Annotated in this window: 38 protein-coding genes, 1 tRNA gene and 2 pseudogenes (2 of these 41 running past the window's edge); 27 read left to right on the plus strand and 14 right to left on the minus strand. The window is 64.8% G+C overall.

Features of this window, described 5'->3' with window-relative positions; genetic code table 11:
• The 12 genes and pseudogenes from LZC95_16880 to LZC95_16935 form a co-directional block, all read left to right on the plus strand.
• Positions 1–1,602 carry the end of an SDR family NAD(P)-dependent oxidoreductase gene (locus tag LZC95_16880; protein ID WXA98501.1) on the plus strand. 24,642 nt of this gene lie to the left of the window's left edge, so the window shows 1,602 of its 26,244 coding nt (coding positions 24,643–26,244); its start codon lies off the left edge, out of view; the stop codon is at positions 1,600–1,602.
• A 364-nt stretch (positions 1,603–1,966) separates the two neighbouring features.
• The gene (locus LZC95_16885; protein ID WXA98502.1) at positions 1,967–16,153 is read left to right on the plus strand and encodes an SDR family NAD(P)-dependent oxidoreductase; all 14,187 of its coding nucleotides are present in this window, start codon (positions 1,967–1,969) and stop codon (positions 16,151–16,153) included.
• Positions 16,150–30,660 carry an SDR family NAD(P)-dependent oxidoreductase gene (locus tag LZC95_16890; GenBank protein WXA98503.1) on the plus strand — a complete coding sequence of 4,837 codons (14,511 nt, stop codon included), beginning with the start codon at positions 16,150–16,152 and terminating at the stop codon, positions 30,658–30,660. Before LZC95_16885 ends, LZC95_16890 begins: the two co-directional genes overlap by 4 nt.
• Entirely contained in the window at positions 30,657–45,584 is a 14,928-nt protein-coding gene (locus tag LZC95_16895; GenBank protein WXA98504.1) for an SDR family NAD(P)-dependent oxidoreductase, read from the plus strand. Before LZC95_16890 ends, LZC95_16895 begins: the two co-directional genes overlap by 4 nt.
• 61 nt (positions 45,585–45,645) lie before the next feature.
• Positions 45,646–46,938, plus strand: a complete 1,293-nt coding sequence (locus LZC95_16900; GenBank protein WXA98505.1) for a glycosyltransferase — start codon at positions 45,646–45,648, stop codon at positions 46,936–46,938.
• Positions 46,939–47,642: 704 nt separating this feature from the next.
• Positions 47,643–60,344 (plus strand): annotated as a pseudogene (locus LZC95_16905) (SDR family NAD(P)-dependent oxidoreductase).
• Between the two features lie 345 nt (positions 60,345–60,689).
• Positions 60,690–62,519: pseudogene (locus LZC95_16910) on the plus strand (type I polyketide synthase).
• A 624-nt stretch (positions 62,520–63,143) separates the two neighbouring features.
• The gene (locus LZC95_16915) at positions 63,144–65,690 is read left to right on the plus strand and encodes a KR domain-containing protein (GenBank protein WXB00344.1); all 2,547 of its coding nucleotides are present in this window, start codon (positions 63,144–63,146) and stop codon (positions 65,688–65,690) included.
• 15 nt (positions 65,691–65,705) lie between these two features.
• Positions 65,706–73,064, plus strand: a complete 7,359-nt coding sequence (locus tag LZC95_16920) for an SDR family NAD(P)-dependent oxidoreductase (protein ID WXA98506.1) — start codon at positions 65,706–65,708, stop codon at positions 73,062–73,064.
• 36 nt (positions 73,065–73,100) lie between these two features.
• Positions 73,101–74,249 (plus strand): amidohydrolase, encoded by a 1,149-nt coding sequence (locus LZC95_16925; protein ID WXA98507.1) that lies wholly within the window; start codon positions 73,101–73,103, stop codon positions 74,247–74,249.
• Between the two features lie 21 nt (positions 74,250–74,270).
• Positions 74,271–75,494 (plus strand): amidohydrolase, encoded by a 1,224-nt coding sequence (locus LZC95_16930; GenBank protein ID WXA98508.1) that lies wholly within the window; start codon positions 74,271–74,273, stop codon positions 75,492–75,494.
• Positions 75,495–75,560: 66 nt separating this feature from the next.
• A complete protein-coding gene (locus LZC95_16935; GenBank protein ID WXA98509.1) occupies positions 75,561–76,772 on the plus strand; it encodes an amidohydrolase in 1,212 nt (403 codons plus the stop codon).
• A 176-nt stretch (positions 76,773–76,948) separates the two neighbouring features.
• Here LZC95_16935 and LZC95_16940 read toward each other — a convergent pair whose 3' ends face one another.
• Positions 76,949–79,255 carry a glycoside hydrolase family 3 C-terminal domain-containing protein gene (locus LZC95_16940; GenBank protein ID WXA98510.1) on the minus strand — a complete coding sequence of 769 codons (2,307 nt, stop codon included), beginning with the start codon at positions 79,253–79,255 and terminating at the stop codon, positions 76,949–76,951.
• A 464-nt stretch (positions 79,256–79,719) separates the two neighbouring features.
• Between LZC95_16940 and LZC95_16945 the strand changes: the two genes are divergently transcribed.
• Complete coding sequence (locus tag LZC95_16945; GenBank protein WXA98511.1) at positions 79,720–81,330, plus strand: serine/threonine protein kinase; 1,611 nt, start codon at positions 79,720–79,722, stop codon at positions 81,328–81,330.
• A gap of 177 nt (positions 81,331–81,507) precedes the next feature.
• Here LZC95_16945 and LZC95_16950 read toward each other — a convergent pair.
• Positions 81,508–81,582, minus strand: a tRNA-Thr gene (locus LZC95_16950).
• 232 nt (positions 81,583–81,814) lie between these two features.
• Between LZC95_16950 and LZC95_16955 the strand changes: the two genes are divergently transcribed.
• On the plus strand, positions 81,815–82,987 hold the full coding sequence (locus LZC95_16955) for a hypothetical protein (protein ID WXA98512.1): 1,173 nt from the start codon (positions 81,815–81,817) through the stop codon (positions 82,985–82,987).
• 23 nt (positions 82,988–83,010) lie between these two features.
• On the opposite strand, the gene LZC95_16960 is transcribed toward LZC95_16955, so the two are convergent.
• Positions 83,011–83,301, minus strand: coding sequence for a helix-turn-helix transcriptional regulator (locus tag LZC95_16960; protein WXA98513.1), 291 nt, complete (start codon positions 83,299–83,301; stop codon positions 83,011–83,013).
• 62 nt (positions 83,302–83,363) lie between these two features.
• Here LZC95_16960 and LZC95_16965 point away from each other — a divergent pair, with 62 nt between their 5' ends.
• A complete protein-coding gene (locus LZC95_16965) occupies positions 83,364–83,738 on the plus strand; it encodes an SgcJ/EcaC family oxidoreductase (GenBank protein WXA98514.1) in 375 nt (124 codons plus the stop codon).
• Positions 83,739–83,756: 18 nt separating this feature from the next.
• Here LZC95_16965 and LZC95_16970 read toward each other — a convergent pair whose 3' ends face one another.
• Both LZC95_16970 and LZC95_16975 read right to left on the minus strand, forming a co-directional pair.
• Positions 83,757–85,127, minus strand: coding sequence for a von Willebrand factor type A domain-containing protein (locus LZC95_16970; GenBank protein WXB00345.1), 1,371 nt, complete (start codon positions 85,125–85,127; stop codon positions 83,757–83,759).
• Between the two features lie 438 nt (positions 85,128–85,565).
• Entirely contained in the window at positions 85,566–86,972 is a 1,407-nt protein-coding gene (locus LZC95_16975; GenBank protein ID WXA98515.1) for a short-chain fatty acyl-CoA regulator family protein, read from the minus strand.
• Between the two features lie 268 nt (positions 86,973–87,240).
• Here LZC95_16975 and aceB point away from each other — a divergent pair, with 268 nt between their 5' ends.
• Positions 87,241–88,824: a malate synthase A gene (aceB, locus tag LZC95_16980; GenBank protein ID WXB00346.1), complete on the plus strand. Its 1,584-nt coding sequence runs from the start codon at positions 87,241–87,243 to the stop codon at positions 88,822–88,824.
• A gap of 173 nt (positions 88,825–88,997) precedes the next feature.
• Positions 88,998–90,287: an isocitrate lyase gene (gene aceA / locus LZC95_16985; protein ID WXA98516.1), complete on the plus strand. Its 1,290-nt coding sequence runs from the start codon at positions 88,998–89,000 to the stop codon at positions 90,285–90,287.
• Between the two features lie 6 nt (positions 90,288–90,293).
• Here aceA and LZC95_16990 read toward each other — a convergent pair whose 3' ends face one another.
• A complete protein-coding gene (locus tag LZC95_16990; GenBank protein ID WXA98517.1) occupies positions 90,294–91,109 on the minus strand; it encodes a TIGR02452 family protein in 816 nt (271 codons plus the stop codon).
• 111 nt (positions 91,110–91,220) lie between these two features.
• On the opposite strand from LZC95_16990, the gene LZC95_16995 reads away from it, so the two are divergent.
• From LZC95_16995 to LZC95_17015, 5 genes are all read left to right on the plus strand, one after another.
• Complete coding sequence (locus tag LZC95_16995) at positions 91,221–92,264, plus strand: ADP-ribosylglycohydrolase family protein (GenBank protein ID WXA98518.1); 1,044 nt, start codon at positions 91,221–91,223, stop codon at positions 92,262–92,264.
• A complete protein-coding gene (locus tag LZC95_17000) occupies positions 92,261–93,037 on the plus strand; it encodes an NUDIX hydrolase (GenBank protein WXA98519.1) in 777 nt (258 codons plus the stop codon). The genes LZC95_16995 and LZC95_17000 overlap by 4 nt, the downstream gene beginning before the upstream one ends.
• 102 nt (positions 93,038–93,139) lie before the next feature.
• Positions 93,140–94,513 (plus strand): ferritin-like domain-containing protein, encoded by a 1,374-nt coding sequence (locus LZC95_17005; GenBank protein ID WXA98520.1) that lies wholly within the window; start codon positions 93,140–93,142, stop codon positions 94,511–94,513.
• 130 nt (positions 94,514–94,643) lie between these two features.
• Positions 94,644–95,957, plus strand: coding sequence for a ferritin-like domain-containing protein (locus LZC95_17010; GenBank protein ID WXA98521.1), 1,314 nt, complete (start codon positions 94,644–94,646; stop codon positions 95,955–95,957).
• A gap of 252 nt (positions 95,958–96,209) precedes the next feature.
• Entirely contained in the window at positions 96,210–97,316 is a 1,107-nt protein-coding gene (locus LZC95_17015) for a ferritin-like domain-containing protein (GenBank protein WXA98522.1), read from the plus strand.
• On the opposite strand, the gene LZC95_17020 is transcribed toward LZC95_17015, so the two are convergent.
• Positions 97,313–98,377 carry a hypothetical protein gene (locus tag LZC95_17020; GenBank protein WXA98523.1) on the minus strand — a complete coding sequence of 355 codons (1,065 nt, stop codon included), beginning with the start codon at positions 98,375–98,377 and terminating at the stop codon, positions 97,313–97,315. The two genes, LZC95_17015 and LZC95_17020, sit on opposite strands and share 4 nt — an antisense overlap.
• A 236-nt stretch (positions 98,378–98,613) precedes the next feature.
• Between LZC95_17020 and LZC95_17025 the strand changes: the two genes are divergently transcribed.
• The gene (locus LZC95_17025; protein WXB00347.1) at positions 98,614–99,360 is read left to right on the plus strand and encodes an ATP-binding cassette domain-containing protein; all 747 of its coding nucleotides are present in this window, start codon (positions 98,614–98,616) and stop codon (positions 99,358–99,360) included.
• Positions 99,360–100,892: an ABC transporter permease subunit gene (locus LZC95_17030; protein ID WXA98524.1), complete on the plus strand. Its 1,533-nt coding sequence runs from the start codon at positions 99,360–99,362 to the stop codon at positions 100,890–100,892. The genes LZC95_17025 and LZC95_17030 overlap by 1 nt, the downstream gene beginning before the upstream one ends.
• Here LZC95_17030 and LZC95_17035 read toward each other — a convergent pair.
• The 5 genes from LZC95_17035 to LZC95_17055 form a co-directional block, all read right to left on the minus strand.
• The gene (locus tag LZC95_17035) at positions 100,867–102,201 is read right to left on the minus strand and encodes a cation:proton antiporter (protein WXA98525.1); all 1,335 of its coding nucleotides are present in this window, start codon (positions 102,199–102,201) and stop codon (positions 100,867–100,869) included. The two genes, LZC95_17030 and LZC95_17035, sit on opposite strands and share 26 nt — an antisense overlap.
• 111 nt (positions 102,202–102,312) lie before the next feature.
• Positions 102,313–103,902 (minus strand): protein kinase, encoded by a 1,590-nt coding sequence (locus LZC95_17040; protein ID WXA98526.1) that lies wholly within the window; start codon positions 103,900–103,902, stop codon positions 102,313–102,315.
• 6 nt (positions 103,903–103,908) lie between these two features.
• Entirely contained in the window at positions 103,909–104,667 is a 759-nt protein-coding gene (locus LZC95_17045; GenBank protein ID WXA98527.1) for a glucose 1-dehydrogenase, read from the minus strand.
• Positions 104,668–104,741: 74 nt separating this feature from the next.
• A complete protein-coding gene (locus tag LZC95_17050) occupies positions 104,742–105,695 on the minus strand; it encodes an acetyl-CoA carboxylase carboxyltransferase subunit alpha (GenBank protein WXA98528.1) in 954 nt (317 codons plus the stop codon).
• A gap of 9 nt (positions 105,696–105,704) precedes the next feature.
• The gene (locus LZC95_17055; GenBank protein ID WXA98529.1) at positions 105,705–107,774 is read right to left on the minus strand and encodes an FHA domain-containing protein; all 2,070 of its coding nucleotides are present in this window, start codon (positions 107,772–107,774) and stop codon (positions 105,705–105,707) included.
• A gap of 90 nt (positions 107,775–107,864) precedes the next feature.
• On the opposite strand from LZC95_17055, the gene LZC95_17060 reads away from it, so the two are divergent.
• From LZC95_17060 to LZC95_17070, 3 genes are all read left to right on the plus strand, one after another.
• On the plus strand, positions 107,865–110,597 hold the full coding sequence (locus LZC95_17060; GenBank protein ID WXA98530.1) for an AAA family ATPase: 2,733 nt from the start codon (positions 107,865–107,867) through the stop codon (positions 110,595–110,597).
• On the plus strand, positions 110,594–112,237 hold the full coding sequence (locus LZC95_17065) for a tetratricopeptide repeat protein (GenBank protein WXA98531.1): 1,644 nt from the start codon (positions 110,594–110,596) through the stop codon (positions 112,235–112,237). Before LZC95_17060 ends, LZC95_17065 begins: the two co-directional genes overlap by 4 nt.
• Positions 112,238–112,524: 287 nt before the next feature.
• Positions 112,525–113,172: a transposase gene (locus LZC95_17070; GenBank protein WXA98532.1), complete on the plus strand. Its 648-nt coding sequence runs from the start codon at positions 112,525–112,527 to the stop codon at positions 113,170–113,172.
• Here the strand turns inward: LZC95_17070 and LZC95_17075 are convergent.
• Both LZC95_17075 and LZC95_17080 read right to left on the minus strand, forming a co-directional pair.
• Positions 113,166–114,128 carry a hypothetical protein gene (locus tag LZC95_17075; GenBank protein WXA98533.1) on the minus strand — a complete coding sequence of 321 codons (963 nt, stop codon included), beginning with the start codon at positions 114,126–114,128 and terminating at the stop codon, positions 113,166–113,168. The genes LZC95_17070 and LZC95_17075 overlap by 7 nt on opposite strands.
• On the minus strand, positions 114,128–115,343 hold the 3' portion of the coding sequence (locus tag LZC95_17080) for an NADH-quinone oxidoreductase subunit N (protein ID WXA98534.1). The gene runs 275 nt beyond the window's last position; only the last 1,216 of its 1,491 coding nucleotides appear in the window; the start codon falls outside the window, past its right edge; the stop codon is at positions 114,128–114,130. Before LZC95_17080 ends, LZC95_17075 begins: the two co-directional genes overlap by 1 nt.

Consider the following 115,343-nt stretch of genomic DNA (forward strand, 5'->3'; position numbering starts at 1 on the left):
GCCCAGTTGGTGCGGCCGGTGTCCGAGCGCGTCGGCGAGGCGGTGGATCCGTCCGTCCTGTTCGAGCACCCGACCCTCGAGGCCTTTTCCGATTGGCTCGTAGGCCGTTATGGCGAAGCCTTGTCGGCCGCCACCCCGGCGTCGCCCGCCCTGAACCTGACCGTAGCCACGCCACCACGCATCGAGGCGACGCCGGCATCCAGCGCATCGATCGCATCCGCCGCGGACATCGCCGTCATCGGTCTCTCGTGCCGCTTTCCCGGCGCGAACGATCTCGAGCAGTACTGGCGCCTGCTCGCCGAAGGCCGCTCCGCGATCGGACGCGTTCCGCCGGAGCGCTGGGGGCATTCGAGCCATTACCATGCCGCGGTGCTGGCCGGCGCCACGCGCTTCGACCCCGGCTTTTTCCTGATTTCCCAAGCCGATGCGCGCGCCATGGATCCGCAGGCCCTGCTGGCGCTCGAGGAAAGCCTGGCGCTCTGGTACCACGGCGGATACACGCTGGACGAGATCAAAGGCGGCGCCATTGGCGTGTACCTGGGCGCCCGGAGTCAGGTCGTCGCCGATGCCGACACCCTGAACGGCGCGCAAAATCCCATCATGGCCGTCGGGGCGAACTACCTGGCCGCGAACATCTCGCGCTTCTTCGACCTGCGGGGCCCGAGCGTGGTGGTGGACACCGCATGCTCATCGGCCTTGGTGGCCATGAACATGGCCATTCAGTCGCTGAACGGCGGCGAAATCGACTCGGCGCTGGTGGGCGGCGTGAGCATGCTCCATGGCGACGACGCACTGAAGCTCTTCGAGCGACGCGGCATCCTGAATCGCGAGGCCGCGATGCACCTGTTCGACGGGCGCGCGCGTGGCACCGTCTTGGGGGAGGGCGCCGGGATGGTATGGCTCAAAACCCTCGAGCGGGCGCAGCGCGATGGCGATTGCATTTACGGCGTCATCAAGGGCATCGCCATCAACAACGACGGCCGCACCGCCGGACCGGCCGCCCCGAACATGGAATCGCAAAAAGCCGTCATGCGGAGAGCTCTCGCGCGCAGCGGCAAGCTACCGGAGCAGGTCGGGCATATCGAAGTAAACGGCTCGGGCACCGAGGTGACCGATCTGCTCGAATTGAAAGCCATCGAATCCGTCTACCGCCCCGGGGGCGGGGCCCCATGCGAACTGGGCTCGATGAAACCGAACATCGGACATCCATTGTGCGCCGAGGGGATTGCAAGTTTCATCAAGGGTATATTGATGTTGCATCGACGGCAGCGCGTGCCATTCCTGTCGGCCCGCGAGCCGATGCGCCATTACGATCTCGCGGTATCCCCCTTCCGTTTCGCAAGGGCCTTGAGCGCTCCGGGCGACGTGCCCGAGTTGATCGCGATCAACTGCTTCGCCGATGGTGGGACGAATGCACACGTGATCGTCGAGGGATGGCGAAAAGATCCCGCAAACGCGGCGCGCACGCCGATGGCGCCTCCGGCGTTGCACAGGGTCGAATGCCGAACGCCGGCACCGAAATCCGAGCGGCCGGCAGCCGCGGTGGTGCACGGTATTTGGGGACAACTCGTCAGCTCCAAGCCCATGGCCAATGGCGTCTGACAACTTCGAAACATGGATTTCTCGATTCAATGAAATTGCGCGTTCCGTGTAACCAGAACGGAGGACATCCTTTTCGACAATGTCATTGGACGGTCCGTCTAATTTAAGGACGAAATAACCCAATTCATTCGTCCTGAACTCATTGCCGTCCACCCGAAGAACATCGCAACTAACGTAAGTAAACTCATTGCAAACGTTTTCTCAAAGTCGTTGACGCGTTCCGATCCCGTGCGCTACCGAATGATCGTGGCGATTTCCGAATCGCCGTCCAGCCACCTCGAGTTCAGGCACATACCATCCGACGCCGGTCGCCGATGAACCGCGCGCGGAGCGCACATGGTCGGCCGAGTTGGGAAGTTACGTCATGGAAGAATTTCTGAGTCTCACCCTCGACAACCCCGTCGTCCGAGATCATCAGGTTCTCGACCAGCACCTGTTGCCGGGTCTCGCATACATCGATTTGCTGTATGCGGTTTTCCGTAAGTACGGCCATGACTTCCGTTCGCTCGAATTGCGGAACGTGTCGATTTATCATCCACTCGCAATTGCGAAAGACCAAACGTTGCTCCTGCACATTCGTTGCACGGAGCATCGAGCGGATCGCTGGCGGATTGAAATCGAAGGTAAATTGCAGAGCGAAGCGAGCAAGCGTTATCTCTCCGCGGAAATGCACCAGCTGGATTCACCCGACTTCGATGAGTCCATCGATGTGGGCGCGATAGGGCATGGCGAGTGCCAAGCGTTCTCGTTGGACGAGATGTATGCGGAATACCGCAAGCAGGAGTTGGTGCACGGGCCTTTCATGCAAGCGCGCGGGCGCCTGGTTCGCACGGACGAGGCCATTCACATCGAGTGCGCCTTGAGCGAGGCGGCTCGGGAGAGTGCCGAGCACGTGATGTTCCATCCGGCCCTCATCGATGGCAGCGCCGTGTGCGGCGGGCTGGCCATGCTCGCGTGGTTGGAGCCACGTCGCGACGGGCAGCTGGCATTGCCCTTGGTGTACGAGTCGTTCCGCGCCCGGGAGTTGCTCCAAGAGCACTGCGTGGCGCGCATTCGCCGGAGTTCGATCCGGGAGGTGCAGGAGCTCCGTCAGTGCACCTTGGAGTTTTTCGACGCGGCCGGGCGCAAGGTCGCCGAGCTGAAAAATGTGACCAGCAAGGCGATTCGCGATCCTGGGTTGATCGACGGCCGCAGGGCGCAGCCCGCCGTGGCGGATGCGCGGCCCACCGTTGAAACGTTTCTGCGGGAGCTCCTCGCATCGAGGTTGCGCCGCCCCGTGCAGCAAATAGACCGCACCGCGCGATTCTACGAGCTTGGATTGCAATCGTCGGAGCTGCTGGAGCTCGCCCACGCCATCGAGGAAAAGGCCGGCACGTCGCTCTCGCCCACGCTGTTTTTCGAGTACGTGACGATTGCCGATCTGGCCGCGCACCTGGCCGATCTCGGGCATTTCTCCGCGGCAATCGAGACTCCGAAGGCCGCGCTGGGCACTTATGTGTTCCGGGGGGAAGATCCGTATTTGCAGGATCATCTGGTGTTGGGCGAGCCCGCTCTGATGGGCGTGACCCATCCGTGCTTGGCGGTGGAGTCGTATCGCGAGCGGGCGCGCAACTCGGGGCCCGTGGAGCTGCGAAATATCCGATTTCGCGGCGGCCCCATCACCTTGAAGAAGGGCGAAAGCGTCACGATTTCCGTGGGCTTTCACCCCGCCGATCGAGGCAGCTCGTTCAAGGTGGAATACGCCTCGGCGACCGAGGGAACGAAGATCTGCTGCGAGGGAGACTTCATTGGCGAGGCCACCACGGCGGCCGGTACCGTCGATGTGCCGTCCTTGCTCGCGAACGCAAGGCGCCTGAGTCAAACGGACATTGACCAGATCTATCGGCGCACGCGCGACTTCACCATCGGGCCGCTGCTCCGGACGGCCGAAGCCGTTTGGGTGGTGAACGAGAGCGTTCAAGTCATTCAGGTGAGCGTGGATCACGCGAGCGCACCGAGCTATGCGCTCGATCCGGTTGCGCTCTGCTCTTGCTATTTCTATTACAGCAACGACGCGGCGGCCTCGCGCATCTCCGTTCCGCTGGCCATCGAGAAACTGGTGGTGCACCGCCCGACGCCGCCGCGCTTCTACATCGTCTTTCGTACACGCATCCACCGAGCCGACTACGTATCGTTCGATGCGCAGCTCGTGTCGGAGTCGGGTGAGGTCGTCGCCTCGGTCGTCAATGCCTCGATCAAGGAGGTGACGCATCTGGGGGCGCTGGTCAACGCGTCCTTCGACAAGGAAGTCGTCTCGCGCTACGGGGCGGCCGAAGAAGCCGTTTCGGACATCGCCATCATCGGCCTGGTGGGTCGCTATCCGCAGGCGAAGGACATCGATCAGCTTTGGGCCAACCTGCAGGCGGGGCGCGATGCCATCACCGAGATCCCGGAGGCACGCTGGGATCACCGCGCCTACTTCGACCCGGAGAAGGGCAAGCCCGGCAAGAGCTACAGCAAGTGGGGCGGCTTCCTGGAGGATGTGGATCAGTTCGATCCGCTGTTCTTCAATATTTCTCCGCGCAATGCGGAGAGCCTGGACCCGCAGATCCGGCTGTATCTGGAAACGGTGTGGGAGCTGCTCGAGAGCACGGGCTACGGCCGGCAGGTGCTGCAAACCCAGTTCCAGGGCAACGTAGGGCTCTACGTGGGGTCGATGTCCCAGCAGTACCGCGGCTTCGGTCTCGATATCTCCAGAGAGTCGCTCGCGGCGCTTTCCTCCAGCGGCGACATCGCCAACCGGGTGTCGAATTTCTTCGATCTGAAGGGCCCGAGCATCGCCGTGGACTCCATGTGCTCGTCCTCGGCCATGGCCATTCATATGGCCTGCAGCGATCTGCAGCGCGGCGAATGCCAAATGGCCATTGCGGGCGGGGTGAACCTGCTGATTCACCCGCAGCGCTACGTGGGACTCAGCCAGGCGCAGATGGTGGGCAGCCATCCGGGCAATCGAAGCTTCGCCGCGGGCGATGGGTATCTCCCGGCGGAGGGCGTGGGCGCGGTGCTGCTCAAGCCCTTGCATGCGGCGGTTCGCGATGGGGATTCGGTCTGGGCGGTCATCAAGGCCACCTGCACGAACCATAGCGGTCGCTCGAGCGGCTACGCGGTGCCCGATCCCAACACGCAGGCGGCGTTGATTGAACGAACGTTGCGCAAGGCCGGAATCGATCCGCGGACCATTTCGTACGTCGAGTCTGCGGCGACGGGGTTCACGTTGGCCGACGCCGTCGAGCTGACGGCGCTCAAGAAGGCGTTCGCGAAGTTCACGAGCGATGCGGACTTCTGCGCGATGGGATCGGTGAAATCGCACATCGGTCATGCCGAGGCGGCGTCCGGGATTTCGCAGCTCACCAAGTTGGTGCTGCAGATGAAGCATCGCACGCTGATCCCGGCTTTGCCGGTCGAAACGGTGAATCCGAATCTGCGCTTCGGGGGCAGCCCGTTCCATTTGCTGCGCGAGGTCCGGTCGTGGAAGGCCGAGACGCCGCGCCGGGCGCTCATCAATTCGTTCGGCGCGGGCGGTTCCTACGTGAGCCTGGTCGTCGAAGAAGCCCACGCCACAAGAACGCCCGCGCAACGTGCGGCGACCGGACCGCAGACCATCGTGCTGTCAGCCATGGACGGGGAGCAACTGCCGCTCGTCGCGCAGAGGCTCTTGGACTACGCGACGTCCGCCCGCGACGTTGCCCTTGGGGACATCGCCTACACCTTGCTGCGACGGGAGCAGCTGCCCGCACGCCTCGCGTTCGTGGCGGCGAGCCTGGACGAATTGCGCACGCGATTGTCCACGTACCTGGAGTCTCCGTCACGGGAGGAACTCGCCCGGTCGTGGATGGCGGGCCTGGAGATCCCCGCGGAGCCGCCGCACGATCCGGGCGCCCGCATCGTTGCGCTGCCCACGTATCCGTTTCAGCGGCGGCGCTATTGGATGGATCCCGAGCCGCAAAAGCACCCGCTGCTGCATCGCGAGGTGTCCGCGCGCGAGTTTGCGAGCACGTTCCGCGGATCGGAATGGTTCCTCGAGGATCACGATCGGCTGTTCCCGGCGGTGGCGTACCTCGAGATGGCCAAGGCCGCGGGCGAAGCTGCCGAGGGCCAGAAGATCGCGGGCATTCGCAACGCGCTTTGGGTCTCTCCGAAGGTGATCGCGAACGGTGATGCCGAAATGCGCATCGCGCTCTCGGACGAGCACAATGGTTGCGGTTACACGGTGACCTCGGGGCAGGCGACCCACGCGCAGGGATTGCTCGTGTTCGAAGGCTCGCCGGACCGACCTGCAAGGCCACCGGCGCTGGACATCGAGGCACTCCAATTGCGCTGCGCGAGCCGTGTGGACGAGCGGACGCGCAACGAAGTGATGGGCATGCCCGCTTCCTACGACAAATCGTGGATCGAATCCCTGGCCCATTCCGATCAGGAAGCACTGGCAAAACTGCAGGCCCCAGGTGAACCCGAGGCGGGCAGCGGAGCGTTCTTCCTGCATCCGAACCTTGGGAATTCGGCGCTGATGGCCGCGATTTTTCTATCGCTCATCCAGGACGGCCAGCGTCAATGGCGATTCCCGTACACCTTGGAGGCGTTTTGGATTTACGCGGATATCCCGCGTACGGCCTACGTGTACGCGCGCCGAAGTCCGGGCGGAGCCTCGGGCGGTATCGGGAAATACGATATCGACGTGGTGGATGCGGGCGGTGAATGCGTCGTCGCGTTCCGAGGTTTTACGGCCGTTCCTGGTGTGTACGGCGCGAAAGAAAAGGAGCCTTCTGCGGAGATCGCCCCGGAGCAGTCGCTGCGCGATCGCGCGCTTCACGAGCTGACGCGGATGGCCTCGGGCGTGATCAAGTTGGAGGCGAGCCGGCTCGATCCGCGGGCGGAGCTTGCGCGTTATGGCTTCGATTCGATGGCGCTCACCGAGTTCACCAATCGGTTGAACAAGCGCTACGCACTCGAATTGATGCCCACGGTGTTCTTCGAGTGCTCCACATTTGGAGCCCTTGTCGATTACCTGGTGAAGCGTCACGAGCCGCAATTGCGCGCGGTCCACGCAAAGGCGGAGCCAAATCGCCGCGAGACCGTCCCCAAAGCCGTCACGCCCATGGCTCGTGCGGAGCGTCGAATCGAGGCGGTCGCGTCAGGCAACGAGCCGATTGCCGTGGTGGGCATGGTCGGGCGATTCCCGGGATCGCCCAGCGTCGACGACCTTTGGGAGAACATCGTCGCAAACCGCGATCTCATCGGCGAGGTCCCCGCGGATCGGTGGGATTGGCAGAAGTACTACGGCGATCCGAAGTCGGGGCCGGACAAGACGCTCGTCAAAACGGGCGGCTTCATGGCGGACGTCGATTGTTTCGACCCGTTGTTCTTCGGAATATCGCCGCTGGAGGCGCAGGGCATGGACCCGCAGCTGCGCCTGTTCATCGAGTGCGCGTGGGCGTGCATCGAGGACGCGGGCTACCGGCCCGGCAGCCTATCGGGCAGCAAAACCGGCGTGTTCATCGGTGTCTCCACGCTGGATTACAAGGACTTGGTCCACGGGCTGCACGGGCAGGGCGTAACCCAAGGCTTGTTCCATTTCTTGGTGGCCAATCGCGTTTCCTATCTTTTGGATCTGCACGGTCCGAGTGAGCCCATCGACACCGCGTGCTCCAGTTCCTTGGTGGCCATTCACCGCGCGGCGGGCTGCTTGCGCTCCGGCGAAATCGACGCCGCCGTGGTCGGCGGTGTCAACGTGCTGGCAAGCCCGGACGTCACCATTGGCGCGAGCCAAATGGGCATGCTCAGCGAAGATGGCCGGTGCAAGACCTTCGACCGCGGCGCCGACGGTTACGGACGCGGGGAAGGGGTGGCCGCGCTCTTTCTGAAGACATTGAGCCGCGCGCGCGCGGATGGCGACCGCATTTACGGGCTCGTTCGCGGCAGCGCGGAAAACCACGGCGGCAAAGCCACGTCGCCCACGGCGCCGAATCCATTGGCGCAGCAGGAGCTCATCGTCACGGCGTACACCAATGCTGGCATCGACGTGCGCACCATGGGATACATCGAGGCGCACGGCACGGGCACCGTGTTGGGCGATCCCGTCGAGCTCAATGGCCTCAAAGGCGCGTTTGCGCAATTGCAAGCGGCCCAGGGGATCACCGGTGCAATCGAACCGCATTGCGGTGTGGGATCGCTGAAGACGAACATCGGACACCTCGAGGCGGCGGCCGGAATTGCCGGTGTCGTCAAGGTGCTCATGATGCTCCGGCATGGGCGGATTCCCGGCAATCCGCATTTGCGGGAGCCAAATCCGTATTTGCAGCTGGAGGGCACTCCATTCTATCTGGTGCGGGAGACGTGCGCGTGGCCGGAGATGCGCGATGCGCAGGGGCGACCGGTGCCGCGCCGTGCAGGGGTGAGCAGCTTCGGCGTCGGCGGCGCGAACGCGCACGTGGTGCTCGAGCAATACCTGGAGCCGGAGCGCGCGCATTCCCATGCCCCGACGGCTTCGCACCCGGCGCTGATCGTCCTTTCGGCGAAGAACGAAGACCGATTGCAGGCGCAGGCCCAGCAGCTTTTGAAAGCGGTCTCGAACGAGGACTTTGCGGACGCGGACCTGACCGATCTCGCCTACACCCTTCAAGTGGGGCGCGAGGCCATGGAGCAGCGCCTGGCGTTCACGGCGGTCACACTCGAGGAGTTGCGCACGAAGCTCACGGGCTACCTCGAGGGGCCGGAATCCGATTCGGTGTACCGCGGCGAGGCGAAGAGAAACCATGGCGCGCTCGCCGTGATCGACCTCGACGAAGACATGGCGCAGGCCCTTGGCGCGTGGGTGGAAAAGGGCAAGCACGACAAGCTGCTGGAGCTTTGGTCCCAAGGCTTGTCATTCGATTGGTCGCGCCTGTACGCGAACGCGCCCACGCCGCGGCGCATCCGCCTGCCAACGTATCCCTTCGCCCGCGAGCGGTATTGGATCGAGACGGCGGGGCGTTCCCGCGTCTCGTTCACCGAGAAGGCGATCCATCCGCTGGTCCAACGCAACACGTCCAGCCTGCGCGAGCAGCGCTTCTCGTCGACGTTGCGTGCGGACGCCTTCTTCCTGAGCGATCATGTCGTCCGGGGCAGCCATGTGCTGCCCGGCGTGTGCTACCTCGAGATGGCAAGGGCAGCGGTCTCGGCGTCGTTGGACGAGGGGCAGGTCCCGCTCGTGTTGCAGGACATCGTGTGGGTGCAGCCGCTGGCGGTGGCCGATGCATGCGAGGTGCACATTGCTCTGGGCGGGCACGATGCCGGTGGAATCGATTTCGAGATTTATACGCAGCGGGAGGGCGAGGAGGTCGTCCATGCGCAGGGGCGTGCGGTGGTGCGCGAGCCCGAGGGCGCGCAACTGGATCTCTCTGCGCTGCAGTCCCAGTGTGGGCCGTCGCTCGACATCGCGCGTGCCTACGAGGCGCTGAGCGCGATCGGCATCGCGTACGGGCCGGCGCATCGCGGGCTCACGAGCCTGCAAGCTGGGACGGATGCGGATGGCCGGCGCTTCGTGATGGCGCAGGTGAAATTGCCGCCGAGCGCGAGCGCGGAGACGTATCACCTGCACCCCAGCGTCATGGATAGCGCGCTGCAGGCGTCGCTCGGTCTGTGGCCCCTCGATGAAACGGCGCGCCCGGCATTGCCGTTCGGGCTGGAGCGGTTGGACGTCCACGACCGCACGCCGGCGGAGGCCACCGTGGTGGTGCGTCCGCGCGAAGCGTCCGCCGGAGGCTTGCAGAAGCTGGACATCGATCTCTGCGATGCATCGGGCCGCGTGTGCGTACACTTCGCCGGCTTTACGTTGCGTGGGTTCGAGAGCGCTCCAAAAGAGACCCCGAGGCTCGGCGCGGTGCTCACGGTGCAACCCGCGGGGATTCCCGCGGCGCAGTACTTGAAGCAATTGCTGGCCTCCACGTTGAAGCTCGAGCCCAGTCGCATCGAGACCGATGCCCCGCTGGAGCGCTACGGCATCGACTCCGTGCTGGCGCTGAAGCTGGTGAACCAACTGGAGACGGTGTTCGGCTCGCTGCCGAAGACGCTGATGTTCGAGTACCAGAGCATCGATGCGCTGGCGCAGTACTTCATCGAGAACCACCGCGACACGTTGATGCCCCTGCTGGCCGTGCGCACGTCCGCCCCCGCGATCCCTGCGAGTAAGCTTGCGGTCGCCTCGAAGCGACGTCGCGGTCGGACAACGGGCGCGGTCCCGGTGCGTGCGGTCCACGCGATGGAGATTGCCATCATTGGGGTGAGCGGCCGGTACCCGCAGGCGTACGACCTCGCGGCGTACTGGGAAAACCTTCGCGACGGCAAGGATTGCATCGTGGAGATCCCCCCGGAACGGTGGGACCACAGCGTCTACTTCGACCCCGAGAAGGGCAAGCTGGGTAAGAGCTACAGCAAATGGGGCGGATTCATCGATGGCGTCGATGAATTCGATCCGCTGTTCTTCAATATTTCACCAAAAGAAGCGCAGCTCATGGACCCGCAGGAGCGCTTGTTCCTGCAGTGCGTGGTTCAAACACTGGAGGACGCCGGCTACACGCGCGAGGCCCTGAGGCGTCATCGGGCATCGGGGCTCGACGGCAACGTGGGCGTGTTCGTTGGTGTGATGTACGAAGAGTACCCGCTCTATGGCGTACAGGCGCAGGCTTTGGGCCAACCCATTGCATTGCAAGGCAGCCCCGCATCCATTGCCAATCGCGTTTCGTACTTCTGCAATTTTCACGGGCCGAGCATGGCCGTGGATACCATGTGTTCGAGCTCCCTGACCGCGATTCACCTGGCCTGCGAGAGCCTCCAACACGGCGGCTGCGAATTGGCCATTGCCGGTGGGGTCAACGCGTCGATTCATCCGAATAAATATTTGCATTTGGCCCAAGGCCAATTCGCGTCCAGCATGGGCCGCTGCGAGAGCTTTGGCCAGGGTGGCGATGGCTACGTACCGGGCGAAGGCGTCGGTGCGGTCCTCCTCAAGCCGCTGCACCAGGCGATTGCCGACGGCGACCACGTTTACGCCGTGATCAAAGGCACCAGCATCAACCATGGCGGCAAGACCAACGGTTACACGGTGCCCAATCCGGTGGCGCAAGCCCAGGTCATTGCCCGCGCGCTGCAGGCATCGGGGGTCGAGCCGCGTGCGGTGAGCTACATCGAGGCGCACGGCACGGGAACGAGCTTGGGCGATCCCATCGAAATCGCCGGGCTCGCGCAGGCCTTCGGGCGCTTCACGAAGGATACGCAGTTTTGCGCCATCGGCTCGGCGAAGTCGAACATCGGCCACCTGGAGAGCGCCGCCGGCATCGCGGGCGTGACGAAGGTGCTCTTGCAAATGCGGCATCGCATGCTGGTGCCGAGCCTGCACGCGGAGGTACTCAATCCGCACATCGATTTCGAGCGCACACCTTTCAAAGTGCAGCAGCACCTCGAACCTTGGCAGCGTCCCGTCGTCGGCACGCGGGAGTACCCTCGCATTGCGGGTATCTCCTCGTTCGGGGCGGGTGGTGCGAATGCCCACGTCATTCTCGAGGAATATGACGCCGGCGAGGATCCCGCCACGCGACCCGTGACACCGGAGCATCCGGCGCTCATCGTTTTGTCGGCGAAAACCGACGCGCGCCTTCGTGAGCAGGCGCGGCAGCTGCTGGCCCACGTGGAGCGCCATCCGGATCATCGATTGTCGAACATCGCCTACACCTTGCAAACCGGCCGCGAGGCGATGGAGCAACGGTTGGCGTTCACCGCCTCGAACCTCGATTCCCTTCGCGAAAAGCTCATTGGTTATCTGGACGGGGCACTCGAGAAAGGACGAATCGAGGAGTGCTTCCGGGGCGAGGTGAAAACGAACAAGGACGCGTTGTTCGGTTTGAGTGCCGACGAGGACATCGCCAGCTTGATCCGTACGTGGCTGGAAAAAGGCAAGTACGGCAAGCTGCTGGAGCTCTGGGTCAAGGGCCTCGCCTTCGACTGGAGTCAATTGTATCCAGACGGTACCCCGCGGGGAATCCCGCTGCCGGCATATCCCTTTGCGCGGGATCGGTATTGGGCGGAAATCCCCGCGATAGGCCGGGGCATGTTGACGGAACGAGTGCTGCATCCGCTCGTACATCGAAATATCTCGAGCTTCGACCTACAGCGCTTTTCGTCGACCTTCGACGGAAGCGAATCCTTCTTGCGCGATCACCGGGTCCAGGGCAGCAAGGTCCTGCCGGGCGTGTGCTACCTGGAGATGGCGCGCGCAGCCGCGGCGGCTTCCCTGGAGTGCGACGCCGATACTGCATGGACCTTGCGAAACGTGGTGTGGATGCGCCCCGTGGTGGTGGACGCGGCGTGCGAGGTCCACATCCGGTTGCGAATGTCGGAGGAAGGCGCCATTGAATTCGAGGTCTACTCGGAGGGCGACGTCGTGCATGCGCAGGGGCAGGTGGTCCTCGAGCCGCGCGACAATGAAGTGGCAACGGCGCGCTGGGTCGATCTTTCGGCCTTCCGGTCTCGGGCGGATCGGACGCTGGATGTCGCGCAGTGCTACGAGACGTTCCGTGCGATGGGGCTCGACTATGGTCCTGCGCATCGAGGTCTCTCGGCGCTCCAGGCGGGAACCGACGCCGATGGCCGACGTTTCGTTCTGGCGCAGGTGGCGTTGCCGTCGGGTGTGCGCGAAATGCCCGAGGCGCAGCATTGCGTGTTGCACCCGAGCGTGCTGGATAGCGCGCTGCAAGCCTTGATCGGATTCAGCCTGGCCGACGACGCCGCAACCGGGCCGCGTCCGGCCTTGCCGTTTGCGCTGCACAAGCTCGAGTGCCTGGATCGCAGTCCGAGCCCGGCCTGGGTCTTGATTCGACCCAGCGGAGCGGCCTGGGACATCGATGTTTGCGATGAATCGGGCCGCGTGTGCGTGCACCTCGGCGGGCTGGCTGCGCGCGAGGTGTCGGCCGATGCCGCGGGGACGTTGCTCCTCACGCGGGCGTGGGAGGCCAAGCCGCTTGCCACCGATATCGAAAAAGCCAACTACGGAGAGCATTGGATCTGCCTCGATCCGGCGTATGCCAACTTGGCCCCGCAGCTCGAAGCGCGCTGGCCGTCCATCCGCTGGTCGATCGTGCCGGCGGAAGCCGCGCCCGAGGATCGCGTTGCCGCAGCGGGCGAGCACGTGCTCGCGAAGGTCCAGGGGCTGTTGCGGGAACGGCCGAAGAACCCGGTGCTGTTTCAGGTGCTCCTGAGCGCCAAAGGCGAATTCTTGCAGGCGCTGGGCGGGCTTCTCAAGACGGCGCGCCAGGAGAATCCCAAGTTGGTGGGCCAGGTGATCACGCTGCCCGAAGCGGCCGACCTCGACGTGGTGTCGAGCATCCTCGACGAGAATCGGCACGACGCGGCCCAGGGCGACACGGAGATCCGTTACATCGCCGGCGCGCGTGAGGTGCCGCACTTCCGAGAGTTGCAAGAGCCGAGCGGTCCCATCGCGGGGGACGTGCCGTGGAAAGATGGCGGCGTTTATCTGATCACCGGCGGAGCAGGCGGGTTGGGTCGCATCATGGCCCGCGAAATTGCACGCCGGGTCGAGGATGCGACCATCGTTCTGACAGGACGTTCTCCGCTTGGCGACGAGAAGCTGGCCGCCCTTCGCGCACTGGGCTCGGCGCACATCGAGTATTGCGCGCTGGACGTGTCGGATGCGCACGCGGTTCACGAATGCGTCCGCGACATCGTCCGCCGGCACGGCTCGTTGGATGGCATCGTGCACAGTGCGGGGGTGCTCCGGGATGCCTTTCTGATCCAAAAGAGTGAGGAAGCCTTCCACGAGGTTTTGGCCCCCAAAGTTCGCGGTGCGCTGCACTTGGACCAGGCCACCCGCGACGTGGCGCTCGATTTCTACATCTTGTTTTCGTCGGTGGCCGGCGTATTCGGGAATCTCGGGCAAAGCGATTATGCCATGGCCAATGCCTTCCTGGATCGCTTTGCCGAGAAGCGCGTCGGGCAGGGTAGAACGCTCTCCATCGATTGGCCGCTGTGGGCCGAAGGCGGAATGAGCGCGGACGAGGCGACCAAGGATTCCATGCGCGAGCGCGGTTACGAGGTTCTGTCCACGGAGGCGGGCATCGAGGCGCTGTACCGCGCGTGGCGAAGCCGAGCGTCGCAAGTGGTGGTTCTGTCCGGAGAGCGGCGAAAGCTCACGGCGCTGCTGGGCGTGAAGCCGGCGAAAGCGGCGAAGAGGCCGGTCGTGGGCCACGAGCCCGTCGTGGCAGACCAGGCAAACCAGGGCGAGCAGGGCGAGCTGCTCGAAAAGGTCCAGGCTACGCTGATCGAAATCGTATCCCGGCAGTTGAAAATGAAGCTCGAGGACGTCGATCCCGAGAAGCAACTCGGCGACCTGGGATTCGAGTCCGTGAGCCTGACCGCCTTTGGCAAGAGTGTCGACAAGGTCTACGGCCTGGAGACGAGTCCGGCCATCTTCTTCGAGTACTCCACCGTTCGCAGCTTTGCGGAGTACCTCGTCGCCGAACACGCCGCGCAGCTCCAAGCGAAGCACGCGATCGCCCGGCCGAGTGTGCCTTCCCAAGCGCGTTTGCCGCGTTCGAAGGTCGCTCCCAGCGTCCGCGAACATCGCAGCGCTCCCGCGCAACCTGCGAACGAACCCATTGCAATCATCGGGGTGAGCGGCTGCTTCCCCGGCGCACCGGATCTGGAGTCGTTCTGGGACAACCTTCGCGACGGCAAGGACAGCATCACGGAGGTTCCCTCGAGCCGTTGGGATTGGCGCGCCATCTACGGCGCACCGTCCGAGGAGGGCAACAAGACGCTCATCAAATGGGGCGGATTCATCGAGGGCGTGGAGGAATTCGATCCGCTGTTCTTCAATATTGCACCACGCGAGGCGCGCTCGATGGACCCGCAGCAGCGGTTGCTCCTGACGTTCGCGTGGAAGGCCATCGAGGATGCGGGGTATTCGGCCCAGAGCCTGTCCGGCAGCAAGACGGGCATCTTCGTGGGCACGGCCAGCAGCGGCTACGCCGAGATGGGTGTGCAAAGCAGCGCATCGACGGAGGGCTACCACTCCACCAGCGCCATCGCCTCGATCGGACCGAATCGGGTCAGTTATCTACTGAACATTCATGGCCCCAGCGAGCCGGTGGAAACCGCGTGCTCGAGCTCTTTGGTCGCGATCCACCGCGCCGTGCGCGCCATGCGGGCCGGCGAATGCGAAATGGCACTGGCTGGCGGCGTCAACACGATGGTCACGCCGTGGGCGCACATCATTCTTGGCAAGGCAGGCATGCTCTGCGAGGACGGGCGCTGCAAAACCTTCTCCAAGGATGCCAATGGCTACGTGCGCGGCGAAGGCGTGGGGATGCTGGTTCTCAAGAACCTCTCGGCCGCCGAACGTGACGGCGACCACATTTACGCATTGATCCGCGGCAGCTCCGAGAATCACGGCGGACGTGCCAGCTCGCTGACCGCGCCCAATCCGAAGGCGCAGGCGGACGTGATCAAGTCGGCCATGTTGGAAGCCGGAATCGATCCGCGCACCGTGACGTACGTGGAAACCCATGGTTCGGGCACGCCATTGGGCGATCCCATCGAGATCAATGGTTTGAAAAGCGCATTCACGGAGCTCTCCGACGGTGCGGCGGCGCAGGAAGGCATCTGCGGGCTTGGCTCGGTGAAGACGAACGTCGGACACCTGGAATTCGCCGCCGGTGTGGCGGGCGTCATCAAGGTGTTGCTGCAGCTGCGGCATCGCACCTTGGTGAAGAGTCTGCATTGCGAGGAGATCAATCCGTACATTCAATTGCAAGGCAGTCCGTTTTACATCGTGAATGCCACGCAGCCGTGGCCGGCAAAGTCGGACGGGGAGGGGCGGCCGCTGCCGCGCAGGGCGGGGGTCAGCTCGTTCGGATTCGGTGGCGTCAATGCGCACGTCGTGCTCGAAGAATACGTGGCACGGGCTCCGGCGAAGTCACCTCGGACGATCACGTCCGAGCAGCCGGCCCTCTTGGTTCTCTCGGCCAGGACGAAGGCGCAGCTGCTCGAGCAGGCGCGCCAACTCGCGGCGCATCTGGCCCAGCGCATCGAGCATCGGGACGGCGACCTTGCCGATATCGCGTATACGCTGCAGGTGGGCCGTGAGCCTCTGGAGCATCGGTGGGCGTGCAGCGCGGTCACCATCGAAGAAGCCCACGCGACGTTGATCCGTTACGTGCACGGACACACCGGCGATGAAGAGCTGCCCGAGCTCCTCCAGCGATGGGTGCAGGGTGCATCCATCGATTGGCCGGCGCTGTACGCCGAGTCGCGTCCCCGGCGCGTGAGCCTGCCAACGTACCCCTTTGCCCGGGACCGGTATTGGCTGAACGACGCCAAACCGCAATCGCCGCCACAGCCACCGCCGTCGCCCACCGAATCCGATGCGCTGAGTGCCGTTCTCGATGCGTTGCTCGCCAACGAAATGGATCTCCACGACGCGGCCGAGAAAGCGAAGCAATTACTCATGGAAGGCGTTCAATGACCCAGTTGGTCGAGTACCTGCTCAAGGAAATGAAGGCCGGTCGCCTCTCGAAGGCCGACGCGTTGCATCTCCTTGCCCAGCAGCGCAGCCCGATGAGCAACGGTGGCCATGCCGGCCATCCTCTGGCGCAGCGAAATACCTCCAGCCTCGACGGGCAGCGATTCTCGTCGACGTTGCGCGGCGACAGCTTCTTCCTGAGCGATCATGTCGTGAAGGGCCGAAAGATGCTGCCCGCCGTGTGCTACCTCGAGATGGCCTGCGCGGCCGTTCGCGCCTCGCTCGAGCAGCGAGCTGGCGTCGCGTTGCGGGATATCCGCTGGCTGCGGCCGCTCGTCGTGAGTGACGTGCGCGAGGTGCATATCGCGTTGCACCGGCAGGAGGGCGGCGACGTCGCGTTCGAGATCTACACCGACGTCGTTCACGCGCAGGGCCTCGCTCGCCTGACGGATTCGCCCGCGCTTCCGCCCATCGACGTGGCGGCACTTCGCGCGCGTTGCGATCGATCCATCGAGCGTGCCCGCGTCTATTCGGCATTCCAGTCCATTGGATTGGAGTACGGCCCCGCCCATCAGGGACTCACGGCCGTGCACGTCGGGACGGATACCGACGGTCGCCGCTTCGTCGTGGCACGGGTCGAACTCCCCGTTGGCGTAGGTTCGACACGCGACCAATTCGCGCTGCATCCGAGCGTCCTGGATGGTGCGTTGCAGGCTTCCCTGGGCCTGGTGCTGGACGACGGCGGGCTCCAGCCGGCATTGCCGTTTGCTTTGGACGCGCTGGACGTCGTGGATCGCACGCCTGCATTGGCATGGGTCATCGTTCGGCCGCGCGAGATGGGAAGCGTTCAGCGCTTGGACATCGATGTCTGCGACGAAGACGGTCGCGTGTGCGTGCACCTTGGGGGCTTTGCCTCGCGCGTCGTTTCGGAAAGCGAGACCCGCGAAGAGCTCCCGGCGCGCACCATGACGCTGACGCCGCGCTGGGAGGCGCAGCCGCCGGCGTGGACCACGGCGTGGCCCTCGGCGGAAAGCTCCGTCTTGCTCGTCGGCGATGCGCCGGAGCGGTTTGCACCCATGGAGTGGTGGCGCCAGCGCCACCCGCGTCTGCATACGCTGCTCGCGGGCCCGGATGCCTCCGTGGAGACCCTGAGTGCACGCATCGCCGCGGCGGGCCCCATCGATCACGTCATTTGGCTGGCGCCGCCGAGCGCAATGCACTCGCTTGCGGACGAGGCCATTCTCGAAGGCCAAGAAGCCGGCGTCGTCGCTCTATACCGTTTGGTCAAGTCGCTGCTGTCACTCGGATACGGCGAGCGCGCCCTGGGCCTCAGCGCCATCACCTGGCAAGCGCAGCCTGTCTCCCAGGCGGAACGCATCGACCCGACGCACGCGAGCGTGCACGGCCTGATCGGCTCTCTGGCAAAAGAATACGAAGGATGGAAAGTACGCCTGGTCGACCTGCCCTCGGAGGTGAATCCCAAGGAGGCCCTCGCCGCCGAAACCCTGCGTCTTCCCGCCGACCCGCAGGGCAACGCCTGGGCGTACCGCCACGGCGAGTGGTACCGGCAGCAACTCGTCCCCTGCGAACTCGAGGCGTCCAAGCAGCCACATTACCGTCACGGCGGCGTTTACGTGGTGATCGGAGGTGCAGGCGGGCTCGGTGAAGTCTTCAGCGAACACCTGATTCGACAGCACCAGGCGCACGTCGTTTGGGTGGGGCGTCGCGAAGAGAATGCCGAAATCCGGGCCAAGATTGCCCACCTCTCGAAGTTGGGACCGGCGCCCACGTACATCCAGGCGGATGCCGCGGACCGCGATGCCTTGGACCGCGCGTACCGGACCGTCAAGGTGCGCCATGGCGCCATTCACGGTGTGGTGCACACGGCCATCACCCTTCTCGACAGCCGCCTCGCGCAAATGGACGAGGCGCGTTTTCGCGCGAGCCTGAGCACCAAAGCGGATATCAGCGTGCGCATCGCCCAGGTGTTCGCCCAAGAGCGCCTGGATTGGGTGCTGTTCTTTTCGTCGACCCAGAGCTTTTCGAAGGTGGCCTGGCAAAGCAATTACGCTGCCGGCTGCACCTTCGAGGACGCCTTCGCCCACCAGCTCGGCCACCAGTGGCCTTGCGCCGTGAAGGTGATGAACTGGAGCTATTGGGGAAGCGTCGGCATCGTGGCCTCCGAAGCGTACCGCGCGCGTCTGGCGCAATTCGGTGTGGGCTCGATCGAGCCGGACGAAGGCCTGCCCGCCCTGGAACGGCTGCTCGGCGCGTCGTTGTCCCAAGTGGCCTTGATCAACGTCATTGGGCCCCAGGCGCTTTCTGCCATCGGTGCGGTCTCCGACACGATGGAGACGCTCGAGGGCTCGGCGCCGTCGGTGATCGAGCAGCTGCCCCGCAGCGCCAAGCGCACCTTTGCCGTCGATGCGCGCGCGGCGGAGACCCTGCGCGATTTGGACCGAATGCTTGCGCGATTGTTGCTCGTGCAACTGCGCTCGGTGGGCCTGTTCACGACGGCCGGTCGATCGAATGGGGCCGGGCGGGCGCGGCCCGAACTGCCGGCCCTGTACGAGCGCTGGCTCGAAGAGAGCGCCCGCGTACTCGTCGAGCAGGGCTACGCCAGCGATGCGCCGGCGCCGGATCCGGAGGCCGTATGGTCCGAGTGGGACGCGCACAAGCGCGTGTGGGCCGAAGAGCCGGGGCTCCGTGCACAATTGAATCTGGTGGACGTGACCCTGCGCGCATTGCCGGCCATTTTGACGGGCCAGCGCCCCGCGACCGATGTTCTCTTTCCGGGGTCGTCGTTGGCATTGGTGGAGGGCGTTTACAAGCACAACGCCGTCGTCGGCTATTTCAATGACGTATTGGCGGACACGGTGGTCGAGTACATCGAGGCCCGGCGGCGAAGCGATCCCAACGCAAAGATACGGATTCTCGAGATCGGCGCAGGAACGGGCGGCACCAGCGAGAAGGTATTCCGCTGGCTCGAACCGCACGCGCGCGCGGTGGCCGAATATGCATACACGGATATCTCCAAAGCCTTTTTGTTGCACGCGCAACAGTCGTACGGTCCGACGGCGCCGTATCTGACGTACCATCTGTTCGACGTCGAGCAGCCGGTTCGGCCGCAGGGCCTCGAGCTGGGCGCCTACGATCTGGTGATTGCCACCAACGTGCTGCATGCGACGAAGCGCATTCGAAACACGATTCGAAATGCCAAAGCCGTATTGAAGCGCCACGGACTTTTGCTCCTGAACGAGGTCGCCGACCGCAGTCTGTTCGCGCATCTGACCTTTGGCTTGCTCGAAGGCTGGTGGCTCTACGAGGATGCCGCCTTGCGGATTGCCGGAACACCGGTGCTCTCGCCGGCGACGTGGCAACACGTGTTGGAAGAGGAAGGGTTCCAACATGTCGCGTTCCCGGCGCGTGCGGCGCACGGGCAAGGGCAGCAGATCGTCGTGGCGGAGAGCGACGGCATGGTTCGGCAAGCGCGCCCGGCGCGGGCCGCGGAAGAGAAACGAAGCGACGCTCGACCGGCCCGAGTCCCGAGCGGGCGGCTGCGCGCCCGGACCGTGGCGGAGCTCACGAACGTCGTGAGCCGGACCTTGGGGGCGTCGGTGCACGAGCTGGGCGAGAACGAGCCGCTGCCGAAGTTCGGCCTGGACTCGATCCTCGTGGTCAGCTTGACGAACGAGTTGAAGAAGTTTTTCCCCGAGCTCTCGAGCACCGTCTTCTTCGAGCGGCAGACGATTGGCGCGCTGGCCGATTACCTCGGCGAGACGGATCCCTCGGCCGCTGCGCGCTGGGTCGGAATGGCCGAGGAGCCCGCACCCGCTGCGCCGCCCGCGGCTGCGAAGGCGCCGCGTGCCCGCCCCGTGGTGACGCGCCCCAAGGAGATCGAGCCGTCGTCCAGCATCGCGATCATCGGATTGAGCGGCCGTTATCCGCAAGCGCCCACCGTCGCACAATTCTGGGAGAACCTGCGCGCGGGCAAAAGCGGTATCTCCGAGATTCCGCGCGACCGCTGGGATCACAGCCTCTATTTCGACGCGGAAAAGGGTAAACCCGGTAAGAGCTATAGCAAGTGGGGCGGCTTTCTCGACGCCATCGATCGTTTCGACCCGCTCTTCTTCCGTATTTCGCCGGCCGAGGCCGAGAGGTTGGACCCGCAGGAGCGGCTATTTCTCGAGGAGGCTTGGGCCAGCATCGAAGACGCGGGGTATACCCCGGCCACGTTGAGCGGAACCCGCAAAGTCGGTGTGTACGTCGGCGTGATGAACAGCACGTACCTGAGGCACTCCAGCTATTGGTCGATTGCCAATCGCATATCGTACGTTTGCGACTTTCAAGGCCCGAGCATGGCCGTGGATACCGCGTGCTCCAGCTCCCTGACGGCCATCCACCTGGCCGTGGAAGCCATCCAGAGCGGTGCGTGCGAAGTGGCCATTGCGGGCGGCGTGAATCTGATTGTCGACCCCGTGCAATATACGAACTTGTCGGCGATGAACATGCTGTCCAGCGACGACCGCTGCAAGGCGTTCGGCTCGAGCGCGGACGGCTTCGTCGATGGCGAGGGCGTTGGCGCCATCGTGCTGAAGCCGCTGCATCGGGCCGAAGCCGATGGCGATCACATTTACGGTGTGATCAAGGGAAGCTTGGTGAATGCCAGCGGCCGCACGAACGGCTACACCGTGCCCAATCCAGCGGCGCAGCGCGATCTCATCGAGGCCGTGCTCCGAAAGAGCCAGGTCGATCCGCGCGCCGTCAGCTACATCGAGGCGCACGGAACCGGTACGGAGCTGGGCGACCCCATCGAGATTGCCGGCTTGACGCAAGCCTTCGCGTCGCAAACGCAAGATCGCCAGTATTGTGCCATTGGCTCGCTGAAGTCGAACATCGGTCATCTCGAGAGTGCCGCGGGCATTGCTGCGGTGACCAAGGTGCTGCTGCAAATGCGGTATCGGCAGCTCGTGCCAAGTTTGCACGCGCAGACATTGAATCCGCACATCGATTTCGAACGCACGCCGTTCAAGGTGCAGCAGCACCTGGAGGAATGGCAAGGCTCTCCGCGCATTGCGGGCGTTTCGTCGTTTGGCGCCGGTGGATCCAATGCGCACGTGATTCTCGAGGAGTACGATGCCCCGGAGGCGCCGGCATCTGCAGTGACGCGCGAGCATCCGGCGCTGATCGTCCTGTCGGCCAAAACGGAAGATCGATTGCGCGCGTACGCGGAGCAGCTGCTCGCCGTGCAGCACGCGGATGGCGATTTGGCGCGGGTGGCGTATACGCTCCAGGTCGGCCGCGAGGCGATGGATCACCGCCTGGCGTTCACGGCGAGCAGCATGCGTGAGCTCCGCGAAAAGCTTCGTGGATACCTCGATGGCCAGGGCGCCAAAGGCGAAATCGACGACTTCTACACGGGGCAGGTCAAGCAAGAGAAGGAGACGCTCTCACTGTTTGCCGCGGACGAGGAGCTGCGCGAGGCCGTTGCCAAATGGATACAGCGCGGCAAGTACGGCAAGTTGCTCGAGCTGTGGTCCAAAGGTTTGCAGCTGGATTGGCGCGCGCTTTACGGCGATCGCATGCCTCGGCGGATTTCGCTGCCGACGTATCCATTTGCGCGCGAGCGTTATTGGCTGGAGGACCGGGCGGGTGCACCGCCGGCAGACGCACCGCGTCCGATCGAAATCGCACAGCCAGCGCAACCCGCGGAAAGCGCTCCCGCGGACGCGAGCATGCTGTTTGCGGAGGAGTGGACGCCCTGCGAATTGCCCGATGCGGCGTCGCTTTCGCATGCGTCGACCCTCGTGGTCTTTCTCTCCGATCCGGTTCACCAGGCGGCCGTGTCCTCCGCGGTTCGGGCCACGGTGATCTTCGTTTCCGAATCGGAATCGCTCGAGGAGGCTTTGCCACGCATCGCCGCGCGGCACGACCGAATCGACGCAATTTGGTATTTGTGGCCGCTCGAGAATGCGGACCGCGTGCAGGACGCGGCGGGGGTCGCGAGGCTGCTCCAAGGTCTGGCCGCGGCGGGCATTCAGGAGACCACGGTGTTGCTGGCAGGCGCGTACGGATCCGCCATCGAGCGTTGCCACCTGGAGTCGTGGATTGGCTACGAGCGCTCCGTGAAGCAGGTGATGCCCGGTATTCGGCTCGCCGTCATCCACGAGCCGCGCGGGGCGTGGGACTCCGACGTGGCCGCCCGTTGGGTGGGCCGTCTTGTCCACGAGCAGCAGGCGGCGAAGCTCGAGAGCGCGCTGTACCTCGAGGGGCGCCGGCACACCCTGCGCGTTCAGGCCATCGCGGCCGAGGCCGAACCCGCGTCGCCGTTGCGCCATGGCGGCACGTACCTCATCACGGGCGGCCTCGGAGGACTCGGGTACCTCTTTGCCGAGCACCTGGCGAAGCGTTACGCCGCGCACCTCATTCTCATTGGGCGCTCGCCGATCGACGCGGGCAAGGCTTCCCAGCTCGAGGCGTTGCACGCGTTGGGCGGCGAGGCCATGTACATCGCGGCCGACGTGGCCGACCGCGAACGGATGCGCGAGGCCGTGGAGCAGGGCAACGATCGATTTGGAACGATCCATGGCATCATCCACGCCGCCGGGGTCGAAAGTCGCGAAGGCCTGTTGGGCAAAAATCTGCGAAGCCTCGAAGCCGTGCTGTCGCCCAAGATGGCGGGCACGATGGTTCTCCACGAGCTCTCCAAAGAACAGCGGGCCGGCTTCGTGTGCCATTGCTCCTCGTCGTCGGCCATTCTGGGCGATTTTGGCTCATGCGATTACGCGGTCGCCAATCGCTTCGAGTTGGCACATGCGAAGTACGCGGCGGACAACGCGGTCGCCATCTGCTGGCCGCTCTGGGCAGGCGGTGGAATGCGGCTTCGCGACGAGGCAGCGACCCAGCTTTACCTGCGCTCGAGCGGCCAGCGCGCACTCGAGGCCGCGGAGGGGTTGGAGCTCTTCGAGCAAGTGTTGGCCCTGCATTGGACGAGCGGCGCGCACCATGCGCTGGTGATGTGCGGCCAGGAGGAGCGCGTGGAGCGCATGCTCGGCGTCGGCGCGGAGACTGCACAGGAGTTCCCGCAACCGGAGCGGGTCGCCCGTCGTCGCCGCCCGGAGCTGCACGGCCTTTCGATTGCACAATGCATCTCGTGGGAGGTGCAAGACATGGCTGCGGAGCTCCTGAAGCTGCCGCGCGAGCGCCTCGATGTGAACGAGAATTTGTCCGAGTTTGGGTTCGACTCCATCGCCCTTGCGGAATTCGCCAAACGATTGTCCTCGCGCTACACGCTGGATATCGCGCCGTCGATCTTTTTCAGCTACGGCACGCTATCGAAGTTGGCGGAGCACCTCGCCAGCGCCCACGGCGACGTCATGCATCGGCATTACACGGAGGATGCTCCAGAGGCCGCCCGCCCCAAGCCGACCCGCCCGATGCCCATGAAGGCGCCCGCGCCCGTCTCCGTCCCGGTCGAGGTGGCAGCAATGCCGACCGCCGACGGCACGCCCGAGCCCATCGCGATCGTGGGCATGAGCGGCCGCTTTCCCGACGCGCGCAGCGTGGACGAATTGTGGCAAATCCTGGTGTCGCAAAAGGAAGCGGTGCGGGAGATCCCTCTCGAGCGCTTCGATTGGCGCGCGGTTTATCAGCCGCAGACGGCCGACGCGAACTTCAATGCCGCGTCGCCCGGGAAGACGAATAGCAAATGGCTGGGCGCTTTGCCCGGTGCCGATGAATTCGACCCCGCCTTCTTCGAAATATCACCGAAGGACGCGGAGCTCATGGACCCGCGGCAGCGCCTGCTGCTGCAGGAGTCGTTCACCGCCCTCGAGGATGCAGGCTACGGCAATCCGCAACGGAGCACGCACCGCATCGGCATGTTCGTCGGCGCCGAGCAGGGGGACTATCAAACGTTGCTCGTTCGAAGTGGCGTCGAGAACAGCGCCACGGCCAACCACGATGCCATTCTGGCGGCGCGTCTGTCGTACTTTTTGAACCTGCGCGGTCCGGCGATGACGCTGAACACCACGTGCTCGTCGGGGCTGGTGGCGCTGCACCAAGCGTCTCTCAGCTTGCGGGCCGGCGAGTGCGATGCGGCCATCGCGGCGGCAGTGAATCTCATGCTGACCCCCGATACGTACATCGGCATGGGGCAAGCCGGCATGCTGTCGCCGGATGGCAAGTGCTACGCGTTCGACCGTCGCGCGAACGGCATGGTGCCGGGTGAGGCGGTGGTGGCCATCGTTCTCAAGCGCCTTTCCAAGGCGCAGGCCGATGGCGATCCGATTCATGCGGTGATCCGCGGCAGCGGGATCAACTACGACGGCAAGACGAATGGCCTGACGGCGCCCAGTGGTTTGGCGCAGGCCGAGCTTCTTGGCGACGTGTATGCGCGCGCGAACATCGATCCTCGGCAGATCGAATACATCGTTACCCACGGAACGGGGACGCGGTTGGGCGATCCGATCGAGATCCATGCGCTGCGGGACGTCTTCAAAGACGTTGAGGCTCGGGAGCCTTTCTGCGCGCTCACATCGACGAAGACCAATCTAGGTCACACGTTCGCAGCGTCGGGGCTCGCCAGCCTGGTGGGGCTGGTGCAGGCTTTGCGGCACGAGACCATCCCGGCCAGCTTGCATTGCGAGCAATTGAGCGACTACGTCGATTGGAGTCGCGGCCCGTTCTACGTCAACCGGGAAAACAGGCCCTGGCGTCGTCAATCCGGCAAGCCGCGGCTTGGTGCGGTGAGCGCGTTCGGCATGAGCGGCACCAATGCGCACGTCGTGCTGGAGGGCTACGACGCTCCGTCGATGTCCGCCGCCTCGCCGGCGCCGTACTTCTTGCTCGCGCTCTCGGGAAAGACCGACGAAGCCTTGCGCCAGCGCGCGCGGGATTTGGTCGATCTGCTGAACGATGAACGCCGCGATTGGGGTCCGGCGGGATTGGCGGCATTGAGCCATACGCTGCTGGCTTATCGACGGCACTATGCCCATCGTTGCGCATGGGTCGCCACGGATCGCGCGCAGACGGTGGCGTTGCTTCGGAAAGTCGCCCAAGGCGAGAAGCATCCGACGTTGTTGCACGGAAAGGTGTCGCGCGACTTCACCGAGCAACCCATGCTGCGCGAATACGCGAACGACCTATTGGGTAAATTGTCCGCGCAGCAGGAGTCCGAGCGCTATTCGCAAATGCTCGCCGCGCTCGGCGATTTGTATTGCCAAGGCTACGCGCTCGACTGGCGAGCCTTGCACGCGGGGCACCCGCCGCAGCGCATGGCGCTGCCGGGTTATCCGTTCGCCAGGGAAAGGCACTGGGTGACGTCGCCGTCGAAGGCCGTCGTCGTCGAACGCGCGGAGCTGCCCTCGGCCGATGTCGAGGAAGGCATCGAACCTATGCTGTTCTCCGAGGAGTGGCAGCCGAGCCCCCTGGAGCGTGCGCCGGCGGGCCCCTGCAGCTTGGTCGTGCTGTCGTCGGATCGGTCGCGCCACGCGGAGTGGCGGGGTGCGCTCGAACGCGAGAACGCCCAGGCGCAGATCGAGTTCGTGCCGATGCCGGTCGGGACCAACGGCGCAGGCCTGGTGCCGTCGCTGACCGAGAGCTTCCGCCGCATCGTCGAGCGGCATGGGCGCATCGATGCCGTGTGGTATTTATGGGCCCTCGAGGGGTCGACCGGCGTGGCCGACCATGCGCCCATCGTCGAGTTGATCCACGGCCTCGCGGCAGCGGGCATCCGGAACGCCACGGTCTTGTTGGCGGCCGAAGGCGGATCGGAGCTCGATCGGTGCCACGTGGAGTCGTGGATTGGCTACGAGCGCTCGATCCAGCGCGTGCTTCCCGATGTCCGAGTCGCCGTCATCCACGATCCATCGGATATGCCGAATTCCGCAGCGGTGTGGGCGCGCCGCCTCTGGAACGAGACGCACGCGGAAAAAGCCGAGAGTGCGCTGTACATCGGCGAACAGCGGCACGCGTTGCGGGTGCAGCCCGCCCAAAGCACCGAGACGGACGCATCTCCGTTCCGCAAGGGTGGCACCTACCTGATCACGGGCGGGTCGGGCGGCCTCGGGTACCTTTTTGCGAAGCACCTGGCGGAGCGCTATGCGGCGCAGCTCCTTCTCGTCGGCCGCGCACCGTCTGACGCGGGCAAAGAGGCCCAAATCCGGGAGCTGCGGGCACTCGGTGGCGATGCCATGTACGTCGCCGCCGATGTCACCGATCGCGACCAAATGCGCGCCGCGCTGGAGCAGGGCTGCGAGCGATTTGGACGGCTGCGCGGCATCCTCCACGCGGCCGGCGTCCCCAGCCACGAGGACGTTCTGCACAAAAGCGCACGGCAATTCGAGGAAGTCCTGGCGCCCAAGATTTCCGGCACCCTCGTGTTGCACGAGCTTTGCGCCGACCGGGCACTGGACTTCATTTGCCACTTCTCGTCGGCCTCCGCGGTGCTGGGCGACGTAGGTTCCTGCGATTACGCTGTAGGAAACCGCTTCGAGCTGGCGCACGCGAAATACGTATCGAAGAACGGTGTGGCCATCTGCTGGCCGCTCTGGGCCGACGGTGGATTGCGCTTCGGCGACGCGGAGGCCACGCAGCTCTATTTGAAATCGAGCGGCCAGGCTGCGGTGCGTGGCGCGGAAGGTGTCGCGCTGTTCGAGCAGATCCTGGCGCGGTACTGGGGCGGGGGCGCGAACCATGCGCTCGTGATGCTTGGCCAAAAGGACCGGGTGCATCGGATGCTCGGGCTCGCGGCGTCGCCTGCGCCTGCTCTGCCGCCGATTGTCATCGAGACTTCCCAACCCGTGACGAAGCGTCGGCCCGAGTTGCTGGGTTTGACCCTCGACGAATGCGTGCTCTGGGAGCTGCGCGAAATCGTGAGCGGCATGCTCAAAACGGCCCGCGAGAAGCTGGATGCGCACATCAACCTGGCGGAGTTCGGATTCGACTCCATTGGCCTCGCGGATCTCGCAAGGCGGTTGTCCAATCGCTATTCGGTCGATATTACCCCGGCGATTTTCTTCAGCCATAACAATCTGTCCAAGCTCACGGAATACCTTGCTGCCAGCCACACCGAGGCCGTGCGCCAGTGCTATGGCGAGAACGAAGAGCCCCGTCGCCCTGTCGTGAAGCCGGTGGTGAACGCGACCACGAAGCCAGCCCCCGCGCCGGTGGTCGCACCGAAGACGCACCGAAGTGAAGGGCCCGAGCCCATTGCGATCATCGGCATGAGCGGCCGCTTTCCCGGGGCGCGCACCGTCGACGAGCTATGGGACGTCTTGGTGTCCGGCCGTGAGGCGGTGCAGGAAATTCCGCTGGAGCGCTTCGACTGGCGCGGAATTTACCAAGCGCCGAACGGCTCGCTGGGCACGAAGCAAACGAACAGCAAGTGGATGGGCACCGTACCCGGCGTCGACGAGTTCGACCCGCTGTTCTTCGAAATTTCGCCGCGCGAGGCCGTGTCCATGGATCCGCGGCAGCGATTGCTGCTTCAAGAATCCTACCGCGCCCTGGAGGACGCCGGTTACGGGGCTGCGCAGATCGACCGTCAGAAGATTGGAGTCTTCGTCGGGGTGGAGCAGGGGGACTATCAGACCTTGCTGCCCGATGACGAGGGGACCGTCGGTTCGAGCCACGAAGCCATTCTGGCCGCGCGCTTGTCGTATTTCCTGAATCTGCGCGGGCCCGTGATGGCGCTGAACACGGCGTGTTCGTCCGGGCTCGTGGCGGCCCATCAGGCGTGCATGAGCCTTGCGGCGGGTGAGTGCGATACCGCCATTGCGGCGGGCGTAAACGTGATTGCGACACCACAAAGCTACATCGGAATGAGCCAATCGGGCATGCTCTCGCCCGATGGCAAATGCTATGCGTTCGACCAGCGCGCGAATGGCATCGTGCCCGGCGAGGCGGTGGTCGCCCTCGTCCTCAAGCGCCTCTCCCAGGCGCAGGCGGATGGCGATCTGATCTTCGCCGTCATTCGGGGCAGTGGAATCAACTACGACGGGAAGACGAATGGGATCACGGCCCCCAGCGGCGCGGCGCAGGCCGACTTGATCGAGAGCGTTCACCGCCGCGCGGCCGTCGCTCCGCAGAACATCGAGTACATCGTCACCCACGGCACGGGAACGCGCCTGGGGGATCCGGTCGAAATCAACGCGCTGCGGGATGCGTTCAAAGGCATTACCTCGGACGAGCCGTTCTGTGCGCTCACATCGACGAAGACGAACGTGGGCCACACGTTCGCCGCATCGGGTTTGGTCAGCCTGGTCAATCTCGTGCAGGCGCTGCGCCATGAGACGATCCCGGCCAGCCTGCATTGCGAGCACCGGAGCGATTACATCGATTGGAGCCAAAGCCCATTCTTCGTGAACACGCGCAACAAGCCGTGGCGCAAACGAAGCGACCGGCCGCGGTTGGGGGCGGTGAGCTCCTTCGGATTGAGCGGTACGAACGCGCACATGGTGGTGGAGAGCTACGATGCGCCGCTCGTCTCCGCGTCGACGGGTGCGCCGTACTTCGTGCTGACACTGTCGGCCAAGACGGAAGAAGCGCTGCAGCAGCGAGCACGCGAATTGGCCGCCGTCCTGAAGGAGCAGGCCTGGGATGCAGGTGCGCTGAGCTCGTTGAGCTATACGCTGCTTCATCATCGCCAACACTTCCAGCATCGTTGCGCCGTGGTGGTGGGCGATCGGGCGCAGGCAATGGCCGTCTTGGAGTGCGCGGCCCGCGGTGAAAATCATGCCGCGTTGCTGCGTGGAAAAGTGGCCAAGGAGTTCGTGGAGCAGCCGGCGCTCAAGCGCTACGTGCAAAGTCTGCTGACGGCCCTGCCGGGACAAACGGGCGACGCACAAGCGTACCGAGAGTCGCTGACCGCCCTCGCGGACGTGTACTGCCAGGGTTACCAGCTCGACGCGAAGGGCCTGTACGGCGACGCTCCACCGCCGCGCGTGCGGGTGCCGACGTACCCGTTTGCACGAAAGCGGTATTGGGTTCAATCGGTGCCCAAGCAACAAAATGGCAGCAGCCCGAAGAGCGCAGTCGCGAACAGCGCGTTGGTGGGCCTGCATCGGTTGGTTCCGGTGTGGGAATCGGTCGAGATCTCCGGACCGGCCGACCAAGCCTTTGCCGGCGCCGGCGAAGGGACCCTCGTCGTCGGCGGTGATGCGCCCGCCCGCGAGGCCATCCGCGCGCGTTATCCCCATGCCGTATTCTCGGACATCGCGCCCGAGGACGACGCATCGACCCTCGCGGAACGATGGGGGCGTATGCCGGCGATTCGTCACATCGTTTGGATCGCGCCGGCGGCACCAACGACCCACGACGACGCGTTGATCGCTGCGCAAGAGTGCGGGGTGCTCCACGGATTCCGCATCATCAAGGCGCTGCTGGCCAGCGGCCACGGGGACGCGCCGCTGGCCTGGACGGTGGTCACCCATCGGACCCAGGCGGTGCATCGCAGCTGCGACGTCGAGCCGAGCCATGCGGGCATCCATGGCTTGCTCGGCTCGATGGCCAAGGAATATCCCCATTGGAGCATCCGCCTGCTCGATCTTCAGGACGGCGCCGACTGGCGCGCGAGCCAATGGGCCGATGTTCCAGCGGATCCGCGTGCACGCTGCTGGGCATACCGCCAGGGACAATGGTACCGCGCACAATTGGTCGATGCGCGTCCGACGGATGCGACGGTGCCGGTCTACGGGCACGGTAACGTCTACGTCGTGATCGGCGGCGCCGGCCACGTCGGCGAGGCATGGACCGAGTGGGTCATTCGCCATCACCAGGCCAAGGTGATCTGGCTGGGCCGGCGCGAGAAAGACGCCGCCATTCAATCGAAGATCGATCGCCTTGCGCAGTTCGGCAGCGCACCGGAATACATCGCCGCCGACGCGTCGGACCGTGAATCGCTGCAGCGGGCCTACGCAAACATCAAACGCACGCACGCGCGCATCGATGGCGTGGTGCTCTCGTCGATCCACCTGGAACCGCGCAGCCTCGCCGAGATGAGCGAGGCCGATTTCACCGCCGGCCTGAAAGCGAAGGTCGACGTCAGCGTGCGTGCCATTCAGGTGTTCGGCGAGGAGCCCTTGCAGTTCGTGCTCTTCTTCTCGTCGTTGATTTCCTTCATCAAGAACCCGCAGCAAAGTGCCTATGCGGCGGCGTGCACCTTCAGCGATGCCTTTGCCCGATCGCTCGTGCGGCGGGGACGCGCCGAGGTGAAGGTGGTCAATTGGGGATTCTGGGACAACCCGGCGAACGATGGATTGCTCGAGTTCCAGCAGAGCAAGCAAATGGGCATTGGGGCCATCACCTTGGACGAGGCCATGCCCGCGCTGGACAGTCTGATGAACGGGCCTCTGGATCAAATGGGGATCATCAAGGTGACCAAACCGCTGCTGATCGAAGGCATGGATCCGAAGAGCGCCGTGACGGTGTACCCGGACCGGCCTTCCACGAATATCGGACGAATGAAAGCGCGTATGGCGCGCATCACGGAATCGAGGAGCGTTCGATGACGACGCCGATCACCGCCGCGGGCGAGATCGATGCTTTGCTGGCGCGGCTGCTGTTCATTCAGCTGCGCCGCCTGGGGCTGTTCGAACAGGCTCATTTTTCGCTGGAAGAACAAAAGTCGCACCTGGACGCCCTTTACGGCCGCTGGCTCGAGGAGAGCGCGCGCGTGTTGGTGCGCCATGGTCATCTGAGATTGGACGGCGGCCGCTACACGCTGGCCGATGTGCCGGACGCCGAGGCGGTCTGGCGGGCGTGGGAAGCGGCGTGCTCGGAGCGGCTGACCGATCCGCAGCGGCAGGGGCAGATGAAGCTGCTCGATGCGACGGTGCGCGCGTTGCCCGATATTCTGCGGGGCAAGCGGTTGGCGACGGACGTGCTGTTTGCCGACGCATCGATGGATCGCGTCGGCGACGTGTACCAAGGAAGCTCGCGAATCGATACGTTCAACGCCGTCGTGGCTGAAGGCGTCGTGGCGTACGTCGAGGATGCGACCGAGCCGGTGCGCATTCTGGAAATCGGCGCCGGCACGGGGGGCACCAGCGCGGTCGTCTTCGAGAAGCTGAAAGACCATGCCGATCGCATGGCCGAGTACGGCTACACGGATATCTCCAAGGCATTTCTCAGGCATGCCGAGGAGCGCTACCGCCCGCATGCCCCCTATTTGAATTGCCGCCTGTTCAATGTCGAGAATTCGCCCGAGGAGCAAGGCATCGAGGGCGGATCCTACGACGTGGTGATCGCCACCAACGTGCTCCACGCCACGCGGAACATCCGGCGAACGCTGCGCAATGCCAAGGCGGTATTGCGCCGCAATGGGCTGTTGCTCTTGAACGAAATGAGCAACACCAAGAGCGATCTGTTCACGCACCTCACCTTCGGCTTGACCAAAGGCTGGTGGCTCTTCGAGGACGACGAGCTGCGGGTGCCGGGAACACCGGCGCTGCTGCCGGCGACCTGGCAGCAGGTGCTGGAGGCGGAAGGCTTCACCGAGGTGTGCTTCCCCGCCGAGGAGGACCATGCGCTGGGCCAGCAGGTGATCGTCGCGCAAAGTGACGGCATCGTGCGGCGAGCGGCGGGGCAGGCGACGAAGAAGGCCACGCCCCGCATCGAGGCCACTCCGCAGCCGCGTACGACGCAGGCGGCGCAGCCCGAGGCGCTGAAGGCGTACGTGCAGCAGCAGCTGCTCGAGCGGGTGTGCGAATCGCTGCAACTGAGCGCGAACGAAGTCGATTTCGACGTGGCCTTGGCGGATTACGGGATGGATTCCATCATTGGAATCAATTTCGTCAAATCGGTGAACCAGGCATTGTCCATCGATTTGGAAACCACCGTCATTTTCGACTACAGCTCCTTGACGCAGCTGGTGGCGCACATTCTGGCGCAGTACCGCGATGTGCTGCTCGCGGCGCGGTCGGCGGTTCCCGCGCCGAGCGACAGCCTCGAAGTGGTCGAGCGGATCGAGCCGGCGGCGCCCGCGCCTGCGGCCGCTGCGGTGAAGGGGCCCATTGCCATCATCGGCATGTCGGGGCGGTTTGCCCGCTCGCGCAACCTCGACGAGCTCTGGGAGCACCTGGCCCACGGCGACGACTTGGTCGAAACCGCGGAGCAACCCGGGTATGCGCACGGTAGCTTCCTGCAGGACATCGACCTATTCGACCCGCTGTTTTTCAACATCTCCGGCGCCGAAGCCACCTGCATGGATCCCAAACAAAGGATCTTTCTGGAGGAAGCTTGGAAGGCGCTCGAGGACGCCGGTTACGCGGGGCTGAAGGTGCAAGGCCGCCCATGCGGTGTGTACGTCGGCTGCGAGCCCGGTGATTACAAATACCTCTTTGGTGGTTCGGCGCCCGCGCAGGCGATGTGGGGCAACGCGAATTCGGTTTTGCCGGCCCGCGTGTCGTACTACCTCGACCTGCAAGGTCCGGCGATTGCCATCGACACGGCGTGCTCCAGTTCTCTGGTGGCGGCCCATCTGGCATGCCAGGCCTTGTGGGGGCGTGAAATCGAAATGGCCCTGGTGGGGGGAGTGTCGCTGGGCTGCATGCCCAATCCATACGGCGGCCCCGCGGCCGCGGGCATGCTGTCGCCGACGGGGCGGTGCCACACCTTCGATGCCCGCGCCGATGGTTTCGTCCCGGGCGAAGGGGCAGGGGTGGTGGTGCTGAAACGACTCGACGATGCGGTGGCCGACGGAGACCGCATCCATGGCGTGATTCGGGGATCGGCCATCAATCAAGATGGTGCCACCAATGGCATCACGGCGCCCAGCGCACGCTCGCAAGAGCGGCTGGAACGGCACGTGTACGAGACGTTTGGCATCGACCCCGAGCGCATCGAGATGGTGGAGGCGCACGGAACCGGAACGGTGCTGGGCGATCCCATCGAGTTTGCCGCCTTGACGCGGGCGTTTCGCAGGTACACGGACAAAAAGCAGTATTGCGCCATAGGATCCATCAAGACGAACCTGGGGCATTGCTTGGCGGCCTCCGGGATGGCAGGGCTATTTCGGATTCTGCTGTCCTTCCAGCAGGGGAAGATCCCGCCATCGCTGCATTACCGCGCGGGCAATCCCCACATCGATTTTGACAATAGCCCCTTCTTCGTGAACACCTCGTTGAAGGATTGGCCGAACCGCGCGGGCGCGCCGAGGTGTGCGGCCATCAGCGCATTTGGAATGAGCGGCACCAATGCGCACTTGGTGCTCGAGAGCTACGAGCCCGCGTCGGAGGAGGCGCACGGTGGGCCGTATTACCTGCTGGCGTTTTCCGCCAAGACGGAGGAAGCGCTCCAGCGACGTGCACGCGACTTGGCAGGCGCGCTGAACGATGGGTCGCACACGTGGAACGCGCAAGCGATGTCCGCGCTTTCGTACACGCTGCTCGCGCACCGCGTTCACTTCGAGCATCGGTGCGCCGTGGTGGCTTCGGATCGCGAACAGGCAGTGGACCTGCTCGAGCAGGCCGCCGCGGGCGCGAAGCATCCCGATATCGTGCGGGCCTCCGTGGCGCGCGGCTTCGAGGAGCAGTCCGCGCTCGTGGAGCAATCGAACGAGCGATTGCGAAAGCTGCCTGCGCAACGGAACGACGCAGCCGGCTACCGGAGATCGCTCGTGGCGCTGGGCGAATTGTATTGCCAGGGTTATTCGTTCGATTGGGCGGCCGAGTACGAAGGCCTTGCGCCGCGGCGCACGTCGTTGCCGGCGTATCCGTTCGCGCGCGATCGGTATTGGGTCGAGGAGGCGGCCGGCGGAGGTGCGCGCGGTTGGTTCGTTTCGGGCTCGATCGCGGTGCATCCCCTCGCGCAGAGAAATACGTCGACGCTCGAGCAACAGCGCTTTACGTCGACGCTCACCGGCGACGAGTTTTTCCTGAAGGACCATCGGGTGCACGGCCAGCCGGTGCTTCCGGGCGTCGCCTACTTGGAAATGGCGCGGGCCGCCGTGATGGCCTCCTTGGAGGCGAACGAGGAGGATTCGTCGCGCCTTCAGTTGAAGAGCGTGGTCTGGCGACGCCCCCTCGTCGTGACCGAGCGGCAAGATGTCCACATCCGCCTGCGCGCACAGGAGCATGGCGAGATCGAGTTCGAGATCTACACGGGCCAGGACGTGATTCATGTCCAGGGCCGGGCCGTGTGGAGCGATGTATCGCATCAGGTCAACAGTGTTGACCTGACGGCTTTGCGGGCGGACTGCACGCGGGCCATTGCGGTCGAGCGGTTCTACGCGATCAGCGATTCGAGCGGTATGACCTTGGGCGCGGCGCATCGCAGCCTGACATCGATGCATGTCGGTCGCGACAGTGAGGGCCGGCCGTGCGTGCTGGCACAGGTGACGTTGCCCGATGCCGTTGGCAAGGGCGCCGAGGCGTATTATCTGCACCCGAGCGTGCTGGATGGCGCGCTGCAAGCCCCCATGGGTCTCGCGTTGACCGAGGACGGGGAAAACGTTGCGGCGCGCCCGTTGCTGCCATTTGCGCTGGAAAGCCTGGAGATCCTGGAGCGCAGCCCGGTGGAGGCGATGGTCGTGGTGCGGTCCAGCGCGACCTCCCGCGAGGTGCAGCGGCTCGACGTCGACATTTGCGATCGGGCCGGTCGCGTGTGCGTTCGCATGCGCGGGTTCACGTTCCGCTCGCCGGAGGCGCCCGCGGCGGGGGAGCACGTCGTCGCCCACGAGCTATCGGGGAATGAGCACTTCCTGCGCGACCACGGCCAGTTGCTTCCCGGCGTGGTGTACCTGGAGCTCGCACGCGCCGCCGCGGAGAGCCGCCGCAACGCCACCGTTTCCGGCATCAAGAATGTCGTGTGGCGCGACATCCTCGCGGTCTCGGAGGGGCCCGTCACCGTGAGCGTCGGCGTGGCGGCCGCCGATCCGTGCACCTTCGAGGTTCGCACCGACGCGAAGCTCCACGCGCAAGGTACTGTGCTCTTCGGGGCGGGCGAGCAGGCCCCCGACGCTGTCCACATCGACGGACTCCGGTCGCGTCTCCCGAGCGCGGTCGACGGCGCGGAGTGCGACCGCATCATCGGTGCATCGCATGGGCCGAGCATGCGCGCGATCGAATGGCTCGCGCACGACGATCGCGAAGGCCTGGCCAAGCTGGTTTTGCCCCGGGAGGCGCCGCGCGATGGCGTGTTGCACCCGAGCATCCTGCATGGCGCGGTCACGGCCGCCATCGCGCTGGGGTTCATCCAGGACGGCCGGCCCTCGCAATTGCGGTTTCCCTATGCGCTGGAGCAGGTGTGGATTCACGCGCCCACGCCCGAGATCGCGTACGTGCACATCCGCGAGAGCGCGGGCCGGCGCGGAGACGCGGTTCGAACCTACGATCTCGCCGTGCTGGACGAGCGCGGCCGATGCGCGATCGCGCTGCGAGGATTCACCGCGGTTGCGACGAACATCGCGCAGCCCCGCAGCCCCGTCGTGTACGCGAGTCCGTGCTGGGAGGCGCAGCCGCTCGCCGAAGCCGCCGCCGTGCAACCGCGCGAGGCTCCCGTGTTCGTCCTTGCGACGGCCGATGCCGAGCTGCATCGCGCGCTGCAAACGCAGTGGCCCGGGGCCAAGGTGGAGGAGCTCTCGGGCGGGATCGAAGCGAACTTCGTGCAGGTCCTGACCGCACTGAAGCGCTGCATTCAGGCGAAACCGCAGCGCGTGCAGCCGTTTTACGTCCTCGCCGGCGACGACTCCCATGCGCATGGCGCGTGGCCCGGTCTGTTGAAGACCGCGCAGATGGAGTACCCGAAGCTGCAATGCAAAGTGGTGCGCTATCCCACGGACCGGGACTCGCTCGTGCGCTGGCTTCGGGCGGAGATCGAGGGGGCCAGCCCCGATGTCGAAATTCGTTATCATGGCAACGTTCGCGAGGTCCGGCGCCTTCGCGAACTGAATCTGCGCGCGGACCGAAGTGCCGCGGAGCTCGTGCGCGCCGGGAGCGTCGTGTGGATCACCGGCGGCATGGGCGGATTGGGAAGGCTCTTCGCGCGCCATTTCGGCGCCGTTGCGGGCGCCACCATCGTGCTCAGCGGCCGTTCGCCCTTCGAGAAAAGCACGCAAGGGGAGCTCGAAAAGTTGCGCGCGCACGGCGTCGATGCCCATTACCTTCCGTGCGATGTCTCCGATGCCGAGCAGGTTCGGCGCTCGGTCGAGACGATTCGGCAGCGATGGGGGCGTCTGTCGGGCATCCTTCATTCCGCGGGTGTGACGCGCGACGCGTACCTCGCGCAGAAAGCGCCCGATGAAGCGCGCGCCGTGCTGGCGCCGAAGATTGCGGGTACCTTGGCCTTGGACGAGGCCACGCGCGATGTCGCGCTGGACTTCTTCGCGCTGTTTTCATCGCTATCGTCCGCGGGCAATCCAGGCCAAAGCGACTACGCGGGCGCGAATTCCTTCCTCGATGCCTTTGCCCACCATCGCAACGAGCGTGTGGCCCGCGGCGAGCGGCGCGGCCATACGCTCTCTGTGAATTGGCCCTCGTGGCGCGAGGGCGGCATGCATGTGGGCGCGGAGCGGCTGGAGCTGAACGAGCGCATCTCGGGCTTGCGTCCACTCGATACGCCCACCGGCGTCGCGTCCCTGGTGGCGGCGCTCCTGGAGAAGCACACGCAGGTGCTCGTGGCCCCGGGCAACGTGGAAAAGATACGGGCCACGTTGCTGCAAATCCCGCAGCCCGTTGCCACGGACCCGGTCGGCGACGCGCCGGAACAACCGCTGCTCGACGGTGTCATTCGGGAATTGATCCAGGCCGCCAGCTCCCTCCTGAAGCTGGACGTGCGCGCCATCGATGCGCAGTCGGAGCTCTCGCGCTTTGGCTTCGACTCCATCATGTTCACCGAGTTCGCGAACCATTTGAACAAGCACTACGGGCTCGAGTTGATGCCCACGGTGTTCTTCGAATGCTCGACCTTGGCCCTGCTGGGCGAGTACCTCGTGAAGCACCACGAGCCTCGGCTGCGCGCGCTGCGCGTGAAGTCGAGCGCGCCGAAAACCGCGGTGACCTCCGAGCGGCGGTCCGAATGGCATCGGGCGCCCGCCGCCCCGCCTGCGCGTGACGAATGGCGCGAGGAGCCCATTGCGGTCGTGGGCATGAGCGGGCGCTTCCCGGGCTCGGCCAACGTGCGCGAGCTTTGGGAGAACATCGTGGCCAATCGCGATCTCGTCGGCGAAGTGCCCGCCGATCGCTGGGACTGGCGACAGTATTACGGAGATCCGCGGTCGTCCTTCGGCAAGACGCGCGTGAAGTCGGCCGGTTTCATGGCGGACGTGGACTGCTTCGATCCGCTCTTTTTCGGAATCTCCCCCGCGCAGGCGGAGGCCATGGATCCGCAACACCGCCTGCTCATGGAGTCCGTGTGGGCTTGCATCGAGGACGCCGGCCATCGGCCCAGCAGCCTTTCCGGCAGCAAGACGGGCGTGTTCGTGGGCATCTCGACGTTGGACTACCAAGACTTGGTCCGGCAGGCACAGGGCACGAGCGTCACCCAAGGCTTATTCCACTACATGGTGGCCAATCGTGTTTCGTATTTCCTGAATTTGCATGGACCGAGCGAACCATTCGATACGGCGTGCTCCAGCTCCTTGGTGGCCCTCCACCGCGCCGTCGGCTCGATTCGTTTGGGCGAATGCGAGGCGGCCTTGGTGGGCGGCGTCAATGTCATGGCGACCCCGGAGATTACCCTCGGGGCGAGCCAGGCCGGGATGCTGAGCGAAGATGGCCGCTGCAAGACCTTCGACCGCAGCGCCGACGGTTACGGGCGCGGGGAAGGGGTGGCGGTGCTCTTCCTCAAACCGCTGCGGCGGGCGCAGGCCGACGGCGACCACATCTACGGCTTGATCCGCGGCAGTGCGGAAAACCACGGTGGCAAGGCGACGTCCCCCACGGCACCGAATCCACTGGCGCAACAAGAGCTCATTGCGATGGCCTATACGAATGCGGGCATCGACGCCCGCACAGTGGGCTACATCGATGCGCATGGCACGGGCACCGCGCTGGGCGATCCCGTCGAGCTCAATGGCCTCAAGGGCGCCTTTGCGCAGTTGTACGCGGCGCAGGGAATCACGGGGCCCATCGAACCCCATTGCGGTGTCGGATCACTGAAAACGAACATCGGGCATCTGGAGGCCGCGGCGGGCATTGCGGGCGTCGTGAAGGTGCTGATGATGCTCCAGCACGGCAAGATCCCGGGCAATCCGCATTTGAACGAGCCAAATCCGTATTTGCAGCTGGAGGGAAGTCCGTTTTATCTGGTGAAGGATACGCGCGACTGGCCCGAGATGCGGGATGCACGGGGGCACACGGTTCCACGCCGCGCGGCGGTGAGCAGCTTCGGCGTGGGCGGAGCGAATGCGCACGTGGTGCTGGAGCAATACCTGGAGCCCGCTCGGGAAGTCTCGCGCGCACCGACGGAGGAGCATCCGGCGCGCATCGTGCTTTCCGCGAAGAGCGAAGACCGCTTGCGGGCGCAAGCGCAGCAGCTGCTGAACGAAATTTCGAATCATGCCTGCACGGAGCGCGATTTGGCGGATATTGCCTATACGTTGCAGTTCGGTCGGGACGCCATGGATCACCGTCTGGCGTTCACGGCAAGCAGCGTGCGGCAGTTGCAGGAACGTCTCCGCGGATATCTGGAAGGGAAGAACGAAGGGTTGTACGCCGGCGAATCCAAGCGGGGCAAGGGGTCGCGTTCGACCTTGGCCATCGGCGACGCCGAGGTGCTGCAGCAGTGGGTCAACGGCGTAAACGTGGATTGGTCGAAGCTTTCCGTTTCGGGCCGACGCCGCAGCCTGCCGACGTATCCCTTTGCGCGAGAGCGGTATTGGATTGCGCCTTCCCGCGTGGAGAATGCAGCGCCGGTGCTGCACCCGCTGCTGCATCGAAATACATCCGATCTGAACGAGCAGCGTTTTAGCTCCGAGTTCACGGGTTCCGAGTTCTTCTTGCGCGACCACGTGGTGAAGGGCGTGAAGGTTCTTCCAGGCGTCGCGTACCTCGAAATGGCCCGCGCGGCCGTCGTGGCATCGCTGGGGAGCGCCGTGACGGCGGGGCTCCGGTTGCGTGATGTGGTGTGGCAGCGGCCGCTGGAAGTCCAAGAGCGCGTTCACGCGCACATCCGCGTGCTACCCCGCGAGCGCGGCGAGGTGGCGTTCGAGATCTACACCCGCCCTTCGGACGGCGAGGACATCGTCCATGCGCAAGGGCTTGCCGCACCGATGGATGCGACGGAAACGCACGTGGACTTGGCAGGGCTCGGGGCGGCCGCTACACGCGACATCGCCGTGGAGAGCCTTTACGAGGCGGTTGCGGCGGCCGGCATCGCGTTTGGCCCGGCCCATCGCGGGCTGACGCAGATCCAAGTGGGCGCGCACGGCGATGGAGAACCCTTCGTCTTGGCTCGGGTGCAGCTGCCGGCCTCGGTCGAAGAAACGGCCTCCCGCTACGAGCTCCATCCAAGCGTATTGGACGCGGCACTGCAGGCTTCCACCGGGTTGGCGTTCGCCGATGGCGAATCCGGACCGCGGCGGCTCGCGCTTCCGTTTGCGCTCGAGAGCATGGACGTTCTGGATCGCACGCCGCACACCGCGATGGTGTACGTGCGGCGGAGCGCGAACACGGGGGCCGACCATTTGTCGCGCACGGACATCGACGTTTGCGACGAGTTGGGCCGCGTGTGCGTTCGCTTGCGCGGATTTACCTCGCGCGTGGTCGAGGCCGAATCCGCACGAAGCGGTATTTCGCTGTTCCAACCGCAATGGCAGCCCGTGGAGCCGCGCCCCGCCGAAACGGCATACGATGACAAGTGGGTGTGCGTGGACGAGACCTACCGCGACCATGTCGCGGAGCTTCGGGCGCGCCACCCCGGCGTCCACTGGGAAGTGCTGCCGCGCTCCGGTGAAGGAGACGAATGGGGCGCTGCGCACCTGATGGCGATGGCGGAGCCGTTGCTCGCGCGGTTGCGCACGCTGTTGGCAGCCGGACCGCGAACACCGGTGTCGTTGCGCGTGCTGGTGAGCGAGTCCAGCGGGGGTGGCGCCTTGCGGGCGCTGAGCGGAATGCTCAAGAGCGCGCAGCTGGAGGAGCCGCTCCTTCACGGCCAGATCATCGCCCTTCCGCCGCATGCGGGGCCCGATCTGCTGGCGCGCGCAATCGAAGAGAACACGCTGCACGACGCAGAGATCCGATACGTCGAGGGGCGTCGCGAGGTCGCGACGTTGCAGCCCGCCGAGGAAAACACCGCCGCAGGCCTGCCGTGGAAGAACGGCGGCGTGTACCTGATCACCGGCGGTGCCGGCGGATTGGGCCGTCTGTTCGCTGAAGCGATCGTCGATCGCGTGGAGAATGCGCGCGTGATTCTGGTGGGCCGCTCGAACCTGTCCGAGGCGCAGGCGTCCCAACTCCGTGGCCTCGAGCGCCGGGCCTCCGAAATTCGCTACCGCGCGGTGGACGTGAGCGACGCCGCCGCCGTGCAACGCTGCATCGAGGAGATCTGCACGGAGTACGGCCGCCTCGATGGCGTGCTCCACGCCGCCGGGCAGATCCAGGACGCCTTCATCATCCACAAGAGCGCGGAGGCACTGCGTGCGGTGATGGCGCCGAAGGTCCTCGGCGCGATCCACCTGGACCGCGCCACGCGCGGGTGCGATCTGGACTTCCTGGTGCTGTTCTCCTCCGGCGCGGGTGCGACCGGCAGCGTGGGGCAAAGCGACTATGCGACGGCAAACGCCTTTTTGGATCGATTTGCCGTCCATCGCAATGAGCGCGTGAAACGCGGCGAGCGCCGTGGTCGGACATTGTCGATCAATTGGCCACTATGGGCCGACGGCGGCATGCGCGCGGACGAAGCCACCCGGACCGCGATGCGCCGCCAAGGCCTCGACGTTCTGGGCACCGCCGCCGGGCTCGAGGCTTTCTACCGCGCATGGCGCAGCGAGGCCTCTCAGGTCGTGGTGGTCGCCGGAACCCCCACCGCGCGTCTTCCTGCGCCGGTTCGCGAAAGCGTTCCGGCGACCGACATGGGCCACGACGACCTCCGCGAAAAGACAATTCACTATTTGAAGCGCCTGCTGGCGACCACGCTCAAGCTCTCGCCGGATCGGATCGACTCCCACGCCGACCTGGAGCAGTACGGCTTCGACTCGATTCTGGCGCTGCGCTTGGTGAACGATCTGGAGGAGACGTTCGGGCCGCTGCCCAAGACATTGATGTTCCAGTATCGGAGCATTGCCGCCGTGGCCGAGTACTTCGTCACGGATCATCGCGACGCCCTGGCGTCCAAGTTGAAGCCGGCGCCGCTCAAGCATGCGCCCTCGAAGCATGCGCCGCTCAAACGTGGAGCGCCGGCTTCCAGGCGGCCGTCCGTCGGCGATCCATCCTCGGTCGACGTGGCCATCATCGGAATGGCGGGACGGTATCCCCAGGCGAATACCGTGCACGAATATTGGCAGAACCTGCAGTCGGGCCATGACTGCATCACGGAAATCCCCGCCACGCGCTGGGATCACAGTGCGTATTTCGACCCGCAGAAGGGCAAGCCCGGCAAGGCGTACAGCAAGTGGGGCGGATTCATCGATGGCGTCGATGAATTCGATCCGCTGTTCTTCAACATCTCGCCGCAGGAGGCGATGTACATCGACCCGCAGGAACGGCTGTTCTTGCAGTGCGTGTACCAGACGCTCGAAGACGCCGGCTACACGCGCGAGGCACTCCGCAACGTGGCCGTGTTCGTCGGCGTGATGTACGAGGAATACCAACTCTACGGCGCGCAGGCGCAGGCCCTGGGGCAACCCTACGCGCTGCCTGGCAATCCCGCCTCGATTGCCAATCGGGTGTCGTACTTCTGCAATTTCAATGGCCCGAGCATGGCCGTGGACACGATGTGTTCGAGCTCGCTGACCGCCATTCATCTCGCCTGCGAATCCCTGACCCGCGGCGAGTGCGATGCGGCGATTGCCGGTGGGGTGAATGTCTCCGTGCATCCGAACAAGTACCTGATGCTCTCGCAGGGGCAATTCGTCTCGACCCACGGCCGGTGCGCGAGCTTCGGCCAGGGAGGAGACGGTTACGTGCCCGGTGAAGGTGTGGGCGCCGTGCTGCTCAAGGCCCTCGCGCGGGCCGTGGCGGATGGTGATCACATTTACGGCGTCATCAAGGGCACGAGCATCAACCACGGCGGCAAGACCAACGGGTACACCGTGCCGAACCCCGGCGCGCAAGCCCAGGTCATCGCACGCGCGCTGGAGCGTTCGGGCGTGAACCCGCGCGCCATCAGCTACATCGAGGCGCACGGCACGGGAACGAGCCTGGGCGATCCCATCGAGATCAGCGGATTGACGCAGGCCTTTTCGCAACACACCTCGGATACCCAGTATTGTGCAATCGGCTCGGCCAAATCGAACATTGGGCACCTGGAAAGCGCGGCGGGCATCGCGGCCCTGACCAAGGTGCTGTTGCAAATGCAGCACCGAACCTTGGTGCCGAGCCTGCACGCCGGCGCGCTGAATCCGCACATCGACTTCCAGCGCACCCCGTTCCGCGTGCAGCAAGCGCGCGAAGCCTGGGCGCGGCCCGTCCTCACGATCGACGGCATTGCAAAAGAGTATCCGCGCATGGCCGGTATCTCTTCGTTCGGCGCCGGCGGTTCGAATGCGCACCTGATCGTCGCCGAATACGATGCCCCGGAGGCCACCGTCCAGGCCGCCGACCGTCCCGCGCTGATCGTTCTCTCGGCGAAAACCGAAGAGCGTTTGCAGGCGCACGCGAAGCAGCTGTTGGAGCACCTCACGCGCACGTCTGCCTCCGACGCAGACCTTGCAGGTATCGCATTCACCTTGCAGACAGGGCGCGATGCACTCGAGCACCGCCTCGCCTTCACCGCGTCGACGCTCCGCGAGCTCGAGGAAAAGCTCACCGGCTATGTGCAAGGTAAGGCCGCGCGCGGTGATGTCGCCGAGTGCTACGTTGGGCACACGAAGCAGCAGCGGGAAGCGCTTTCGCTGTTCACCGAGGACGAGGAGCTTCAAGAGGCCATTCGCAAGTGGGTGCAGCGCGGGAAGTACGCAAAGCTGCTCGAGCTCTGGGTCAAAGGCCTGTCCTTCGACTGGAATTCGCTCTACACGGAGACACCGCGCCGCGTTTCGCTACCGGCTTATCCCTTTTCGAAAGAGCGCTATTGGATCGAGCCGCCAGCCGCTCGCACGTCGCAGGCGGGAACCTCGGCGCTGCATCCTTTGGTGCATGCCAACACCTCACGGCTTTCCGAGCAGCGTTTCAGCTCCACCTTCACCGGGACGGAGTTCTTCTTGGCCGATCACGTCGTTCAGGGCCGTCGGATCTTGCCCGGCGTTGCGTACCTGGAAATGGCGCTGACCGCGGCGGAGCAATCGGTGGATGCACCGGCCGAGCGGTGCGTGATGATCCGCGATACGGCCTGGCTGCAGCCGATTGCGGTCGCCGAATCCCAAACGGTGCACGTCGGCTTGTACCCGCAGGATGCGGGCGAAATCGATTACCGCATCTACTCGGGGCAGGACGTCGTGCACGCGCAGGGGCGTGTCTCGATCGAGCCCGCGAGCATGGCCGCCGTCGTCGATGTCGGCGAGCTTCGAGCACGTTGCACGCGGGTGATGTCGAGCGCACGCTGCTACGAGCTTTTCGACGCCCTGGGGATCGCGTACGGCCCGTCCTTCCGCGCCATCGACAGCGTTTTCTCGGGCGAAGGCGAAGCCTTGGCGAAACTGCAGCTACCCGCCGCATTGGCCCAAACGGCCGATGCGTACGTGCTGCACCCAGCCCTCCTGGACGCGGCCATTCAAGCGTCCATCGGTGCCGTGCTCGCGTCGGACGGAACCCCGGAGCCTACGCTGCTGTTTGCATTGGATTCGCTGGAGGTGCGGCAGCCTTGCACCGAGCAAGCGTGGGCCTGGATCCGTCGCGCCGGATCCGGCGACGGAGCGATTCGCAAACTCGATATCGACATTTTCACTCCGCAAGGCGTGTCGTGCGTGCGCATGCGAGGACTTGCCTTTCGCGTCCTATCGAATGCGACACGGGTACCCGGCGAAGCGGGGGAGCTCATGCTCGCACCGCGGTGGGAGGCGACGCAGCTTCCGCGTTCGCAGCAGGCCTGGCCCGCGGCGGGTGAGCCCGTGGCGTGGATCGGCGGCGCCGCCGACGAGCATCGCGCGCTCGAGCAGCTTTATCCGCAAGGTCGCGCGCTGCCGGCCATCGAGCAGGTGCCGGCCGCGGGGGCTCTCTCCCACGTGTTCTGGATCGCACCGCGCGAAGCTTCGAGCGAGCCGCACGCGGCCGTCTTGCAAGGCCTGCGTCTGCTCAAAGCGCTTTTGCACGCGGGCCATGGTGAAAAAGCCTTGGGCCTGACCATCGTGACCCGGCAGGCGCAGGGCATCTTGCGCAGTGAGCGAATCGAGCCCGATCACGCGGCCGTGCACGGTCTGATCGGCTCGATCGCCAAGGAGCATCCGCAGTGGCGCTTCCGCGTCGTGGACCTTCCGGAGGACGGCGCATGGCCGCTGCAGGAGATCGCGCATCTCCCGGCCGATCCGCGGGGCAACCCATGGGCGTACCGCAAAGGCGAGTGGTACCGCGAGCAGTGGCTGCCCTGCGAGCGCGCCACGCAAGCTGCGCCCTCGCGCTTTCGGCAGGGCGGTGTGTACGTGATGCTCGGTGGCGCCGGACGACTGGGCGAAGCACTGAGCGAGCACGTGATTCGCACCCACCGCGCCCAATTGGTGTGGATTGGACGCCGCGCGCTGGATGCGGAGATCCAAGCCAAGATCGATCGCCTGGCTCGGCTCGGTCCCGCGCCCGTGTACGTGCAAGCCGACGCCACGAACCTGGAGGACTTGTCGCGGGCGTACCAGCAAATCAAGCAGCATCACGGTTCGATTCATGGGCTGATTCACTCGACCTTGGTCATGTCGGGCAGCGATCTGGCCCACATGGACGAGCGCCGCTTCGCCGCGGGACTCGGCGCGAAAGCCGATGTGAGCGTTCGTATGGCCCAGGTGTTCGGCGAGGAGCCCCTGGACTTCGTCCTGTTCTACTCCTCGATCGAGTCGTTCGAACGAAGCCCGCGGCAGAGCAACTATGCAGCGGGCAGCGCCTTCAACGATGCATTTGCACATCGCCTGTCGAAGGAGTGGGCGTGCCCGGTCAAGATCATGAACTGGGGATATTGGGGCGGCGGGCCGATCCCCGACGCCCTTCAAAATTGGCTGGATCAAGCGGGTTTCGGATTGATCGAGCCCGAACGGGCCATGGCTGCGCTGGAGGAGTTGCTCGCCGGGCCCTTCACCCAGCTCGCCTTCGTGTGCACGACACGACCGCGGGCGCTCAAAGGAATCGAACTCGGTCACGAACGCGTTCGCCGGATCGCCACGGCATTGCCTTCCCTTGCTCAGGTTCTGTCGTTCCCGTGAACACCCGCGCACGAAATCCGGTAAAACCGTTCCCCCACCTCAAACAAACGGTGATGGCAATATGAAAGTACTGATTTCCTCCATCGGCTCACGCGGCGATGTGCAACCGCTCCTGGCGCTCGCACTCGAATTGCGGGCGCTGGGAAACGATGTGAGCTTGTGCGTAGCCCCGAACTTCAAAGAATGGGTGGAGTCATTCGGGCTACGTTGCATTCCGATAGGGCCGGATTTGAAGACCATGCAAGGCGGTGCGGCCCAGACCAAAGACGGTAAGCCGGTCAAGCCCACCATGAAGCAAATGAAGGAGATGGCCGCTTCCACCGTTCGCGACCAATTCCAGGTGCTCACCGAGGCCGCCCGCGGCTGCGACCTCATCGTTGCTGCAACCGCATTGCAAATTGCGGCGCGCTCGATCGCCGAAACGCTCAAGATCCCCTACGTATTCGTGGGCTTTTCGCCGTCGGTGTTCCCGTCGCCCGATTATCCGCCCCACGCCCCGCCGCCCCTGGGGTTCCAATATCCGCGGGGGCTGCCGTCGTTTGCCAATCGTCTTCTCTGGAAGATGGACGGCTGGATGTTCAGCGTGGCATTCCTCACGACATTGAACGAGGAGCGCGCCAAATTGGGTTTGCCCCGCGTCGAAAATGTCCAGCGCCATGTCTTCACGGATCGCCCGTGGCTTGCCGCGGACCCCGTCTTGGCACCGGCCGCTCCGGCCGCGGACCTGGAGATTGTCCAGACCGGAGCCTGGCTTCTGCCGAATCAAAGCGCGTTGCCGGACGAACTCGAGAAATTCCTCTCCGGCGGCGAGCCTCCCGTCTATTTCGGTTTTGGCAGCATGCAGGCGGCGGACCAAACGGGAAAGCTGCTCATCGATGCCGCGCGGGCAGCGGGGCTTCGTTCGATTCTTTCACAAGGATGGGGAAATCTCCGTCTCGCCGACGCTGGCGCCGATTGCATCTCCATCGGGGACGTCAATCACGAAAAGCTATTTCCCCGGGTGGCGGCGGTGGTGCACCACGGCGGGGCAGGGACGACGACCACGGCATCGAAATCCGGAAGTCCGCAAGTCATCGTGCCGCACATTTACGATCAGTATTATTTTTCGCGAAGGGTGCAAGAATTGGGGGCAGGGGTCCCGTGCTCCGCCCGCAAAGCCTTGACCTCGGAAGGATTGGCCTCTGCGCTGCGCGAATGTTCTCGGCCGGAAATCAAAGAGGGGGCCCGCGCCCTGGCAGCCCGCATCGTGCCCGATGGGGCGAAAATCGCCGCACAGCGGTTGGTCAGTGAATTTGGAAAACACCGTCTCAATGGCGAAGGCCTCGAGGCGCAGCATCACCTAGGTTCTTTGTGATGGTCGCGCGCCCCGCACTGTGCGCACGTACTGCGATGTGCGGGGCGCGTTCGTCGAGAATAGCTATTTGTGGTAGTCGAAATAACAACGATTGAATCGGTGTCCGGACATCGATAGGTCCACCCGATAAGCCTCGTGAACGATTCGAAACATTCTTGTCATGTGATTGGATGACACCGTTTTTGGTACGGTGATATCAAATCCGATTGAACGGATTTCCACGTTGCGATGCATCACAAGACGTTCCATCATCGACGATCGCGTCAGGTCTCGGAAAGTATCCAATGGAATTCACTGAGAATTCAGTACGGATGGAGCACTCTGCCCGAACGTTGCACCGGCTGCTGCATGGTTTGATGTGCATGCAACTACGGTCACTGGGATTGTTCGAAGCGTCATCGTTGGATGCTTGGAAGCAACGGGTCGAACTTCCTGCGCTCTACGAGCGCTGGCTGCAGGAGAGTCTGCGCGCGTTGCAGGAGCATGGAACCATCCGCGTGGAAAACGGGCGTTGCACCTTGCGGGATCCCGAGGTTGCTTCTGGTGCTGCGCTGTGGTCGGAGTGGGAGACGAATCAACGCGAATGGCGAAATGATCCGGCATTGAGCGCGCAAGTGCAGCTGCTGGATGCGACATTGCGCGCCCTGCCCGAGATTCTCACCGGCCGGAAACGCGCGACCGACGTTCTCTTTCCCGATTCGTCGATGCATTTGGTGGAGGGTATCTACAAGCGCAATCGCGGGGCGGATGCGTTCAATGCCGTGGTCGCCGACATCGTGGTCGCCTTCGTGGAGGCCCGGATCCGGCAAGACCCCGAGGCGCGCGTTCGCATCCTGGAGATTGGCGCGGGCACTGGCGGAACGAGCGAGGGCGTGCTCGAGCGCCTCGCACCCCATGCAGGCTCGGTGGCCGAATACGGCTATACCGATTTGTCCAAAGCGTTTCTCCTGCACGCGCAGGACCACTACGCGCCTCGGTATTCGTACCTGAAGACGGCCATCTTCAATGTCGAGCAACCGCTCGCCGAACAGGGAATTTCTGCAGGGGTCTACGATGTGGTCATCGCGGCGAACGTGCTGCATGCGACCAAGAATATCCGCGTGACGTTGCGCAATGCCAAAGCGGCGTTGCAAGGCAACGGGGTGCTGGTGCTCAACGAGCTCCATGGTCGCAATCTCTTTACGCACCTCACGTTTGGGCTGCTCGAAGGGTGGTGGCTGTACGAGGACGAGGCCTTGCGCCTCCCGGGCACCCCGGCGCTGACGTTCGAAGGATGGGAACGCGCCCTGGAAGCGGAAGGCTTTCACTCGGTCGCGCGCGCCGCGGAGGGGCAGGGGCAGCAGATCATCGTGGCCCAGAGCGACGGTGTGATTCGCCAGCCTGCGACACGCGCACCCCGTCCAGAGGTTCGCCACGAGGTTCGTCGTGAGATCCCACGCGCTCCGGAGCCGACCCATGGGATCGACGACCGCGCGGTGCGCGAGCACATTTTGCAGACGCTGCTCGATCAATTGAGTGCCACGTTGAGGATGGAGCGCGATGCGATCGATCCCGACGAGTCTTTTGCCGATTACGGGCTCGACTCGATCATGGGTGTCCGCACGACGGACGCGATCAACAAGGCGCTGTCGATCAAGCTGACCACCACCAGCGTGTTCGATTACCCAAGCACCAACAAGCTTGCGGGGCACATTTTTGCCGAGTACCGCGATGGCATCGCAGCGCTGCTCTCGGCGGCCTCGCCGGAGCCAGCGCCGAAGGAAGCGCAGGCCCCGCGGCGATTCCCCGCGGTGACGAAGCCGGCGAGCCCGGCGCCCGAGACCAAGGCGTCATCGCCGCGGGAATCGATAGCTATCATCGGCATGAGCGCCCGCTATGCGCGGGCCAACACCGTGGACGAGCTTTGGGAGCATCTCGCACGGGGCACGGAGCTCACGGAGACGATCACCCGTTGGGACCTCGCCCGCGAGTACGCGGCGGCCAACATCGAAAACGGTTGCCTACGCGGTGGCTTCCTCCAGGAGATCGAGCACTTCGATCACCTGTTTTTCAACATCTCGGGCATCGAAGCGACCTACATGGACCCGCAGCAGCGGTTGTTCCTGCAGGAGGGCTGGCGGGCCTTGGAGGACGCAGGCTACGCGGGTCTAAGCATCGAGGGCCACCGTTGCGGCGTGTACGTCGGCTGCAACGGCGGCGACTATTCGCAGCTTTTCAAAGACGATGCCTCGACGCCCCCGGAGGCGATGATGGGGAGCGCCGCGTCGATACTCTCGGCGCGCATTGCCTACAGCCTCGACCTACGGGGCCCGGCCATGACCATCGACTCGGCCTGCTCCAGCTCCCTGGTGGCGATGCACCTCGCTTGCCAGGCTTTGCGCGCCGGGGAAGTCGACTTGGCACTGGCCGGTGGCGTCTACTTGCAGTGCACCCCCAGCTTTTATGTGATGGCGTCGCGCACGGGAATGCTCTCCCCGAATGGCCGCTGCCACACCTTCGACGATCGCGCGGATGGCTTCGTGCCCGGTGAGGGCGTGGGCGCCGTGCTGCTCAAGCGCCTGAGCGATGCGATCGCCGACGGCGATCCCGTGCGGGCGATCATCCGCGGCTCGGCGATCAACCAGGATGGCACGACGAATGGCATCACCGCCCCGAGCGCCCTGTCCCAGGAGCGGTTGGAGCGCGAGGTGTACGAGACCTTTGGCATCCACGCCGAAGAGATCCAGATGGTGGAAGCCCATGGCACCGGAACGAGGCTCGGCGATCCCATCGAGTACCAGGCGCTGACCAAAGCTTTCCGCAAAGATACGGACAAGAAGCACTTCTGCGCGATTGGCTCGATCAAGACCAACATCGGGCACACCACCGCGGCCTCCGGGTTGGCCGGTGTCGTCAAGTGCGTGCTTGCGCTGCAACACCGACGCATCCCGCCGTCGTTGCATTTCGAGCGGGGCAATTCGCATATCGATTTCGAGAATAGCCCTTTCTACGTCAACACCACCTTGCGCGATTGGGAGACGGCGCCCGGTCAGCGGCGCTTGGCGGCCGTGAGCTCGTTTGGAATGAGCGGCACCAACGCGCACATGGTTCTCGAAGAGGCACCGCCCGCCCATCGCACACACGGCGAGCGTCCCGGCTACCTCGTCGTGCTCTCCGCCCGAACGGCGGGCCAGCTCGAGGAGCAGGTCGAGCGGCTACGGCGGCACGTCGAAGAGAACCCGGCCCTCGACCTCGGCAACGTCGCATATACGCTGCTCGTCGGGCGCAAGCACCTCGAGCATCGTCTGGCCTGCGTCGCCCGCGACACGAACGAGTTGATCGGCTTGCTCCGGGATGGGCGCGCCAGGGGCAAGGTGTACGTCTCCGTGCCGACCGGAAAGCTTCGCGAACAGGAATCGCGGTTGCAAACCGGAAACGAGTGCATCGAGCAGTGCGCCCGTGGCGTGTCGGACGGTGAATACGTGCAACGGCTGTCGACGCTCGCCGAGCTGTATGCACAGGGCTACCGTCTGGGCTACGAGCGCCTCTTTGCGGGCGATGGATACCGCCGGATCCCGCTGCCGACGTATCCGTTCGAGAAGCGCCGTTGCTGGGTCGAGGCCGAGGAGAAAAAGGCCATTCCCATCAAGGAGGATGGTTCGCGCAACGGCATCAAAGAGCGGGTCAAGACGGAGTTTTGCCGCATCTTGCGGCTTCAATCGGGCGACTTTGGCTACGACACCGCGTTTGGCGATCTGGGCGTGAGCTCGATCAATGCCATCGAGCTCGTGGACGCGATCAATCGCCTCTTCGGGCTGCAGCTGCCGAGCAGCGTGGTGTTCGAATTCAGCAGCATCCGTTTGCTGGCGGATTACGTGCTCCGGTCTCTGCCGGCAAAGCCGGAGGCGGTCGCCGATAAGTTCGAACCCGCGATCGAACCCGCGGGCGAGCCCGCGAGGCCCGTCGTGACGCCGGCGCCCAAGGATGACGGCGCCATTGCCATCATTGGACTATCGTCCCGGTGCGCGGGGGCGCGCAATGCGGCGGAATTCTGGGAGCTCGTTCGCGACGGGCGCGAATGCGTCGACTTTGCCCAAGACGAACAATGGCGCGACGTGCTCGCGAGCCACGGCCTCGACCGCGTCATCCGCTACGGTGCCATGGCGGAGACGGAATGCTTCGATAGCGCCTTTTTCAGCATCTCGCCGCGCGAGGCGCAGGCCATGGACGGTGTGCAGCGCATCGCCCTCGAGGCCTGTTATGCGGCCATCGAGGACGCCGGTTACGCGCCCGGTTCCCTCGGCGGGCAGGACGTGGCCGTCATTCTCGGTGCCGTGCAATCCACTGCGCCCAACGCGGAGCCCACGCATTTCTCCATGTTGGGAAATGACAATGGCATCCTGGCCGCGAGGACCTCGTATTTCCTGAATCTCAAAGGGCCCGCGCTGGCCATCAACACCACGTGCTCCTCGTCGCTGGTGGCTATTCACCTCGCATGCCAAAAGCTCCAGGCGTACCAGGTGGATGCCGCAATTGCCGGCGGAATCACCGTGTTCAATCACCCGATCGGCTTCGTGTCGATGCAGAGCGCGGGGATGCTTTCGCCCAAAGGTCGATGCAGGCCCTTCGATCACGAGGCGGATGGCACCGTGGTCGGGGATGGCGTGGGCATCGTCGTTCTGAAGCGCCTCGCGGACGCGCAAGCCGACAATGACCGAATCTATGGCGTGATTCGAGCCAGTGGCACGAACCAGGACGGCAAAACATCGGGCATTACGGTGCCCAGTTTCCTGTCGCAAAGCCGTTTGGTCGAATCCGTTTACCGGCGGTCCAACATTCCCGCCGAGGATATTCAGTACGTCGAGGCCCACGGCACGGGCACCAAACTGGGCGACCCGATCGAGATTCATGCGCTGAGCGAGGCTTTTCGTCAATTCACCGACAAAAAGCAATTTTGCGGCATTGGCGCGTTGAAGGCGAACATCGGCCATACGACGGCGGCATCCGGGGTGCTGGGCCTCATCAAGGTGTGCCTGAGCATGCAGCACGGGCAGATGCCGCCGAGCATCCACTACGAGCAGCCAAACCCGCACATCGACTTTGCAAACAGCCCGGTGTACGTGAATACGCAGTTGAAACCCTGGCCGGTGAACGCGCGTGGATCGCGCCTCGCGGCGATTAGCTCCTTCGGCTTCAGCGGCACCAATGCGCACCTCGTGGTGGAGCAATACGTGAATATACCACGCAACGGGGTCGGGCGAGGGCCCGCGCTCGTGGTGCTCTCCGCGCGCAACGACGATCGGCTGATGGCGCGGGCCGAGCAGTTGCTTGCGGCGCTTCGGGACCGAGACGAAGGCGAGCTGCACGATCTTGCCTACACCCTGCAGGTGGGAAGGGACGCGATGGAGAGCCGTGTCGGCTTCATCGTCGACTCCTTGTCGGCGCTGCAGCAGGAGCTCCAGCGCTTCGTGGGGGGGGAGACGTCCGCGGCCATTCGGGCCAAGGGCCACGGCGATTCGAGCCTCACGGAGGATGAGCAGTCCCTCATCGCGGAGGATTGCATCGCGCACGCGAAGTGGCCGCGGCTGATGGACCTTTGGGCGCGTGGATTCAATGTCGATTGGCGACGCCTCTATGGCCAGGTCAAGCCTAGGCGCCTCGCACTGCCGACGTATCCCTTTGCGCGGGAGCGCTATGCGGTGCAGATCGCGAGCCCGCCGGCGGCGAGTGCGCTCGATTCGGGCGATTCCCGTGCGCTGCACCCTCTGTTGCACCGAAATACCTCGGACTTCGAGGTGCAGCGCTTTGCGTCGACGTTTGGCGGCGCCGAAAGCTTCTTGCGCGACCACGTCGTCGGTGGCCAAAAGGTATTGCCCGGCGTTTGCTACTTGGAAATGGCCCGTGCGGCGGTCGTGGCCTCCCTCGGCGACGTCGCACCGAATCATCCGGTGCACGTGCGGCTCGAGAACGTCGTCTGGCTGCGGCCGATCGTGGTCGACCAGCCCGCCGAGGTCCAAATTCGGTTGACGGCGCAGGAGTCGGGCGAGATCGATTTCGAAGTCGTGACGGAAGCGGCCGTGCACGCCCAAGGGCGGGCCGTTTTGTTCGAGGGCGAAGAACCCGAGCCCGACGCCTCGGAGTTCCAGGCGGTGCTCGCGGGCCGGGAGCAATCGATCGGCGCGGATCGTTGCTACGAAGCTTACCAGACCATGGGCATCGCCTACGGTCCGGCGCACCGCGGTTTGCGGACCCTCGGTGTGCGCCGAAAGGGCGCCGGCGAGCTGCAGGTCATCGCGGAAATCGTGCTGCCCGCGTGCGTGGCGGACACCCACGAGCAATTCGTCGTGCACCCCAGCGTGCTCGATAGCGCGTTCCAGGCCTCGTTGGGATTGGTGTTCGTGCACCAGAGCATGGCCTCTGGCGGTGCTGCGGTCGGTCTCGGCATGCCCTTCGCGCTCGAGAGCATCGAGATCCTCGGGCGCACCCCGATGCGCTCGTATGCCTTCATTCGAGCGCATGCCGACGGCGGCTCGCAGCAGCAAAAATTGCAAAAGCTGGACGTGGAGGTGTGCGACGAGCATGGTCGCGTGTGCCTGCGCTTGCGCGGCCTCACCTCGCGCTTGCTGGAGGACACCGCGCCGCTGCATCCCTTGCTGCACCGGGATGTCTCCACCCGAGAGCAGCGCGAATTCTCCAGCGCCTTCACCGGCTCGGAATGGTTTCTCGCGGAGCACGGGCAGGTATTTCCGGCCCCGGCGTACTTGGAAATGGCGCGCCTCGCGGGCGAGACCGGAAATGGCAAAAAGGTCGTCGGCATACGAAACGCGCTTTGGGTCGCCCCGCTGGTCATTCAGGACCGCGCCTGCGACGTGCGCGTGCGCTTGGCGACCGCGAGCGATGGCTGGACCTACACGGTGGAGACGGCCGCGGATGCACGAAAGGTCACGCATGCCCAAGGGCGGCTAATCTTCGACGATCGCCCGGCGCCGCCCCCGGCACTGGACATCCAGGGCATTCGTGCGCGGTGCGGCCAAACGGCGGACGCGGAAACGCGTGCGGCGACGATGCAGATGGCGGCGGTCTACGAGAAGTCGCGCATCGAGTCGTTGATCCATTCCGAGAAAGAAGCGCTGGTGCGTTTGCGGCCCCGCGCGCACGGTGACGAGAATTACGTGCTGCACCCGCACGTGGGCAATTCCATCTTGGAGCCCGCGGCGTTCCTTTCGTTGATTCAAGATGGCCAACGGCAGTGGCGATTCCCGTACAGTCTGGACGCATTGTGGATTTACGCGGACATGCCCGCGAGCGCCTACGTGTACGTGCGCGAAAGCGCGGGGACGCAAAAGGCTCGCAAGTACGATATCGACGTGGTCGACGAGCACGGTCATTGCGCGATGGCGATTCGCGGTTACATGGCCATTGCCGCCAGCGTTCCTGCGCCCGCCGACGTCGTGTACGCCGCCCCGCAATGGGAAGAGCATCCGCTGGCGCCCTCACGAAATACGGATTCCACGGAGCCGCCGATTTTCTGCCTTTCCGCGCCCGACGCCACGCTGCGCCAGGCCATCGAGGGTCGTTGGCGAGGAGCCCGGGTCGAAGTGCTCGCTCCGGCGGGCCACAATCCGGCGCGGGCCATCGAGGAGAACTTTCTCACGGTCATGGGGCTCTTGAAGGGCTGCATGACCAGCAAGGCGCAGCGTCCGCAGCCCTTCGTGGTGCTCGTGGAGGAGAAAGACGCCCATGTGCACGCCGCGCTCGTGGGGCTTCTGAAGTCGGCGCGGTTGGAGCATTCGAAGCTTCTTTGCAAGGTCGTGCGCCATACGACCGCGGGCCAATACGCGCAGCTCGTGGAACGCGTGGAGCACGAGCTGACGAGCGGCAATGCCGAGCTCGAAGTGCGCTACGAGGAGGGGACCCTCGAGCGCCGGGTGCGCGTGTGGCGGGAGACGACCCTGCCCAAGCAGGCCTCCACCGCGCAGGTCGTGCGTGCGGGAAGCGTGGTGTGGATCACCGGAGGCTTGGGTGGTCTCGGGCGCATCGTCGCGCGGCACTTCGGCGCCGTCGAGGGCGTGAAGATTCTTGCGAGCGGACGCACAGCGCTGGAGGGCAGCCCGCGTTCCGCGCTGGAGCAGTTGCGCCGGCAGGGTATCGACATCGAATACCTGGTTTGCGATGTGTCCGATGCCAAGCAGGTGCGCGACCAGGTGGCGGGAATTCAGCGAGAATTCGGGCGCCTCACGGGCATCATCCATTGCGCAGGCCTCACGCGCGATGCGTACTTGTTGAACAAGACCGCGGAGCAAGTGCACGCGGTGCTGACCCCGAAGGTCGCGGGCGCCTTGGCGCTCGATGAGGCAACGCGGGATCTGCCGCTGGAATTCATGGTGCTGTTCTCCTCGCTGGCATCGGGGGGCAACGCGGGGCAGGCCGACTACGCCGGCGCCAATGCCTTCCTCGATGCCTTCGCGCACCATCGCAACGAGCGCGTTCGTCGCGGTGAGCGTCACGGCCACACCCTCTCGGTGAACTGGCCACTATGGCGAGACGGCGGCATGCACCTCGATGCGCAAGTGCAGGAGCTGCACGAGCGACTCACCGGCCTGCGCGCCATGGATAGCCAAACCGGTATGACCTCGCTGGTGGGCGCACTCGTGGAGAAGCCCGCGCAGGTGCTGGTCGCTGCGGGCGATGTACAGAAGATTCGCGCGGTCCTCTTTGCCGGCGATTCGGCGGCCACGAAGAAGCAGGAGCCGCCGGCGCAGGCCGCCGCTGCGTCCGCGTCCTCGTCGGAGCAGGCACCCGCCGGCAAGGGCGATGCGCTGATGAATCGACTCGTTCAGGAATTGATACGAGACGTTAGCGCGCTGATGAAGGTCGACGTGCGCAACGTCGAGGCGCAGGCCGAGCTCTCCCGCTACGGCTTCGACTCGGTCATGTTCACCGAGTTCGCGAACGATCTGAACCGGCGATACGGCTTGGCACTCATGCCGACGGTGTTCTTCGAGTGCTCCACCTTGGCAGCGCTGGGGGAATACCTCCTCCAGAACCACGGGCCGCAGCTCCGCGCGAAGTTGGACGGGGGGGATGCGCCGAAGGCTCCGGCGGCTCGGACGGAGCCGGTCGGCGTCCTGCGTGTACCGCGCGCGGGTCAGCGACGGAGCCCTGCGGTGGCCGCGCCCAAAGGTGAGATCGCCCCCGCTCGCGAGGAACCCATGGCCATCGTGGGCCTGAGCGGGCGATTCCCGGGTTCGGCCAGCGTGCGCGAACTTTGGAAAAACGTAGAGGCCAATCGCGATTTGATTGGCGAAGTGCCGGCCGATCGCTGGGATTGGCGGCAGTATTACGGCGACGCCAAGTCGGAACCCGGCAAGACCCGCGCGAGGTGGGGCGGCTTCATGGCCGATGCCGACTGCTTCGACCCGCTGTTCTTCGGGATTTCCCCACTGGAGGCCCTGGGGATGGATCCGCAGCAGCGCCTCTTCATCCAAGCGGCGTGGGCCTGCATCGAGGACGCGGGCCACCGGCCGAGCAGCCTCGCCGGAACGAACACCGGTGTCTTCATCGGCATCACCACCGCCGATTACAAAGACATTTTGCACCGCCAGCGCGTATTGGGAACTTCGTATTCCCAGGGCTCGTACTTGTTCCATTTCATGGCGGCCAATCGGGTTTCCTACCTTTTGAACTTGCACGGGCCGAGCGAGGCCGTCGACACGGCGTGCTCCAGCTCCTTGGTGGCCCTGCACCGCGCCGTGGGGTGCCTGCGCTCCGGCGAATGCGACGCGGCGGTGGTCGGTGGCGTCAACGTCATGGCCACGCCCGACATTACGATCGGCGCGAGCGCAGCGGGCATGCTCAGCGAGGATGGCCGTTGCAAGACCTTCGATCGCGGTGCGGATGGCTACGGCCGCGGAGAGGGCGTCGTGGCCCTGTTCATCAAGCCGCTGAGCAAGGCTCGCGCGGATGGCGATCCCGTTTACGGCTTGATTCGAGGCATCGCGGAGAACCACGGCGGCAAGGCAACGTCGCCGACGGCGCCGAATCCGGTTGCGCAGCAAGCCTTGCTCGTGGCCGCGTACCGCCATGCGGGCATCGACGTGCGCACGGTGGGGTACATCGAGACGCACGGCACGGGAACGCCGCTGGGCGATCCCATCGAGATCAACGGTCTCAAGAGCGCCTTTGCGCAGCTGTACGCCGGACAAGGGATCACGGAGCCCGTCGAGCCGCATTGCGGATTGGGCTCGCTGAAGACGAACATCGGCCACCTGGAGGCGGTGGCCGGCATGGCGGGGCTCGTCAAGGTGCTGATGATGCTTCGCCACGGGCGCATTCCCGGCAATGCGCACTTGAAAGAGCCCAATCCGTATTTGCAATTGGAGAATAGCCCGTTCTATTTGGCGAGGGAAACGCGCGACTGGCCCGAGCTTCGCGAGGCCGATGGGCGCGTGGCGCCGCGGCGGGCGGGGGTGAGCAGCTTTGGCGTCGGCGGCGCGAATGCGCACGTGGTGCTCGAGCAATACGCGGAAGCGGGGCGGGACGCGTCGCGTGCACCCACGCAGGAGCATCCCGCGCTGCTGGTGCTCTCGGCGAAGACGCACGATCGATTGAGGGCCCAAGCCGAGCAACTGCTCTTGGAGTTGTCCTCCGTGGAGTACACGGAGAGCGATCTCACGGACATCGCCTACACGCTGCAGATTGGGCGCGAAGCGATGGAGCATCGGCTGGCCTTCGCGGCAAAGAGCGTGGCGCAGGCGCGCGAGAAGCTGACGGCCTACCTCGCGGGCAAGGCGACCCGCGGTGAGATCCCCGAGTTCTATTGTGGGGAGACGCGAAGCGACAAGGAATCACTGGCCACGCTCACGGCCGATTCGGATTTTGCCGAAACATTGGAGAAGTGGATTCAGCGCGGCAAATACGACCAACTGTTGAATCTCTGGGCCAAGGGTCTGCACCTCGATTGGGCGGCGCTGCATGGCGAGCCAAAGCCCCGTCGCGTGAATTTGCCCACATACCCGTTCGCCCGTGAGCGCTATTGGCTCGAGTTCGACGAGGCGGTCGCGGCGAAGACGGCGGTCATTCATCCTTTGCTCCAGCGCAATACGTCCGTTTTGGCCGAGCAGCGTTTCAGTTCCGAGTTCACCGGGGCCGAATCGTTCCTGAGCGATCACGTGGTTCGCGGTGAAAAGGTGTTGCCGGCCGTCGCCTATCTGGAAATGGCGCGGGCGGCCGTGGTGGAATCCCTGGAGGGCCCCGCGGGCGTCGAGCTTCGCGACGTGGTTTGGCAGCGACCGCTGGTCGTCGCGGAGGCGCGGCAGGCTCATATTGGGCTGTCGGCCGGGGAAGGTGGCGAGGTCGCGTTCGAGATCTATACGACGGCGGACGGGGAGCGAATCGTCCACGCGCAAGGTCGAGCGGCGCGGTGGGACGGCACGCCGGAGACCGTGGATTTGCCCGCGTTGCGAGCGCAATGCGCGAAGCCGATCGCGGTCGAGGCGTGCTACGCGATGTTCGAGGCGATGGGCATGGCGTTTGGTCCCGCGCACCGCAGCCTCACGCGGATGCACGTCGGGACGGACATCGAGGGTCAGCCCTGCGTGCTCGCGGAGATCGCGCTTCCGGAGCGTGTGGGGGCGACGGCAGGGGCCTACTTCCTTCATCCGAGCATCCTCGATGGTGCAGCGCAGGCCTCCATCGGGTTGGCCATGTCCGACGGCGATGCTTCGGCCGCACGTGGGTCGCTTCCCTTTGCGCTCGAGGCATTGGAGATCCTGGACCGAAGCCCCTCGAGCGCGGTGGCGGTGGTTCGGGCCCGTGAGGCAACGCCAGGCAGCTCCCTTCGAAAGCTGGACATCGATATTTGCGATGAGGCGGGTCGGGTGTGCGTCCGCTTGAAGGGCCTTACCTCGCGCGCGCTGCCGAATGCGTCGCTGGACGAGACCGAAAGCCTGCTGCTTCGGCCGCAGTGGGAACCGGCCGAGTCATCGGCGCCGGAGAAGAGCTATGACGAGCGCTGGATTTGTCTCGACGAAGCCTATCGCGATTCGTTGCCAGCATTGCAATCGAAGCATCCGGAGGCGCATTGGGAAATTCTCGCCCGGGCGGGCGGAGATGATGACTACGCCGGCGCCGCGCTGATGGCGATGGGCGAGCAGTTGTTGGCTCGGGTGCGGGCACTGTTGGCCGCGAAGCCGCACCGGCCGGTGTCGTTGCAGGTGCTGTTGAACGAGGCGAGCGGGGGAGGGGCTTTGCGGGCCTTGGGCGGAATGCTCAAGAGCGCACGCTTGGAAAACCCGCTGCTGCACGGCCAAGTGCTCGGCCTGCCGGCGCAGGCGACGCCGTCGCTGCTGGATCGGATCATCGCGGAGGGCGCGGCCGGTGATGGCGAGGTTCGCTACGTCGAGGGCCGGCGCGAAGTCCTTGTCTTGCGACCCGTCGAGGGCGGCGCCGAGGCAGGAACGAGCATGCCCTGGACGAACGGCGGCGTGTACCTCATTACGGGCGGCGCGGGTGCGTTGGGCCAGCTGTTCGCCAAGGAAGTCGTCCAGCGGGTCGCGAATGCACGGGTCATTCTCGGCGGCCGCTCGGTGCTCTCTCCGGAGCGCGAAGAACGGCTGCGCAGGCTTGGCGCGAACGTGCGCTACCAGGTGCTGGACGTGACGGATGCTTCGGCCGTGCGCGAGGTTATCCAGGGGATCCACGCGCAATACGGGCGATTGGACGGCGTGCTTCACGGCGCGGGTGTGATTCAGGATAGCTTCGCGCTCAAAAAGGACCCGGAGGAATTTCGCGCGGTGATGGCGCCGAAGGTGCTCGGCGCGGTGAACCTGGACCAGGCCACACGCGATGTCGCGCTGGATTTTCTCGTGTTGTTCTCTTCCGGGGCCGGCGCCGTCGGCAACGTGGGGCAAAGCGATTATGCGACCGCCAATGCGTTTTTGGATCGGTTCGCGGCGCATCGCAACGAGCGGGTGAAACTCGGTGAACGGCGAGGCCGGACGCTGTCAATCAATTGGCCACTATGGGCCGACGGCGGCATGGGCATCGACGCGCGCGCCCAAGATGTGATGCGCGAGCAGGGCTACCGCGCATTGAGCACCGACGCGGGTATCGAGATGTTCTACCGCGCCTGGCGAACGACCGAATCGCAAGTGATGGTGGTCTCGGGCACGGCGCGCCGGTTGGACGAGCTGCGCAGGACTGCCGCGCGTCCTCAGTCCGTCCGGGTTGCGCCGGTTGCGAATGAAGCGCCGACATCGGAGGAACCGGGCGAGCTTCTGCCGAAGACGAGCCACTATTTGAAAAAGCTTTTGGCCACCACGCTGAAGGTGCCCTCGGACCGCATCGAGACCGATGCGCCGCTGGAGAAGTACGGCATCGATTCGATCATGGCCCTGGGCCTGGTGAACAAGCTCGAGTCGACATTCGGCCCATTGCCGAAGACACTGATGTTCGAGTATCAAACCATCGACTCCCTGGCGGAATACTTCCTTCGAACCCACCGCCCCACGCTGATCGCGGAGTTGAAGCCAACGCGCTCCCCCACGTCGCAGCCCGAGGATGGTGCACCGCCATATGGAGCACCGCCATATGGAGCACCGCCATATGGAGCACCGCCATATGGAGCACCGCCATATGGATCGCCGTATGGAGCGCCGGCTTCCAGCCGGCGGTCCGCCGCCTTCCAGGCGGCCCGCCGCACGCCTCCAGCCGGCCAGAGGCCGGCGGACCGCCGGCAAGATGCCGGCGATCCATTCGTTCCGCGCCCCTTCGAGGTGGCCATCATTGGACTCAGTGGCCAGTATCCGCAGGCTGCGGACGTGCACGCGTTCTGGGAGAACCTCGAAGCGGGACGGGACTGCATCACCGAGATCCCCGCTGCACGCTGGGACCACACGGCCTACTTCGACCCGGAGAAAGGCAAACTCGGTAAGAGCTACAGCAAGTGGGGCGGCTTCATCGATGGCGTCGACGAATTCGACCCGGTGTTCTTCAACGTCTCGCCGCGCGACGCCGGTTTCTTGGACCCCCAGGAGCGCCTGTTCCTGCAATGCGTATATCGAACGCTGGAGGACGCCGGCTACACGCGCGAAGCGCTCCGGCAGCATCGTGCCTCGGGCATCGAGGGCAACGTCGGTGTGTTCGTGGGCGTCATGTACGAGGAGTATCAGCTCTACGGCGCCCAAGCGCAAATGCTCGGACCGGCCTTTGCGCTCGCCGGCAACGCCTCCTCCATCGCCAACCGCGTGTCGTACTTCTGCAACTTCCACGGGCCGAGCCTCGCCGTCGACACGATGTGTTCGAGCTCGCTGACGGCGATCCATCTCGCCGTGCGAAGCTTGATGACGGGAGACTGCGAACTCGCCATTGCCGGTGGGGTCAACGTCTCCGTGCACCCCAACAAGTATTTGGCATTGTCGCAGGGGCAATTCACCTCCAGCACGGGACGCTGCGAGAGCTTCGGCCAGGGCGGCGACGGTTACGTGCCAGGCGAGGGCGTCGGCGCCGTATTGCTCAAGCCTTTGGCGCGGGCGGAGGCCGATGGCGACCACATTCATGGCGTCATCAAGGGCACGAGCATCAACCACGGAGGCAAAACGAACGGCTACACGGTGCCAAATCCCATCGCCCAAGCGCAGGTGATTGCACGCGCCGTGGAAGAGGCGCGCGTGAACCCGCGCGCAATCAGCTACATCGAGGCGCACGGCACCGGCACGAGCCTGGGCGATCCCATCGAAATCGCCGGTTTGACGCAGGCGTTCTCCCGCTACACGCAGGACAAGCAGTATTGCGCCATCGGCTCGGCCAAATCGAACATAGGGCACCTGGAAAGCGCCGCAGGAATTGCAGCCGTAACCAAGGTGCTGTTGCAAATGAAGTACCGCACCCTCGTGCCGAGCTTGCATTCCCAGGTGCTGAACCCGCACATCGACTTTGCTACGACGCCCTTCCGCGTGCAGCAAACGCGCGAAGCGTGGAAGCGGCCCGTTCTCGAGGTCGACGGGGTGCAGCGTGAATATCCACGCATCGCGGGCATCTCCTCCTTTGGAGCCGGCGGCGCCAACGCGCACGTGATCCTCGAAGAATACGACCGCGGGGGACGACGCGTGACCACCAGCGACCGACCGGCATTGATCGTCCTCTCCGCGAAGACGGAAGATCGATTGGACGCGCAGGCGCGGCAGTTGTTGGTGCACCTCGCGCGGGAAATCCACGCCGACACCGACCTGGCGAGCATCGCCTACACGTTGCAGACCGGGCGTGAGGCCATGGACCACCGGCTTGCCTTTGCGGTGCGGAGCCTCGATGAACTGCGCGAAAAGTTGACCGCGTACGTGCAAGAGCCCTCGCAGCGGGACGAAATCGAGGCGTGCTACCGCGGCGAGGTAAAGAAGAACAAAGACGCCTTGGCCAGCCTGAACGCGGACGAAGACACGGCGGCCTTGATTGGCGCGTGGATTCAAAAAGGCAAATACAGCAAGATCCTGGAGCTGTGGGTGAAGGGGCTGACCTTCGATTGGCAGCCACTTCACACGGGAGGCGAGGCGCGGCGTATCAGCCTGCCGGGCTACCCGTTTGCCCAAGAGCGCTATTGGATTCCCGAGTTCAAACCCGCGGTTGCTCAGGCAACGGACCCAGATCGGGCCGAACGCTTTCTGACCAAGGACTGGGAGCCCAGCCCCGTGACCTGGCAGCAGGTGGCTCCGCGCGAGGTGATCATCCTCTGCGATGCCGAAACCCGAGGTTTGGCCGCGCGCCTGGCGCGACAGTTCGGCGAAAGCGCAGTGCACGTGCTGGAAAGCGGCGCCTCGCCCCCCATCGATTGGAGTCGCTGCGACGGCTGGATCGACCTGGTGGGGTGCGGCGCAAGCCGTGCGCGCGAGGTGCAATGGGTGGCGCACCTTCAACGGTGGATTGACGAGGGACCCCGCGAGGGCGCGTGGGCGCTGTGCGTGACCCGCGGTCTAGAGGCGCACGAGAACCGGAGCATCCGACTCGGCGGCGCGGATCGGGTCGGCTTGTACCGCATGCTCTCGAGCGAGTGCACGCGCGTCGTCTCGCGTCACGTGGACCTGGACCCCAACGACGACGACGAGGCACTGCTCGCGACCATTGTCGCCGAGTGCGGTGGACCGCGCGCGCCGATCGAGGTGTGCTACCGCGGTGGGCGGCGGTATCGGGCCATCCATCGCGAGCTGCCCCCGCCGCCGTCCGGGAGCCCTCCCATGTTCCCGAGCGATCACGTCCTCTGGGTCACCGGCGGGACGCGCGGCATCGGCTACCGCTGCGCGCAGCACTTCGTCCGTGAACGCGGCGTCAAGCGCTTGGTGCTCACGGGCCGTGAGCTATTGCCTCCGCGCGAGCAATGGGCGCACGCGCAACGAGCGAACACGCCGATCGCGCAGAAGATCCGCGCGGTGCTGGCCTTGGAGGCCGAGGGGGCGCAGGTCCAAGTGCTCGCCGTGCCGCTGTCGGACGAGGAGGCGTTGCGGGCGAGTCTGCAGAGCGTCAAGGCCACACTGGGGCCCATCGGCGGCGTCCTGCACTGCGCAGGCCTCGTCGATCACGAGCAACCCGCGCTCGTGCGCAAGAGCGCCTCGGCGATCGAGGCGGTGCTGGAGCCAAAGGTCACCGGTCTCGATGCGATGCTGGCCTGCTTCGAGCACGAGCCCCTGCGCTTCTTCGCGCTGTTCTCCTCGGTGTCTGCCGCGGTGCCGGCGCTCGCCGTCGGCCAAAGCGACTACGCCATGGCCAATGCGTACATGGATTACGCGGCGCAAGCGCACCGCGATCGAATGCCCATCGTGAGCATTCAGTGGCCGAGCTGGAAAGAAAGCGGCATGGGCGAAAGCCGCACGCCCGTGTACCAAGGCCTCGGTTTCCACGGCCACGGTGATGCAGAGGGTCTACGGCTCTTGGACGCGCTGCTGGGACGCGCCCTCGGCCCGGTGGTTTTGCCCGCGGTGGTCGCTCCGGCCCGCTGGCGCGCGGACGCCCTACTCGAGCCCCGCGCGAAACCTGCCTCGGTCACTGCACCGGCATCGCCCGCAGCGAGCTCGAAGACGGCGGTGCAAGCCTGGCTCGTCGACATCGTGGCCCGTGAACTGAAGCTCGACCCCTCACGGCTCGACGCGCAGACGCCGCTGCCGGACTACGGCGTGGACTCGGTCATGCTGGTGCAACTGGTGCGGCCCGTGTCCGAGCGCATTGGTGAGGCGGTGGATCCGTCGGTCCTGTTCGAGCATCCGACCTTGGAGGCTTTTTCCAATTGGCTCGTGAGCCGCTACGGCGAGGTGCTCTCGGCCGCCCCCGCGGATACTCCGAGCGACGCGCCCGAGCCCACCCCGCAGGTCCAGTCGGCCGCTGCGCAGCCACGCCCGACAGCCGCCGACGACATCGCCGTGATTGGCCTCTCGTGCCGCTTCCCCGGCGCGGGCAATGTCGAGGAATTCTGGCATCTGCTGGCCGAAGGCCGCTCGGCGATTCGTCCCGTGCCGCCGGAGCGATGGGGGCACGCGAGCAGCTATTGCGCAGGCGTCTTGGACAATGCCACGCACTTCGACCCCGCCTTCTTCCTCATCTCGCACGCCGACGCGCGCGCCATGGACCCGCAGGCCTTGCTCGCATTGGAAGAAAGCCTGTCCCTTTGGTACCAAGCCGGCTACACGCCGCAGGAAATCAAAGGCCGCGCCATCGGCGTTTACCTCGGCGGGCGCAGCCAAGTCGTCGCGGACGTGCAGGCGCTGCAAGAGGCCACGAACCTCATCATGGCCGTCGGTGCGAACTACCTCGCGGCCAACATATCCCGCTTCTTCGATTTGCGTGGCCCCAGCGTGGTCATCGACACCGCGTGCTCCTCCGCGCTGGTCGCCATGAACATGGCCATTCAATCGCTGCACGCCGGCGAAATCGAAGCCGCCCTGGTCGGCGGGGTGAGCCTCCTTCACGGGGACGGCGCCCTGCGCGTCTTCGAGCAGCGCGGCATCTTGAACCGCGAGCCCGCACTCCACCTCTTCGACCGCCGCGCGAAGGGCACCATCCTGGGCGAGGGCGCGGGCATGGTGCTGCTCAAACGACTCGATCAGGCCGTGCGCGACGGCGACAGCATCTATGCGGTGATCAAAGGCATCGCCATCAACAACGACGGCCGCACGGCCGGACCCGCCGCGCCGAATCCTCTGGCGCAAAAAGCCGTGATGCAGCGCGCGCTCGCCAAGAGCGGCAAGCGCGCCGCCGAAGTCGGTCACATCGAGGTCAACGGCTCCGGCACCGAGGTGACCGATCTTCTCGAGCTGAAAGCCATCCAATCCGTCTACCGACCCTCGGGCGAAACGCCCTGCGAATTGGGCTCGATGAAGCCGAACATCGGCCATCCACTCTGCGCCGAGGGCATCGCCAGCTTCATCAAGAGCGTCTTGATGCTGCACCACCGCCGGCGCGTACCGTTCCTTTCCGCGCAGGAGCCCATGCAGCACTACGATCTGGCGCGTTCCCCGTTCCGATTCGCACGGACTGCGAGCGAGGCCGATGCTCCGACCGTCGCCGCGATCAACAGCTTCGCCGACGGTGGAACCAACGCCCACGTCATCGTCGAAGCCTGGCCGGAGTCCAGATCCACCGCCATGCGCCGGCCCGTCGTACCGCCGACCCTGAGCAAAATCGACTGCCGCTCCCGGTCCGTCGAAATCGTCACGCCCCCCGCCACCAAGAGCGCCCCGAGTGCCACGCGCGCAAACGGCGTTTGGAAGCGACTCAACGGAACACCGACGTAGGAGACGACGGTTACGATGATCGATCACTGGCTCGTTGATATCGAAAACCCGATGGTCCGGGGGCATCGTGTCCTTGGTCAGCAGTTGCTGCCGGGCCTCGCGTACATCGATTTGTTCTTTCAGGTATTCCGCGATCGCCACGAGGATCCGCGGCACCTCGAGCTGCGCAATTTATCCATCTATCAGCCCCTCGTGGTCACCGAGGCGGCGCCCGTGTCGCTGGCCATCGATTGCACCGAAACGCAGCCCGGGCGCTGGAGGGTGCTCGCCAGCGGCAACGGCCAGCGTTACGCCACCGCCGAGATGCATCGCGCGTCGCCCTTCGTGTCCGACGAGACGCTCGACATGGCCCTCGTCGCGCGATCGGCGGATCGCATCGTGTCCCTGGACGAGGTGTACGCCGGGTGCCGGCGCATGGATCTCGTCCATGACGCTTTCATGCGGGCGCAGGGAAAACTCTATATCTCCGATTCGGAGATTTACGTCGAATGCGAACTTGGGGATGCCGCCTTGGAAAGCGCCGAGCATCTCATGTTCCACCCCGCCCTGATCGATGGCAGCGCGGTGTGCGGCGGAGGGCCGGCGTCGGCATGGCTCGAAGAAGGCCCCGCGCAGCAGCTCGCGCTCCCCTTATTTTACGAGTCGTTCCGCGCCTCCGAGCTGCTGCAGAAGAAGTGCGTCGCGCGCATCCGGCGTACCTCGGCGCGCCGCGTTCGCGAGCTTCGTTACTACACGCTCGAGTTCTTCGATGAGGCGGGCCGGAACGTCGCGGAGCTGAAGAACCTTGCCGGAAAGCTCGTGCGCGATCCCGCTTCGATCACGCATGCCACCCGGGAGCGCCCGGCCGCGGCGGCCGTGCCGTTGCAGGTCGAGGCCGCGACGGATGCCCAAGCGCCGGCCATCGAGACGTTCCTGCGGACGCTCATCGCCAACAAATTGGGCCGTCCCGTGGAGCAGATTGGCCGCACGGCGGGCTATTACGAAATGGGCATCGACTCGGCGGGCCTGCTGGAGCTCGTGCAGGCCATCGAGGCCCAGGTGGGCGCCCCGCTCTCGCCGACCTTGCTCTTCGAGCATGTCACCATTGCCGAGCTGTCGGCTCATTTGGTCGAATCGGGGGTGGCCTCCGGCTGGACGCAACGAACCTCGAATGGCACCTCGGGTGCCTCCGTCCATGCCCCCGTCGACGATGCACACGATGGAATCGCCATCATCGGCATGAGTGGCCGTTATCCCATGGCCAATAATTTAACCGAGTACTGGGAAAATCTGCGCTCGGGCCGAGATTGCATCACAGAAATCCCCAAGGACCGTTGGGATCACGCCCGGTACTTCGACCCCGAGAAGGGCAAACCCGGAAAGACCTATTGCAAATACGGCGGGTTCATCGACGGCGTGGCCGAGTTCGACCCGATGTTCTTCAACATCTCGGCGCGCGAGGCGCAATTCATGGACCCGCAGGAGCGATTGTTCCTGCAATGCGCCTACGAGACCTTCGAGGACGCCGGCTACACGCGTGAGGCCCTGAAGCGCATCGACGGCAACGTCGGCGTTTTCGTGGGCGTGATGTACGAGGAATACCAACTCTACGGAGCCCAGACGCACGGATCGGAATACCCGTACGCCCTCAGTGCGAGCATTTCGGCGATTGCCAATCGTGTCTCGTATTTCTTCAATTTGCATGGCCCGAGTTTGGCTGTCGACACGATGTGTTCCAGTTCCCTGACGGCCATCTACTTGGCATGCCAAAGCCTCGCGAGCGGCGCCTGCGAAATGGCTATTGCGGGCGGCGTCAATGTATCGATCCATCCGAACAAGTACTTGATGCTAGGGCAGGGGCAATTCGTTTCCAGTGCGGGCCGCTGCAAGACGTTTGGGCAAGGTGGAGACGGTTACGTTCCCGGTGAGGGCGTGGGCGCGGTGCTTCTCAAGCCGCTGGCCAAGGCCGTGGCCGACGAGGATCCGATCCACGGCGTCATCAAAGGTGTGGCCATCAACCACGGCGGCAAGGCCAGTGGGTTCACGGTGCCCAATCCCGCCGCGCAGGCGCAGGTCATCGCGCAAGCCCTTCGCGAGGCCAACGTGGATCCGCGCACGGTCAGCTACCTCGAGGCCCACGGAACGGGAACGAGCCTGGGCGATCCCATCGAAATCACCGGCCTGACGCGGGCGTTCGCACAATCGGATACGCAATATTGCGCGATTGGGTCGGTGAAGTCGAACATTGGGCATCTGGAGAGCGCGGCGGGTATTTCCGCGGTGACCAAGGTGTTGCTGCAGCTTCGGCATCGCGCGCTGGTGCCGAGCCTGCACTCGGAAACGCTGAACGCGCATATCGATTTTACGCGAACGCCGTTCGAGGTTCAGCAGACGTTCCGCGAGTGGCCGAGGCCCGTCGTGGTCCGCGATGGGAAGCGCACGGAATACCCGCGCATTGCAGGTGTTAGCTCCTTTGGGGCGGGTGGTTCCAACGCGCACGTGATCCTCGAGGAGTTCGTGGAGAGCGCGCGTCCGGCTCTTTCAGTGACACCGGGGCGTCCTGCCATCTTCGTGCTCTCCGCCAAGACCGCGGAGCGGGTGCAGGAGCGCGCGCGGCAGCTGCTGGCGCACCTCGCGCAGCATCCGTACCGCGAGGACGATCTCGCGGACATCGCCTACACGTTGCAAGTGGGCCGCGAGGCGATGGAGCACCGTCTTGCCTTCACGGCTGCGACCCTCGAGGAGCTCCGCGCGAATCTCGAGATGGCCACGCGCGGCGCCGAGGCCATGCCGGCCGCGCCCAAAATACTCGAGCATTGGCTCCAGGGCGGCTCGTTCGATTGGAATAGCCTGTACGACGGCGTGAAGCCACGGCGCATCCGCTTGCCGACGTATCCCTTTGCCAAAGAGCGCTATTGGATGCCCGATGCGGTGTCGAAGGCGCGCGTCGACGTGCTGCACCCGTTGCTGCACGCGAACACCTCGGACTTCGAGGGACAGCGCTTCACGTCGACCTTCACCGGCCGGGAATTTTTCTTCGCCGATCACATCGTCAAAGGCCAGCGCACCTTGCCCGGCGTGGCCCATCTCGAAATGGCGCGCGCTGCCTTTCAGCGCGCTGCCGCCATCTCGGGCTTCGCCGGAACGCGGCTCGAAAATGTCGTCTGGGCGCGCCCTGCGACGGTCGCGGAAGCGCCGGTCGTCGTTCACATTCGACTGCGCCCCGAACATGACGCGTGCGTTTACGAGATTCATGGCGAGGGCGGAACCTATTCGCAGGGGCGTGTGGTCTCGGGGCCCGCAGAGGCTCCGCGGCAGGTGGACCTGGAGTCGCTGCGCAGGCGCGCGCGGCACGTCACATGGACTGCCGAGCAGTGCTACGCCATTTACGAGGCGATGGGCTTTCAGTACGGCCCGGCGCACCGCAGCCTGCGGGAGGTGAACGTCGGCACGGATGCTCGAGGTTCGCATTTCATATTGGCAAGGGTGGAGCTGCCGGCGGACGTTGCCGATACGCGTGAGCAGTACGCCGTGCATCCCAGTGTGCTGGACGGCGCACTGCAGGCCTCCGTCGGCTTGCTGGCCGCGCAGCAGGGCGAGGAATCGGCCAAACTCGTGCTGCCCTTCGCACTCGAGCGACTCAGCATCGTCCAGGCCTGCCCGGCGGCGGTCTGGGTGCACCTTCGCATGGCCGCCGATACCAGCGCGAATGTCCAGAAAATCGACGTCGATCTGATCGACGACACCGGCGCGGTCTGCATCGAGCTGCGAGGATTCAGCTCGCGCGTCTTCGACGCCGAAGCGGCCCGCCCCACGGCGGAACCCTTCGAAGTGATGACCTTCGAAGAGCAATGGCAGCCGCAACCCCTCGCCGGCGATGCACGGATGGCCGTCGCATCCCTCGTGTGCATCGTGCCCGATGCCTCGCACGAGGAGGCCTTGCGTGCGGCCTTCGCGCGGCTCGATCCCAAGGTGCGGGTCACCGTGCTGGCGTCCGGCCACGAAGACGCCGAGGCCTACGCGTCCGCATTTCGAGACGTGGGTTCGGCCGACGCCGTCCTGTGCCTTCGCGCGGTTCAGGAGCCATCCCGCGTCGGCTCCTATGGCGGCCTGCTCGCGCTCCTTCAAGGAATGGAACGCGCCGGATGGACGCGCACGCGGCTGATGCTCGCGGGCCGATACGACGACGCGATCGCGCGTTGCCATCTCGATGCGTGGACGAGCCTCGGTTCATCGCTGCGCTCCGCATGGCCCGACGCGCCCATCTCCGTCATGGCGTGGCCTCACGCGCCCGGCGCCTGGGTGGACGAATGGATCCCTCGGCTATGGGCGGAGCTCGTCTCGGGCGGCGCGGAGAACGTCGTGTACGAGCAGGGTGAGCGCCGCGTACGCCGCCTGCATCCGACGGAGCGAAGTTCGGTAAAGCCGCTCCTGCGCCGCGGTGGGAGGTACCTCATCACCGGCGGCGCCGGCGGGCTTGGCTTGGTGTTCGCCCAGCATTTGTGCCGGCGCTACGCGGCGAAGGTCATCTTGACCGGCCGATCCGACGTGAACGCCACGACGGCCGAGCGCATTGCCGCGCTGGAGGCCGCCGGGGGCAAGGTGCTCTACGAGCAAGCCGACGTCTGCGATCCCGAGCGCATGCGGGCGGTGGTGGCACGGGCCCGCGAGCAATTCGGCGGCATCGACGGAGTCCTTCACGCCGCGGGCGTCCTCCCGCGCGAGCTCCTCGGAAATACGTCGCTCCGCGAATTCGAGGAGACGCTCGCCCCGAAGATCGCCGGAAGCCTGGCACTCGATGCGGCCTTGCAAGGCGAAGCGCCGGACTTCATTTGCCACTTCTCGTCGATGTCGGCCATCATGGGCGATTGGGGACCTGCGAGCTACGCGATCGCCAATCGCTTCCAAATGGCGTATGCGATGCATCGCCAGCGTCAGGTGCAATCCGCGCCATCCATGCAGGCCCGCACCAAGGTGTTGGCGCTGGCCTGGCCCGTGTGGGCGCAAGCCGGCATGGGCATGGCGAACGAGGAGGCAACGCGCGTCTACCTCGAATACAGCGGACAGCGTGCGCTGGACCCCGAGAAGGGGCTCGAGATCTTCGAACAGCTGCTCGGCGAATCGCCCGCGCAGCAATTGGTGATCTTCGGCGCGCGGGCGCGATGGCATCGTCTGCTTGGCCTTTCGCCCAAACCGGAATTGCCACGCCGTGTGGAGCGCATTCACGACGCGCCCGCGCCAACGCACCTGTCCGATCCGGGCACGCTCAAGGCACGGACCGTTCGTTACCTCAAGCAGCTGCTCGCCGCCGAAACGCAATTGCCGGCGGCGCGCATCGACGCGGATGCGCGGCTCGAAAGCTACGGTGTCGACTCGGTCATGACCGTGCGGATGACCACGGAGCTCGAGAAAGCCTTTGGCTCGCTGTCGAAGACGTTGCTCTTCGAGTACCAGAGCCTCGCCGCGCTGGCCGATTACCTCGTGGAGCACCACCGCGAAGCCCTGAACGAGATACTTGCCCCAACGTCGGTTGCTGCCCATCCTGCACCCGCGACGGAGCCGCCGCCCGTGAAAATGCCGGTCCCGCTCCGCGCAACGACCCCGGCGGAAACGCGCGACATCGCTGTCATTGGCCTGAGCGCGCGCTTTCCGCAGTCGGAGAACATTCACGAATTTTGGGAGAACCTCAAAGCCGGCAACGACGGCATCACCGCCATTCCGCCCGGCCGCTGGGATCATCGAGAGCACGTTGCGGCGCGCAATCTCTCCGGGGACGTGCTCGATCGAGGCGGATTCATCTCCGGCCTGGATGGCTTCTCGCACGACTTCTTCAACATCAAGGAAGACGAAGTAAGCGGCCTCGATGTTCAGGAGAAGCTATTCCTCGAGAGCGTCTGGCACCTGCTCGAGCACGCGGGCTACACCTCGCATCACATCAAAACGCGGCACCAGGGGAATATTGGCGTCTTTGCCGGGGCCAGCGCCTTCGTCCACGCCGGCTTCATGACCGGCATGGTTGCGGGGCGCGCCTCGGGGTTTTTGCACCTCAAAGGCCCCACCGTCGTGGTGGATTCGCACAGCGCGTCCGCGACCACCGCGTTGCACCTCGCTTGCCAGGCCCTCGCGAATGGCGATTGCGAAGTGGCCATCGCCGGCGGTGTTTACGTGCAATCGCCGGAACTCTTTTATGCATTCGCGACCTGGCAACAGGGAATGCAACCCGATTGCAGGGGATTCTCGAATGCAGGTGGCGTCCTCATGTCCGAAGGGGTCGGTGCGGCGCTGCTCAAGCCCCTGCAGGCGGCCGTGCGCGATGGCGACGAAATCCTCGCGGTCATCAAGGGCTCGGCGCTGACCAGCGCGGGGGACATGGCCAACCTACCGCCGGAGCCGACACGCCTCGCCGACGTCATCCGAAAATGCCTGGACAAAGCGGGCATTCACCCGCGCACCCTCGGTTACGCCGAGGCCATGGCCATGGGGATCCCCACCGGCGACTATTGCGAATTCGCCGGCTTCAGCAAGGCGTTTCGCGAGCAGACGGCGGACAAAGGCTTCTGCGCCATGGGGACCGTCGAGTCCAACATCGGCCACTCGATCGCCGCCTGCGGCATCGCGCAGTTCACCAAGGTGACCATGCAGATCCACCACGGCCAGATCGTTCCGACCATCAAGACCGATCCCTTGAATCCGCAGATTGATTTGACCGACAGTCCATTCTATCTGCAACGTTCGCTCGGCGATTGGCCGATGAGCGATGGGCCGGACTCGAAACGGCGCGGCCTCTTCGCATCCCGAGGCCGGAGCGGCACCTTGGCCGCCGTCGTTCTCGAAGCCCACGCCACGGTGAAATCCAAGGATGCATCGTCGCGTGGCGGCGAAAAGCTCTTTCTGATATCGGCGCACACCACGGAACACCTGCATCGCATGGCGCGCAATCTGCGACGTCACACGATGGAGAATCCCCATCTCGATCTCACGGATTTGTGCTACACGACCATTCTGAGGCGGGAGCCCCTGCGATTCCGTCTCGCCATTCTGGCGTCGACGAACGACGAGCTGGTATCTCGACTTGGCGAGTACCTGGAAATGGGAGCGCCAGCGCGTCCCACTTCCGGACTGCAAGCCAAAGCATTTTTCGGCGACGCACTATCCGTGGATTCGGGCATTCATGGCCTGCTCGAACCGGCGGAAGAAAAGCACCTACTGGAAACGTACCTCGCGGAACGCAATTGGCCGAAGCTCGCGGCCTTCTGGGTGAGAGGAAGTGATCTCCGCTCCGTCGAGGGCATCGAGCGCGCGCTGGGGGGCCACTTCATTCAAATTCCTTTGTACCCTTTTCGCGATTGCCGCGAGCGCCGCGATTGCCGCGAGTCGGGCGCGGTGATCTCGTGATTGTCACTCGGTAAAACCGGAGCGGAGCGGCGTTATATGGCATACGAAATCAAGAAGTTCCCTTACGCAGGCACCATCGACGCGGACGGTCACGTTCTCGAACCGGCCGATCTGTGGGAAAACTATCTCGAGCAAAAATTCAAGCCGCGCGCCTTGCGCATCCGCGTTGGCGACGACGGCTACGAATACCTGGAGGTCGACGGGCGGCCGGCGTCGCGGGTGGAGAAGGGGGCCCTCGGCATTCTGGGGGCGATGGGCAGTGACGACTTCGTGCCACGGCCCGATCGCCGCTACGCGGATGGCCGGCCTTTCGGAGCTTCCGATCCGCGCGAACGCCTCGAGTTGCTCAAGCAAGAGAATCTGGAGGCCGTGCTGCTGTATCCCACCCTCGGCATCTTGTGGGAGACCGACGTGAAGGATCCCGAGCTCGCGCTCGCCTATTCGCGCGCCTACAATCGGTGGATAGCCGACTTTTGCCGCAATTCGTCGGGCCGGCTGGTGCCGATTGCCCAACTCACGTTGCAAGATCCGGAAGGGTCGGCCGTCGAACTCGAACGCGCGGTCAAAGACGGCTGCAAGGGCGCGTGGGTCACGTCGTTCAGCCATGGCCGCGTGCTGCACGGCGACCCGAGGCACGACGTGCTCTTTGCCAAATGCTGCGAGCTCGATGTGCCGCTGGCCATCCACCCGACCCTGACCCCGCACGGGACCGCGGCGGGCATCTTCGATTGGCCGGAACACAGTCGGCAATGGGGCGAACAGCTTTGGCTGCGCGGCATCGTGCAGCAAGCGTTCATCTCGTTCTTTTCCTTCGGCACCTTCGACCGCTTTCCCAAGCTCCGAATGGGCGTGCTCGAATCCGGTGCCGGGTGGGTCGGTGCGATGTTGGACCGACTCGACGCCTTCACCGAGTCTTTCAAGTTCGGTGGAAAACGGCTTACCGCCACCGAGTACTTTCGGCGACAATGCTTCATCTCGAGCGATCCCGACGAAACGGCGGCGCCGCACACGATTGATCACGTCGGTGCCGACTGCTTCATCTGGGCGACCGATTATCCGCATCCCGACCACCCGCACACTTGGGTGGATGATCTGAAGCGCTTTGCCAACGTATTGGCACCGGCCACGCGCGCCAAGGTGCTGGGCGCCAATGTCAAGCGCATTTACCGACTCAATTTGCAATAGGCGAATACAAGGGAGATTGCCATGTCCACTGCATCCGAAGTCGCTGCCAAACCATTGAAGAAGCGCCGGCTCATCACGACGGACTCGCACATTGCCGTTCCGTTCCAGATTGCCGACGAACTGCCGGAAAAGTACCGCAAGCAGGTTCCGCACCTGGAGAGGCGCGCGGACGGCGTGTACTTGGTGCGTCCCGAGTTCGCGCTCATGTACTCCTTGGGCGAAGACGACGACGGCGACGGCTTCAAAGAGACGTACCGAAAAATGGCCGCGGGCATCAAGGTCGACCCCGACGACGAATTGACCATGGCGCGCATGCTCTTTGGCAATGACGATCGCCCGTCGGTGCCGAGCTTCTACCCCAAGGGCCGGCTCGTGGACATGGAGAAGGACGGCGTCGTGGCCGAGGTTCTGCTCGACAGTGCGGCGTTCGCGTTCTTCGCCATCAAAGATCCCGATGGCGCCGTGGCCGTTTGCAAATTGAACAACGATTGGTACGCGGAGACCTACAAGGATCACCTCGGCCAATTCGCCCCCGGCATCACGCTGCCCATTGGCGCCGGCATCCCCGCGTGCGTCAAGGAGCTCGAGCGCGCAGCCGGGCTGGGATTGCGCCCGGTCTGCATGCCGGAGATCTTCCCCGACAAGCCGTGGTTCGTGCGCGATTGGGATCCGCTCTGGGAGGCCTGCGCGGCCCTCAAGGTGCCCCTCGCGTTGCACGCGTCGCTCAATCAGCCGGCGCCGTGGGGCATCGTCAAGCGCGAGGAAAACGCCGCGGGCCCCCTCAATGGGTGGGTCGGCATGGGCGGCGGAACGGCGGAATTCGTGGGCATGTTCGTCAACTCGGGTGTTCTCGAGCGCCATCCGGATCTCCAGGTCGTCTTCACCGAGCTGCACGCCGGCTGGCTCGCGTGGGCCATGCAGGCCTACGACTATTACACGGTGGATCCGTCGGGTCGCGACCACTCGAAATTCTTCCACTTCCCGGTGACGGAGCTCAAGGAGCTGCCCAGCTTCTACATCAAGCGCCAGATCAAATGCTCCTTCATGTGGGATCCCATGGCGATCAAGAATCGCCACGAGACGGGGCTGGATTGCCTCGTGTGGGGCAACGACTATCCCCATATCGAGTCCACCTGGCCGTATTCGCAGGAGCGAATCGAGACGCAGTTTGCCGGCGTTCCCGAGGACGAGATCAACAGGATCGTCTACGAGAATGCCAAGAAGCTGTATCGCTTCACCGTTTGAAGGTTCGCGCGGGGGGGGGCCCGCTGCTCGATTCAAGTATTTGTTCCATTCTGAGAAGGAGTTCCAGTGGCTCAACCCAACGCACCGATATCCAGATATGGGACGGCCTCGAAGCAGCGCCGGCTCATCTCGACGGATTCCCACATTGCAGTTCCATTCCACGTGGCGGACGAGCTGCCGGAGAAATTCCGCAAGCAGGTTCCGCATCTCGACAGGCGTGCCGACGGCGTCTATCTGATGCGCCCCGACATGGCGACCATGATGTCCATCGAGGACGCGGGCAGCCAGCTGTTGGCAGGCATGAAGGTGGACCCGGACGACGAGGCCACCATGGCGCGATTGGCCATTGGCAATTCGCAATCCCATATCCAGCCGAGCCTCTATCCGAAAGGGCGCCTCGCCGACATGGAACGGGACGGTGTGGTGGGCGAGGTTCTCCTCGGCCAGGCCGCCGCCGTCGGATTCTTCGGCGGCAACGATCCCGAGACATCCATCGCCTGGTGTCAGCTCAATAACGATTGGTACGCCGACACCTACAAGGATTACCTCGGGCAATTCTCGCCGTCGATCATTCTGCCCGTGCCTGCCGGCATCGATGCCTGCGTGAAAGAGCTGGTGCGCGCCGCGGGGCTCGGGTTGCGGCCGCTGCTGATGCCCGACGTGCTTCCGCGAAAGCCGTGGTTCCTTCGCGAGTGGGATCCGCTTTGGGAGGCCTGCGCCAGCCTGAACGTGCCGGTGGCCCTGCACATCTCCGGCACGGGCATGCTCATGCCGTGGGTAACCATCAAGCCGGAGGAGAACCCGGCAGGTTCGCTGAACACGTGGATTGGCATGGCCGGCCACACGTCCGAATTGCTCGGCATGTTCGTGAACTCCGGTGTTCTCGAACGCCACCCGGACCTGCAAATCGTATTCACGGAGTTGCATGCCGGCTGGCTCGCCTGGGCAATGCACCTCTACGACCACTACACGACGGATCCGGTGAATCGCAACCAGGCGATCCACTTCGGATATCCCGTGACGAACCTGAAAGAGCTGCCGAGCTATTACATCAAGCGGCAGGTCAAGTGCTCGTTCCTATGGGATCCCATGGCGATCAAGACTCGCCACGAGGTCGGCCTGGATTGCCTCATGTGGAGCAACGACTATCCGCACACGGAATCGATGTGGCCGGATTCGCAAGCGCTCATCGAGAAGCAGTTCGCCGGCGTCCCCGAAGAAGAAATCACCCAATTGGTCTACGAAAACGCAAAGAAGCTTTATCGCTTCACGGTGTAACGAAGGATCGAGCGGCTCCCTCGGGAAGCCGCTCGATGCATTTAAGACGCTAAAGAATGATGAATTGAACATGAAGGCGGGAAGGCGGGAAGGTTCAAGATTATTCATTCGCCAAATAAGCGAACTGGAAACCCTCTTGAACCTTCCCGCCTTCCCGCCTTCATGTGAATTCTCTCTCAGTAGTTCACCGACTTCGACAGGCCGTGCGGATCGCGTGAGGACGTTGCCGCGGTGAAGGTGTAGGTGCCTCGGTTGATCTTCCAGGCGTGGGTGGCGACGTCCCATGTGGCGAGGCGCTTGGCGGGGAAGGAAATACGGATTTCCTCGGATCGGCCTGGCTGAAGCGAGACCTTTTGCCAAGCGACCAGCCGCTTCGGCGGCTCGACGGGATCGGGCGGCAAGGTGGCGTATACCTGCACGGTCTCCGTACCTGCGCGCGTGCCCGTATTGGAAACGGTGAGCTTGACCGTTACGTTGCCCGATAGAGATTCGGCGCGGGCGTCGATGCCGGAATACGAGAACGTCGTGTACGAGAGGCCGTGCCCGAATGGGAAGAGCGGCTCGATGGCCTTGGCGTCGAACCAGCGGTATCCAATCAGCAAACCTTCGCTGTATTTGACGTCCAAATCGCTCGAGATGACCGGCTGCGGCAAATCGGCATCTTGCTTCGGGAAGGAGAGGGGAAGCTTGCCCGAAGGGCTGATGTCGCCGAACAGCACGTCGGCAATCGCCTGACCACCCCGGACGCCCGGATACCAGGCTTCGAGCACCGCGTGCACGTGATCGAGCCACGGCATCAACACCGGGCTGCCGCTCTCCAGGACCACGATGATCCGTTTGGCCTTCGCCGCCACCGCGCCGATGAGCGCATTCTGATCGTAACTCTGATTGTACGGATCGGCCTGCGCATCCGGGAGACTCAGACTGGGCAGATCGAGGTGCTCGGTCTCCCATTGCGTGGCGAACACGATGGCGACGTCCGCGTGCGCGGCTGCCTCTGCCGCCGCGGCTGCGTCGTTGCCATCGAAATACGTTACGCTCGCCTTTGGCGCTTTGGCCTTGATGGCCGCCAACGGCGCGGATTTGTACCATGTGGCGCATCGCCCGACGGGCGACGTCGGCGGCGACTGGCAACCCGTGACCGCGTTGCCGTCGATGGGCGGAACCGCCCCCGAGCCGCCTCCCGACAGAACGCCCGCATCGGCATGCCCGCCGATGACCACGATCGACGAAAGGCTCCCAGCTGCGAGCGGCAGCGCATTTTCCGTCGACCCCGCGGGCTTTGCATTCTTGAGAAGCACGGTCGATTGCTGCGCCGCGGTCAGCGCGAAGGCATTACCCGCCGCCTCGTCGATAGCCCCACCCGGGGTCGGCGGAGCGTCCACGATGCCCGCCTGGATGAGGGCACGCAGCTTGCGTTTCACCATGTCGTCGAGCCGCGCCATGGGCACGCTTCCATTGGTGACGGCTTCTTTGAGCTTCCCGTTGAAAAACGAGCGACCCGTGCACGCGGGCATCGACTCGTCGGGGCACCCGGGTTGCTCCTCGTCCAATCCCGCGGTCGCAGCCTGCGACGTGCTGTGCGTAGCGCCCCAATCGGATTGCACGACGCCTTTGAAGCCCCACTCGGTCTTCAAAACGTCGTTCATCAGGTACGGATTTTCGCAAGCGTACGTGCCGTTTATCTTGTTGTAGGCACACATCACGCTGCCGGGCTTGCCTTCCTTGACGCCGATCTCGAAGGCCAATAGCTCCGTTTCGCGCATCGTCCGCTCGTCGACCAGCGAATTGGACGACATGCGATTGGTCTCTTGGTTGTTCATCGCGTAATGCTTCACCGTGGCGATGACCTTCTGCGATCGGGTGCCCGTGGTGCGCGCCGCGACCAGGAGACCGCTGAGCACGGGATCTTCGCCCAAGTATTCGAACGTGCGCCCGCCCCGCGGCTCGCGCGCCAGGTTGATGCCGCCGCCCAAGCCTTCCTCGTAACCGAGTGTGCGCAGCTCGATGGCAATGCGTTTGCCATATTCCTGCGCGAGCTGCGGATCCCAGCTCGCCGCCAGCGCGAGGGTCGATGGCAGGGCGGTCACGCGCGCGTTCTTCACATTCACGCCACTCGTCGAATCGGCCATGCTGACCTTGGGAATTCCCAGTCGCGGAATGCCGGGGATATAGCCCGCCCCGCTCAAGGCCTCCGGCGGAAACGTTCCCCAACCGATGCTGGGCATTCCGGTGCCGTGCACGAGCTGAATCTTCTCGTCCGTGGTCATCTGCGCGAGGAGCAGGGCCACACGCCGCTCGGCCAGTGCATCGACATCGATTTCGGCATCGGCCTGCGCGGCATCCGTCACGGCGGAATCGATGGGCGCCGCATCGGCCGGTCCGGGCCCCTTCGCCGCGTCGTCGTCACTGCAGGCGGCCATCGCCAGGGTCGTGCTGCACGTGAGAGCGATTGCGGTGTAGCGGAAACACGTTCTACGCATCCATCCTCCAAAGGTGGTTCGTCGGGACTCGAATCCCAACTCGGAAATCAAGCCAGCCCACGCGTCGCGAAATGGTTTGATCCATGACATGGATTCGGCTCCGCGCACCTGGAAATCGCCGTCCATGTCCATGTTCGGATGACATGGGGTGGACCTCGATTCGTCCGCCTCAATGAAGATGTGTCCCCGACAACGAATGAGCCCGCACTCGGATATCCGAGTGAACGAGTACGACGCGACGTCACGTAATTGTCATTTACGGAGACGGCCTGACGTTGAATGGCTGGAATATACAATGAGTGAATTCGCTCTTGTTGATTCTGCTCGAGAGGCGTATCCAAATCCTCCAGCCCGCCCGACGTCGCGCGGCTCGGCTCCGGGGGCGACGCGCGCAGCGTCGCAAACAGCCTTGACGCCCTACCGACCCTTGCCTCATGCTGAGCGGGTCGGGAAGGGTGGTGCCATTGTCTTCGCGTTCGTCGAGCTCCCAGCGTGCGCTCGCACGCATCGGAACGGTGGTCCACCAATGCCGCATCGAGCGTTTGCTCGGAGTCGGCGGTACGGCCGTTGTCTATGCGGCGACGCGGGACGATGGTCAGCGCGTGGCGATCAAGTTTCTCTTGGAGCGCTTTCACTATGATGCGCATATGGTGCGGCTCTTTGGCCAGGAGGCCAATGTCGCCAATCGGGTGCCGCATCGCGCGGCGGTGCCGGTGCTCGACTGCAGCGTCGATGAGGATGGTTGCGCCTTTTTGATCATGCCGCTGCTCGAGGGCGAAACGGTTCGCTCGCGATGGGAGTACGGGGGGCACCGCATGCCGCTCGCCGACGTCGGGGTGATCGTGTCGGATACACTCGATGTGCTGGAGAGCGCGCACGCTGCCGGCATCGTTCATCGCGACATCAAACCGGACAATCTCTTCATTGTCGTAGATGGCGAAGTCCGAGTGCTCGATTTCGGAATTGCCCGGCGTACGGATCGCGATGGCAGCGTGACCCTAACGGGTCACACGATTGGCTCGCCCGCCTTCATGTCGCCCGAGCAGGCTCTTGGGGATCGTCATGCCGTCGGGCCGGCGAGCGACATTTGGTCGGCCGGTGCCACGATGTTCACACTCGTGTCGGGCCAATTCGTGCACGAGACCGAAAGCGGCGCCGGACAGCTTGCGGCGGCGGCAACCCGCCACGCTCGTTCACTGGGCGACGTGGCATCGGACTTGCCGCCATCCATCGTGCGACTCGTCGACAAGGCACTCTCGTTCGATCCCAGGGAGCGATGGTCTTCGGCGCGGGCGATGCGCGCCGCACTGCATGCGAGTCTCGAGGGCGCCGAGAACGAGCCGATGGAGGCCATCACCCCGCGCGTGCGTGCGAAGTTCGTGATGGATCTGGCGCAGCGGACGGAACCCACCCACGCGAAACGACCGGCGATGCAGGAAGCGAGGCAGGAACCGAAATCGCTCGCAAAGAGTCCTCCTCGCCCGTGGATGCGATTCGTCCATCCGGACATCGAAGTGAAGGCATATCTGCCGAAATTTTTCGGCGCCATGACGGCCACCGCGAACCGCATCCTCGCGGACCATGGCCTTGGCGAATTCGCGGACACGGGATGGTTCATTCCAGACACGCGCCCGTGGTGGCCGATGGAGCCTTACATACTCGTCATTCACGCCCTCATGGCGATCGTCGGGCCCATCAAGGCGGTCGATACCGGCAAGCAGAAAGCGCAGCACGTGCCCCTTCCGCCCGATCTCGACGTGCACGACATTCACGGGATGATGCGCGCTATCGATGCCGCATACCATTTGAACCATCGCCAGAATGGCGAGCCAATGCTCGATATCTCGTCCGGGCGCATGGTGGACATCATTGGGCACTACCACTACCGAGGCCGGCTCGACACGGAGAACTCCATCGTCATGGAGTGCGAGAACCCGTATCCCTGCGAATTGGATCAGGGCATCTTGCTCGGCTTTGCGCGGCGCTTCGAAGCGCGCGCCATCGTCGAGCATGCGCCCGGTTCTTGTCGCAAGGAAGGCGCCGAAAGCTGTCTTTATCACGTCACCTGGTGGTGACCACGGCGTCAGATTCGCGAGAATGACGAGACGCGTTCGCGAAAACTCAGCAACGCGAGCACGCCCAGATCCGACAGGGGCAAAACCGCGTCCTGGCGCTCATCGGACTTCCCCGGGACGCGAAGTCCACGTGTCGTCCACGTGGATTCGGTCTAGGCTCCGGATGTCCGGTTTTTTTGGAGCCGCCTTCGAGACTTGAACTCGAGACCTACGGTTTACGAAACCGTTGCTCTACCACTGAGCTAAGGCGGCGTGTTGGGCTGCTTCCTCTATCGTCTTGGCGCAGCGTAGGCAAGTCTTCCGTGCGTGTCCGTGATTTTTGTTCGCGGGCAGGGAAAATCTTCGAGAAAAGCGAGGTGTCCAAGAGCTCGTCGCCCGCCGATGCAGCAGCGGGCTCTTCGGTTGTGTTGCGCGGTCCGCTCTCGATTCTTACGGTGCCGTCGTGGGTGCACCACCAGGACCGACGGCGTACGAGGGGGTCATCATGGCCTCGTGGTTCCGGCCTTGGCACGTCGCGGTGGCTGGGGGCGCGCTCGTCGCGGCCATCGTTCTGGCGAATGCCCAGATGGCCGTGGCTGCACTGGCCGCCATCGCGGCGGCTGCCTTGCTCGTGGCGTGGAGCGTGGACGATCGGCGTGTGCGCGTCCGGGCCAACGCGGAGGGGCTCTTCATCGAGGGCAAGACGCTCGTGCCGGCGCACGTGCTGGCCGACGGTTTCTTGGTGCGCAAAGACGGGAACTCACCGCGGCTGCGGCTGGTCGACCGCTTTGGGTTGACCCGGTTCAACGTGCGGCTCGAAAGTGAAGCGCAAGGGCGCACGCTGCTGCGCGCACTCGGGCTCGATGCGGGACACAAGAGCGCCACCTTCCGCGTGCCCAACGCACTTCTCGGGGTGGCGCCCTTTTTGGGCATCCTGCCTGGCGCGATGCTTCTCGGCACGTATGCCGCCGAGGACCACGTGAAGCTGCTGCTGGCTGCCCTGACGGCGCTGCTGTTGGCCGCGGGCGCGCTCAGGTTTGGCTACTCTCCCGTGACCGTCGGGGCGGACGGCGTGCTGATACGCGGGCTCGGCACGCATTCCTTCGTGCCGTACGGCCAGATCGTGCGGGCGGAGGTGACGCCTTACGCCATCCTTCTGCACCTGACGGATGGCTCGGTGCGGACCATCCGGGCACCGCACCCATGGGCGAAAGATCCGCTCGACCGCCGGCCGAACCCCATGCGGGACATCGTGGCCGCGCGCATCGAGCAGGCCCTGTACGATTTTCGCCGTCGTGCCACCTCCGACGATGCGGCCGCCGTCGTGGCCCGAGGGGGCCGCGCCATCGCCGACTGGGGCGCCGCCATCACGGGCCGCGCCGCTGCCCATTACCGCGTCGCCGCCGCGCCGGCGATTCCGGCGGACGAACTCTGGCGCGTGGCCGAGGATCCCGGCGCCGAAGAGACGGCCCGCGCCGGTGCCGCCGTCGCCGTCGTTGCCTCCGTCGCGTTGAGCACGCACGAAGACGGAGCCCACGATGACGTCAGGGCGCGTCTCCGTGCCGCCGCCCGCGCCACCGCATCGCCTCGGGTGCGCATCGCCCTCGAGACCGCGGCGGACGCGTCCGACGAGGAAGACCTGGCGCGCGTCCTCGCCGTCTTCGAGGAGAGAAGCTAGAGAAGCTAGAGAAGCTAGAGAAGCTAGAGAAGCGCGAGCTGGTCCAGCAGCGCCACGGCTTCATGGCCTTTCTCGGTCAGCCGGTAAAAGTTCCGTCCCCACGTTCCCTCGCGGTACGACGTGAGCAGGCCGCGCTCCTGCAGCGCCCGCAACGTGCGCGTCAGCGTGTTCGCCGAGGCCCCGGTGAGGCGTTTCAACTCGTTGAAGTGCACATCGCCGGCCACGAGCCCTTTGAGGATCTCGGCGCGGTGGCGACCCCCGAGAAGGGCCAATCGTTGCTCGACCACGCAGATACCGTTTTCGCCTTTGGGCATGGCTAGTTCCAAAGATGTAACTCCTTGTAAGCGCATTTGACCAGCCTCACCATCGCGGCCTGATGAACGAAGTCCGCAATCCCGAAGATATGAACGAGGCCTTCGCCCGGGCTGCCAATTCTGGAAAAATCGAAGCCCTGCTGGCCCTTTACGAGCCCGACGCCGTCCTCATCGGGCAGGACGGCGGCGAGCGCCGGGGCCTCGCCGCGATTCGCCAAGAGCTCACGGCGCTGCTCGCGCTCGGAGGCAAAATCGAAGCGAAGAACCGTTACGCAGTGACACTCGGGGATATCGCGCTCCTCAGCGCCGATTGGAGGCTCGAGAGCACTGCACCCGACGGCGCGCCGCTCATCGTCGGCGGGCGCTCCGCCGAGGTCGTGCGCCGCCAGCCGGATGGCCGATGGTTGTACGTCCTCGACCATCCATCGGGCGCCTGACGCCAAATCGAGGGCGAGCTATTTGGCAATGGCACCCACGCGGCGGTCGCCATCCGGCGAAAGGCGGCCCGCGCGCTCGACCAGACCGATGAACTCCGCCTGCTCCGGCTTTCCACCGTTCGACGCGCGCGCGATGCGCAGAATATCGGCCATGTGCGTGCCCGTCGCGTAGGGACTCTGGCGCAGAATCTCCGCGAACCCCGCGACGGCGGTGGCAAACCTCAGATCGCGCGGCGCCTCGTCGAACGAGCGGGCAATCTGCCCCGGCTGCATGGCCTCCGCATGCTCGGTGGCCACGTCCGGCGCACCCGCCTTCGGCTCGGGCGCCTTGTGCCGCACGCGCACCGTGATGGGCGAGCGATCTTGCCGTTTCAACACGACGTCGTACAGCGCCGTCACCGCGTGCCCCGCGCCCACCTCACCGCCGTCGACGTGGTCATTGCGAAAGTCCTTGTCGGCGACATCGCGGTTCTCGTACCCGATGAGCCGATATTCCTTCACCACCTCCGGCGAAAAGTCGACTTGCACTTTCATGTCGCGGGCGACCACCTCCAGCGTGCCACTGACCTGATCGGAAAAGACACGGCGCGCCTGATCGACACTGTCGATGTACGAGTAATTGCCATCACCCTTGTCGGCCAATTGCTCCATCATCGTATCTTTGTAATTGCCCGTGCCGAATCCCACGGTGGAAAGCGTAATGCCGCGTTCCTTGTAATGGGCAATCTGGTCCAAAATCACCTCGTGCGACGTGGGACCGACGTTCGCGTCGCCGTCGGAAAGGATCACCACGTGGTTCACGTGCCCGGAAACGCGCCCGCGCTCCGCCAGGCGGTAGGCCAGCTCGATGCCGCTGGCCATCGCGGTCGAGCCGCCGGCTGTCAAATCATCGATGGCGCGCATCACTCGGTCTTTTTGGGCCACCGCCGGCGTCGGCCCCAACACCTCGCGGACGCTTCCCGCATACGTGCAGAGTGCAATGGTGTCTCCCGGCTTGAGCGACGACGTCAGAATCTTGAGGCTCTTCTTGGCCAATTCGATCTTGTCCTCGGACTGCATCGACCCGCTGGTGTCGACCAGGTACGTCAAGTGCACCGGTCGCCGCTCCGCCACGGACAGGCGCTTCGCCTGAATCGCCACCCGAAGAACGTGGTGCCCCGCCGCATACGGCGACGGCGCCCCGGCGAGATGAATGGTGTAGGGGAGGGGGCTATTTTTGTATTCGTATCCATAGTCGAAGTAATTCAAATATTCCTCGGCACGCACCGCGCTCACCGGCGGGAGCCCGCCTTCGAGGAGCTTGCGTCGGCTGATCGAGTACGACGCCGTATCGACGTCGATGGCAAAGGTGGATAACCGGTCGCGCGCGGGATCGGTCGCGCCATTCACGCCGTAATCGCGGTAGTCCTCCGTATTCGACTGCGGCTCCGGCGCAGGCGGAGGCGGAGGCGCCACCGGTGCGACCGCCACGGCCGACCGTGGAGGCGACATCGCGATGCCCTTCGCCATCGGCCGCGGTGCCGGCGCAGGCGCCGCCGCCGGCGGAGGCGCAGGCGATGACGCGGTTTGCATCCTCGGTGCAGCGGCGCTCTTGGCCATCGGCGCGGCCTCCTCCGCACGCGCCTCGTCCGATTGCGCCACCGCGGCACCCGCCGCCAGATCGGCCGTTTTCGCCTCACGGTTGCCCGCGCCGCAACCGGCCAATTCCATGGCCAACATAAACGGAACCAACGCTCGGATTTGGAAAGCTCGCATGGCAATTTCTCCCTCGGAATTGCCTACGAAACGCGGAGCCCGGTCCGACCTTACACTCCGATTACTTCTTTTTTATCGCCCCACCCCGGCGACCCCGTTGTTGTTGCCCGACACGTTGTACAGCGTGAGCCCGCGCACATTCTCGTTCACCTGCAAGGGGTGAAAGATGGATGGCAGCGCGCGCTGCTCGCAATCTTGGCGATCGCACAACCGGCAGGTCACTCCCACGGGTGTGGCCATATCCAAGTGGTCGAGATCCACGCCGTCGGAATAGACGAGCTCCTTGGCATATTGTGCCTGGCACCCGATTCCGATGGCCTGCACGGGATGCTGCGAATGGTAGCCGCCGCTGTCCTTGTGAATCGTGCGGGCGAGGCAAAAATACGCCACGCCATCGCTCATTCGCGAAAGCTGAATACGGATCATACCCGGAGTTAAGAACGCAGCGAAGATGTTCCATCGCGGGCAAACGCCGCTGAATCTGGCAAATCGAATTCCCGACGCGCTGAAGCGTTTCGAAATATTTCCCGCCACATCGATGCGAATCATATGGAAGGGTACGCCTTCCGCACCGGGGCGACGCATCGTGGTAAGTCGATGCGATACCTGCTCGAAGCCGACTCGGAAGCGGCGTCCGATCACATCGATGTCGTAACGTTCCTCCCGGGCCGCCTGCAGAAACGGAACGTAGGGCATCAGAACGGCGCCCGCGAAGTAATTGGCCAGTGCCACCCGCGCCAATGCACGCGATTCATCTGTTGTCAGGCGCGGATCGGCGGCTATCGTATCCAGACGGTTCTTCTGCGTGAGGAGACCAATCTGATGCGCGAGCTGGAATTGACGGCTGCGAGTTGGCAGCAATTCGGACAAGGTCAACACCTTGCGCGCCGAATCATATCTTCGCAGCGTTCCGCGTTCCGCTTCGCCGCGCGCGATGCGCACCTGCACACCGAGCTGCTTCTCCAGGTAGCGCACCAATCCGCTGTACAGATCATCGAACACGAGCTTTCCCTTCGTCCAGAGCTCCTCGGCTCCGGTTTCCAGATCGGGAAAGTGGTTCATGTGGAACTGCAACAAGTCGCTCACTTCCTCGGATGGAATGTTCGAGCGCTCCACGCCCGTGAGATCTTGCTCACCCTCGTTCAGACGCGACGACAGCGAATCGGCCGACTCGCGCATGCTCTGGTAGGCGCGGTAGAGCGAGAGCACGGCACGCCCCGCATTCGGGCTCGCCGTGGCCACCTCGCGCACCTCCGTCGACGTGAGACCGCTTCCCTCGAACAGCGGATCGGCGAACACCTCGAGCAGGTCCGCCACGAGCCGCGCATCCTCGTCCGTAGCGAACGAGTGCAGGTCGACGTTGAAGAGCTGGGCGAGGCGAATGAGCAGCGAAGCTGGCAGAGGGCGCTTGTTGCTCTCGATGAGGTTCAAGTAGCTGGCGGAGATGCCGAGCTTCTCGGCGAGTTGAACTTGGTTCAAGTTCTCGCGTCTTCGCAACGCTCGCACTTTTGCCCCAAGCCGCGGACCACCCGATTCTCTCGCTTTTTCCATGCTTCACCTACACATCTGCACGCACAAACGCCACGGATGTGGTGCTGCAAATTGACAGATGTAACAAGTTTACAGCCTGTCATTGACTTCCTTCAACCGCAATTTCTTCGAAGAATGTTGATTTCTGGTTCGTTCAACATCATTTTCAACGCGTCGCGCAACGGAACTCACAACCATGACACTTCAAATCGATCATGTGACAGAAGAGCAGCAGTCGCCCAACGACGGCGGGTCCATCACGCTCGCTGAGATCCTGCGACCCGAGGCGCTGGCCTTCGTGGAAGAACTGGTCAAACGCTTTGCTCCGCGCATCGAGGAACGCCTCGCTGCCCGTCGCGAGACGCAAGCCCGGTTCGACAAAGGCAAGCTCCCGGATTTTCTGATCGAGACGGCAGACGTCCGCGCAGGCAACTGGCGCGTGGCACCGCTGCCGCCGGATTTGCTCGACCGCCGGGTCGAGATCACGGGTCCGGTCGACCGCAAGATGGTCATCAACGCCCTCAACTCGGGCGCGAACGTCTTCATGGCCGACTTCGAGGATGCCAACGCACCGACGTGGAGCAACATCGTGCACGGTCAGAAGAACCTGTACGACGCCGTCCGTCGCACCATCGCGTTCTCGGCCGCCGAGACAGGCAAGACGTATGCGCTGAAGGAGAAGACGGCGGTGCTGCTCGTGCGTCCGCGCGGCCTGCACTTACCGGAACGCCACGTCCGTTACGAGGGCAAGCCCATCCCGGGCGCGCTGCTCGATTTCGGTCTGTACTTCTTCCACAACGCGAAGGCGCTGAAGGAGCGGGGCACCGGCCCGTACTTCTACCTGCCGAAGCTCGAGAGCCACCTCGAAGCGCGCATCTGGAACGACGTGTTCGTGTTTGCGCAAACGGCGCTTGGCGTCCCGCAGGGCACCATCAAAGCGACGGTGCTCATCGAGACGCTGCCGGCGGCCTTCGAGATGGATGAAATCCTCTACGAGCTGCGTGAGCACTCGGCGGGTCTGAACTGCGGCCGCTGGGATTACATCTTCAGCTTCATCAAGAAGCGCCGCAACGACCCCAACGCCGTGCTGCCCGATCGCAGCCTGGTGACCATGGACAAGGGATTTTTGCGCGCCTACGCGAAACTGGTCATCAAAACGTGTCACCGCCGAGGCGTGCACGCGATGGGTGGCATGGCCGCGCAGATCCCCATCAAGGACAACCCGGCGGAGAACGAGGCCGCGCTGGCCCGCGTGCGTGCCGACAAGCTGCGCGAGGTGAAGGACGGCCACGATGGCACCTGGGTGGCGCACCCCGGCCTCGTGCCGATTGCGCGCGAGGTGTTCGATGCCCACATGCCGGGGCAAAACCAGCTGAACGTGCTCCGCGAGGACGTGCAGGTGACGCGCGAAGAGCTGCTCGAGGTGCCCGTGGGGCCTCGAACCGAAGCGGGCGCCCGGCACAACATCCGTGTGGGGATTCAGTACATCGAATCGTGGTTGCGGGGGCTCGGATGCGTCCCGCTCTACAATTTGATGGAAGATGCAGCAACCGCCGAGATTTCGCGCGCACAAGTGTGGCAGTGGCTGCACCACAACGCCAAGCTCGAGGATGGCACCGTCCTGGACCGCGAGCGATTCGCCCGCTTCGTCGAGGAAGAGATGGTGCGCATTCGAGGCGAGGTTGGCGAGAAGCGGCACGCAACTGGCAAGTACGCCGAAGCGCGAGCGCTGTTCGAGAGTCTTTCGACTGCAGAGTCGTTCGAGGAGTTTTTGACGATTCCAGCTTACGCAAAGCTTTAGTTACCGAGTTCACCCGAAGTCTTCTCACTGACCGTTTTTGGGGGGGCTAAGCCACCCCAAATCCCCAAAGAGGCCTTCGTTTGGCGGTACCGCGCAAGAATTCGGCGGTACCGACGGACGGAGTCCATTCGAAAGATGCCCGCCCCATCCGGGGCGGGATAGGAGAAATGACAATGTCTCTTGCCGCCGTTGCCGAGATTGCTGGACGCCAGGGTTATGTTTCCGAAGCTGCTGCCAAGCGGTTCGAAGGTATTCACCGCAATTATTCGGTAGCCGACGTCAACCGCCTTCGGGGTTCCATTCGAATCGAGCACACACTGGCCAGTCTTGGGGCGGAACGGCTGTGGAACATGCTCACGCACGACGATTACGTGCATGCGCTGGGTGCGCTGTCCGGCAATCAGGCCGTGCAGATGGTGCGCGCCGGACTGAAAGCGATTTACGTGAGCGGCTGGCAAGTCGCCGCGGACGCCAATACGTCGGGTCAGATGTATCCCGATCAGAGCCTCTATCCGGTGGATAGCGTTCCCACGTTGGTGGAGCGAATCAATTCCGCGCTTCAGCGCGCCGATCAAATCGAGCACGCCGAGGGCAAAAAGGACCGGTATTGGTATGCGCCGCTCGTTGCCGATGCCGAGGCGGGCTTTGGCGGTCCGCTCAACGCCTTCGAGTTGATGAAGTCGATGATCAAGGCAGGTGCGGCCGGCGTCCACTTCGAGGACCAATTGGCCGCGGAGAAGAAGTGCGGACACTTGGGCGGCAAGGTGCTCGTGCCCTCGGGGCAGTTCATTCGCACCTTGAACGCAGCGCGCCTCGCCGCCGACGTGATGGACGTGCCCACCGTGCTGATTGCGCGCACGGACGCCCACAGCGCGAAGCTTCTGACCAGCGACGTGGACGAGCGCGATGTTCCGTTCATCGATGGCAGCGGGCGCACGCGCGAGGGCTTTTTCCGTCTGAAGGGCGGTCTCGAGTGCGCGATTGCTCGCGCGCTTGCTTATGCGCCGTACGCGGACGTCATCTGGTGCGAGACGTCCACGCCGGACATGGGCGAGGCCCGGGAGTTCGCCGAGGCGGTGCACGAGAAGTTCCCGAACAAGCTTCTGGCCTACAACTGCTCGCCGTCGTTCAACTGGAAGAAGAATCTGAGCGACGCCGACATTGCCAAGTTCCAACGCGAACTCGGATCCATGGGCTACAAGTTCCAATTCGTGACCCTGGCCGGGTTCCACTCGCTGAACTTCTCGATGTTCGAATTGGCCCGCGGCTACCGCGATCGCGGCATGGCGGCGTATTCCGAATTGCAACAGGCGGAATTCGCCGCCGAGAAGAACGGTTATTCGGCCACGCGCCATCAGCGCGAGGTGGGTACGGGCTATTTCGATCAGGTGACCGAGGTGATCACCGGCGGCGAGTCCTCCACGATGGCCCTGGAAGAATCGACGGAAGCGGCGCAGTTCTAATTCCAGCTAAGAAGCGCGAAGGAAGTGTTCCTCGAATGGCCTGATGAAGCGCCGTTCGGGGGACCCATCGAGGACGGCGAAGACGACATGCCGGAACGTCTTCGCGAAGTCCGCATCGAGCGCCTGGCGGAAGAGCAGGGCGATGTCGGCGGCGTCGTTGCCGAAAACCCCGCAGCCCCAGGCGCCGAGCACCAAGGTGTCATGGCCCTTTTGGGCCATGATGGCGAGGACGCGATGGACGCGCTCTCGCATGATCGGGAGGATGCGCGAAACGTCAGCGGGGCGATTCTTTTGCACGGCGCCTGCGTTGACGGCGGGGCAGGTGACGAATGCGCAGGTGTAGAGAGCTTCCCGTAAGGGACCTTCGTTCGATCGGAAGACGGGAACGTCGGGCGAATAGATGGCCCAGTGCGAATAGAGCGGGTTGGGGCGCTCCTGGTGATAGGCATACATCGGGCGGCCGGCCAGGCAGGAATACAGCGCCGATGAGCGCGCGAGCGATTCCTCTTGGGCGTGTGCGCCGCTGAGAAAGCCACCCCCAGGATTCTTCGCCGATGCGAAATTCAACACCGCGGGCCGCCCAGCCGCGAGCCGCGCAGCCGCCGTGAGCGTGCTTTCATTGGTCACTTCGAATCGCGGCTCGTAGCCGGGCGAAGGAACCACCGCCACGGGCCGTTCGGGCGGAAAATCCTCGGTGCGGGCCACCGCCTCATCGCGTAGCGCGTCGATGCGAACCACGCGTCCCGACGGCGCCGTGTAGTGGCCGCGTTCGAGAATGGCCATGGTTTCCTGCGCAAGCTTCGCCGCGTACGCACGCGACATGGGCCCCCTCTGGGCCCCGCGCGGATCCGGTCCGCGCGTCATATGGGTCTGATTTTTCATGAAAGAGTTATTGACACTATTTTATCGTGTGACAAGACTCTTTTTGGAAAATTGCCAGAGCCGGAAGACTTTCGCGACCGCATCGAGGGGGTGCTCCTCGGCACCGCCATCGGCGATGCACTTGGACTGCCCATGGAGGGCATGGGTGCGCGCGCGATTGCGCGAAGTTTTGCGAAGCTGGATCGCTATTTCCTGTTGGGCAAGACCGGTTTCGTCTCGGACGATACGGAGCAGACGGCCCTGGTCGCACAGAGCCTCGCGCGGAATCCTCGTCGGGTGGACGCATTCGTGGGAGCCTTTCGCCGTGCGCTGCTCGGATGGTTCTTGCGGCTACCCTGGGGCATTGGCCTCGGTACGCTGCGCGCCTGCGTGCGCATTTCCCTAGGTTTGCGCAACTCCGGTGTTCGCTCGGCCGGCAACGGTGCGGCGATGCGCGCAGCCATCGTCGGGGCCTTCTTTTGCGATGCGCCTGCTGAACGCGCTGCCTGGGCCGACGCCCTTTCACGCGTGACCCACACCGATGTGCGCGCGGTGCAAGGCGCACGTTTCGTTGCCGAGCTGGCATCGCGCTGTGTGGTGCATGGTCCGAAGGTCGCACGCGGGATGCTGGTGCGCGATGCGCGCGCGGTGATCGATGAGCCATCGCTTTGCGCGGGGATCGAGCGCGCTTGCGCGTTGGAAAGCGACGGCGTTTCCATGGATCTGGCCGCGGCGGAGCTTGGCAACACGGGGTTCGTTCTTCACACGACGGCCTTGGCGACGTTTGCGTTCCTGCGTTTTGGCGACGATCCCGAGCGGGCCATGGTGGAGACCATCCGCGCCGGTGGCGACACCGATTCGAATGCCGCCATCGTCGGTGCCTGGGCAGGCGCGCTTCACGGGGCTCGAGGGCTACCCGCGAGGCTGGTCGACCGGCTGCACGACGGACCTTTCGGCCCTACGCACCTGCGGGCGCTCGCGGCGGACCTTGCGTGCGCGCGAAGCGGTGAGCCGGTGGCGCGGGCGTCTTATTCGTGGATCGCTGCGTTGGTGCGCAATCTGGTGCTTTATCCAGTCGTGCTCGCGCATGCCGTCAGGGTATTTTGCCGGCGATGACCAAGAAGACCGAGGTGATGACCCGACGCGTCGATCCGGAGGAGGCGGCGTTCCTTCGTGAGTATCGGCCGGTAGACTTCCCACGGCCGTCCGTGACGGTGGATGTCGCGGCGTTCAGCGTGCTCGACGCGGAGCTGCGCGTTTTGTTGGTCAAGCGGGGAGGGCACCCGTTCCGAGGTGCGTGGGCCTTGCCCGGTGGGTTCGTGCGTGTGGGCGATGGCCATCGCGATCAGGGCGAGGACCTCGACGCGGCGGCGACGCGTGAGCTCGAGGAGGAGACGGGCCTGCGCGCCGCCGACGTGTACCTCGAACAGCTGGGCGCGTTCGGCAAGGCGGGACGCGATCCGCGAATGCGCGTGATCACGGTGGCGTACTACGCGCTCATTCGCCCTGACTTGGTCCCGCTCGTGCGCAGCGGCGGCGATGCCACGGCGGCGGAGTGGCTCTCCGTGCATGCGCTGCGGCCGGCCGACATGGCGTTCGACCATCACGGCATCGTGACCCAGGCCACCCGCCGCATCGCCGAGCGCGTCTCCTCGTCGAGCATCGCCTCGAGCCTCGTGACCAAGACGTTCACCATCCCCGAACTTCGCCACGTGTATTCCATCCTCACGGGGAAGCCGCAGGACCCCGGCAATTTCCGCCGCAAGTTCGAGCGGATGGTGGAGGAGGGCATCATCGAGCAGGCACCGGGCAAGCGCATCACCGCATCGAAGCCCGCGCTCGTGTATCGATTCCTCCCGGAGAAAACGGAGCAGGCTCTCCGGAGATAGCCTCTCGCCTCGGATGGCCCAGCCGCCTTGCGTGGCACCAGTTGGCGCAGCCCGCGTGGCCGTTTTTCGGCAAAATTGCGCGGATCGATTGGTGCAACGAGCATGAGCATGCGAGCCAACCATTCTGCAGCTTCGTTGAGCGCCCTTTTTCTATCGGTCGTTGGGCCGATTCCTCTTCTAGCGGCAGCATCGTGCGGCTCCGATCCTGCACCGGAAAACCGTGCGCCCGAGCCCACGATCGACCACTCCGTCATGACGGAGAATGCGTGCGCGTCGGATGCGCGGCGGCTCGAGGGTGTCCGGGCGGGCAATCCGGTCGACTACCTCGCGCTTCGCCGTAACAACGGTACGCGCGATCCCGAAGTCTTCACCTCGGAGGGCACGGCCTGTGCGAACGCCGGCGATCAGGCAACGTGCATGCAGACCCTTGCCAGCATCCGCGAAACGACGGGGTTTCCGGAGCGATTCTGCGGTCCCTGTTCATCGGTCAACACGTACCTGGTGTACACGAGGCGCGACGAAGTTGGCTCGGTTACCTCACTCGATGCCTTGGCAACATTTCTTCGGCCCGTGCGCGATGCAAAGACGGCGGCGTTTCTCGTTCGCCAACATGGATATGACCTCGCCTGCTCCGAGCAGGCTCGCAACGCGCGCGCGTCCGGCGATGGGTTCGATATTCTCGCCGGGACGGGTGACGGTTGCGGGTCAGGTCAGGATATCAAGGAGCACATCCTCCACGTGAGCAAGGATGGGCAGGTCACCTTGCAGCAAACGGTCCTCGTCAAGGCGGCCGATCCGAATTGTGCATCCGGCCGCAGACCCGAAGGATTCGTGCTCACGGGTCCGTCGGACGATGCGAGTCCATTGGGCCGCTTCTTCGCGGAGGCCGCGGAGCTCGAAGCGGCATCGGTGCCGGCGTTCCTTCGCTTGGCCGAGGAGCTCGCGCACCACGGCGCACCCGCGGCACTCGTGCAGCGTGCGCGTGAGGCCGCCCGTGACGAAATCCGTCACACGGCCATGATGACGTCCCTCGCGCGCCGATTTGGTGCCGAGCCCTCCGTGCCCGAGGTCCCGCATCGTCCCGTGCGCGGCCTCTTCGAAATTGCGCTCGAGAATGCCATTGAAGGCTGCGTGCACGAGACGTACGCCGCGTTGCAGGCGACGCATCAAGCGCGGCACGCCAGCGATCCCCATATCCGCAAGATCATGAGGCGCATTGCCAAAGACGAAACGCAGCACAGTGCGCTCGCATGGAACGTCGCCGCCTGGGTCGAGCCGCTGCTCTCCGACGAAGAATGTGCCCATATCGACCGCGTGCGGTGTGAAGTTGCTGCTTTTCTCCTAAAAGGCGTTGCGGAACCGCACCCCGATGTCGTGCGCATCGCCGGCGCTCCATCGCAGGCAGAGGCCTCGCGTCTACTCGACGCCGTGGCCGGTGAGCTATGGCCAGGATCCCATCGGGCGCAAATGGCATGAATTGGCACAATTGGCGGCGCAATTAACGGCAAAAAAACCGCAAATGTGGATTGGCGCGCGATATGCGATTAGCGCGGTCATGCGAACCACTCATTCTTCGGCTTCCTTGAGAAAACTGTTCTTCTCCGTCGTGAGCCCGATTCCCCTTCTGGCGCTAGCCGCATGCAGCTCGGACAACGACGAGTCCGTCGGCATCGATCGCTCCGGTCTGACGGAGACGGCGTGCATTTCACGTGAGCACCCATTGGCGAATGTAAAAGCGGGGCGTCCCGTCGACTACCTCGCGCTGCGCAGCCAACGCTATCGCTGGGCGCCCGGTGGATCCGTGCCGGAGGGCGACCCCAGAACGGATGCCTCCGAAGGAACGGCATGCTCCAGTGCCGTCAACCAAGCCAAATGCCTCAAGGACCTCGAGGACCTTCGTCCGAATGTTTCGGGCGCTCCCAATTTCCCAGGGAGCCCTGGATCAGCCGTTTCCTACCTCGTTTATACCAGGGGCGACGAAGTAGGAATGGTCGAGTCCAGCGGCGAATTGGCGGCCTTCCTCCGTCCTGTGGCGGACTTGCAGACGGCGGCCTTTCTCGTGGATCGAAGCGGATACAGTCTTGGATGCGAGGAGGCGCAGCGCAATGCTCGCGTATCGGGTGACGGTTTCGATCTCCTCGCGCGCCAGGGCGACGGCTGCGGACAGAATATGACGGAGAACCTCCTTCACGTGAGCAAGGACGGCAAAATCACGGTGCTCGCCTCCGTGATCGTGAAGCCTGCCGATCCCCGATGCGCGTACGGCCGGAAGCACGAAGGGTTCGAGCCCGCCGGTATGTCCAGCGACGCAAGCCCGTTGGGTCGCTTCTTTGCGGAGGCAGCGGAGCTCGAGGCGGCGTCGGTGCCCGCGTTTCTGCGCCTGGCCGAGGAGCTCGCGCACCATGGCGCGCCCGCGCAGCTCGTGGATCGCGCACGCAGCGCGGCACGCGACGAAATTCGTCACACGGCCATGATGACGTCGCTCGCACGCCGATTCGGTTCGGAGCCGTCCACGCCCGATGTCCCGCATCGTCCCGTGCGCGGCCTCTTCGACATCGCGCTCGAAAACGCGGTCGAAGGCTGCGTGCACGAAACCTACGCCGCGCTGCAAGCCACCCACCAGGCGCTCCACGCGGCCGACCCTCGCATCCGCAAGATCATGAAGCGCATCGCCGAAGACGAAACGCGGCACGGTGCCCTCGCGTGGAGTGTGGCCGCGTGGCTCGAACCGCTTCTCTCGGACGAAGAGCGGGCCCGCATCGACGCTGCCCGAAGCGCCGCCGCCGCGGCCCTGATGAAAGGCACGGCGGAACCGCACCCGGATGTCGTGCGCATGGCCGGTGCACCGTCCGCGGCACAGGCCTCGCGCCTTCTCCACGCCGTTGCTGGCGAGCTTTGGACGTCATCCCACGCTGCTTGAGGAGATACCATGCGAACGAGACATTCTTCCGCCTCTTTGAGAAAGCTCTTCTTATCGGTGGTGGCACCGATCCCTCTTCTTGCCGCCGCATCCTGCAGTTCCGACCCGGAGGACACGAAGGTCGACAGTACGACGATGACGATGAGCGCGTGCTCTTCCTCTGACCGGATATTGGAGGGGGTAAGGGCGGGCAATCCCGTCGATTACTTGGCATTGCGCCACCAGCCAATCACGTATAACGACGGGAAGCGCGTGGCGTGGGGCGACCCAACGGTGGTCAGCTCCGAAGGAACGGCATGTTCGGGTGCTGCCGACCCGACTGCATGCCTCGCAAAGCTTGCCGAGCTGCGTCCGGCTGATGGAATTTTCCCTGATCTGGATGGATATCCACACCGCGCAACACAGGTGGTCTACACGCGACACGACGAGGTTGGAGCGGTCACCTCGGCTCAGGAGCTGGCGACATTTTTGAAGCCCATTACGGACGCGAAGACCGCGGGATTTCTGGTCCGGGAGAACGGATACGACATTTCCTGCGGCGGCGACGAACGCAATGCTCGCCCGTCGGGGGATGGATTCGACATCATCGGCCAAATCGGCGGCGGGTGCGGAAGGCGCGATCGCACGGAGGACCTGCTTCACGTGAGCAAGGACGGCCAGATCACCGTGCTGAGTTCCACCGTGGTGGAGCGCGCCGACCCAAACTGCAGCCCGGGCCGCAGGCCGGAAGGATTTGCCATGGCCGGCGCATCCGTCGACGCAAGCCCACTCGGCCGCTTCTTTGCCGAGGCAGCGGAGCTCGAAGCGGCATCCGTGCCGGCCTTCCTCCGTCTCGCGGAGGAGCTCGCGCATCATGGCGCGCCGGCCGACCTCGTACTGCATGCGTGTGATGCTGCACGCGACGAAATCCGTCATACGGCGATGATGACGTCGCTCGCACGCCGATTCGGTGCGGAGCCGTCTACGCCCGTTGTCCCGCCCCGCCCGGTGCGAAGCCTTTTCGACATTGCGCTCGAAAACGCGGTCGAAGGCTGCGTGCACGAAACGCATGCCGCGCTGTACGCGACGCATCAAGCGAGGCACGCCGCCGATCGCCGCATTCGCAAGGTCATGAAGCGCATCGCCGAGGACGAAACGCGGCACGGCGCCCTCGCGTGGAGTGTGGCCGCGTGGATCGAGTCGCTGCTCTCCGACGAAGAGCGCGCCCGCATCGATCAGGCGCGCAGCGATGCCGTCACGACCCTCATGAACGGCACCGCGGAGCCGCACCCCGATGTCGTGCGGATTGCCGGTGCACCCTCCGCGGCGCAGGCCTCGCGCCTACTCCACGCGGTGGCCGGCGAGCTCTGGGCGGCTTAGAAGTGCGATTGCACCGATAGATTGAAACTGCGGTCCACCAGCGAGGTGCCCTCCGGGGCATAACGCGGCCAAATCACGTACTCCGTGAGAATCATCACGTTGTCGTGGGGATTGAAGGCCAGGGCGGGGGCGTGGATGACTTCTCGGACCTTCACGTCATTGTAGAAGCCCACGCTCCCGTTGTAGCGAAGCGTGAATCGCCAAATGTTGATATCCGCGCCCACCAGCGCATAGTCGTTGCTCTTCGAGAATCGACCGGGAATGGCGGGTGTCGTCGGCGTGGCCGGAATGGCGCGGTATGGGAATTCCCAAACCGATTGTCCTTCCTGGTGTTGGTACTCGGCCCTCAATTCGAAAAGATCGTTCTTCAACGTGGCGTCGAAGGCGCCGCGCACCACATCGTGCGTCCCGCCGGGAAGATCCGCCTGGAAAAACTGGGCCGAGAGTGCAGCTTCCAACGTCATGCCGTGTCCGAGTCGGATGAATGGCCCTGCGCGCCCGATGAAATTGTTCATGCGGCGACCGCCAGGGAGCGAAATGGTATCGCGCGCCACCAGCGAATTGTTCGTCGTGCCGTCGCTTAGGAAATACTGCAGCGCGTAGTGGAACGAAATGTCGCGATCGGCCGGCGGCTCGTTCGACTCCAGGGACACGCCGTATTCGGGGTCCGTTTTCATTCCATCGTAGAGCTGGATATTTCCGTAGAACGACTTGTCCCAAAAGAGTCCAAGCCGGCTGTACACCTTGCCGACCTTCACCGTGGCCGAGCCCAAGTCCGCCGAAACATAGGCTTCTTGCAGCCAAATGTTCGAGGTGAAGAAGGCGCGATGCTTCGTATCGCGAAAGCGCGGCTCGATGTGGATCTTGAATCGTCCAAAGTCGGCGTTCAGCAAAAGGCTCGCGTACAGCTCGACGATCTTGGGTCCCAGATCGATTGGCTGATACCAATAGAGAATGGTTCCGCCGCCGATGCGCAGCGTCTTGGTCCACGCCGGAATTTCGATCGGCGTCGGCCACGCGCTCGGTCCCGGTTCGCCCTGGGTGAGCAGCGTCGTCTGCACCGTCGGGGCAGCGTATGCTTCCGCGCCGAAACCTGACCAGCAAGGCCAGCCAGGCAAACCAGGCAAGAGGAAGAACGCGAAGAAAGTACCTATGCTTAAGGCAATGGAGGCGATCCGATGAAGCGTATTCACGGCGCAACCATAGCGCACACGACGGTTGCGGTAACCCCAAATTTCGTTATAGTGGACACGTGTTCACTAAAAAGGAGGCGCGTCGGACCGGCGTGCGGGAGCCCATGATCGAAGTCGACGGAGTGGAGAAGACCTACGGCCGGGCGACTGCGCTGGCGCCGACGTCCATTCGTTTCGAGGCCGGAACGACGACGTCGATCATCGGTCCGAGCGGCTGCGGAAAGTCGACCTTGCTGCGCATCATCGCGGGACTCATCCCGGCGGATCGCGGAAAGGTGACCTACGACGGCGAGGTGCTCAGCCCCGACAACGTGAACGCGCTGCGCCTGCGCACGGGCTTCGTGCTGCAAGATGGCGGGCTCTTTCCGCACCTGACGGCGCAACGCAACGTCACCTTGGTCGCCGAAGTGATGGGCCGCGGTACCGACGCCTCGCGGCGCGAACGCGTGAAAGAACTGGCCGCGCTCGTGCGCCTTCCCGAGGCGCGCCTCGTGAATCACCCGCGCGACCTTTCCGGCGGCGAGCGCCAGCGCGTCAGCATGATGCGCGCACTCTTCCTCGACCCGAGCTGGGTGCTGCTCGACGAGCCGCTCGGCGCGCTCGATCCCATCACGCGGCGCGGCCTGCAGACGGAGCTGCGCAGCATCTTCGCGCGCTTGAACAAGACGGTGATCCTCGTCACGCACGACATGGGCGAGGCGGCCTACCTCGGCGACCGCGTGCTCTTGATGCGCGCCGGCCGGGTCGTGCAGGAAGGCACCGCGCGCGAGCTGGCCGAGCAACCGGCAGAGCCCTTCGTGTCCGAGTTTCTGCGCGCCCAGCGCTCGCCGCTCGAGGAGGACGCCGCCTGATGCGTGGGGCATCCTCCGCGCTGGCCGTCCTCCTGGCCGCCGCGCTCTCGCTGCTCACCGCGCCCGCCCGAGCCGACGAAAAGACGATTCACGTCGGCTCCAAGCGCTTCACCGAGTCGTACGTGCTTGCCGAGATCGTGCGAAAGGTCGCCGAGGACGCGGGCGAGGTGCAGGCGGTGCACCACCAGGGGTTGGGCAACACCGGCATCGTGTTCGCGGCCCTCAAGGGCGGCAACATCGACATCTATGCAGAATACACCGGTACGATTGCGCGCGAGCTGCTCGGCCACAAGACCGACAAGGCCTCGGACGACCTCGAGTCGTTGAACCGCGAGCTGGCTCCGCTGGGCCTTCAGGCGGGCATCCCGCTGGGGTTCAACGACACGTACGCGCTGGCCATGCGCTCGGAGGTGGCGAGCCAGCGAGGCGTGCGCACCATCAGCGAGATTGCTCCGCATGCCGAATTGCGTTTTGGCTTTTCGCAGGAGTTCCTCGAGCGCGCCGATGGTTGGCCGGCGCTGGTGTCGACCTATGGCATCCAGGCGCCGCGCCCGCGCGCCATCGAGCATGCCCTGGCGTACAAGGCCTTGGTCAATGGCGACATCGACGTCGTCGACGTCTACTCCACCGATCCCAAAATCGAGGAGGAGCACCTCACGGTGCTGCAAGACGACAAGCAGCTCTTTCCGCGCTACGACGCCGTGCTGCTCTATCGAAGCGATCTCCCCAACCGCGCCCCGCGCACGTGGGCCGCGCTTCAACGGCTGAAAGGCTCGATCGACGAGAAGACGATGACGCGCATGAACGCGGATGCGGAGGTGCGCAAGCTCAACTTCGACGCGATTGCGCGCAATTTCCTGGCCGGCCCCGGCGCGGGCGCGGAAAAAGAGGCGTCGCGGCGCTCGTTCTTCACCTTGCTCTTCGGGAGCGATTTCCTGAAGCTGACACGCGAGCACGTCACCTTGGTGGCCATTGCGGTGCTTCTCGGCACGTTGGTCGGTGTGCCGCTCGGCGTGTGGGCGGCCTACCGGCGGCGCGCCACGCAGCCGATCCTCGGCGCAGTGGGCGTGCTGCAGACCATTCCTTCGCTCGCCCTGCTGGCGTTCTTGATTCCGCTGCTGCACCAAATCGGCTTCGTACCGGCGCTGGTGGCGCTGTTCCTGTATTCGCTGTTGCCCATCGTGCGCAACACGTACACGGGGCTCTCGGATATCGCGCCTTCGCTGAAGGAGTCGGCGCTGGCGCTGGGGCTGCCGCGCGGGGCACGGCTGCGGCTCGTGGAGCTGCCGCTGGCGTCGCGGGCGATCCTCGCCGGGGTGAAGACGTCGGCCGTGATCAGCGTGGGGACGGCGACCATCGCGGCGTTCATCGGGGCGGGCGGTTACGGCGAGCGCATCGCATCGGGTCTCGCGCTGAGCGACAACGATTTGCTCCTCGCCGGCGCCGTTCCTGCGGCGGCCATGGCGCTGCTCTTCGAGGGCTTTTTCGGCCTCGTGGAGCGGTGGCTCATTCCTCGGCCGCTTCGGACTTGAGGGGAGGCGCGAGGCCGGGCCCGAGCGTGCGGCGCAGTCTGGCGGCGAGCCAGGGTGGCGCGGCGACCGTCGTTCCCATGATGACCAAGATGATGGCCATGTAGATCGATGGCTCGATGAGCGGGTGCCCATCGAGCCGGATGCGTGCGCCGGCGTCGGCGAAGATGAGACCGACCTCGCCGCGCGGGAGCATGCCGATGCCGACCAGGAGCCGGTCGGCCCCGCGCGTGCGCATGCCGATGCCTGCAATGAGCTTTCCGCCCACGGCGGCGGCACCGAGCAAGGCCGCCAGCAGCAGCACGTGCAGCGTGGCGCCGTGCAGGTCGACGGAGACGCCCGTGCGCACGAAGAAGATGGGGGCGAGGGTGGCGGCGGTGGGGCGAATCAGCTCCGCGATGTCGTGCTTCGTGTTCGACCCGAAGGGGCGCACGTGCACCTCGTCGAGAACGAGGCCCGCCGCGAAGGCACCCACGATGGCCGCCAGCCCCGAGAGCGCGCTGAGTCCTGCGAAGGAGAGGCAGAGCGCAATGGCCAGTGCGCTGAGCACACCCTCGGTTTGCAGGCGCGCGCCGATGCGAAATACGCCGGGTGTGACGTAGCGTCCGACCAAGAGCGCGCCGATCAGGAAGGCCGCCGCGAGCCCGAGGAGCTGCAGCGCGTGCATCGGGCTGGGCACGGTGCCCTCCTGCGCGATGGCCGTCACCACCGACAGAACGATGAGCCCGAGCACGTCATCGATGACCGCCGCGCCGAGAATGACCCGCGTCTCCGGCCGCCCCAAGGCGCCCAAATCGCGCAGCACGCGTGCGGTGATGCCCACGCTGGTCGCTGCCAACGTGGCGCCGATGAACAGGTGCAGGACGTGGGTCGCATGCGGCGCGGCGAGCATGCTCGCGCCGTAGCCGAGCACCATGGGCGCGACCACGCCCACGACCGCGACGGCACCGGACGAGGGGATGACCTCGCGCATGTCAGCCACGGTCGACTCGAGGCCGACCTCGAACAAGAGCAGCACGACGCCGAGCTCCGCGAGGAAGCTCACCGTCTCGGTGGTGGCCGCTTGCTCGAAGACGTGAACACCGACCATGTCCAAATTGCCGAGCACGATGCCGGCGAAGAGCTCTCCCAGCACCGGTGGCTGCCCGAGCCAAACCGCGAGCTGCCCTCCGAGCTTCGCTGCGACGAGCATGGCTGCGACGACGAACCAAATCGTCGGCGAAACACCGTGACCTCCCTCGGACGAGGAGGCGAACGCCACACCCGGCGCGACCACGGTGGCCAGGGCTACGAACCAAAACGCCGAGCGCACGCTGGGCTTATAACCACTCTACTATTCTGGCTCCATTCAAACTGGACGCGCAGAGTACGAATCTGTGTACCAGCCGAGTACGAGCCGAGTACCAGGCCGAGTACGAACCCGCTAATCGGCGCGAAACGTGTGAATCGTGGTGCTTCCCTCCGTCACGTTCACGTCGGCCGTTTTGGCTTCGCCGCCCTCGGATTCGCATCTCAAGCGATGCGCGCCCGGCGCAAGGTCCAGCGACAGCGGTGTCGTGCCCCGAGGTGCATCGTCTACGTAGATGGTGCAGGTCTGGTTCATCGCGGTGATCTGCAGCTGCCCCATCGGCTTCTTCTCGGCCTGGGCATCCTTCGCGTCTTTCGCGTCTTTCGCGTCTTTCGCGCGGGACACGCGGTCGTTTCGGCGCGGCGTGCGTGACGAGGTTCGGTCGGCCGAGAGCGACGAGGGCAGCGAATCCACGTTCACCACCGGCGGGCTCATGCCAAACCGGTCCACGGGCGGGAGCTGCGACGGGACGGGGGCGGCGCTCCCTTCATTTCGCGAGCTCGAAGCCGCACTGGCAACGTTGTCGTTCACGATGGACTGCACGGATGGCGCCGACGCTGCCGCCGCCTTGGGCCTTGGCGGATGCTTCCACGCCGCGTACGCCAGCACGGCGAGCAGCATCACCACCATCGCGCACAGGCCCACCACGTAATTGCCCATGCGGAGTGCAGCCCGCGTGGTCCCCCCGCGCGGTCGCGGTGTCGGCGTCACGCCCGAGCGCGGCGGTACGTCCTCGTTGGCCGGCAGGAGCGGCGCCGCGATGCACACCGGATCGCGCTCCAGAAGCGGCAGAATGTGCTCGAGCCGCATCACCACCTCGTCGAAGGTCGCGATGCGCCGCTTGCGATCCACCACGAGGCAGCCCCGCACCAACTCACGAAGCGGTTCCGGCAGGTGAGGGGCGCACGCGTCGATGCTGCGTGGCGTCTTCGTCGCCACCGTGAGGAGCAGCGCATTGAAGTTGGGCGCCTCGAAGCAGCGGTAACCGCACAGCGCCTCGAACAAAATGGTACCGAAGGCGAAGATGTCCGTGCGCCCATCGATGCCGCGCATGCCCTGCGCTTGCTCCGGGCTCATGTACATCGGTGAGCCGAGGATGGTCCCCGTCAAGGTGAGCGACTCCACCGACGCCTCGTCGTTCAGGAGAAACTTGCTGATCCCGAAATCGAGCAGCTTGGTGACGACACCGTGGCGGTCCTGGTGGAGAAAGATGTTCGTCGGCTTCAGATCGCGGTGGATGACCCCGTTCTGGTGCGCCGCCGACATGGCCCGCGCCACATCGAGCATGATGGTGCAAAAGTCGTAGAGCCGCATCCGAGGCTCCTGGCGCATGAGGACCGCCTCGAGGGACAACCCCTGGAGCAGCTCCATCACCAGGAAGAACGAGCCGTCCTCGGCTTGCCCGACGTCGATGGTTTCGATGATGTTCGGATGGTTGATGCGCGCCGAGGCCTTGGCCTCCATGAGCAGGCGCCGCCCGGCGTCCTGGCCCATCGAGGGGAGAAGGAACTTCATGGCGAACGCGCGGTCCGTGAACACGTTCGTGGCGGACCACACCGTCGCCATGCCCCCCATGCCGAGCATTTGGTTCAAGCGGTATTTCCCCGCCACCACGCGACCGGGTTGCATCGCGTGCTCGGTGCTTCCTCGTGCGCTGCGCTTCACGATCTTCTAGCTGGCGGTCAGCCCTCCATCGATCACCAGGGTGTGCCCCGTGAGGTAGCTTGCCGCGTCGCTGGCCAGGTACAGGGCGCCGCCCGCAATCTCCTCCGGAACGCCCACGCGGCCCATCGGCGTGCGGCCGACGACGTGCGCGTTCAGTTCCGCGTTGTCGACGATGGCGCTGGCGAACTTCGTCTTCACGAAGCCCGGCGCGATGGCGTTGACGCGAACCTTCGACGGCGCAAGCTCGACGGCCAGCGTCTTGGTCATGCTGATGATCGCGGCCTTGCTCATGGCGTAAACGGCTTGGAGCGGTGTGCCCATGATGCCGGCGATGCTCGCCACGTTGATGATGCTGCCTGGCGCGCCGCGATCGATGAGGTGACGTGCGACCTCGCGCGCGGTGAAGAAGTAGCCTTTGACGTTGACCTCGAACGTCTTGTCCCAGGCGCCCTCGTCGATGTTCAGAAACGGCCCGAAATAAGGATTCGTCGCCGCGTTGTTCACGAGGATGTCGACCTTGCCGAACGTGGCCACCGTCTCTTTTACGAGATTCTGGCAGTCTTCTTCCTTGCCCGTGTGCGCGGCGATGGCATGGGCGCTTTTGCCAATCGATTCCGCGACCGCGCGAACACCATCGATTTTGCGCGAGGCAACGACCACCTTCGCCCCGTGCTGCGCGAAGGTGCGTGCGATGGCTTCGCCGATGCCGCGGCTAGAGCCAGTTACGATGGCAACCTTTCCTTCGAGGCTGGTGGATACCGTCATGGCGACCAATTCTTAGCACCATTTTGAGACCACTTGTCCGATGACGCGCCAGATCGACCGGCCAGATTGGCTGCTTACGCGACGTACGCGCCAAGTGACCGGAATCGCTTGTAGCGATCGTCGGCTAGCTCCTCGGGCGTCATGGCCAGAAGCTCCCGCAGGCTCGCCTGTAGAACTACATCGATGTTGCGCGCCGCGACCGCGGGATCTTGGTGCGCACCGCCCGGCGGCTCCTCGATGATCGAGTCGACGATCTTGAACTGCAGGAGATCCGGGGCTGTCATGCGCATGGCGGCTGCCGCAATGTTGCTCTTCGCGCCGTCCTTCCAGAGGATGCTCGCGCAGCCCTCGGGCGAGATGACGCTGTACGTCCCGTACTCCAGGACATGCACGCGGTTGGCGACGCCAAGGGCGAGCGCTCCACCGCTGCCTCCCTCGCCGATGATGGTCGCGATGATCGGCACTTGCGCCTTCGACATGGCAAAGAGGCACGCGCCAATGGCCTCGCTCTGACCGCGCTCTTCGGCGCCGATGCCCGGGTAGGCGCCGGGTGTATCGATGAAGGTGAAAATGGGGAGCCCGAAGCGATCGGCCAGCTCGTACAAACGGCACGCTTTGCGGTTTCCTTCGGGGTGCGCCTGGCCGAAGTTGCGGGCCACTTTCTCTTTCGTGGTGCGGCCCTTTTGGTGGCCGATGACCACGACGCTGCGTCCGCGGTAGCGCGCGAGGCCTCCGACGATGGCGGCATCGTCGCCATAACGACGGTCGCCGTGGAGCTCTTGGAAATCCTCGAACAGGCGCCCGACGTAATCGAGCGTGTAGGGGCGGTTCGGATGCCGCGAGAGCTGCACCTTCTGCCACGGCGTCAGGGTGGCGAAGATCTCACGCGCGAGGCGCCCGGTTTTATCCTCGAGCCGGCGCAGCTCGTGCTCGAACTTGGGATCGCTCTCGGCCAGAAGCCGCAACTCGCGCACGCGCGAGACGAGGTCGACAATCGGTTTCTCGAAGGGAAGGACGAAGGCAGCCACGACGAGGTTTTAGCCTACGCGCGCGGCGGCGGAGGGTTTTTCGCGCTTGATGTTGAAGATACGCAGCGCTTTTTCTTTCCCTTTGAGTTGGGCCGGGGCGAGCTCCTCGAATTCGAACCGGTTGTTCAACCGCACCAAAGTGCTCTCGCTCACGAGGATTTGGCCGGCGGTGGCGATGCCACAGATCCGCGCACTGGTGTTCGCAGTGTCGCCGATGACCGTGTAGCTCAATGCTTTGGAGCTTCCGACGTATCCCGCCACCACCGAGCCGGTGTGGATGCCGATGCCAATGGCCAGCGGCGATTGATCGGCCTCGAGCAGGCGGCGATTGAACTCGCCGAGGGCCTCCATCTGATCGAGCGCGCTCTGCACGGCCCGAATCGGATCGTCCGGGTGGGCGGCGGGCGCCCCCCAGAGGGCCATGATGCCGTCGCCCATGAACTTGTCGAGCGTGCCTTCGTATTTGAAGATGGTGGCCACCATCTCCTCGAAGTACTCGTTCAAGAGCTCGACCATCACCTCGGCGGTGGTGCCCTCGCTCATGCGGGTGAAGCCGCGGATGTCGCTGTTGAAGACGGTGCACTCGGCAACGAGCTGACCGCCCTTCTTCACCTCGAGTTTGCCGCTGATCACTTGCTCGGCCACGTTGGGCGAGAGCAGGCGCGAGAAGCGCTCGCGCGTGACGATCTCCTGCTCGATCTTCTTCGCGAGCAGCGTGTTTTCGATGAACATCGCCGCCTGGTTGCCCACCGCGGTGATGATCTCCAGGTCCTTCTGTTGGAACTGGGCGAGCGACTCGCTGTCCAGCCAGAGCGCGCCGAGCACCTCTTTTTCGTGAAGCAGCGGCACGACGATTGCGCTGGAGATGCGATTCAGGATCATCGACTTGCCCTTGGAGGCCGCGAAATCCATGCTCGCATCGTGCGTGATGACGCTCTTTTGTTCGTTGATGACGTGGTTCAGGATCGTCGATGAGACCTGAATGGGCGCGTCGGTCCCATCCCTGCGCCGTGCAGCGCGGGGATGAAGCGTGCCGTCGGCTTCCTTGAGCAGGATGACGCCGCGATCGGCGTTCACGAACTTGAAGAGGGCCGTGAGGATCTTCTCGAGCAGCTTGTCGAGGTCGCGCTCGAGGCCGATGTCGCGCGAGAGCTCCCACGTGATGCGCAGGCGCTCGTAGTCGAGCCGCAGCTGCTGCGGATCGTGCGCGATCTGCTCGTACGGCGCGAAGCCCTTGGTGGTGGCGGCGATCTGCGCGCCGATCGCACGGGCCGAATCGAGCACGTCGACCCGGGTGCCGCCGAAGCTCGGCGGGCGATGCATCGGAGGAAAGGGCCTGCCGCCAGGACCTGTGGCATGAGGACCAGGGGCATTGTTGATGCGCGGCAAGCCACCGCCCGGGACATGCCCGGTCCCCGTGGGAATGTGGGGCAGTGCGTGCGGAAGGTTCCCCATCGGGGTGGTGCCGCCCGAGATGCCATACGCACCGCTTGCCGCCGTGGGCGGCACATAGCCCGCCGATGGCGTCATGCCCGAGGCCGGATGACCGGTGAAGGCCTGCGGCCGCGGCGTGCCCGGGTACTCGGGCGGGGGGCCAAACCCCGGTTGCGGCAGCGACGAGGCCGGCGCCGTCGGGTGACTGGGCGCACCGTACGGTGACCGCGGCGAATGCGGCGCGTGCGGCGAATGACCTTGTGGCGGCTGCGCCCAAGGCGGTTGGACCGCCTGGCTGGAGTGGGCGGGCTGCTGAATGGCACCTGGGCTGATGGCCGGTGGCGCGAAATTCGCGAGGCCCGAGCCATCGTCGAAGCGCGCGCGTGTGGAGCCCAACGCGAGTTCGTCGCCGTGCTTGAGAAATTGCTCGCCGCGGACGCGCTCGTTGTTGATGTAGGTGCCGTTCAGGCTGCCGAGATCGCGCAGGATGAACTGCCCATCGCGCAACTCGATGATGCAATGCTCCTTGGAAACGATCTTATCGAGGAGCTGAATCGAGTTGTTGGGGTGGCGGCCGAGGCTGTTGATCGGGCGAAGCTCGATGGCCTGCTGCCCTTCGGCCGTCGCCAAAATGAGGCGTGGCATAGGCTTTTCAAAGGCGAATGTACTCCGCTTTTTTCAGAGGGAGAAGGGCGCACTTCGAGACTGTTCAAAGTCTGGTAAGACAAGGCTTGCATGCAAGATCGCGGGCCAGCGTCACCGTCGTTGGACAATGAGGATTTGCCGCTGGAGCTCGGGGACGAGCCTACAGACGGATCTATCCAGGTTCCGGGCGTGCCGCCCCCTGCCTGGAGCGATGCGTCGCTTCCGACATCGGAAAGCGCACGCGACGAACATCGGGTTCCGGCCAAGCAGGTCACGGTTGCGGCGGATCCGGCCATCTTGCCGGAGACCCCGCGAAGCAGCCGCGGTCTGCTCGAGCTCGTTTCGCCCATCGCACGGCGAGCGCTCGAGCTCGGGCTTTTGGCCCGCGAGCCGAGCTTCCACGTGTTCGTGGCGGCCGAGCCGGAGGTGATGATCGAGGACGATATCGTCCGTTACGCCGAGAAGTTCGCGCGGGTGCGACCTCCACCGCCCGACATCGTCTACGTCCACGACTTCGATCACCCGGAGGCGCCGCGCCCTCTGCTTCTCCCTGCGGGCGTGGGACCGACCTTGGTGTCGGCCATGGATGCGCTCGTCGACAAGCTGCAGGAGGAGATCCCGAACATCGCCCACAGCGACATGGTGCGCGAAGCGCAGGCGCACTTGGGGCGGGAGCTCGAGGCGCGCAACAAGGCGGTGTTGACGCAGTTGGAGAGCACCGCCAAGACCCTGGGCTTCGGCATCCGTGCCGTACAAGGTGGGGTGCAAACCTTCCCCATCCTTCATGGCAAGCCGCTGAGCGCCGAGCAGTTCGCCGCGTTGGACGATTCGACCAAGCGAGCCTTGAACGAGGCCGAGGAGCGCCTGACCACCGAGGTGGAAAAAGCTGCTGCGCTGGTGCGTGATGACAGCGCGCGCCACCAACAAGCGCGCGACGAGGCCTTCTCCCGCGCGGCCGAGGAGCTGATTCGCGCGGGTGCGCAGGCCATGCGCGAAGGCTTTGCCGAGCATCTGCCGGTGCTGGCGCCGTACTTCGATCGGGTCGAGCGCGCACTCGTCGAAGACTGGGAGGACCTGGTCATCGACGACGGAGGCGAGGGTGAAGAAGAGGAGGCCTCGGGCAGCTCGGGGCGCGATCATGATCCCGAGCACGCGACGCGGCTCAATCGCTTCAAAGTGAACCTGCTGGTGGCCAACGATCCAGCGTCGCCGGCGCCGGTGCTCTACGACACGAACCCGACCTACCCGAATCTATTCGGCTACTTGGAGCGGCGCGCGCGCTATGGTGCGTTGCTCACGGACTTCACGCGGGTGCGTGCGGGATCGCTGCACAAAGCCTCGGGCGGCGTTCTCGTGATCCGCGCGGCCGACCTCTTGGCCGATCCGATCATCTGGGAGCGCATGAAGCGCGTGCTGCGCGAGCGGCAGATTGGCGCGGAAGACCCGCTCGGTCCTTTGGGTCTGTACGCGACCTCGCTGCGTCCCGTGCCGGTGCCCATCGAGGTGCGCGTGGTGCTCGTGGGGCCTCCGCATCTCTATGCCGCGCTGCTGGATGCCGATGCCGACTTCGCGGCGCTGTTCCGGGTGAAGGTCGAAATCGAGTCGACGATTGCCCGGACGAACCAGAGTCTCGTGCTGCTGGATGCCTACCTGATGCACATGGGCAAGGACCGCTGGGGAAACTTCGACCGCGGCGCGCGCGCGAAGTTGCTCGACTTGGCGACGCGGCTCGCGGGGCAGCAGGACAAGCTGTCGCTCTTCTTGTCACCGCTGGAGGAGACGGCGGCCTTCGCGAGCGCCCTGGCCGTGGCGCGCGCGCTCGACGATGGAACCGACGGCGTGCTGTCGACCGACGGCGATCCCGGACGCGAGTCGGTGCTGCCGCTGGTGAATCTGGCGGCGACGCCTCCGTCCGCCATCGTGGTGACGGCGCAGGACGTGGACGCGGCATGGCGCGAACGGAGAGATCGCGCCGGGTCGGCGGAACGGCACATCCGCGAAATCACATTGAAGGGGGAAGTTGCACTCGAAACATCGGGCTCGCGCATCGGAGTCGTTAACGGGCTGAGCGTGTTCAGCGCGGGCGATGTCGAATTTGGGCAGCCGATGCGAATCACCGCCGTGGTGGCGCTCGGGCGCGAGGGGATCATCGACGTGGAACGTGAGGCGCAGCTCGGAGGATCGATCCACACGAAGGGCGTGGCGATCTTGCGTGGGTACCTCGGGCGCCTGTTCGGTCAAGAACGTCCGCTGAGTCTGCGCGCGCAGATCGCATTCGAGCAAAGCTACGGCGAAATCGACGGCGACAGCGCATCGTCGAGCGAGCTCTTTACGGTGCTCAGTGCGCTAGCCGACGTGGGCATCGATCAGGGCGTTGCGGTGACGGGTAGCGTCAATCAGCTCGGGGAAATTCAGGCGATTGGCGGGGTAGGGGCCAAGATCGAGGGGTTTTTCGATTTGTGCGCGGCCCGTGGGCTGACGGGAACGCAGGGGGTGCTCATCCCTCGTTCCAACCTGGCGCACCTGGTTCTTCGCGATGACGTGGCACTGGCGATCGCGCAGGGGAAATTCCATCTTTACGCGGTGGGCTCCGTGGAAGAGGGAATCGAGATTCTCACCGGGCTCGAAGCCGGCGAGCGCGACATCTCCGGTCGCTTTCCCGCGGCCAGTGTGTTCGGGCGCGTGGAGCGGCGGCTGATCGAGATTGCCGAGCGGCTGCGCGAGGCCGAGGGGCACGGCCATCACGACGGCCATGAGACGATGGAAGAGCACCCCGGGGCCGATCTCGGCGACGCTGCCGATTTCCGAAGGTCGCGAGGATGAAGGCCCTCCTGGGCCTTGTTTTGGCGGCAACCTGCCTAGGGGGGCTGGGGTGCCTGGCCCGACCTACGGTAACGCGTGTCTACGAGGGGCACGTCGTGGAGGGCGGCATCGTTCTTCCCGAGCAGTACGCGACGTTCCTGGGCGGGGCGATGGCCGAGGAGCAAGGAGATCTGTCCGCAGCGCTGCACGCGTACGAGGCGGCGTCGGAGATGGATCCGACGGATCCCGAGATATGGACGCGCATCGGGGCGGTGCGCTGCCAGAAGGATCCGCGCGACGAGCGCGCGCGCACGGCGTTCGGGCGCGCGATCGATTTGGACTCCGAGTACGCGGCCGCATGGTCGGCGCGGGCAACGTGCGATTTGCTTCGCGGGCAGGATCGCGCGGGCATGGAGCGCGACGCGAAGAAGGCGGTGGAGTTCGATCCGCAGGCCACCGAGCCGCAGGTGATCTTGGCCACGGCGCTGGCGATGCAAACGCCGTCGGCGGAGGCGGCGCGCGATCGGCTTTTGGCGCTGACGTTGAAGCAGCGCACGAGCACGGCGGCATGGCGGGCACTGGGTGCCTGGGCGAAGAGCCATCGGGATCCGGCGCTGGCAGCACGCGCGTACGGGGAGGTGGCGAAGATTTCGCCGGCGGCGCACGCGGAGGTGGCGTCGGTGGTGCTGGAGCTCGCGGGCGCCGGTGAATTGGTGGCGGCGCGATCGCTGGCGGGCACGTTGGTGGACGCGCGGCGTTCGACCGGGCCTGGGCCGGAAGGCGGGGTGCCGGGCAATCGGCTGGTGGCACGCCTGGCGGTGGACGACGCCGTGTCGATGGGCGATCGCGATCGGGTGCGGCGTCGCGCGGTGTCGAGTCATCTTGCGCTGGACGTGGTGGCGGGGCGCGCGCTTCTTCTGGGGCGCCCCGATCTGGCCCGCGAGTTCGCGGAGCCTTTGGTCCAGGCCGATCCACGGGCCGCGGGTGCGCGTTTGGTGCTGGCGATTCTCGCGTACGAGGCCGACGACAAGGCGGGGCTGACGCGCGCGTTCGCCGACGCGGGAGGAGGCCGCGGCGCGAAGTCGGGCGGCGATTTGCCGGTCGTGCCCGAGGCCATTCTGCCGTTTCTTCGCGTGGTATCCCGCGCGATGGGGCCCGAGATCGCGCGGCGTGTGGCAACGGCGCTGCCGTGCGAGACGATTGTCGCGGGTGATGCGTTGGTGGTGCCGCTGTCGGTGGCTCTGGCCGATACGGGCGCGTTGGCCCCCGACGCGCTCTCCGCCGATGGTCGCCTCGAGCTCGCCGTCCGCCGCGGCGAAAATGTCACGGGTTCGCTGGATGCCCTCGACGCGCGCCATCGTTTGCTGATGCTCGCCTCGACGCGCCCCACTTCGAAAGAGGCCCGCGCCCTGCTGCGCCACATGGGCGCCTCCTGGGTCCGCGATCCCTTGGTCGCCGTCGCGATGGGCCGCATGGCCGTCGCCGGCGCCGTCGAAGTCGACGCCACGACTCCCACGCGCCTCGCCGAAGTCGCCCCCGCCGATCCCCTGGTCGCCACCACCGCCCTCGAGCTCGCGCGAAAACACGGCGACACCGCCGCCGCCCTCTCCATCGGCGCCCGCCTCTCCGCCATCGCCACCACCCCGCACCAAGCCCGCTAGGCGGTGCGCCCCGGCATGGAGCGCCGGCATGGCGCCCCGGCATGGCGCGCCGGCATGGCGCCCCGGCATGGCGCGCCGGCATGGCGCCCCGGCATGGAGCGCCGGCATCCTGCCGGCGGTCCGCCGGCTTCCAGCCGGCCGGCGATCGACAAGCGATTCCGAGCAACATGTGCCCTTCGCATGCCGATGTATCGACGTTACTCGTTGCGCGAACGCCCATCGTCCAGCGGCGGGGAAATAACATCGACCGCGAGCAACGGACCTCTCATGCGCACCGATGTACCAGCATGAGCGACGCACGCACCGAGCACAGCCCGCGCGGAAGGTATACGCGCGGGTACCTGCCTCATTTCGATCATCGTGACGTCATCCAAGCCGTCACGTTCCGTTTGGTCGACTCACTTCCCGAAGGCTTGGGAGGACTGGGAATCGACGTCAACGAATTCGAGCACGAACTCAATCGGGGTCACGGCTCCTGCGTATTACGCGACCCGGAGATTGCGCAGCTGGTCATAGACGCGCTTCGCTATTTCGATGGCGACCGCTATTTCCTAGGGCCTTGGGTCATCATGCCGAATCACGTGCACGTTCTGGTCCGTCCGCTCGCAGATCACTCGCTCGGGGAGATCCTGCACAGTTGGAAGTCGTTCACGGCGAAGAAGATCCGCGCGCTCATCGGCGGCACGGGGGCGGTATGGCAACGCGAGTATTTCGACCGCATGATACGCAACGAGCGGCATCTCTTGGCTGCAACGCGGTACGTGCACGAGAATCCCGTTGCAGCGGGGCTCGTTCTGCGCGCGATGGATTGGCCCTTTAGCAGCGTTGGCGAGCCGGCCATGCAGGGCATGTGGTGGAGTCGTGCTCGCCTTGGAGTCGGCCGGCCGGAGGCCGGCGGACCGCCGGCAAGATGCCGGCGCTCCATGCGTCAGTGAACCGGTGGCGGGGGCTTGTCCGCGCCCGGTTTTTTGCCTGCGTCGGAGGCGTTTGCGTCGGGGGCGGCGTGGTTTTCGATTTGCAGATCGATGCGCGCGACGCCGTTTGCGGTGACGGCGGGGAGGGGCTTCTTGATCCCGTTGCTCACGGAGCGGTGGAAGACCTCGATTTCCAACGCGTCGATGGGACGGTGGTCGGTGGTCTCGGTGGGGACGCCCTCGATGCGGAAGTGGCCTTCGCGATCCGTCACGGCGTGGAGCGGCTGCGGGAACGTGTAGACGTCGGCGGCCATCCAGGGCCCGCTCATCTTGTCGATGAGCGCCGAGAAACCCGGCCTGGCAGGGAAAACCTCCACGGGATCACCGTTGGGGGAGGCGACCATGAGCGCCGGCATCACGTGGTCGGCAATCTGCGGCGCGTGCATCTTCGCGTCGTGGTTGTAGATCGCTAGCACCTGCCCGAAGGTCAAATCGATGGTGCGCGTCGAATAGGCGCAGTGCTCGATGGAAATGGCCTTCTTCGCGCGCCGCTCCGGCACGATGTAGCCGCTGTATCCGGTGATGACCACCAGCGCATCGGCCAGCGGGCGTGACCCATCGGCGCGCGGCGGCCCCTCGCGAAACGACTTCCCGTAGACGGCTTCCGCCTCCGGGCAGCGCGAAAAGTCGGCGCCTTGCACCGGCCGCGCGGGATCGCCCGTCACCGTGACGGTGCCCTCCACGACCCCCGTCGGCCCCTCGTAGACCGGGAAATTCTGCGGGTTCACCACCGCCTGCACGCTCGCCGAAGGAACCGGCATCGCATTGGCAGGCACGTTCGGCCCGAGCTCCGTGCCGGGAAGGGCCGCATCGCTGGCATCCGCCGCGGCGGCCGTTCCCTTTTCCTCACTGCAGCTATGGCACCCCGTGGCCGACAGCAGCAGCGCCCAAAGCGCAAAGTGCGCGCGTCTACTCATTATTCGCGGAGCGTCAGAGCCGCGGCTTCGGCAACGTCCAGCGAAGCCGTCGGCAGAATGCCCAGAGCCAACACCAGGAACGCACTCACCAGCAGCGCCGCCGACACGTAACCCGAGCGCATCGGCGTCGCAATCGGAGCGCCCGCCGCCGGCTCCCGCATGTACATGTAGACCATCACGCGCAGGTAGTAGTACGCGCCGAGCACGCTGTTGAGGAAGCCCACGATGGCGAGCATGTAGAAGCCGCCATCCATCGCCGCGCGGAACACGTACCACTTGCCGAAGAAGCCGGCCAACGGCGGAATGCCGGCGAGCGACAGCAAGAAGAACGAGAAGGCCAGCGCCGCCGCCGGATGACGCTTGCCGATGCCGGCGAGGTCCTCGTAGCTCACCGCCTCTGCGCCGCGACGGCCGCAGTAGATCAGCGCGCCGAACGCACCCACCGTCGAAACGGTGTACGTCAGAAGATAGAACAGCACGCTCGCGGTGCCCTGATGCGGCGAGCGCGCCGTCGCAACCACCGCGACCAACAGGTACCCGGCGTGCGCCACGCTCGAGTACGCGAGCATGCGCTTCACCGACTCCTGACGGCCCGCGATCAGATTCGCCACCGTCATCGACAGCACCGCAATCCACGCGAGCACCGGAGGCCATCCGCTGGCCCAGGACATCGACGCTGGATCGCCGAACATGGTCAGCAGCACGCGCAGCATCATCGCGAACGCGCCGCTCTTCACCACGGCGGCCATGAACGTCGTCGCCGGCGTGGGCGCGCCTTCGTACGCGTCGGGCGTCCACATGTGGAACGGCACCGCGCTCACCTTGAAGACGAGGCCGATGAGCACGAACACCAGCGCCAAGATCACCATCGGGCTCTTGGTCGCACCGCCCGCGAGCGCCGCACCGATGCCGATGATGTCCGTGTGCGCCGTCGCGCCGTAGAGCAGCGCGAAGCCGTAGAGCATGATCGCCGCCGCGAAGGAACCGAGCAGGAAGTACTTCAACCCGCCCTCGGCCGAACGCGCGGAGGTCCGACGGAACGCCGTGAGCGCATACGCACCCAGCGACATCGTCTCGAGACCCAAGAACAGCGTCAGCAGGTCGCCGGCCGCGGCCAGCATCATCCCGCCGAAGGTCGAGAAGAGCAGCAGCGAATAGAACTCACCGCGATCCAAGTTGTGCTCGGGCAGGTACCCGCCCGCGAGAAGCGAGGCG

It is taken from the genome of Sorangiineae bacterium MSr12523, assembly GCA_037157775.1.
Taxonomy (GTDB): domain Bacteria; phylum Myxococcota_A; class Polyangia; order Polyangiales; family Polyangiaceae; genus Pendulispora; species Pendulispora brunnea.

Bases quoted from the DNA above. Each gene is read 5' to 3' on its own strand.
- LZC95_16885 (WXA98502.1), top strand. From the start codon at position 1,967: ATGGAAGAATTTCTGAGTCTCACCCTCGACAACCCCGTCGTCCGAGAT.
- LZC95_16890 (WXA98503.1), top strand. From the start codon at position 16,150: ATGACCCAGTTGGTCGAGTACCTGCTCAAGGAAATGAAGGCCGGTCGC.
- LZC95_16895 (WXA98504.1), top strand. From the start codon at position 30,657: ATGACGACGCCGATCACCGCCGCGGGCGAGATCGATGCTTTGCTGGCG.
- LZC95_16900 (WXA98505.1), top strand. From the start codon at position 45,646: ATGAAAGTACTGATTTCCTCCATCGGCTCACGCGGCGATGTGCAACCG.
- LZC95_16915 (WXB00344.1), top strand. From the start codon at position 63,144: ATGTTCCCGAGCGATCACGTCCTCTGGGTCACCGGCGGGACGCGCGGC.
- LZC95_16920 (WXA98506.1), top strand. From the start codon at position 65,706: ATGATCGATCACTGGCTCGTTGATATCGAAAACCCGATGGTCCGGGGG.
- LZC95_16925 (WXA98507.1), top strand. From the start codon at position 73,101: ATGGCATACGAAATCAAGAAGTTCCCTTACGCAGGCACCATCGACGCG.
- LZC95_16930 (WXA98508.1), top strand. From the start codon at position 74,271: ATGTCCACTGCATCCGAAGTCGCTGCCAAACCATTGAAGAAGCGCCGG.
- LZC95_16940 (WXA98510.1), bottom strand. From the start codon at position 79,255: ATGCGTAGAACGTGTTTCCGCTACACCGCAATCGCTCTCACGTGCAGC.
- LZC95_16955 (WXA98512.1), top strand. From the start codon at position 81,815: ATGGCCTCGTGGTTCCGGCCTTGGCACGTCGCGGTGGCTGGGGGCGCG.
- LZC95_16960 (WXA98513.1), bottom strand. From the start codon at position 83,301: ATGCCCAAAGGCGAAAACGGTATCTGCGTGGTCGAGCAACGATTGGCC.
- LZC95_16965 (WXA98514.1), top strand. From the start codon at position 83,364: ATGAACGAAGTCCGCAATCCCGAAGATATGAACGAGGCCTTCGCCCGG.
- aceA (WXA98516.1), top strand. From the start codon at position 88,998: ATGTCTCTTGCCGCCGTTGCCGAGATTGCTGGACGCCAGGGTTATGTT.
- LZC95_16990 (WXA98517.1), bottom strand. From the start codon at position 91,109: ATGTCGCGTGCGTACGCGGCGAAGCTTGCGCAGGAAACCATGGCCATT.
- LZC95_17000 (WXA98519.1), top strand. From the start codon at position 92,261: ATGACCAAGAAGACCGAGGTGATGACCCGACGCGTCGATCCGGAGGAG.
- LZC95_17005 (WXA98520.1), top strand. From the start codon at position 93,140: ATGAGCATGCGAGCCAACCATTCTGCAGCTTCGTTGAGCGCCCTTTTT.
- LZC95_17025 (WXB00347.1), top strand. From the start codon at position 98,614: ATGATCGAAGTCGACGGAGTGGAGAAGACCTACGGCCGGGCGACTGCG.
- LZC95_17030 (WXA98524.1), top strand. From the start codon at position 99,360: ATGCGTGGGGCATCCTCCGCGCTGGCCGTCCTCCTGGCCGCCGCGCTC.
- LZC95_17045 (WXA98527.1), bottom strand. From the start codon at position 104,667: ATGACGGTATCCACCAGCCTCGAAGGAAAGGTTGCCATCGTAACTGGC.
- LZC95_17055 (WXA98529.1), bottom strand. From the start codon at position 107,774: ATGCCACGCCTCATTTTGGCGACGGCCGAAGGGCAGCAGGCCATCGAG.
- LZC95_17060 (WXA98530.1), top strand. From the start codon at position 107,865: ATGCAAGATCGCGGGCCAGCGTCACCGTCGTTGGACAATGAGGATTTG.
- LZC95_17065 (WXA98531.1), top strand. From the start codon at position 110,594: ATGAAGGCCCTCCTGGGCCTTGTTTTGGCGGCAACCTGCCTAGGGGGG.
- LZC95_17070 (WXA98532.1), top strand. From the start codon at position 112,525: ATGAGCGACGCACGCACCGAGCACAGCCCGCGCGGAAGGTATACGCGC.
- LZC95_17075 (WXA98533.1), bottom strand. From the start codon at position 114,128: ATGAGTAGACGCGCGCACTTTGCGCTTTGGGCGCTGCTGCTGTCGGCC.